The 107,281-nt window shown below is 73.4% G+C and carries 102 protein-coding genes, 1 rRNA gene, 1 pseudogene and 1 riboswitch; of the genes and pseudogenes, 66 read left to right on the top strand and 38 right to left on the bottom strand.

Features of this window, described 5'->3' with window-relative positions; genetic code table 11:
• From rrf to pstB, 9 genes are all read left to right on the top strand, one after another.
• A 5S ribosomal RNA gene (gene rrf, locus ACFZBX_RS30820) occupies window positions 1–93 on the top strand; the annotation flags it as partial.
• Between the two features lie 73 nt (window positions 94–166).
• Window positions 167–1,174: a mycothiol synthase gene (gene mshD / locus ACFZBX_RS30815; RefSeq protein ID WP_391537099.1), complete on the top strand. Its 1,008-nt coding sequence runs from the start codon at window positions 167–169 to the stop codon at window positions 1,172–1,174.
• 336 nt (window positions 1,175–1,510) lie between these two features.
• Entirely contained in the window at window positions 1,511–3,688 is a 2,178-nt protein-coding gene (locus ACFZBX_RS30810; protein ID WP_391537098.1) for an RNA degradosome polyphosphate kinase, read from the top strand.
• A 255-nt stretch (window positions 3,689–3,943) separates the two neighbouring features.
• Window positions 3,944–5,029, top strand: coding sequence for a CHAD domain-containing protein (locus ACFZBX_RS30805; RefSeq protein WP_391537097.1), 1,086 nt, complete (start codon window positions 3,944–3,946; stop codon window positions 5,027–5,029).
• 1 nt (window position 5,030) lies between these two features.
• Window positions 5,031–5,582 carry an NUDIX hydrolase gene (locus tag ACFZBX_RS30800; protein ID WP_391537096.1) on the top strand — a complete coding sequence of 184 codons (552 nt, stop codon included), beginning with the start codon at window positions 5,031–5,033 and terminating at the stop codon, window positions 5,580–5,582.
• Between the two features lie 242 nt (window positions 5,583–5,824).
• Window positions 5,825–6,964, top strand: coding sequence for a phosphate ABC transporter substrate-binding protein PstS (pstS, locus tag ACFZBX_RS30795; RefSeq protein ID WP_391537095.1), 1,140 nt, complete (start codon window positions 5,825–5,827; stop codon window positions 6,962–6,964).
• A 152-nt stretch (window positions 6,965–7,116) separates the two neighbouring features.
• The gene (gene pstC, locus ACFZBX_RS30790; RefSeq protein ID WP_380751560.1) at window positions 7,117–8,097 is read left to right on the top strand and encodes a phosphate ABC transporter permease subunit PstC; all 981 of its coding nucleotides are present in this window, start codon (window positions 7,117–7,119) and stop codon (window positions 8,095–8,097) included.
• Entirely contained in the window at window positions 8,094–9,170 is a 1,077-nt protein-coding gene (gene pstA / locus ACFZBX_RS30785; protein WP_391537094.1) for a phosphate ABC transporter permease PstA, read from the top strand. The genes pstC and pstA overlap by 4 nt, the downstream gene beginning before the upstream one ends.
• Before the next feature lie 45 nt (window positions 9,171–9,215).
• Entirely contained in the window at window positions 9,216–9,992 is a 777-nt protein-coding gene (gene pstB, locus ACFZBX_RS30780; RefSeq protein ID WP_391537093.1) for a phosphate ABC transporter ATP-binding protein PstB, read from the top strand.
• Window positions 9,993–10,186: 194 nt separating this feature from the next.
• On the opposite strand, the gene ACFZBX_RS30775 is transcribed toward pstB, so the two are convergent.
• Window positions 10,187–11,185: an anion permease gene (locus tag ACFZBX_RS30775; protein WP_380751565.1), complete on the bottom strand. Its 999-nt coding sequence runs from the start codon at window positions 11,183–11,185 to the stop codon at window positions 10,187–10,189.
• Window positions 11,186–11,190: 5 nt separating this feature from the next.
• Window positions 11,191–11,811 carry a DUF47 domain-containing protein gene (locus ACFZBX_RS30770; protein WP_030312623.1) on the bottom strand — a complete coding sequence of 207 codons (621 nt, stop codon included), beginning with the start codon at window positions 11,809–11,811 and terminating at the stop codon, window positions 11,191–11,193.
• A gap of 348 nt (window positions 11,812–12,159) precedes the next feature.
• Between ACFZBX_RS30770 and ACFZBX_RS30765 the strand changes: the two genes are divergently transcribed.
• A complete protein-coding gene (locus tag ACFZBX_RS30765) occupies window positions 12,160–12,567 on the top strand; it encodes a metal-sensitive transcriptional regulator (RefSeq protein WP_391537092.1) in 408 nt (135 codons plus the stop codon).
• A 7-nt stretch (window positions 12,568–12,574) separates the two neighbouring features.
• Here ACFZBX_RS30765 and ACFZBX_RS30760 read toward each other — a convergent pair whose 3' ends face one another.
• Window positions 12,575–12,817, bottom strand: coding sequence for a hypothetical protein (locus ACFZBX_RS30760; RefSeq protein WP_391537091.1), 243 nt, complete (start codon window positions 12,815–12,817; stop codon window positions 12,575–12,577).
• Window positions 12,818–13,034: 217 nt separating this feature from the next.
• Complete coding sequence (locus ACFZBX_RS30755) at window positions 13,035–13,973, bottom strand: hypothetical protein (protein ID WP_391537090.1); 939 nt, start codon at window positions 13,971–13,973, stop codon at window positions 13,035–13,037.
• 176 nt (window positions 13,974–14,149) lie between these two features.
• Here ACFZBX_RS30755 and ACFZBX_RS30750 point away from each other — a divergent pair, with 176 nt between their 5' ends.
• On the top strand, window positions 14,150–14,341 hold the full coding sequence (locus ACFZBX_RS30750; protein WP_391537089.1) for a hypothetical protein: 192 nt from the start codon (window positions 14,150–14,152) through the stop codon (window positions 14,339–14,341).
• Window positions 14,342–14,367: 26 nt separating this feature from the next.
• On the opposite strand, the gene ACFZBX_RS30745 is transcribed toward ACFZBX_RS30750, so the two are convergent.
• Window positions 14,368–15,108: a phosphatase PAP2 family protein gene (locus tag ACFZBX_RS30745; protein ID WP_391537088.1), complete on the bottom strand. Its 741-nt coding sequence runs from the start codon at window positions 15,106–15,108 to the stop codon at window positions 14,368–14,370.
• Window positions 15,109–15,525: 417 nt separating this feature from the next.
• Window positions 15,526–16,533: pseudogene (locus ACFZBX_RS30740) on the bottom strand (NlpC/P60 family protein); the annotation flags it as partial.
• A 248-nt stretch (window positions 16,534–16,781) separates the two neighbouring features.
• Between ACFZBX_RS30740 and ACFZBX_RS30735 the strand changes: the two are divergent.
• The 6 genes from ACFZBX_RS30735 to ACFZBX_RS30710 all read left to right on the top strand — a co-directional run bounded on the left by ACFZBX_RS30735 (window position 16,782) and on the right by ACFZBX_RS30710 (window position 24,628).
• Window positions 16,782–17,132 (top strand): hypothetical protein, encoded by a 351-nt coding sequence (locus ACFZBX_RS30735; RefSeq protein ID WP_380751581.1) that lies wholly within the window; start codon window positions 16,782–16,784, stop codon window positions 17,130–17,132.
• Between the two features lie 302 nt (window positions 17,133–17,434).
• Complete coding sequence (locus ACFZBX_RS30730) at window positions 17,435–18,256, top strand: hypothetical protein (protein ID WP_391537087.1); 822 nt, start codon at window positions 17,435–17,437, stop codon at window positions 18,254–18,256.
• 91 nt (window positions 18,257–18,347) lie between these two features.
• On the top strand, window positions 18,348–19,625 hold the full coding sequence (locus ACFZBX_RS30725; protein WP_391537102.1) for a hypothetical protein: 1,278 nt from the start codon (window positions 18,348–18,350) through the stop codon (window positions 19,623–19,625).
• Window positions 19,626–19,632: 7 nt separating this feature from the next.
• Window positions 19,633–21,207 carry an SCO6880 family protein gene (locus ACFZBX_RS30720; RefSeq protein ID WP_391537086.1) on the top strand — a complete coding sequence of 525 codons (1,575 nt, stop codon included), beginning with the start codon at window positions 19,633–19,635 and terminating at the stop codon, window positions 21,205–21,207.
• 38 nt (window positions 21,208–21,245) lie between these two features.
• A complete protein-coding gene (locus ACFZBX_RS30715) occupies window positions 21,246–22,595 on the top strand; it encodes an ATP-binding protein (RefSeq protein WP_391537085.1) in 1,350 nt (449 codons plus the stop codon).
• 239 nt (window positions 22,596–22,834) lie between these two features.
• Window positions 22,835–24,628 carry a bifunctional metallophosphatase/5'-nucleotidase gene (locus tag ACFZBX_RS30710; protein WP_391537084.1) on the top strand — a complete coding sequence of 598 codons (1,794 nt, stop codon included), beginning with the start codon at window positions 22,835–22,837 and terminating at the stop codon, window positions 24,626–24,628.
• 72 nt (window positions 24,629–24,700) lie between these two features.
• Here the strand turns inward: ACFZBX_RS30710 and ACFZBX_RS30705 are convergent, their stop codons facing one another.
• The 5 genes from ACFZBX_RS30705 to ACFZBX_RS30685 all read right to left on the bottom strand — a co-directional run bounded on the left by ACFZBX_RS30705 (window position 24,701) and on the right by ACFZBX_RS30685 (window position 30,331).
• Window positions 24,701–26,203, bottom strand: a complete 1,503-nt coding sequence (locus ACFZBX_RS30705) for a sensor histidine kinase (RefSeq protein ID WP_391537083.1) — start codon at window positions 26,201–26,203, stop codon at window positions 24,701–24,703.
• Window positions 26,200–26,976 carry a response regulator transcription factor gene (locus tag ACFZBX_RS30700; protein WP_391537082.1) on the bottom strand — a complete coding sequence of 259 codons (777 nt, stop codon included), beginning with the start codon at window positions 26,974–26,976 and terminating at the stop codon, window positions 26,200–26,202. The genes ACFZBX_RS30705 and ACFZBX_RS30700 overlap by 4 nt, the downstream gene beginning before the upstream one ends.
• A 55-nt stretch (window positions 26,977–27,031) precedes the next feature.
• Complete coding sequence (locus ACFZBX_RS30695; protein WP_391537081.1) at window positions 27,032–28,231, bottom strand: S1C family serine protease; 1,200 nt, start codon at window positions 28,229–28,231, stop codon at window positions 27,032–27,034.
• A 94-nt stretch (window positions 28,232–28,325) separates the two neighbouring features.
• A complete protein-coding gene (locus ACFZBX_RS30690; RefSeq protein WP_391537080.1) occupies window positions 28,326–29,372 on the bottom strand; it encodes a LacI family DNA-binding transcriptional regulator in 1,047 nt (348 codons plus the stop codon).
• A gap of 215 nt (window positions 29,373–29,587) precedes the next feature.
• Window positions 29,588–30,331 (bottom strand): response regulator transcription factor, encoded by a 744-nt coding sequence (locus ACFZBX_RS30685; RefSeq protein ID WP_391537079.1) that lies wholly within the window; start codon window positions 30,329–30,331, stop codon window positions 29,588–29,590.
• Window positions 30,332–31,016: 685 nt separating this feature from the next.
• Here ACFZBX_RS30685 and ACFZBX_RS30680 point away from each other — a divergent pair.
• The 7 genes from ACFZBX_RS30680 to ACFZBX_RS30650 all read left to right on the top strand — a co-directional run bounded on the left by ACFZBX_RS30680 (window position 31,017) and on the right by ACFZBX_RS30650 (window position 35,862).
• Window positions 31,017–31,316, top strand: coding sequence for a MoaD/ThiS family protein (locus ACFZBX_RS30680; protein ID WP_391537078.1), 300 nt, complete (start codon window positions 31,017–31,019; stop codon window positions 31,314–31,316).
• 5 nt (window positions 31,317–31,321) lie between these two features.
• On the top strand, window positions 31,322–32,908 hold the full coding sequence (locus ACFZBX_RS30675) for a hypothetical protein (RefSeq protein WP_391537077.1): 1,587 nt from the start codon (window positions 31,322–31,324) through the stop codon (window positions 32,906–32,908).
• Window positions 32,909–33,032: 124 nt separating this feature from the next.
• Entirely contained in the window at window positions 33,033–33,749 is a 717-nt protein-coding gene (locus ACFZBX_RS30670) for a DUF2993 domain-containing protein (RefSeq protein ID WP_391537076.1), read from the top strand.
• A gap of 258 nt (window positions 33,750–34,007) precedes the next feature.
• Window positions 34,008–34,088, top strand: a complete 81-nt coding sequence (locus ACFZBX_RS30665) for an Ms5788A family Cys-rich leader peptide (protein ID WP_350517234.1) — start codon at window positions 34,008–34,010, stop codon at window positions 34,086–34,088.
• 250 nt (window positions 34,089–34,338) lie between these two features.
• Window positions 34,339–35,172, top strand: coding sequence for a sulfurtransferase (locus tag ACFZBX_RS30660; protein WP_380751620.1), 834 nt, complete (start codon window positions 34,339–34,341; stop codon window positions 35,170–35,172).
• Between the two features lie 40 nt (window positions 35,173–35,212).
• On the top strand, window positions 35,213–35,503 hold the full coding sequence (locus ACFZBX_RS30655) for a DUF1416 domain-containing protein (RefSeq protein WP_344343425.1): 291 nt from the start codon (window positions 35,213–35,215) through the stop codon (window positions 35,501–35,503).
• 89 nt (window positions 35,504–35,592) lie between these two features.
• Window positions 35,593–35,862 (top strand): DUF3099 domain-containing protein, encoded by a 270-nt coding sequence (locus ACFZBX_RS30650; protein ID WP_391537075.1) that lies wholly within the window; start codon window positions 35,593–35,595, stop codon window positions 35,860–35,862.
• On the opposite strand, the gene ACFZBX_RS30645 is transcribed toward ACFZBX_RS30650, so the two are convergent.
• Window positions 35,863–36,231, bottom strand: a complete 369-nt coding sequence (locus tag ACFZBX_RS30645; RefSeq protein WP_350553178.1) for a DsrE family protein — start codon at window positions 36,229–36,231, stop codon at window positions 35,863–35,865.
• A gap of 272 nt (window positions 36,232–36,503) precedes the next feature.
• On the opposite strand from ACFZBX_RS30645, the gene ACFZBX_RS30640 reads away from it, so the two are divergent.
• The 3 genes from ACFZBX_RS30640 to ACFZBX_RS30630 all read left to right on the top strand — a co-directional run bounded on the left by ACFZBX_RS30640 (window position 36,504) and on the right by ACFZBX_RS30630 (window position 38,636).
• On the top strand, window positions 36,504–37,088 hold the full coding sequence (locus ACFZBX_RS30640; RefSeq protein WP_391537074.1) for an FABP family protein: 585 nt from the start codon (window positions 36,504–36,506) through the stop codon (window positions 37,086–37,088).
• 101 nt (window positions 37,089–37,189) lie between these two features.
• Entirely contained in the window at window positions 37,190–37,654 is a 465-nt protein-coding gene (locus ACFZBX_RS30635) for a Fur family transcriptional regulator (protein ID WP_391537073.1), read from the top strand.
• A 19-nt stretch (window positions 37,655–37,673) separates the two neighbouring features.
• The gene (locus ACFZBX_RS30630; RefSeq protein WP_391537101.1) at window positions 37,674–38,636 is read left to right on the top strand and encodes a YgfZ/GcvT domain-containing protein; all 963 of its coding nucleotides are present in this window, start codon (window positions 37,674–37,676) and stop codon (window positions 38,634–38,636) included.
• Window positions 38,637–38,644: 8 nt separating this feature from the next.
• On the opposite strand, the gene dtd is transcribed toward ACFZBX_RS30630, so the two are convergent.
• Window positions 38,645–39,085 carry a D-aminoacyl-tRNA deacylase gene (dtd, locus tag ACFZBX_RS30625; protein ID WP_391537072.1) on the bottom strand — a complete coding sequence of 147 codons (441 nt, stop codon included), beginning with the start codon at window positions 39,083–39,085 and terminating at the stop codon, window positions 38,645–38,647.
• Between the two features lie 519 nt (window positions 39,086–39,604).
• Between dtd and ACFZBX_RS30620 the strand changes: the two genes are divergently transcribed.
• The 3 genes from ACFZBX_RS30620 (at window position 39,605) to ACFZBX_RS30610 (ending at window position 41,524) form a co-directional block, all read left to right on the top strand.
• Window positions 39,605–40,183 (top strand): ABC transporter substrate-binding protein, encoded by a 579-nt coding sequence (locus ACFZBX_RS30620; protein ID WP_391537071.1) that lies wholly within the window; start codon window positions 39,605–39,607, stop codon window positions 40,181–40,183.
• A gap of 79 nt (window positions 40,184–40,262) precedes the next feature.
• Window positions 40,263–41,222 carry an asparaginase gene (locus ACFZBX_RS30615; RefSeq protein ID WP_391537070.1) on the top strand — a complete coding sequence of 320 codons (960 nt, stop codon included), beginning with the start codon at window positions 40,263–40,265 and terminating at the stop codon, window positions 41,220–41,222.
• 86 nt (window positions 41,223–41,308) lie between these two features.
• Window positions 41,309–41,524, top strand: a complete 216-nt coding sequence (locus ACFZBX_RS30610) for a dodecin (RefSeq protein ID WP_380751635.1) — start codon at window positions 41,309–41,311, stop codon at window positions 41,522–41,524.
• A gap of 1 nt (window position 41,525) precedes the next feature.
• Here ACFZBX_RS30610 and ACFZBX_RS30605 read toward each other — a convergent pair whose 3' ends face one another.
• The 3 genes from ACFZBX_RS30605 to ACFZBX_RS30595 are packed head-to-tail and all read right to left on the bottom strand — an operon-like array spanning window position 41,526 to window position 44,517.
• Window positions 41,526–42,353, bottom strand: a complete 828-nt coding sequence (locus ACFZBX_RS30605; protein WP_391537069.1) for a heme ABC transporter ATP-binding protein — start codon at window positions 42,351–42,353, stop codon at window positions 41,526–41,528.
• Window positions 42,350–43,411 carry a FecCD family ABC transporter permease gene (locus ACFZBX_RS30600; RefSeq protein WP_391537100.1) on the bottom strand — a complete coding sequence of 354 codons (1,062 nt, stop codon included), beginning with the start codon at window positions 43,409–43,411 and terminating at the stop codon, window positions 42,350–42,352. Before ACFZBX_RS30600 ends, ACFZBX_RS30605 begins: the two co-directional genes overlap by 4 nt.
• An 8-nt stretch (window positions 43,412–43,419) precedes the next feature.
• Window positions 43,420–44,517 carry a hemin ABC transporter substrate-binding protein gene (locus ACFZBX_RS30595; RefSeq protein WP_391537068.1) on the bottom strand — a complete coding sequence of 366 codons (1,098 nt, stop codon included), beginning with the start codon at window positions 44,515–44,517 and terminating at the stop codon, window positions 43,420–43,422.
• Between the two features lie 108 nt (window positions 44,518–44,625).
• Here ACFZBX_RS30595 and ACFZBX_RS30590 point away from each other — a divergent pair, with 108 nt between their 5' ends.
• Window positions 44,626–46,170, top strand: a complete 1,545-nt coding sequence (locus ACFZBX_RS30590) for an HtaA domain-containing protein (RefSeq protein ID WP_391537067.1) — start codon at window positions 44,626–44,628, stop codon at window positions 46,168–46,170.
• Between the two features lie 42 nt (window positions 46,171–46,212).
• The gene (locus tag ACFZBX_RS30585; RefSeq protein ID WP_391537066.1) at window positions 46,213–47,904 is read left to right on the top strand and encodes an HtaA domain-containing protein; all 1,692 of its coding nucleotides are present in this window, start codon (window positions 46,213–46,215) and stop codon (window positions 47,902–47,904) included.
• Between the two features lie 114 nt (window positions 47,905–48,018).
• On the opposite strand, the gene ACFZBX_RS30580 is transcribed toward ACFZBX_RS30585, so the two are convergent.
• Window positions 48,019–48,321 carry a hypothetical protein gene (locus ACFZBX_RS30580; protein ID WP_391537065.1) on the bottom strand — a complete coding sequence of 101 codons (303 nt, stop codon included), beginning with the start codon at window positions 48,319–48,321 and terminating at the stop codon, window positions 48,019–48,021.
• Window positions 48,322–48,382: 61 nt separating this feature from the next.
• Window positions 48,383–48,691, bottom strand: coding sequence for a hypothetical protein (locus tag ACFZBX_RS30575; protein WP_391537064.1), 309 nt, complete (start codon window positions 48,689–48,691; stop codon window positions 48,383–48,385).
• Window positions 48,692–48,781: 90 nt separating this feature from the next.
• Between ACFZBX_RS30575 and ACFZBX_RS30570 the strand changes: the two genes are divergently transcribed.
• Window positions 48,782–49,354: a TetR/AcrR family transcriptional regulator gene (locus ACFZBX_RS30570; protein WP_391537063.1), complete on the top strand. Its 573-nt coding sequence runs from the start codon at window positions 48,782–48,784 to the stop codon at window positions 49,352–49,354.
• Window positions 49,355–49,445: 91 nt separating this feature from the next.
• Here ACFZBX_RS30570 and ACFZBX_RS30565 read toward each other — a convergent pair whose 3' ends face one another.
• Both ACFZBX_RS30565 and ACFZBX_RS30560 read right to left on the bottom strand, forming a co-directional pair.
• On the bottom strand, window positions 49,446–50,120 hold the full coding sequence (locus tag ACFZBX_RS30565) for a heme oxygenase (biliverdin-producing) (protein ID WP_391537062.1): 675 nt from the start codon (window positions 50,118–50,120) through the stop codon (window positions 49,446–49,448).
• 218 nt (window positions 50,121–50,338) lie between these two features.
• Complete coding sequence (locus ACFZBX_RS30560; protein ID WP_344344657.1) at window positions 50,339–50,830, bottom strand: inorganic diphosphatase; 492 nt, start codon at window positions 50,828–50,830, stop codon at window positions 50,339–50,341.
• Window positions 50,831–50,906: 76 nt separating this feature from the next.
• Here ACFZBX_RS30560 and dacB point away from each other — a divergent pair, with 76 nt between their 5' ends.
• From dacB to folE, 6 genes are all read left to right on the top strand, one after another.
• A complete protein-coding gene (gene dacB, locus ACFZBX_RS30555) occupies window positions 50,907–52,595 on the top strand; it encodes a D-alanyl-D-alanine carboxypeptidase/D-alanyl-D-alanine-endopeptidase (protein WP_391537061.1) in 1,689 nt (562 codons plus the stop codon).
• A gap of 922 nt (window positions 52,596–53,517) precedes the next feature.
• Window positions 53,518–54,699 (top strand): zinc-dependent metalloprotease, encoded by a 1,182-nt coding sequence (locus ACFZBX_RS30550; protein ID WP_380751660.1) that lies wholly within the window; start codon window positions 53,518–53,520, stop codon window positions 54,697–54,699.
• Between the two features lie 256 nt (window positions 54,700–54,955).
• Window positions 54,956–56,095 carry a tRNA lysidine(34) synthetase TilS gene (gene tilS, locus ACFZBX_RS30545; protein ID WP_391537060.1) on the top strand — a complete coding sequence of 380 codons (1,140 nt, stop codon included), beginning with the start codon at window positions 54,956–54,958 and terminating at the stop codon, window positions 56,093–56,095.
• 71 nt (window positions 56,096–56,166) lie between these two features.
• Window positions 56,167–56,721 (top strand): hypoxanthine phosphoribosyltransferase, encoded by a 555-nt coding sequence (gene hpt, locus ACFZBX_RS30540; protein WP_350553213.1) that lies wholly within the window; start codon window positions 56,167–56,169, stop codon window positions 56,719–56,721.
• A 225-nt stretch (window positions 56,722–56,946) separates the two neighbouring features.
• The gene (ftsH, locus tag ACFZBX_RS30535; protein ID WP_391537059.1) at window positions 56,947–58,995 is read left to right on the top strand and encodes an ATP-dependent zinc metalloprotease FtsH; all 2,049 of its coding nucleotides are present in this window, start codon (window positions 56,947–56,949) and stop codon (window positions 58,993–58,995) included.
• Window positions 58,996–59,103: 108 nt separating this feature from the next.
• Entirely contained in the window at window positions 59,104–59,709 is a 606-nt protein-coding gene (gene folE / locus ACFZBX_RS30530; protein ID WP_380751668.1) for a GTP cyclohydrolase I FolE, read from the top strand.
• On the opposite strand, the gene ACFZBX_RS30525 is transcribed toward folE, so the two are convergent.
• Complete coding sequence (locus ACFZBX_RS30525; protein ID WP_391537058.1) at window positions 59,696–60,511, bottom strand: ferritin-like domain-containing protein; 816 nt, start codon at window positions 60,509–60,511, stop codon at window positions 59,696–59,698. The two genes, folE and ACFZBX_RS30525, sit on opposite strands and share 14 nt — an antisense overlap.
• Before the next feature lie 126 nt (window positions 60,512–60,637).
• Window positions 60,638–61,792, bottom strand: a complete 1,155-nt coding sequence (locus ACFZBX_RS30520) for an alpha/beta hydrolase (protein ID WP_391537057.1) — start codon at window positions 61,790–61,792, stop codon at window positions 60,638–60,640.
• A gap of 377 nt (window positions 61,793–62,169) precedes the next feature.
• Between ACFZBX_RS30520 and ACFZBX_RS30515 the strand changes: the two genes are divergently transcribed.
• The 7 genes from ACFZBX_RS30515 (at window position 62,170) to ACFZBX_RS30485 (ending at window position 68,713) form a co-directional block, all read left to right on the top strand.
• Window positions 62,170–64,008, top strand: a complete 1,839-nt coding sequence (locus ACFZBX_RS30515) for a phosphatidylglycerol lysyltransferase domain-containing protein (RefSeq protein ID WP_391537056.1) — start codon at window positions 62,170–62,172, stop codon at window positions 64,006–64,008.
• A gap of 112 nt (window positions 64,009–64,120) precedes the next feature.
• The gene (folP, locus tag ACFZBX_RS30510; RefSeq protein WP_391537055.1) at window positions 64,121–64,993 is read left to right on the top strand and encodes a dihydropteroate synthase; all 873 of its coding nucleotides are present in this window, start codon (window positions 64,121–64,123) and stop codon (window positions 64,991–64,993) included.
• 24 nt (window positions 64,994–65,017) lie between these two features.
• Window positions 65,018–65,518, top strand: coding sequence for a nuclear transport factor 2 family protein (locus ACFZBX_RS30505; RefSeq protein ID WP_380295698.1), 501 nt, complete (start codon window positions 65,018–65,020; stop codon window positions 65,516–65,518).
• A 258-nt stretch (window positions 65,519–65,776) separates the two neighbouring features.
• A complete protein-coding gene (gene folB, locus ACFZBX_RS30500) occupies window positions 65,777–66,136 on the top strand; it encodes a dihydroneopterin aldolase (RefSeq protein WP_030309935.1) in 360 nt (119 codons plus the stop codon).
• Window positions 66,137–66,194: 58 nt separating this feature from the next.
• Window positions 66,195–66,794 (top strand): 2-amino-4-hydroxy-6-hydroxymethyldihydropteridine diphosphokinase, encoded by a 600-nt coding sequence (gene folK, locus ACFZBX_RS30495; RefSeq protein WP_391537054.1) that lies wholly within the window; start codon window positions 66,195–66,197, stop codon window positions 66,792–66,794.
• A gap of 206 nt (window positions 66,795–67,000) precedes the next feature.
• On the top strand, window positions 67,001–67,495 hold the full coding sequence (locus tag ACFZBX_RS30490; RefSeq protein WP_391537053.1) for a DUF3180 domain-containing protein: 495 nt from the start codon (window positions 67,001–67,003) through the stop codon (window positions 67,493–67,495).
• 123 nt (window positions 67,496–67,618) lie between these two features.
• Window positions 67,619–68,713 carry a hypothetical protein gene (locus tag ACFZBX_RS30485; RefSeq protein WP_391537052.1) on the top strand — a complete coding sequence of 365 codons (1,095 nt, stop codon included), beginning with the start codon at window positions 67,619–67,621 and terminating at the stop codon, window positions 68,711–68,713.
• 83 nt (window positions 68,714–68,796) lie between these two features.
• Here ACFZBX_RS30485 and ACFZBX_RS30480 read toward each other — a convergent pair whose 3' ends face one another.
• Entirely contained in the window at window positions 68,797–69,372 is a 576-nt protein-coding gene (locus ACFZBX_RS30480) for a TerD family protein (protein ID WP_391537051.1), read from the bottom strand.
• A 116-nt stretch (window positions 69,373–69,488) separates the two neighbouring features.
• On the bottom strand, window positions 69,489–69,977 hold the full coding sequence (locus ACFZBX_RS30475) for a hypothetical protein (RefSeq protein WP_391537050.1): 489 nt from the start codon (window positions 69,975–69,977) through the stop codon (window positions 69,489–69,491).
• 77 nt (window positions 69,978–70,054) lie between these two features.
• Between ACFZBX_RS30475 and arfB the strand changes: the two genes are divergently transcribed.
• On the top strand, window positions 70,055–70,489 hold the full coding sequence (gene arfB / locus ACFZBX_RS30470) for an alternative ribosome rescue aminoacyl-tRNA hydrolase ArfB (protein ID WP_391537049.1): 435 nt from the start codon (window positions 70,055–70,057) through the stop codon (window positions 70,487–70,489).
• A gap of 7 nt (window positions 70,490–70,496) precedes the next feature.
• Here arfB and ACFZBX_RS30465 read toward each other — a convergent pair whose 3' ends face one another.
• Entirely contained in the window at window positions 70,497–71,033 is a 537-nt protein-coding gene (locus ACFZBX_RS30465; protein ID WP_391537048.1) for a flavin reductase family protein, read from the bottom strand.
• Window positions 71,034–71,422: 389 nt separating this feature from the next.
• On the opposite strand from ACFZBX_RS30465, the gene ACFZBX_RS30460 reads away from it, so the two are divergent.
• Window positions 71,423–73,267: a diguanylate cyclase domain-containing protein gene (locus tag ACFZBX_RS30460; RefSeq protein WP_391537047.1), complete on the top strand. Its 1,845-nt coding sequence runs from the start codon at window positions 71,423–71,425 to the stop codon at window positions 73,265–73,267.
• A 171-nt stretch (window positions 73,268–73,438) separates the two neighbouring features.
• Window positions 73,439–74,416, top strand: a complete 978-nt coding sequence (locus ACFZBX_RS30455) for a hypothetical protein (protein ID WP_391537046.1) — start codon at window positions 73,439–73,441, stop codon at window positions 74,414–74,416.
• 69 nt (window positions 74,417–74,485) lie between these two features.
• On the opposite strand, the gene nagA is transcribed toward ACFZBX_RS30455, so the two are convergent.
• On the bottom strand, window positions 74,486–75,658 hold the full coding sequence (gene nagA, locus ACFZBX_RS30450) for an N-acetylglucosamine-6-phosphate deacetylase (protein WP_391537045.1): 1,173 nt from the start codon (window positions 75,656–75,658) through the stop codon (window positions 74,486–74,488).
• Window positions 75,655–76,602: an ROK family protein gene (locus ACFZBX_RS30445; RefSeq protein ID WP_391537044.1), complete on the bottom strand. Its 948-nt coding sequence runs from the start codon at window positions 76,600–76,602 to the stop codon at window positions 75,655–75,657. The genes nagA and ACFZBX_RS30445 overlap by 4 nt, the downstream gene beginning before the upstream one ends.
• Before the next feature lie 350 nt (window positions 76,603–76,952).
• Here ACFZBX_RS30445 and ACFZBX_RS30440 point away from each other — a divergent pair, with 350 nt between their 5' ends.
• Window positions 76,953–78,236, top strand: a complete 1,284-nt coding sequence (locus ACFZBX_RS30440) for an extracellular solute-binding protein (RefSeq protein ID WP_391537043.1) — start codon at window positions 76,953–76,955, stop codon at window positions 78,234–78,236.
• A gap of 28 nt (window positions 78,237–78,264) precedes the next feature.
• On the opposite strand, the gene ACFZBX_RS30435 is transcribed toward ACFZBX_RS30440, so the two are convergent.
• Window positions 78,265–78,615: a cupin domain-containing protein gene (locus ACFZBX_RS30435; RefSeq protein ID WP_380751716.1), complete on the bottom strand. Its 351-nt coding sequence runs from the start codon at window positions 78,613–78,615 to the stop codon at window positions 78,265–78,267.
• Between the two features lie 103 nt (window positions 78,616–78,718).
• On the opposite strand from ACFZBX_RS30435, the gene ACFZBX_RS30430 reads away from it, so the two are divergent.
• Complete coding sequence (locus tag ACFZBX_RS30430; RefSeq protein WP_391537042.1) at window positions 78,719–78,985, top strand: DUF3263 domain-containing protein; 267 nt, start codon at window positions 78,719–78,721, stop codon at window positions 78,983–78,985.
• A gap of 67 nt (window positions 78,986–79,052) precedes the next feature.
• Window positions 79,053–79,913 carry a trehalose-phosphatase gene (otsB, locus tag ACFZBX_RS30425; protein WP_391537041.1) on the top strand — a complete coding sequence of 287 codons (861 nt, stop codon included), beginning with the start codon at window positions 79,053–79,055 and terminating at the stop codon, window positions 79,911–79,913.
• Here otsB and ACFZBX_RS30420 read toward each other — a convergent pair.
• Window positions 79,888–81,366, bottom strand: coding sequence for a trehalose-6-phosphate synthase (locus ACFZBX_RS30420; RefSeq protein ID WP_391537040.1), 1,479 nt, complete (start codon window positions 81,364–81,366; stop codon window positions 79,888–79,890). The two genes, otsB and ACFZBX_RS30420, sit on opposite strands and share 26 nt — an antisense overlap.
• 38 nt (window positions 81,367–81,404) lie before the next feature.
• Window positions 81,405–82,412: a glucosyl-3-phosphoglycerate synthase gene (locus ACFZBX_RS30415; RefSeq protein WP_391537039.1), complete on the bottom strand. Its 1,008-nt coding sequence runs from the start codon at window positions 82,410–82,412 to the stop codon at window positions 81,405–81,407.
• 161 nt (window positions 82,413–82,573) lie between these two features.
• Window positions 82,574–82,704, top strand: a riboswitch (SAM riboswitch).
• Between the two features lie 15 nt (window positions 82,705–82,719).
• On the opposite strand from ACFZBX_RS30415, the gene thrC reads away from it, so the two are divergent.
• The 7 genes from thrC to ACFZBX_RS30380 all read left to right on the top strand — a co-directional run bounded on the left by thrC (window position 82,720) and on the right by ACFZBX_RS30380 (window position 91,170).
• Window positions 82,720–84,000: a threonine synthase gene (thrC, locus tag ACFZBX_RS30410; RefSeq protein ID WP_391537038.1), complete on the top strand. Its 1,281-nt coding sequence runs from the start codon at window positions 82,720–82,722 to the stop codon at window positions 83,998–84,000.
• Window positions 84,001–84,077: 77 nt separating this feature from the next.
• Window positions 84,078–84,353, top strand: coding sequence for a ubiquitin-like small modifier protein 1 (locus ACFZBX_RS30405; protein ID WP_391537037.1), 276 nt, complete (start codon window positions 84,078–84,080; stop codon window positions 84,351–84,353).
• Window positions 84,354–84,939: 586 nt separating this feature from the next.
• On the top strand, window positions 84,940–85,143 hold the full coding sequence (locus tag ACFZBX_RS30400; RefSeq protein ID WP_030289665.1) for a cold-shock protein: 204 nt from the start codon (window positions 84,940–84,942) through the stop codon (window positions 85,141–85,143).
• A 313-nt stretch (window positions 85,144–85,456) separates the two neighbouring features.
• The gene (groL, locus tag ACFZBX_RS30395) at window positions 85,457–87,079 is read left to right on the top strand and encodes a chaperonin GroEL (protein ID WP_350564623.1); all 1,623 of its coding nucleotides are present in this window, start codon (window positions 85,457–85,459) and stop codon (window positions 87,077–87,079) included.
• Between the two features lie 98 nt (window positions 87,080–87,177).
• Entirely contained in the window at window positions 87,178–87,537 is a 360-nt protein-coding gene (locus ACFZBX_RS30390) for a hypothetical protein (protein ID WP_391537036.1), read from the top strand.
• A 145-nt stretch (window positions 87,538–87,682) separates the two neighbouring features.
• Window positions 87,683–88,432 (top strand): ABC transporter ATP-binding protein, encoded by a 750-nt coding sequence (locus ACFZBX_RS30385; protein ID WP_391537035.1) that lies wholly within the window; start codon window positions 87,683–87,685, stop codon window positions 88,430–88,432.
• Window positions 88,429–91,170, top strand: a complete 2,742-nt coding sequence (locus ACFZBX_RS30380) for an FtsX-like permease family protein (protein WP_391537034.1) — start codon at window positions 88,429–88,431, stop codon at window positions 91,168–91,170. Before ACFZBX_RS30385 ends, ACFZBX_RS30380 begins: the two co-directional genes overlap by 4 nt.
• Before the next feature lie 43 nt (window positions 91,171–91,213).
• On the opposite strand, the gene ACFZBX_RS30375 is transcribed toward ACFZBX_RS30380, so the two are convergent.
• Window positions 91,214–91,858, bottom strand: coding sequence for a hypothetical protein (locus ACFZBX_RS30375; protein WP_391537033.1), 645 nt, complete (start codon window positions 91,856–91,858; stop codon window positions 91,214–91,216).
• A gap of 81 nt (window positions 91,859–91,939) precedes the next feature.
• Here ACFZBX_RS30375 and ACFZBX_RS30370 point away from each other — a divergent pair, with 81 nt between their 5' ends.
• From ACFZBX_RS30370 to ACFZBX_RS30360, 3 genes are all read left to right on the top strand, one after another.
• Complete coding sequence (locus ACFZBX_RS30370; RefSeq protein WP_391537032.1) at window positions 91,940–92,332, top strand: PadR family transcriptional regulator; 393 nt, start codon at window positions 91,940–91,942, stop codon at window positions 92,330–92,332.
• Window positions 92,329–93,297, top strand: coding sequence for a hypothetical protein (locus ACFZBX_RS30365; protein ID WP_391537031.1), 969 nt, complete (start codon window positions 92,329–92,331; stop codon window positions 93,295–93,297). The genes ACFZBX_RS30370 and ACFZBX_RS30365 overlap by 4 nt, the downstream gene beginning before the upstream one ends.
• A 172-nt stretch (window positions 93,298–93,469) precedes the next feature.
• Window positions 93,470–94,156, top strand: a complete 687-nt coding sequence (locus ACFZBX_RS30360; RefSeq protein WP_391537030.1) for a copper homeostasis protein CutC — start codon at window positions 93,470–93,472, stop codon at window positions 94,154–94,156.
• Window positions 94,157–94,225: 69 nt separating this feature from the next.
• Here ACFZBX_RS30360 and ACFZBX_RS30355 read toward each other — a convergent pair whose 3' ends face one another.
• The 3 genes from ACFZBX_RS30355 to ACFZBX_RS30345 all read right to left on the bottom strand — a co-directional run bounded on the left by ACFZBX_RS30355 (window position 94,226) and on the right by ACFZBX_RS30345 (window position 98,664).
• On the bottom strand, window positions 94,226–96,277 hold the full coding sequence (locus ACFZBX_RS30355; protein ID WP_391537029.1) for a HelD family protein: 2,052 nt from the start codon (window positions 96,275–96,277) through the stop codon (window positions 94,226–94,228).
• A gap of 229 nt (window positions 96,278–96,506) precedes the next feature.
• A complete protein-coding gene (locus ACFZBX_RS30350) occupies window positions 96,507–98,144 on the bottom strand; it encodes a DNA repair helicase XPB (RefSeq protein ID WP_391537028.1) in 1,638 nt (545 codons plus the stop codon).
• 115 nt (window positions 98,145–98,259) lie between these two features.
• Window positions 98,260–98,664 (bottom strand): hypothetical protein, encoded by a 405-nt coding sequence (locus ACFZBX_RS30345; RefSeq protein ID WP_391537027.1) that lies wholly within the window; start codon window positions 98,662–98,664, stop codon window positions 98,260–98,262.
• 129 nt (window positions 98,665–98,793) lie between these two features.
• On the opposite strand from ACFZBX_RS30345, the gene ACFZBX_RS30340 reads away from it, so the two are divergent.
• Window positions 98,794–99,060, top strand: coding sequence for a hypothetical protein (locus tag ACFZBX_RS30340; RefSeq protein WP_391537026.1), 267 nt, complete (start codon window positions 98,794–98,796; stop codon window positions 99,058–99,060).
• A 6-nt stretch (window positions 99,061–99,066) separates the two neighbouring features.
• On the opposite strand, the gene ACFZBX_RS30335 is transcribed toward ACFZBX_RS30340, so the two are convergent.
• Window positions 99,067–101,574: a helicase C-terminal domain-containing protein gene (locus ACFZBX_RS30335; protein WP_391537025.1), complete on the bottom strand. Its 2,508-nt coding sequence runs from the start codon at window positions 101,572–101,574 to the stop codon at window positions 99,067–99,069.
• Between the two features lie 370 nt (window positions 101,575–101,944).
• Between ACFZBX_RS30335 and ACFZBX_RS30330 the strand changes: the two genes are divergently transcribed.
• From ACFZBX_RS30330 to ACFZBX_RS30320, 3 genes are all read left to right on the top strand, one after another.
• Window positions 101,945–102,808 carry a hypothetical protein gene (locus ACFZBX_RS30330; RefSeq protein WP_391537024.1) on the top strand — a complete coding sequence of 288 codons (864 nt, stop codon included), beginning with the start codon at window positions 101,945–101,947 and terminating at the stop codon, window positions 102,806–102,808.
• Between the two features lie 121 nt (window positions 102,809–102,929).
• On the top strand, window positions 102,930–104,576 hold the full coding sequence (locus tag ACFZBX_RS30325) for an alkaline phosphatase D family protein (RefSeq protein WP_391537023.1): 1,647 nt from the start codon (window positions 102,930–102,932) through the stop codon (window positions 104,574–104,576).
• A 61-nt stretch (window positions 104,577–104,637) separates the two neighbouring features.
• On the top strand, window positions 104,638–105,012 hold the full coding sequence (locus ACFZBX_RS30320) for a VOC family protein (protein ID WP_391537022.1): 375 nt from the start codon (window positions 104,638–104,640) through the stop codon (window positions 105,010–105,012).
• 7 nt (window positions 105,013–105,019) lie between these two features.
• Here ACFZBX_RS30320 and ACFZBX_RS30315 read toward each other — a convergent pair whose 3' ends face one another.
• From ACFZBX_RS30315 to ACFZBX_RS30305, 3 genes are all read right to left on the bottom strand, one after another.
• A complete protein-coding gene (locus ACFZBX_RS30315) occupies window positions 105,020–105,646 on the bottom strand; it encodes a potassium channel family protein (protein ID WP_391537021.1) in 627 nt (208 codons plus the stop codon).
• A gap of 178 nt (window positions 105,647–105,824) precedes the next feature.
• Window positions 105,825–106,139 (bottom strand): Sec-independent protein translocase subunit TatA, encoded by a 315-nt coding sequence (gene tatA, locus ACFZBX_RS30310; RefSeq protein ID WP_391537020.1) that lies wholly within the window; start codon window positions 106,137–106,139, stop codon window positions 105,825–105,827.
• Between the two features lie 340 nt (window positions 106,140–106,479).
• Window positions 106,480–107,118 (bottom strand): class I SAM-dependent methyltransferase, encoded by a 639-nt coding sequence (locus tag ACFZBX_RS30305; protein ID WP_391537019.1) that lies wholly within the window; start codon window positions 107,116–107,118, stop codon window positions 106,480–106,482.
• Between the last annotated feature and the right edge of the window lie 163 nt (window positions 107,119–107,281).

Here is a 107,281-nt window from a genome sequence, read left to right as displayed (position 1 = left end):
ACGCCCGGTTACATTCCGAACCCGGAAGCTAAGCCTCACAGCGCCGATGGTACTGCAGGGGGGACCCTGTGGGAGAGTAGGACGCCGCCGAACAAATTTTGAGAAGAACCCCCGCCGGTATTCCGGCGGGGGTTCTTTGCGTTCACCGCTGACGTATCGTCGGGGCATGGACGATGGAACGGCAACAACGGGCGACGCGATCACGGTCCTCGCCTCCGACGTACTGCGGCCGGCACAGCGGGACGCGGCCCTGCGGGTCCTGGCGGACGCCCAGGCCGCGGACGGCCGGGAGGCCGTGTCCGAGCAGGGGCGGCTTCGCCTGCGCTCCTCGGAGACGGCGCGGACCGGGGTGACCCACTTCCTCGCAGCGACCGGCACCGGCACTGGCACCGGTACCGACACCGTCGGCTACGGCCAGCTGGAGGTCCCGGCGAGCGGCGACGCCAACCCGGCCGCCGAACTCGTCGTGGCGCCGGCCGCCCGCGGGCGGGGCTTCGGGCGGCCCCTCGTGGACGCCGTGCTCGCCGAGGCCGGCCGGGCCGGCCGACCGCACGTCGACTTCTGGGTGCACGGCGGACATCCGGCGGCCCGGCACCTGGCCGAGCGGTACGGGGCCGAGTTGGTCCGCGAGCTGCGGCAGATGCGCCGCACCGGGCCACAGACCGAGGCAGTCCCGCTCCCGGACGGGATCGAACTGCGGACGTTCCGGCCCGGAGAGGACGACGCGGAGTGGCTCCGGCTGAACTCTCTCGCCTTCGCCCACCACCCGGAGCAGGGCTCCTGGACCGAGCGTGATCTCGCGGACCGGTTGGCCGAGCCGTGGTTCGACCCGGCCGGCTTCTTCATCGCCACCCGGGACGGCAAGCCGGTCGGCTTCCACTGGACCAAGGTGCACCCGGCGACCGCGGCCGAGCCGGCGCTCGGCGAGGTGTACGTGGTGGGCGTCGATCCGGCGGAGCAGGGCAGCGGCCTCGGCCGGGCGTTGACCGCGGCCGGCCTGCACCACCTGACGGGCGGTGACACCGCCGCCGGCGAGCGCGGTCTGGACACCGTTCTGCTGTACGTCGACGCGGACAATCCGGCGGCGGTGCGGGTGTACGAAAGGCTCGGATTCACCGTCCACGAAGTCGATCTGATGTATCGCGCGGACGTCGAGGGGAAGAATTCCCGGTGACCGGGTCCCGGTGACCGAGGGTGACCATGAGAACAGCACGCTCCGGCGCCGCCTAGCGGAGGAAACGGGGCCGGGGCAACGGGCGTGCGCCTGTCGCCCCGGCCCTGACCGCCTCAGCTTTCCTCCTGGCCATGCGGTGTTTACCGTGGATTCAATTAATGCCGCGAAGATCACAGGATGAAGTCCGTAGTGTCTCGCTCGTGCAGCATCGGTCGGCACGTGCCGACCGGTTCTGTGACGACCGCGCCGGGTGGTTGGGCGTTGGTGATGGGCGAGGGCGACGGCCCGAAAAGCATTTCGCGTCCGGACGCCGTCCTGCTGGAGGAGCTGGAGCCCATGAGCATCCCCCGCCCCGTCCCTGCCCCGCTGTCCCCGCCCGCGCGGATGTCCAGCGCGCTCGGGATACCGCCGGAGTTGACGGTCACCGATGAGCAGGACCTTGAGGAGCTGCCGCAGGGCCGTTTCCTGGACCGCGAGCGCAGCTGGCTGGCGTTCAACGAACGCGTGCTCGAACTGGCGGAGGATCCGGGGATACCGCTCCTGGAACGCGCCAAGTTCCTGGCGATCTTCGCGAGCAACCTCGACGAGTTCTTCATGGTCCGGGTGGCCGGCCTCAAGCGGCGGATCGCCACCGGTGTCGCCCAGCGCAGCGCGTCCGGGCTCCAGCCCCGCGAGGTGCTGGACCTCATCTGGACCCGCTCGCGCGAGCTGATGGCCCGCCACGCCGCCGCGTTCCAGCAGGAGGTGCTGCCGGACCTCGCCGCCGAGGGGATCGAGGTGGTCCGCTGGTCCGAGCTGGCGGAGAAGGAGCAGGCGCGGCTGCACACCCTGTTCCGGCAGAAGATCTTCCCGGTCCTCACCCCGCTGGCGGTGGACCCGGCGCACCCCTTCCCCTACATATCGGGACTCTCCCTCAACCTGGCGGTCGTGGTGCGCAACCCGGTCTCCGGGCACAAGCACTTCGCCAGAGTGAAGGTGCCGCAGTCGCTGGCGCGCTTCCTGGAGGCCTCCCCGCAGCGGTACGTGCCGCTGGAGGACGTCATGGGGGCGCATCTGGAGGAGCTCTTCCCGGGCATGGAGGTGCTCGCCCACCACGCCTTCCGGGTCACCCGCAACGAGGACCTGGAGGTGGAGGAGGACGACACCGAGAACATCCTCAAGGCCCTGGAGAAGGAGCTGATGCGGCGGCGCTTCGGCCCGCCGGTGCGGCTGGAGGTCGAGGAGTCGATCGACCCCTACATCCTGGACCTGCTGGTGCGGGAGCTGAACATCACCGAGGCGGAGGTCTTCCCGCTGCCCGGCCCGCTGGACCTCACGGGGCTGTTCGGCATCGCCGGGCTGGACCGGCCGGAGCTGAAGTACCCGAAGTTCGTGGCGGGCACCGCGCGCGGCCTGACCGACGTCGAGTCGGCGTCGCAGCCGGACATCTTCGCCGCGATGCGCGAGCGGGACGTGCTGCTGCACCACCCGTACGACAGCTTCTCCACCTCGGTGCAGGCCTTCCTGGAGCAGGCCGCGGCCGATCCCGACGTGCTGGCGATCAAGCAGACGCTGTACCGGACCTCAGGCGATTCGCCCATCGTCGACGCGCTGATCGACGCGGCGGAGTCCGGCAAGCAGGTGCTGGTGCTGGTCGAGATCAAGGCGCGTTTCGACGAGCAGGCCAACATCAAGTGGGCCCGCAAGCTGGAGGAGGCCGGCTGCCACGTGGTCTACGGCCTGGTCGGGCTGAAGACGCACTGCAAGCTGTCGCTGGTGGTCCGGCAGGAGGGCGACACCCTGCGCCGGTACTCGCACGTCGGCACCGGCAACTACCACCCGAAGACGGCCCGGCTGTACGAGGACCTCGGCCTGCTGACCTCGGACCCGCAGGTCGGCGCGGACCTCTCGGACCTCTTCAACCGGCTCTCCGGCTACTCGCGCCGGGAGTCCTACCGCCGGCTGCTGACCGCCCCGCGCGGACTGCGCGACGGCCTGGTGGCGCGGATCCACAACGAGATCGCCAACCACCGGGCCGGCCGTGCGGCGCACGTGAAGCTCAAGGTCAACTCGATCGTCGACGAGGCCGTGATCGACGCGCTGTACCGGGCCTCGCAGGCCGGGGTGCCGGTGGACGTGTGGGTGCGCGGCATCTGCGCGATCCGGCCGGGGGTGCCGGGGCTGAGCGAGAACATCCGGGTGCGCAGCATCCTGGGGCGCTTCCTGGAGCACTCGCGGATCTTCGTCTTCGGCAACAACGGCGATCCGGAGGTGTGGATCGGCAGCGCCGACATGATGCACCGCAACCTGGACCGCCGGATCGAGGCGCTGCTGCGGATCACCGACCCGGCGCACCGGGCCGAGCTGTCCGGGCTGCTCGACCTCGGGATGTCGGACGAGACGGAGTCCTGGCACCTGGGGGCGGAGGGGGCCTGGACCCGGCACGCCCAGGGCGGCGACGGCAAGGCGTTGCGCCACGTCCAGGACCTGCTCATCGACTCGCGTCAGCGCCGTCGGGCCGCCACCGCCCGATGACCGCCGGTCGCCGCCACGACCCCGCTGACGCCAGACGTGACGACGCCAGACGTGCCGACGTGAGCCGCGACGCCGCGCGGCGGGCCCGCACCGTACCGACCGGTGCGGGCCCCGCCGCCGGGGGACACGACGGGACGAGACTCGACGACGCGACCGCGCGACCCACCGACGCGAGCCGCTGAGCGGTAGGGACCCGCTGAGCGGTCGGCCACCAGCCCCGGGGACGGCCCCGGGGGAACGGGGATCTACCTAGCCATGACCGATGCGCCGATGACGGCCCAGGCGGCCTCCACCGCGACCGCCGGGGACATCCTCTCCAGCCATCTCACCGCCCTGGCGGGCGCGTTCCTGCGCGCTCTGCCGCTGGCGGTGGGCGAGGTCGGTGCGAGACCGGGTGCGTCCGTGGTCCCGTCGGAGGGCACGGCGGACCTGCTGCGGGCGGTGCGGCGGATCAGCGGGCTGCTGACCACCTTCTCCGCCTCGTTCGAGCCGGTCTGGGCGCAGGAGTCGCGGACCGAGCTGGCGTGGCTGCTGAACCTGCTGGCGCTGGAGCCGGGGTACGTGCGGCGGTCGGCCCGGTTGCTGGGGGCGCTGGACGGGCTGAGCGGCAGCGAGGCGGAGGGGCCGGGCATGCTGGCCGGCCACGCGGGGGCGCCGAAGGCGCGGGCGCTGCTCGACCGGCAGCTGACCCTGGCCCGGACCAGGGCGCACTCGACGGTGCTGCAGGAGCTGCGCTCGGCTCGGCTGCACGCGCTGGCGGACCGGATGACGCTGCTGGTGGCGGAGGCGCCGCTGGCGGAGTCGGCGGACGGCCGGGCGGGGGCGGTGCTGGTGCCGCAGGCGGCGGCCGCGTTCGGGGCGCTGGCGGCGAGCGCCCAGCAACTGCCGTTGCAGCGGGCGTCGACGCCGTACGGCGGGGACGGGCTGCGCCGGCTGGGGTCGGTGCCGAGTGCGCGGGGCGCGCTGGACGCGGACGCGGCGCTGGCGGCGGACGACGCGCCGTGGCACCGGACGAGGGGGCTGGTGAAGCGGGCCCGGTACGCGCTGGAGGTGTGCGGGCGGCCGTCGGCGGTGCTGGACGAGCTGGACCGGGTGCTGCTGCGGCACCAGGAGGCGTCGGAGGCTGCGGTGACGGCGGCGACGGCGGCGCGCACGCCGCGGATCACCCCGGCGACGGCGTACGTGCTGGGCGTGGTGCATGCGGACCAGCGGCTGGAGGTGGAGGCGGCGCGGTACGCCTTCGGGCGGCGGTGGCCGGAGCTGCCGCCGGGTACGGAGGCGTGGCTGGAGCTGCCCCCGGCCGAGGGCTGGGGGGCGGCGGCGGAATCGCGGACGGTCTGAGGTGGGCGGGCGGCCGCTGCCGGAGGACGGCCGGCGCGCGGGGGAGCGGCCGGTCGGCCGGGCGGCGTCCGGCCGGGCGGGGTCCGACCGGACGGTGTACGGCGGGCCGGTGGTGCTGGCGGCAGGGGCGGTGCTCTGGCTGCCGGGGCGCCCGAAGAAGAGCGGTGCGCTGGGCCGGCCGCGGATCGCGGTGATCCACCGGCCGAAGTACGACGACTGGAGCCTGCCGAAGGGGAAGCTGCACCCCGGCGAGGACGTGGTCGGGGCGGCGCTGCGCGAGGTGCGGGAGGAAACGGGGTTCTGCTGCGTGCTGGGGCCCGAGCTGCCGACCCAGCACTACGTGGCGCAGGGGCGCCCGAAGGAGGTCCGGTACTGGGCGGCGGTGCCGACGACCGGCGGGTTCCGGCCGAGCCGGGAGGTGGACCGCCTGGAGTGGCTGCCGGCGGGGAAGGCGCGGGCGCGGTTGAGCCGGGAGCAGGACCGGCTGCTGGTCGACGCGCTGCTCGAACTGCTGGGCGCCAGGCCGGTGCGGTTGCGGGGCCGGGAGACGTGAAGGAACAGTGGAAGTGATCTCCCTGCGCTCTTGCCGTGACGCAACCGTTACTACCTGACGTAGTTTCCTGTCATCCGTTCGAGGTTCACTCCCCGTTCACTTCCGACCGGCTGACGCGTCACCTACCCGGCCTAACTTCGGTAGCACCGGCGGGCCGAACGGGCCCCGGACCTCAGCAAAACCCGTGCTTCGCCCTGCTCGGCAGGGCTCGTGCCGGGCAATGCCACAGAAAGGGACACCCTGTGAAGCTCCAGCGGAACGGCCGCTCCAAGGCCCTCGCGATCGGTGCCATGGCGCTCGTTGGCTCGCTGTCGCTCGCCGCGTGCGGCTCGGACGAGAACAACACCAACGCCGCCCCGGCGGGTTCCAGCGGCGCCGCGGCCCCCGCCGCGATCAACTGTGGCTCGAAGCCCACCGCGCTGGTCGCCGCAGGCTCCACCGCGCAGGGCAACGCGATCGACGTCCTGAAGAACAACTTCGAGGCGGCCTGCAAGGGTGCCACCGTCAACTACGGCGGCGGCGGCTCCGGTGCCGGTGTCCAGCAGTTCAACCAGGGCAAGATCCAGTTCGCCGGCTCGGACTCGGCGCTGAAGCCGGCCGAGGTCGAGGCCAGCAAGGCCGTCTGCACCGGTGGCCAGGGCATCAACCTGCCGCTCGTCGCGGGCCTGATCTCGATCGTCTACAACGTGGACGGCGTGGACAACCTGGTCCTGGACGCCCCGACCATCGCGAAGATCTTCGACTCGCAGATCATCAAGTGGAACGACCCGGCCATCGCCGCCCTGAACCCGGGCGCCAAGCTGCCGGACGCCGACATCCAGGCCTTCCACCGCACCGACGACTCGGGCACCACCGAGAACCTGACCAAGTACTTCGCCAAGACCTCGGGCGGCGCCTGGGCCTACCCGGCCAGCAAGGCCTGGGCGGGCAAGGGCGGCCAGGGCGCCAACGGCTCGGCCGGTGTCGCGGCCCAGGTGAAGCAGGTCAAGAACTCGATCAGCTACGCCGAGCTGTCCTTCGCCCAGACCAACAACCTGAAGAGCGCCGCCATCAACACCGGCGCCGCCAAGCCGGTCGAGGCCACCGCCGCCAACGCCGCCAACACCTTCGCCAAGGCGCAGATCGCCGGCACCAACAGCAGCGACCTCGCGCTGACCCTCGACTACGCGACCAAGGAAGAGGGCTCCTACCCGCTGGTCCTGGTCACCTACGAGATCGCCTGCGACAAGGGCAACAAGGCCGACACCCTCGACACCCTGAAGGCCTTCCTGGCGTACACCGCCAGCGACGCGGGCCAGAAGGCGATCGGCGAGGCGGGCTACGTTCCGCTGCCGAAGTCGCTGACCGACAAGGTGAACACCGTCATCGGCTCGCTCGCCTGACCCAGTAGGACCTCCGCTGGGGCGGCCCCGTGAACGAGGGGGGCCGGGGCCGCCCCAGTGGGAAGTACCGACGAAAAAGCACCACGTCCGGGGCACCGCCGCCAGGGTGCCGCCCCCTCGGGGCAGCGGCACCACCAGACCGGAGTAGACCAATGACTTCATCCACCCCTGCCGCCCCGCGGGGCAGGGAACGCCGCCCGCGCGACAGCCGGGTCGGCGACAAGATCTTCATGAACCTGTCCCGCGGGTCGGGCATCCTGCTGCTGGTGGTCATGGCCGCCATCGCGGGCTTCCTGACCTGGCGCTCGGCCATCGCGCTGAGCAAGAACGAGGGCAACTTCCTCACCACCTTCGAGTGGACGCCGGACGCCCCGGAGCCGGTCTTCGGCATCGCCGTCCTGGCGTTCGGCACCATCGTCAGCGCGCTGATCGCGATGCTGATCGCCGTCCCGGTGGCCATCGGGATCGCGCTGTTCATCTCCCACTACGCGCCGCGCCGGATCGCCCAGCCGTTCGCCTACCTGGTGGACCTGCTGGCGGCCGTGCCCAGCATCATCTACGGCCTGTGGGGCGCGCTCTTCCTGGTGCCGCACCTCAGCGGCCTGAACAGCTGGCTGGACGAGTACCTCGGCTGGACGTACATCTTCGACCAGTCCCGCACCGGCACCACGCCGCGCAACCTGTTCACCGTCGGCATCCTGCTGGCGATCATGGTCCTGCCGATCATCACCGCGGTCAGCCGTGAGGTCTTCCGGCAGGTGCCGCGGATGCACGAGGAGGCGGCGCTCGCCCTCGGCGCGACCCGCTGGGAGATGATCCGCACTGCGGTGCTGCCGTTCGGCCGCCCCGGCATCATCTCGGCCTCGATGCTCGGCCTCGGCCGCGCGCTCGGCGAGACCATCGCGGTCGCCGTCGTGCTCTCCTCCAGCAACGTGCTCTCGCTGCACCTGCTGGACCCGGGCGGCGGCACCTTCGCGCAGAACATCGCGCTGAAGTTCAACGAGGCCCAGCCCTTCGGCCGGGACGCGCTGATGGCCTCCGGCCTCGTCCTGTTCGTGATCACCCTGCTGGTGAACGGTGCCGCGCGGCTGATCGTCGCCCGCCGCAAGGAGTACTCGGGGGCCAACGCATGAGCGCCGCTACGACCTCGGTTCCGGCGGACGCCCGTCCGGTGGGCCGTCCGCTGACCGCCAACCGGCTGCCGAAGTGGACCCCGGCCGCGGTGGCCGCCGGCTCGATCGTCCTCGGCGTCGGCATCGGCATGGTCGGCGGGCTGGAGAGCAAGCTCCAGTGGGGCCTGATCTCCGCGATCCTCTTCGTCGTCATCAGCTACGTGCTCTCGGCCCAGGTCGAGGGCCGCCGCCAGGCCAAGGACCGGCTCGCCACCTCGGTGGTCTGGGTCGCCTTCATCCTGGCCGTCGTGCCGCTGCTCTCGCTGACCGTCTACACGATCCAGCAGGGCGCGAGCGTCGTGGACGGAAACTTCCTGACGCACTCGATGATGGGCGTGCGGTCGGCCGGCCCCGGCGGCGGCATCTACCACGCGCTGATCGGCACGCTGGAGCAGGTCGGCCTGGCCACCCTGATGGCGGCCCCGATCGGTCTGCTGACCGCCGTCTACCTGGTCGAGTACGGTCGCGGCACGCTCGCCAAGGCGGTCACCTTCTTCGTCGACGTCATGACGGGTGTCCCGTCGATCGTCGCCGGTCTGTTCATCCTGTCCTTGTGGAACATCGCCCTCGGCTTCAACTACTCCGGTTTCTCGGGCAGCCTCGCGCTGGCGATCCTGATGATGCCGGTCGTGGTCCGCTCCACCGAGGAGATGCTCAAGCTCGTCCCGAACGAGCTCCGCGAGGCGTCGTACGCGCTCGGCGTGCCGAAGTGGAAGACCATCCTGCGGATCGTCCTCCCCACCGCCATCGGCGGCATCACCACCGGTGTGATGCTCGCGGTCGCCCGCATCACGGGTGAGACCGCCCCGGTGATGATGCTGGTCTTCGGCGCCGCCTACATCAACAACAACCCGTTCGACGGACCGCAGCAGTCGCTGCCGATGTACATCTGGCAGCAGTACGCCGTGGTGAACAACGACTTCGGCTACGCCCGCGCCTGGGGTGCCGCGCTCGTGCTGATCGCCTTCGTGATGGGGCTCAACCTCATCGCCCGGGGCATCGCCCGCTGGCGCTCGCCCAAGGCCGGACACTGAGCGACCGACTGACGTACGACGAAGACTGAGAGAAGACGAACGATCATGGCCAAGCGCATCGACGTCAGCGGACTGTCCGCCTACTACGGCTCCACCAAGGCCATCGAGGACATCTCGATGGCCATCGAACCCCGCTCGGTGACGGCCTTCATCGGTCCCTCCGGCTGCGGCAAGTCCACCTTCCTGCGGACCCTCAACCGGATGCACGAGGTGATCCCGGGCGCCCGCGTCGAGGGCAAGGTGCTCCTGGACGACGAGAACCTGTACGGCTCCAGCGTCGACCCGGTCGCCGTCCGCCGCGCGGTCGGCATGGTCTTCCAGCGCCCCAACCCGTTCCCGACCATGTCGATCTACGACAACGTGGTCGCCGGCCTGAAGCTCGCGGGCGTGCGCAAGAAGTCCCTGCTGGACGGCGTGGTGGAGAAGTCGCTCAAGGGCGCCAACCTCTGGAACGAGGTCAAGGACCGGCTGAGCAAGCCGGGCGCCGGCCTCTCCGGCGGCCAGCAGCAGCGTCTGTGCATCGCCCGCGCCATCGCGGTCGAGCCGCAGGTCCTGCTGATGGACGAGCCCTGCTCCGCCCTCGACCCGATCTCCACCCTCGCCATCGAGGACCTGATCGGCGAGCTGAAGGCCCAGTTCACCATCGTCATCGTGACGCACAACATGCAGCAGGCGGCCCGCGTCAGCGACCGCACCGCCTTCTTCAACCTGGCCGGCGTCGGCCAGCCGGGCAAGCTGGTCGAGCTCGACGACACCCAGCGGATCTTCTCCAACCCGTCCGTGCAGGCGACCGAGGACTACATCTCCGGCCGCTTCGGGTGACCGGTCCGCCCGGTGTCCGGGCGGTGCTCCACAAGCTGCTCCGTGGTGCTGCATGGCGGTGCCGCCGCGGGGCATGAAAAGGGCCCGCCCCCCGAGATGTGGGGGGCGGGCCCTGTCGCGTCCGGCGCCGTCGCGTCCGGCGCCGTCGCGTCCGGCGCCGTCGCGTCCGACACCGTCGCGGGCGTGCCGCGCGGTCAGCCCCAGAACAGGTGGACGAACCAGTACATCAGCGCGGCGACGACGGCGGCCGCCGGCATGGTGATGAACCAGCCGAGCACGATGTTCTTGGCGACGCCCCAGCGCACCGCGCGGATCCGCTTGGTGGCGCCGGCGCCCATGATCGCGGAGGTGATCACATGGGTGGTGGAGATCGGCGCCTTGAAGACGAACGAGGTGATGTACATGACCGTCGAGGCCGTCGCCTCGGCCGCGAAGCCCTGCGGCGGGTCCAGCTCGATGATCTTCCGGCCCAGGGTCCGCATGATCCGCCAGCCGCCGGCGTAGGTGCCCAGCGAGAGCATCGTCGCGCAGGAGATCTTCACCCAGACCGGGATCGGGTCGCCCTGGGTCTGGTGGCCGGAGATGACCAGGGCCATCACCACGATGCCCATGGTCTTCTGCGCGTCCTGCAGACCGTGCGCGAGCGCCATCGCGGCGGCCGAGGCCGTCTGGGCGACCCGGAAGTTGCGCTTTGCCCGGTGCGGGTTGGCCCGCCGGAAGAGCCAGAGGATCGCCAGCATCACCAGGAAGCCGCCGACCAGGCCGACCACGGGCGACACGATCATCGGGATGACGATCTTGTCGATGACGCCGCTCCAGATCACCTCGGTGCCGCCGGCCAGCGCCGCGCCCACCATGCCGCCGAACAGCGCGTGCGAGGAGGAGGACGGCAGGCCGAAGTACCAGGTGACCAGGTTCCAGGCGATGGCGCCGACCAGCGCGGCGAACAGGATCGCCATGCCGCGGTCGCCGGTGGGGGTCTCGATGATGCCCTGCGAGACGGTGTGCGCCACCCCGCTGCCCAGGAAGGCGCCCGCCAGGTTCATCACCGCGGCCATCGCCAGGGCCGCCCGGGGCGTCAGCGCCCGGGTGGAGACCGAGGTCGCGATCGCGTTGGCCGAGTCGTGGAAGCCGTTGGTGTAGGTGAAGAAGAACGCGACACCGACGACGGCGATGAGTGCTGCCATGTCCACGGGGGTCAGGACTCCTTGACCGCGATGGTCTCCACCGTGTTGGCGACGTGCTCGAACGCGTCCGCGGCCTGTTCGAGGACGTCCACGACCTGCTTCAGCTTGAGCACCTCGATGGCCTCGTACTGGCCGGAGAAGAGGTGGGCGAGCAGCTTGCGGTGGATCTGGTCGGCCTGGTTCTCCAGCCGGTTGACCTCGATCCAGTACTCGGTCAGGTTGGACATGCTCCGCAGGTTCGGCATCGCCTCGGCGGTCAGCTCGGCGGCGCGCGCCAGGACCTCGATCTGCTGCTCGATGCCCTTCGGCAGGGTCTGGATGTCGTAGAGGACGACCAGGTCGACGGCCTCCTCCATGAAGTCCATGATGTCGTCCAGCGACGAGGCGAGGTTGTAGATGTCCTCGCGGTCGAAGGGCGTGATGAAGGACGAGTTCAGCTGGTGGAAGATCGCATGGGTGGTGTCGTCTCCGGCGTGCTCGGCGGCGCGCATGCGCTCGACGATCTCCGCGCGGGCCGACACGTCTGATCCCAGCAGTTCCAGCAGGAGCTTGGAGCCGACGACCAGGTTCTCCGCGGCTGCGGCGAACATGTCGTAGAAACTCGTCTCCTTCGGGGTCAGGCTAAAACGCACGGAAATCTCCGATGTGCGGGGTAGGGGACTGAACGATGCTAGGTGCAACCGAGCGCCATCACGCAAACGGGGTGCTCGAAGAGGAGCCGGAACCTCCCCTTCCGTTCGGCTGCCGCAGCAGTGGATCCGATCCGCACCACAGGTGCGGGCATGAGCCCCCAGTCTGACGGAACCTCGCCCGGATTGCCCCTGCCGTGCGGCGGGAAGAGCGGGGTGTTCCCCGGACGGGGGAACCGCGCCGGACGCGTCCGCTCGCGGTCGGCCGTGCCGGAGGAACACCACGAAGGGCCCCGGTGTTGGACACTGGAGGCCGACGCAGCCACCAGGCACTCAGACGAAGGCGGGCCGATGACCACCACGCAAGCGCGCACCGAGCCGGAGCAGGCGCCCGGGGCGGAACCGCACGGCGAGCACGTTGCACTCCCGACGGCGCCGGACGCCGAGGCCGGCCCCGGGGCCCACGGCGGCCACGGCCCGCACGGGTACAGCGCCCAGAAGGACGCGCACCTCAAGCGACTGCGCCGGATCGAGGGCCAGATCCGCGGCCTGCAGCGGATGGTCGACGAGGACGTCTACTGCATCGACGTGCTCACCCAGGTCTCGGCCAGCACCAAGGCGCTGCAGTCCTTCGCGCTCTCGCTGCTGGAGGAGCACCTGCGGCACTGCGTCGCGGCCGCGGCCGAGGAGGGCGGCACCGAGCTGGACGCCAAGGTCGCCGAGGCCACCGCGGCGATCGGCCGACTGCTGCGCAGCTGACCCCGGTCTAGGCCTCGCGGTCCTGCGGGCGCTCCAGGCCTTGCTGGACCTGCGAGGCCTGCGGGACCCGGACCGGCCCGGCGACCGGACCGCCGTCGGGCCGGTCGAGCAGCACCTCGTCGATCCGCTCGGTCGGCAGCCGGTCGCCGCTGCTGGCCGTAGCGGCGATCATCAGCTCGCCGGCCAGCTCGATCTCGTCGAGGGCCGCGTCGTCGTGGCCGCCGCTGCGACCGCCCGTGGACGCCATCACCTGCACCACCCCTTCAGCGCCTCGCCAGCCCGGGCGGCAGCCACCCGACGTCCAGCCTAGGCACTTCGGAGCCCGTCCACATGGCACGGACGGGCCATCTCGGCGCCGCCGAAACGGGTGGGCCCGGGGGCTTCCGGGCCCACCCGGAGCGGCGGCCTCCCCTCGCGCCCGCGCCCGCGGCGCCCGCGCCAGCCCCTCGGCGCGCTGCTTCGGCGCGCTACTTCGGGCTCTCTCCGGGCTTCATCGCGAAGATGTCCGCGGCCGGCGGCTCGGCCGCCTCCACCGGCGCGCCGAAGTCGCTCAGCGTGGTGGTCGAGACCACCTTCACCTGGTCCTTCGCCTCCTTGGAGCCGGCCACCCCGGCGAAGGTGAAGACCTCGACCACCTTGTGCAGCCGGCCCTGGTCGTCCAGCCAGACGTCGTAGGGGACCTCCTTCACGGTGAAGGTCTGCGCCCCCATCCGCAGGCCGTCGCCGCCGCGCCCGCCGGTGGCGTCGGCCGCCTTGGCGAGGTCCAGGGTGCCGCGGTAGTGCTTCAGCGCCGTCCCGCCGACCGTCTCGGTGCCGACCAGTTCGGCCTTCTGGGCGCCGCGCAGCGCGCCCGCGGCGGAGGACGGGTCGGTGGCGCCGCCGCTGACCAGGTTGCCGTCGGGCAGCTGACGGACGTCCAGCTTGACCCACTTGCCCTCCGGCACCTTGGCGCCGCTGTTCTGCAGGTAGACCGTGCCGGGCAGGAGCACCTCGACGATCTTGCCGGTGGTCGCGGCGCCCGGCGGCACCTGCACCTCCAGACGGCCGATCCGCTTCACGTAGTCGTAGCCGCCGGTGCCGGTGAAGACGGCCTTCTTCTCCGCGGACTCGGTCACCAGTTCGGTGGCGGCGTGTGCGGAGCCCGACCGGCCGGTGATGTCGGCGGCTCCGCGGACCGCGGTCAGCGGGTCGGCGGAGAGCCGGTCGGCGGACTGCTGGTCGGGGGCGGCGCTCACCTGCTGCTCGGCCGCGGCGTCGCCCGCACCGTCCACGGCGGCGTCCGGTGAACAGCCGGTCAGGGCGGCGGCCCCGGCCAGTACGGCGGCGAGCAGGGCGGCACCCGCCGCCGGACGCACCCGCCGCCCGGGGCGGCCGCCCGTCCGGCCGGTGCGCTGCTGGTCGGTCATCTTCATCCTCGCGACAACCCCCTCGGGCCCGACTGCCCCGCCGGCCACCGTCAGCGGGTGGGCAGAGCTCTTTCCGGGCAAACGAGTTGGCGGGCGAGGGGTTACGCGCGGTCCGGCGCGGTCCCGTGCGTCACACCCGTCGCGCGCGGGCGGTCCGGCGCGTTACGGTGAAGCACGTGCACAGTGAGCTGCCGGCGGGTCCCGGCACCTGCATGCCCGAGCACCGCGTCGCGATCAGCGAACGCGGCTCCTTCTGCTACGCGACCTGCTCCTGCGGCTGGTACTCCCCGGCCCGGCGCTCGCGCGACCTCACCCGGCGCGAGGCGGACGACCACCTCGCCGCCGGCGAGGCGGTGGATCCGGGGTAGGCCGCCGTCCGCGCTCGCGCTCGCGCTCATGCGGCGAGGTCGGACTCCCGCGGCTGCTCCTCGGAGCGGACCGCCTTCCTGGCCCGGCCCCCGCGCCGGCCCCGCCCGTCCGGACGACCGCCGCCCCGCCCGGCGTCCCGTCCGGGGCCGCGCTCGGCGCGGATCAGCGGGGCCAGCGGCGTACGGGCGAGCGCGTGGCAGAGGGGCACCAGCACCGCCATCGCGATCGGCGCCAGCAGCAGCACCACCGCGGTGGCGAGCGCGAAGCCGCCGATCACGTCGGTCGGGTAGTGGACGCCCATGTACATCCGGCAGAAGCCCTGCAGCAGGGCCAGGCCACCGGCGATCCAGCCGAGCCGCCGGTTCACCAGGAACAGCGCCACCGCGATGCCCATCGACATCGTGGAGTGGTCGCTGACGAAGGAGTGGGTGCCGGCCTTGCCCTCGACCAGCACCTCCAGGCCGGCGTGGTCCACGAAGGGTCGCGGGCGGTCCACGATCGCCGAGATCGGCAGGTTGGCCAGCTCCGCGATGGCGACCGACAGCGGCGCCCAGAGCAGCCCGGCGACCGCCACCGGGGCGTCCGGGCGCCGACGGGCCTGGAGCCAGCCGACCAGGCCCAGCAGGGCGAGGCCGATCAGGATGCCGTACTCGCCGATCCAGGAGACCAGGTGGTCCAACGCCGCCGGGGCGTGTCTGGCCAGGCCGTTGACCGCGTAGAGCAGGTCGAGGTCGGGGTTGGTCGTGTCGGCAAGCGGCGTCGACACGCCGCACCTCCTTCTGGGTCCGCTGCACCTGGTCGTCGCTGTGGTCGTCGCTCCGTGGCCCGCCCGCCGCCGTCCTGTCCCGGACGGTTGACGGGGGGCCACCGGACACAACGTCATCAGTGGTGTACAGCGTTCCACGGAAACGCGCGGTTATGGAAACTTGACTCAGCGTCCACATCGCGCGCACACCCGGCGGACGAACGGGGCTCAGTTCTTTGCGGGGAGTTGACCTGAACCTGTCGTGCCGGCGCCCGCGGCGACGGCGGTGGGCCGGCCGGCCGGGGCGGCCTGGGCCGCCACCTGCGCCGCCGGGGTGGGCGCGTTCGGGGCCGGCGCGGCCGGTGCCTGGGCGGGGGCCGGGGTCGTCGGCGCCGGGTCGCCGGGGCGGCTCGGGGCGATCACCTGGCCGTCCTCCTCGTTGCGGGACGGCAGCGCCTGGGCGCCGTCCGAGGTGACCCGGGTGGCGCCGATGTACTCCCGAGTGTCGATTTTGTCGTACCGGATCACCGCGCCGGTGTGCGGCGCGTCGATCATGTATCCGCCACCCACGTAGATGCCGACGTGGTGGATGCTCCGCGGATCGGTCAGGTCGGTCGCCCAGAACACCAGGTCCCCCGGACGCAGCTGGTCGCGCGACGGGTGCGGTCCGGCGTACCACTGGTCGTTGGCGACCCGGGGCAGGATGATGCCCACGCTCTCGAACGCGGCCTTGGTGAGCCCGGAGCAGTCGAACCGCCCGTTCTGCCAGGCCTTCCCGTCGCCGCCCCACAGGTACGGGGTGCCGAGCTTGGTCTGGGCGAAGTAGATCGCGCCCGCCGACTGCGCCGAGACCTCCACCGGGGCGGCCGGGTCGGCCGGGGCGGCGAAGCTGCGGGCCGTCGCCAGGATGTTCCGCACGTACCCCTGGGTCTCCCGGTACGGCGGCACGCCCTGGTACTTCGACACCGCGCCCGGCCCGGCGTTGTAGGCGGCCAGCATGTTGGACTGGCGGTCGCCCGGGATCCTGGCCACGTCCCTGGCGAGCGCGCAGTCGAAGGTGGCCGCCGAGGCGATGGCGTCCATCGGGTCCCAGGGGTCCCGCCGGCCGTCGTTGTTGCCGTCGGTGCCGTACGACGCCCAGGTGCCCGGCATGAACTGCGCCAGCCCCTCCGCCCCGACACCGGAACGGGCCCGCGGGTTGAAACCGCTTTCCTGGTACAACTGCGCCGCGAGCAACGGGGGGGAGAGGTCGGGGCAGAGCCGCCCCCACTGCTCGATCGGCCCTTGGTACGCGGCCGGAACGGTTCCCGGGGAGAGCCCCACGGCATTCCCCTGTTGCTGCGGCGTCCCGCTCGCCGCGTACGTCCCGACCGTCACCAGGCCGACGAAGCCGGCGAGCACAACTCCCGCGACGGCGGCGGCAGTACCGCCTTTCCGGAGTACCATCAGCACCATCCCGACGAATCGTCAGTCGAAGTGTCCCGGAAGGCGTTGCTCACCGCAATCATCAGAGATACAAAGAGTGAGCGCTATCCTTCGTACGGTGGACATCCTCGCGTACGTGTCCGATGCCTCACGACCAATCCGCGAGAAGTAGCCAAGTCGACATCAGATCTGGCCAAGAATAGGTACCGACCCTTCGCGCGGGTGGGGTCTGGGCCCTTGAATTTGCCTGATCGGGCGGTGAGATGGAAATGAACCAGAGCAGCGTGCACAGCATCGCGATCGGCCACCTGGCCGAGGACCCACCAAAGAAGCCGAATATCGACACCATCATCGGCGGGATCGCCCCGGACTGGGGCCCGTTCGCGAGCCTCGGGTCGGAGGCCCGGGTGATGGTCCAGGTCGTCATGGCCGTGGCCATCCTGGCCTGCCTCGGCATCGCGATCTGGGGTGCGGCCAAGCAGCGGATCGGCGCCACCGCGATGCGCGACAGCTTCGGCGCCGAACAGGGCAAGGGGCTGATCATCGCCGGGCTGACCGGCGTGTTCATCATTGGATCACTCGGCACTCTGTTCACCATTGTGTACGGCATGGCGATCTGACGATCAGGCAGATCGGACAGTCGGGGCGGAACCGGCGAATGCGGTGAACCCGGCGAACCCGGTGAATCCGGCGGTTCGGGCTCTCCGGGCTCCCCCGGCCACCGCGGCGAGGTGGTGGACGGCGCGCCGTCCGTGCCCACCGGCCTGTCCGATCGTCTGACCGTCCGACCGGCCTGTCCGGGCACTCGTGAATGCCCGGAGCCCCGCCGGGAATCCATCCACCACCCCTTCCCTCCGCGCCCGCCCACGGCCGGAGGGGCCCCCGGAGCCGCCAGCCGGCTCCCCGCACCAGGAGGGCCGCCGTGCCGTTGTCCGACGACCAGCCGCACACCCGTACGCGGCTGCCGGTCGGCGAACAGCCCTTCTCCCAGCCGGGCACCCGTCAGGCACGGCCGCTGCGCACCCTGTTGACCATCGTGCTGGTCGTCGCGCTGCTCGTACTGGCGATCTCGATCGCCAACCGGGGCAAGCCCGACCCCGGCAACGGCACCGCCGGCCGCCCCGCGGACCGGGCCGCCGCCAGCGCCGCCTCCGGCGCGGGCCCCGCCCCCAGCGGCGAACAGCCCGTCACCACCACCGTCAACGGCATCGCCTCCGGCTTCCCGCACACCGACCAGGGCGCCCAGTCCGCCGCCGCCAACTACGCGGTCGCCATCGGCTCCACCGACATGTTCCGCACCGACACCCGCCACACCATCGTCACCACCATCGCCGACCCCACCGCCGCCCCGACCCTCCAAGCCCGCCTGGACCAGGGGTTCGGCGGCGACACCGTGACCCGCTACGGCCTGGACGCCCAGGGCCGCGCGCCCAAGGGCCTCACCTTCGTCAGCCGCACCGTCCCGGTCGGCACCAAGTCGGTCGGCTACACCGACACGGAGACCAAGGTCGAGGTCTGGTGCACCGGCCTGACCGGCCTCGCCGGCGAGCGCTCCCTGCAGCCGGTGGTGGCGAGCTGGTTCACGCTCACCCTCTCCCTCCGCTGGACGGGTGGCGACTGGAAGCTCACGGACTACACGAGCCGGCAGGGGCCCGCCCCCATGCCGGGTGATGAACAGGCCGCCACCGCCGAGGAGCTCACCGGCGCCGTCCAGCAGTTCGGGGGTTTCCGCTATGCCCGTTGAGACGACCGTCGCCCCGCCGGAGTCCCGCCGCGGCGCCCGCCGGGCCGCCGCCTCCGGCGGCGCCGCGCGGCCCACCTTCCGCCGCGCGGGGATGCTGGCGGGCGCGCTGGCGACCCTTCAGCTCGGCGCCCTGCTCGCAGCCCAGCGGGTCTTCGCCGAGCCCTCCCCGACGGCTTCCCCAAGCGGAACGCCGAGCGGCAATCCGACCGCCACCCCCAACGCGAACTGTCCGGATCTCCCGATCTCCGGGAACGGCATCCTCTGTGTGGACAGGCCCGGCGGCGGGGCGTCGTTGCCCGGGAGTGGGACCGTGGGGACGGTGACGGATCCGTTGGGGTCGTTGGCGAAGGGGTGTGCGCAGGCGGCGGCGTGGGTGGTGCGGAAGCTGTCGGGGGCGATCGACGGGACGACGGAGGTGGACTTCACCAATGCGTCGTTCCTGCAGCAGTACGCGGTGGTGTTCGCCGCGTCGACGATCATCACGTTGGTGCTGTGGCTGCTCGCGGTGACCAAGCGGGCCGTGCGCGGGGCGCCGTTGGCGACGGCGATCTCGGAGGCGATCGGGTTCCTGTGGCTGACGGTGATCGCGTCGGCGTTCACGCCGTTGGTCCTGTACACGGTGGTGAGCGCGACCGACGGGCTGACCAAGGCGATCGCGGTGGGGACGAAGTCGGACACCGGGACGTACCTGGGCGGGTTCGCGGACACCCTGGAGAAGGGTGACATGGGCGGCGGGCCGCTGATCCTGATCATCACCTCGCTGGTGGCCGTGCTGGCGGCGGCGGTGCTCTGGATCGAACTGCTGATCCGGGCGGCGATGCTGTACGTGGGCGCGCTGCTGGGGACGGCGGTGTACGCGGGGCTGGTGGACAAGCAGTTGTGGAAGCACGTGCGCCGCTGGGCGGGGGTGATGGTGGCGGTGGACCTGGCGAAGCCGATCATCGTGGTCATCCTCGGGCTGGCCGGTGCGGTGTCGGCCGGGGCGGGGGCGAGCGACGACTTCGCCCGGGTGCTGTCCGGGCTGGCGATCCTCTTCCTGTCGATCTTCGCGAGCGCCGCCGTGTACCGGTTCGTGCCGGGCTTCGGCGACGAGATCATGAGCATGCGCAGTGCCCGGGCGAGCGCGGTGTCGGCCGGATCGGCGATGATCAACGGGACCGCGAACTTCATGCGGCAGGGCATCAGCACGCACGGCGACCGCGGCCCGCAGCCGGGCGGCGGCGGGGGCGGTTCGGGCTCGGGGGGCGGCTCGGTCGCCCCGGGCATCGCCGCCCACGCGGCGCGCACGCCCGCGCCGCCGCCGCAGGCCGGGCCGCCGGCCCAGTCCGCGGCTCCGATGCGCGACAGCAATCCAGCGAAGGGAGGGTGACGGGTAAGTGAGCAGCGAACCGCTCGGCCAGTACGGTGCCCAGTACGCCCAGCCGTATGTGCACCAGCGCCGTACCTACCTGATCGGCAAGGCCCGCCCGAACGCGCCGATCGGCCGGAACCGGGAGTCCGGCGAGATCGTGCTGATCATCTTCGGGGCCTTCCTCGGCATGGTCTGGGGCCTGATGATGCCGGTCCTGCCGTTGCGCCTCGGCGGCCTGGTGGGCCTGCCCGCGATGGCGATCGCGGCGGTGTACGTGCCCTACCGGCGCCGGACGTTCTACAAGTGGGTGGAGATCAACCGCACCTACCGGCGGACGGTCCGCAGCGGCCGGGCGGTGTGGAAGTCGGACGCGATGGACGCCGGGACGCGGCTGGACGGCCGCGAGGTGGAGATCGGGCCGCCGCCCGGGGTCGGGCGGCTGCGCTGGCTGTCGGCGCCGTTCGGACCGGACGAGGTCGGGGTGCTGATGCACCTGGAGCGGCGCACGGTGACGGCGGCGATCGAGATCGAGGGCCCGGGCGTCGGGCTGCGCGACTCGGAGGACCAGGAGGCGCTGGTCGACCGGTTCGGGACGCTGCTGAAGCACGTCGCGAACGGGGACGGCTTCGTGACCCGGCTGCAGATCCTGGCACGCACCCTGCCGGCCGATCCGGACGCGCACGCCAAGGACGTGGAGCGGCGCGGGGACCCGGACGCGCCGCGCTGGCTGAAGGACTCGTACGACCAGTTGCAGTCGATGGTGTCGACCTCCTCGGAGCAGCACCGGGCGTACCTGGTGGCGTGCATGCACTACACCCGGGACCTCGCGGCCGAGGCGCACGCGATGGGCCGCACCGCGACCGGGCGGCGGGCCCGGGACGACGAGGGACTGGCCGCGGTGATGGCGCGCGAGCTGACCGACATCTGCGCGCGGCTGGCGGAGGCGGACATCCGGGTGCGGCAGCCGCTGGGCCAGGCCCGGCTCTCCTCGCTGCTGCACTCGATGTACGACCCGGACCACCCGATCGACCACATCCAGGCGATGTCGAAGCGCAACGCCTGGCCGGCCGAGCTGGACGCGACCCACCCGCAGTACCTGAAGGCGAAGACCCGCGAGTCGGCGACCCGGGAACCGTGGTGCCACGCCACCGCGTGGGTCAAGGAGTGGCCGTTGACCCCGGTCGGCGTCAACTTCCTGGCGCCGCTGCTGGTGCACACCCCGGACGTGATCCGGACGGTGGCGGTGACGATGGACCTGGAGCCCACCGACGTCGCCATCGAGCGGATGCTCACCGAGAAGACCAACGACGAGGCGGAGGCCAGCCGCGCCGCCAAGATGAACCGCACCGTCGACCCGCGCGACCTGGCCCACAGCGGCCGGGTGGACCAGCGCGGTGACGACCTGGCGTCCGGCGCGGCCGGGGTCAACCTGGTCGGCTACATCACGGTCTCCTCGCGCAATCCCGACGCGCTGGCCCGGGACAAGCGGACGATCCGGGCCTCGGCGGGCAAGAGCTACCTGAAACTGGAGTGGTGCGACCGCGAGCACCACCGCGCGTTCGTCAACACCCTGCCGTTCGCCACCGGTATCCGCCGCTGAGCGGACACCGGCCGAGCGACTGATCTGGAGGCCCCCGTATGGCGATCGGCAACCTCACCGACGCGTTCACCAGCCTGATGTACGGGAAGGTGGAGACCACCCGGCTGCCGGTGCGCACGTCCACCGGGCAGGCGCAGGCGGTGTACCTGCCGACCGCCGCGCCGGGGCTGGGCGACTCCGGGGTGATCATCGGGCGGGAGGTGTACAGCGGGAAAGGGTACGTCTACGACCCGTTCCAGCTGTACGGCCAGCAGCTTCCGGCCCCGCACTGGCTGGTGCTGGGGGAGTCCGGCAACGGCAAGTCGGCGCTGGAGAAGACGTACGTGCTGCGCCAGCTGCGGTTCCGGGACCGCCAGGTGGTGGTGCTGGACGCGCAGGGCGAGGACGGGGTCGGCGAGTGGAACCTGATCGCCAATGCGCTGGGCATAAAGTCGATCCGGCTGGACCCGATGGCGGCCCGGGACGGCGGGGTGAAGCTCAACCCGCTGGACCCGGCGATCACCCAGACCGGGCAGCTGTCGCTGCTGCGCACCATCGTCGAGGTGGCGATGGGGCGCGGGCTGGAGGAGCGGGCCGGCTTCGCGCTGAAGGCCGCGCACGCGCACGTGGTGGCGACGGTCCGCGGCCGCCAGCCGGTGCTGGACGACATCATCGACACCCTGCGAAACCCCGACCTGTCGTCGGTGGAGTCGCTGGGCGTGGCGGTGGACGAGGTGCAGTCGTGGGGCCTGGACGTCGCGCTGGTGCTGGACCGGCTGGTCGACGGTGACCTGCGGGGCATGTTCGACGGGTCGACCACCGACGGCATCGACCTGGACGCGCCGCTGATCGTCTTCGACCTGTCGCACATCGACCGCAACTCGATCGCGATGCCGATCCTGATGGCGATCGTCGGGGTCTGGCTGGAGCACACCTGGATCAGGCCGGACCGCAAGAAGCGGATCTTCCTGGTCGAGGAGGCCTGGCACATCATCAACAGCCCGTTCGTGGCACAGCTGTTCCAGCGGCTGCTGAAGTTCGGCCGCCGGCTCGGCCTGTCCTTCGTCGCCGTGGTGCACCACCTGTCGGACGTGGTGGACGGGGCGGCGGCCAGGGAGGCCTCGGCGATCCTCAAGATGGCCTCCACCCGGACGATCTACATGCAGAAGGCCGAGGAGGCGAGAGCCACCGGGCGGGTGCTCGGCCTGCCGCGCTGGGCGGTGGAGATCATCCCCACACTTTCGCCGGGCATCGCGGTCTGGGACGTCAACGGCAACGTCCAGGTGGTGAAGCACATCATCACCGAGGCGGAGCGTCCGCTGGTCTACACCGACCGCGCGATGACCGAGGACGCGGTGGCCGAACGGGTGCGCGCCGAGCGGCAGTTGGCGGCAGAGCCGGGGGTCTGAGACCGGGCCGCGGGGCCGGCCCCGGGCGGGCCCCGCGGGCCCCGGGGACGGCGCTGCCGGCGGTGGGGCCGATGCGGAAAGTCCGACGACGATTCGTCAGTAGGTAACCCGGTCGTTACGTCCGGGGGCCTGACAGCTACGCGCGTTGACCCTAGGCTGCACTCGCGCAACGACACTCGTCTCGCGCGCCCGGGCCTGTCCACAGGTGGGCGCTCTCACAGGTGCAGGGGACCCCCTACATGCTCTCCGTCAGAACCCGACGGTCGGCGCTGGCCGTCGTCGCCGCGGCCGGCCTGGTCGGCACGGTGGCCATGCCGTCCGCGGCCCAGGCCGCGACCGCCAAGAAGCCCAAGACCGTCAACCTCCAGTTGCTGGCCATCAACGACCTGCACGGCAACCTGGAGCCCCCGGCCGGTTCGGCCGGCACCATCCGGGAGATCGACCCGGCCACCGGCCAGCCGGTCAGCACCCCGGCCGGCGGCATCGAGTACCTCGCCACCGCACTGCGCCAGGCCCGCATCCCCGCCGACGACTCGATCACCGTCGCCGCCGGCGACCTGATCGGCGCCTCCCCGCTGACCTCGGCGCTCTTCCACGACGAGCCCACCATCGAGGCGCTGGACAAGCTGGGCCTGGACGTCAGCTCGGTCGGCAACCACGAGTTCGACGAGGGCTCGGCCGAGCTGCTCCGCCTCCAGGACGGCGGCTGCCACCCGACCGACGGCTGCTACGAGGAGGGGCGCACCTTCAAGGGTGCCAACTTCAACTACCTGTCGGCCAACGTGACCAGCGAGAAGACCGGCAAGCCGGTGCTGGCCCCGTACTGGGTGACCAAGTCCCAGGGCATCAAGGTCGGTTTCATCGGCGTCACCCTGGAGGGCACGCCGAACATCGTCACCGCCGAGGGCGTCAAGGGCCTCAAGTTCGCGGGCGAGGTCGCCACGATCAACAAGTACGCCGCTGAGCTGAAGGCCAAGGGCGTCAACTCGATCGTCGCGCTGATCCACGAGGGCGGCCTGCCGGCCAGCAGCACCTACAACTACGACTGCGGCGCGGCCGGGCAGGGCATCTCCGGCCCGATTGTCGACATCGCCAAGAACATCGACCCGGCGGTCGGCGCCATCGTCACCGGCCACACCCACAACGCGTACGCCTGCACCATCCCGGACCCGCAGGGCGTGCCGCGCTCGGTCACCAGCGCCGCCTCCTTCGGCCGGCTGTACACCGAGATCAACCTGAAGCTCGACAAGACCAGCGGCTCCATCGTGCGCCCGTCGGTCAAGGCCGAGAACCACATCGTGCGCCGGACGGCCGAGAAGGCCCCCGACATGACCCAGCTGATCGACCGCTACTCGAAGCTGGCCGCCCCGATCGCCAACCGTCCGATCGGCTACATCGCCTCGGACATCAACGGCCGTGGCAACAACGACCCCGAGAAGCCGCTCGGCGACGTCATCGCCGACGCCCAGCAGACGGGCCTGGCGCCCGCCGACAAGGGCGGCGCGCAGGTCGCCTTCATGAACCCCGGCGGCATCCGCTCCGACCTCGTCCACCGGGCGAGCGGAGCCGAGGGCGACGGCGTGGTGACCTACGGCGAGGCGTTCGCCGTCCAGCCGTTCACCAACATGATGCAGGTCAAGACGCTGACCGGCGCCCAGCTGGTCCAGCTGCTCCAGCAGCAGGTCAGCGGCTCCAACGAGGCCTCGCCGAAGATCCTCCAGCCGTCCAAGGGCCTCGGCTACACCCTGGACATGCGCAACAAGGGTGCGGACCGGGTCGTCGTCGACTCGATCCGTCTCAACGGCGCGCCGATCGACCCGGCCGCCAAGTACCGGGTCGCGGCCAATGAGTTCCTGGCCGGTGGCGGCGACGGCTTCCCGGCCTTCGCGGCCGGCACCGACAAGCTCGTCGGCGCCTCCGACCTGGACGTCTTCGCCGCCTACCTCGGTGCCAACAGCTCGGCCTCCGCGCCGCTGAAGGCCCCGGCACAGGACCGGATCAAGGTCATCGCGGCGGGTTCCACCACCGGCTGAGCCGGTGTGATCCGGCCGTGAGCCGATAGGGGGGCGGGGCGCTTTCGGGGCGCCCCGCCCTTCTTCTGTGCCCTAGGCGGGGGTGGGGCCGCCGGGCAGGCGGACGGTGGCGAGGGCGCCCGGGCCGCCGTCCTGGGCCGGGCCGAGCGACACCTCGCCGCCGGCCTCCCGGACGCTCTGCGCGACGATCGACAACCCCAGGCCGGAGCCGGGGAGTTGGCGGGATGAGGGGGAGCGCCAGAAGCGGTCGAAGACGTACGGGAGCTCCTCCGCGGGGATGCCCGGGCCGTGGTCGCGGACGGTGAGCACGCCGCCGTCGAGCCGGACCTCGATGGTGCCGCCGGGCGGGCTGTACTTCACCGCGTTGTCCAGCAGGTTGATCACCGCCCGCTCCAGGGAGGCGGCGTCGGCGTGCACGTACCAGGGCGCGGTGGCGGTCTCGAAGACCAGCCCCGGCCCGCGCAACTCGGCGCGCTCCACGGCCCGTTCGGCGATCTCGTGCAGGGCCACCACGGAGAGCGTGCGGACCGGCTTGGGGGAGTCCGGGCGGGAGAGCTGGAGCAGGTCGCCGATCAGGACGGTGAGCTCCTGCATCTGGGCCTTCATGTTGCCGAGCAGCTTGGTGCGGGTGGCGGGCGGGAGCGGGCGGCCGGTGTCGTCGCTGCGGATCAGCAGGTCGACGTTGGTGCGGAGTGAGGTGAGCGGGGTGCGGAGCTCGTGCCCGGCGTCGGCGATCAGCCGGGTCTGCCGCTCGCGGGAGTTGGCGAGCGCGGTGCTCATGGAGTTGAACGAGGTGGAGAGCCGGGCGATCTCGTCCTCGCCCTGGACGGGGATGGTGGTGCCGACCTCCTCGGTGCGGGCGATGTGCTCGACGGCGTCGGTGAGCTGGTCGACGGGCTTGAGCGCGGACCGGGCGACCAGCCGTCCGGCGACGGCGGCGAGGGCGATGCCGCCGATGGCTACGCCGCCAAGGATGAAGGCGAGTTGGCGCAGGGAGTCCTCGATGGCCGAGGTCGGTGCGGCGACCATGATCAGCGTGGGCTGGCCGGTGAGGTTCAACGGGCCCCAGCTGATGCGGATCATGGCGGGTTTGCCGTCGGTGTAGTGCCCGTCCCGGATGAGGAACTGGTTGGGCTTCAGGTCCAGCGCCCGGAGGTCGCCGGGTTCGGTGTCCATGGCCTTGGTGGCCGACGGAGGCAGGCAGACGACCGGCTTCTGGCCGACGACGACGACGAACTGGGTGTCACGGGAGGCCGCGGGAGCGTTGGGTGGCAGCTGAGGGGCGGCCGGGACGTTCTTCAGAGCCGCCTGCGGGGTGGCGGCGCAGGCCTCGAGATTGAGCCGGGGCGGCGGACCCTGCACGCTCTCCAGGTCGCTGCGGACCACGCCGTACATCCGCTCCTCCACGATGAACCAGCAGGCCAGCGCCGAGAGCGCGATCGCCACCGCCACCGCCGCCGCGGTGAGGAAGGTGAGGCGGGTGCGCAGGGAGCGGGCGCGGTACCACGTGGTGAGGCGGCTCCGGAGCGGGATGCGCGGCGGGGTGAGCGGGGGCGGCGGGACGGTGGGGCTCACGCGGGTGAACCGGCGTCGGGGCGGAGCGCGTAGCCGACTCCGCGGACGGTCTGGATGAGCCGGGGCAGCCCGCCCTGCTCGGTCTTGCGGCGCAGGTACATCACGTACACGTCCAGCGAGTTGGAGGAGGGCTCGAAGTCGAAGCCCCAGACCGCCTTGAGGATCTGCTCGCGGGTGAGCACCTGGCGGGGATGGGCGAGGAACATCTCCAGCAGCATGAACTCGGTGCGGGTCAGTTCGACGGTCCGCCCGGCCCGGGTGACCTCGCGGGTGGCGGTGTTCATCCGCAGGTCGGCGAAGGAGAGGACGTCGCTCTCCTCCTCGACGGCCGCCGCCCGGGCGGCGGCCTCGGTGGCGAGCGCGTTGCGCCGCAGCAGGGCGCGCACCCGGGCGAGCAGCTCGTCGAGTTCGAAGGGCTTGGCGAGGTAGTCGTCGGCGCCGACGTCCAGGCCGGTGACCCGGTCGCCGACGGCGTCCCGGGCGGTGAGCATCAGCACCGGGACGGTGTCGCCGCGCGAGCGCATCCGGCGGACGGCGGTGAGGCCGTCCATCCGGGGCATCATGATGTCGAGCAGGACGAGGTCCGGCCGCTCGCGTTCGACGGATTCGAGGGCCTCGTAGCCGTCGGTGGCGGTGGCGACCTCGTAGCCCTCGAAGGCGAGGCTGCTCTCCAGGGCGTCCCGGAGCGCGGGTTCGTCGTCGACCACGAGGAGCCGGGCGGAGGTGTGCTGCCCGGGCTCGGCGGGGGTGCGGTCGTCGGCGGACGAGGTCATCGGTGGTTGCCTTTCTGGTGGCGGGAGGGCCTGCTCGGTCAATTGTCGGACGTGGTCAGACGTTCCGGCCGGACTGCAGGTCCGGAAGCACCTGCTTGATGTCGTCGATCGGGATGGCGAAGCCGAGGCCGACGCTGCCGGCCCCGCCGCCGCCGGCGGTGGCGCTGGACCCGCTGGGCGAGTACATGGCCGAGTTGATGCCGATGACCTGGCCGTTGGCGTTGATGAGCGGGCCGCCGGAGTTGCCGGGGTTGAGCGCGGCGTCGGTCTGGAAGGCCTGGTAGGTGGCGGTCTCGCCGCCGCTCTGCGGGGTGGGGGCGGTGCCGCGCAGTCCGGGCAGGGTGGGGAAGCCGAAGCCGCCGTTGCCGCTGGTGGTGCCCTCGTCGACCTGGACGGTGACCTCGCGGTGCTCGGCGCTGATGATGCCGGAGGTGACGGTGCCGGTCAGGCCCTCGGGGTTGCCGATGGCCACGACGGGGTCGCCGACCGCGACGGCGGAGGAGTCGCCGAGGACGGCGGGGGTGAGGCCCTTGGTGCCGGACGCGGTGATCACGGCGGCGTCCAGGCCCTTGTCGGTGCCGGTCAGGGCGGCCCGGGCGGTGGAGCCGTCGTGGAAGGTGACGGTGATCGGGCCGCCGGCGGCCGCGCCGGAGACCACGTGGTAGTTGGTGAGGATCCGGCCGTCCCCGGTGAGCACCACGCCGGTGCCGGTGGCGGTGCCGCCGGCGGTCTGCACGGTGATCTGGACGACGCTGGGCGAGACGGCGGCCGCGACGGCGGCGACGTCGGCGCTGCCGTCGGAGCGGGCGGCGACCGGGCTGGCGAGGGTGCCGGTGCGGGCGGCGGAGTCGTGGTCCTGGGCGGCGACCACGCCGCCGGTGACCCCGCCGAGGAGGCCGGCGATCGCGGCGACGGCGGTGGCCAGGGCGAGCCGGCCGCGCAGCAGGCCGCGCCGGGCGCGGTGGCCGGCGCCGCCGCCGGGGGAGGCGGGTGCGGCAGCCTCGGGCGGGAACGGCGGGGCCGGGGGAGGGGGCGGGGTGCCGGCGGCGGGGTGGGCGGGGCTGCCGTACCCGGTGCCGTCGTACGTCGCACCGTCGTACGCCGTGCCGTCGTAGGCCATGCCGTCGTGGCCGGGGCCCTCGTGGGTGCTGCTGCCGAGGACGGTGCCCGGGATGACCTGGGGCTGCGGGTACCCGTACCGGCCGTCGTACTGCTCGCCGCCGGTACGGTGCCGCCACTGCTGGTGATCGCTCATGGCGACCAACGTCCGCCCGCTGGATGAGAATCGCGTGAGAGCCCGCTCAGAACGCCCCGAGAAGCCCGTTGACTTCTCATAAAGCCTGGTCAGGCTACGAGCCGGCGCCTTCCGGCGGGCAGCCGCAGGAACGCCGTACGACCAGGCGCGACGGGAAGGTGCGGACCCGTTCGGTGTCCGAGCCGGGCACCATCAGCGAGTCGTCGAGCACCAGGTCCACCGCGGCCCGGGCCATCGCGTCGCGGTCGGAGGCGACGGTGGTCAGCGGCGGGTCGGCGAGCGCGGCCTCCGGCACGTCGTCGAAGCCGGCCACCGCGAGGTCCTCCGGCACCCGCAGGCCCAGCTCACGGGCGGCCCGCAGCACGCCGATGGCCTGGTCGTCGGTGGAGCAGAAGATCGCCGGCGGGCGCTTGTCGGAGCGCAGCAGGTCGAGCGCGACGTCGTAGGCGCCGTAGCGGTGGAAGGGCGCGTCGACGAGGTAGGGCGCGGTGGGCAGGCCGTGCGCGTCCATGGCGCGCTGCCAGCCCTCGACGTGGTCGATCACCGGGTCGCCGGGCGCGGGGGACTCGACCGGGCCGCCGAAGCAGGCCACGTACGGCTGCCCGTGCACCTCCAGCAGGTGGCGGACGACGGTCTCGGCGCCGGCCACGTCGTCGGTGACCACCGCGACGTCGTCGATCGCCTCGGGGCGGCGGTGCAGCAGCACCACCTTGGCGCCCTCCATGGCGGCGAACTCCTCGGCGGCCCGCTGCGAGGGGCCCTGGCTGACCAGGATCAGGCCGGAGACGCGCATGCCGAGGAAGGCGCGGACGTAGTGGACCTCGCGGTCGTCGACGTAGTCGGAGTTGCCGATCAGCACGAGCTTTCCGCGCTCGGAGGCGGCCCGTTCCACGGCGTGCGCCATCTCGGCGAAGAACGGCTGGCGGGCGTCCGGGACGACCATGCCGATCAGGTTGGTGCGGCGGGAGGCCATCGCCTGCGCGACGCTGTTCGGCCGGTAGCCGAGCTGCTCGATCGCGGCGAGGACCTTCTCCCGGGTGGCGGGCGCGACCGGCCGCGGCCCGTTGTTGATCACGTAGCTGACGACCGCGGTCGAGGTACCAGCCAGTCGGGCTACATCGTCGCGCGTCACTTTGGCCACGTGGGGAGTCTACGCGTGTGGCGTGCGGCCGGGCAGTGTGGGGGGACCCGCGCCGGGGGAGCGGCGCGCGGGCGGCCCGGGCCGCGTCGGGACGAATCAGGACGGGTCGGGACAGGCGGGTCGGGCACGCGGGTCGCGCCGGACGGCGCCGGACGCCGCCGGACGGCGGCGGTCGGGCCGGGCGGGGTGGCGCGGGCCCCGTCCGGCCCGGCCGGTCAGGTGTCCAGGACCGCCGGGGAGCGCCGGGCGGGCGGCTCGGCCCGCTCGGGCCGCTCGCCCTTGTCCCCCTTCTCGGGGACGACGAACCGGTAGCCGACGTTGCGCACGGTGCCGATCAGGCCCTCGTGCTCGACGCCGAGCTTGGCGCGCAGCCGGCGGACGTGCACGTCGACCGTCCGGGTGCCGCCGAAGTAGTCGTAGCCCCAGACCTCCTGCAGCAGCTGCGCCCGGGTGAAGACCCGGCCGGGGTGCTGGGCGAGGTACTTGAGCAGCTCGAACTCCTTGAAGGTGAGGTCGAGCACCCGGCCCTTGAGCCTGGCCGAGTAGGTGGCCTCGTCGACCGAGAGGTCGCCGCTGCGGATCTCCATCGGACTGTCGTCGGTGGTCACCTGGAGCCGGCCGAGGGCGAGCCGCAGCCGGGCCTCGACCTCGGCGGGGCCGGCGGTGTCGAGCAGGACGTCGTCGATGCCCCATTCGGCGGTGACGGCGGCCAGGCCGCCCTCGGTGACCACCAGGATCAGCGGGCAGCCGATGCCGGTGGAGCGCAGCAGCTGGCAGAGGCTGCGGATCTGCGGCAGGTCGCGCCTGCCGTCCACCAGGATGACGTCGGCACTGGGGGTGTCGACCAGGGCGGCGCCCTCGGCGGGGGCCACCCGGACGTTGTGCAGCAGCAGGCCGAGCGCGGGCAGGACCTCCGCGGAGGGTTGCAGCGCGTTGGTGAGGAGGAGCAGAGAACTCATACCCGGTAGTCCCCTTTCCGGGTCGTCGCGGTCGCGTTCCGGCTGCCGCCACAGCCGGATGGCGCACGTGCTGGTGAGGGGGAGGAGACGGACGTCCGGGAGGAAACGGAGGACCGGGCGGTGGTGGGCGCGGACGGACGGGGCACCCGCCGGAGGTCCCGCAACCCCCGGTGCACCGTTTCTGCCCTGCTCATCCGCGAACCTTCCGGTCCTGGCCCGTCCCGGGCGGCGGCCCGGAGCCGGGGTTGTCCGACGCCCCGGCCCGGTCCCGGCACCTCGTTGTGCCGTGTGTGGCGGGGGCGGTCCCTGCGGAACGCCGGGGGTGGGCCGACGATTCGCAAGGACGTCCGTACTGGCGTCCTGAAAGCACAAAAGGATCCGGGGGCGACTCTGCCCGGATCCCTCAGGCATCGAGGATAGCCGACCGGCCCCCCGCGCCGGGAGGGCCGGAATCCGGCGGTTCGGCCTTTTCGGGCGCGCCCCTGGTGAGCCCGGCCACAGCTTCGCGACGGCGCCGCCGGGCGCCGGGCCAGGGCGATTGCCGCTCGCGCGGGCGGACACGACATCATGGGGGACACATCGGCGGCACCGTACGCGTAGTCCTTCCGGGCGAGGCGCGGACGCCTCCGCCGGTGGACCCGGCCGGACACCCGGGCCCGGGCGAGGACGACGAGAAGGGGTTGCCATGGGCGCGACCACCGGGCACGACCCGGCGGCCGCCGTTCAGGTGAGCGGCACGATCCGCTACTGGGCGGCGGCGAAGTCGGAGGCCGGGCTGGCCGAGGAACCGTACCTGGCGGCGACCCTGGCCGGGGCGTTGGCGCAGGCCGAGGAGCGGCACGCGGACCGGCCGAAGCTGGTCCGGCTGCTCGGCCACTGCTCCTACCTGGTGGACGGCTCGCCCGTGGGCGGCCGCGACCACGCGACCGTGGCCCTCACCGAGGGCGGGACGGTCGAGGTCCTCCCGCCGTTCGCGGGCGGGTGAGCGGCGTGACCGGGATGAACGGAACCCCCGAGGGACAGCCCCAGCAGCCCCAGCACCGGCCCCAGCAGCCGCAGCCGCCGTACCAGCCGCAGTACCCGTACGGACAGCCGCAGCCGCAGTCGCCGCAGCAGCCGCCGCAGGGCTATCAGCCCCAGCCCGGGCAGGCGCCCTACCCGTACGCCCCGCCGCAGGCGTACGCGCCGGATCCCTATGCGCAGCAGGGGCACGCGGCGCAGCCGCACGCCCCCGGCGCGGAGCAGCACGCGCCGTACGGCGGGCAGCCCTACGGGCAGCAGCCGTACGGACAGCAGCCCTACGGGGCCGGGCCGGGCGCGGACGACGGCGCGACGGCGCTGCTCCCGCCGGTGCCGCCGCTGGACGACGCGGCGGCGACCACGTTGCTCCCGCCGGTCCCGCCGCTGGACGACGCCGCCGCGACCACGCTGCTCCCGCCGGTCCCGGCGTCGGGCCCGGTGCCGCCGGTCCAGGCGCCGCCCCGGGGGCCGGCCCGGCCGTACACCGAGGCTCGGCACGGCCGGTCGCACCGTCGGGCGGAGCGCCCCGCGCCCGCCCAGGCCGCGTCCGCCCAGGCTCCGGCCCAGGCACCCGCGCCGGTCCAGGACCACGGGCAGGGCCTGGACCAGCCGACCATGACGCTGAAGCGCCCTGAGCCACCGGCTCCCGTGCTGACCGACCCGGCCGCGGCCCGCGCCGCGCGCGCCGCCCGGGCCGCGCAGGGCGGCCCCGCCGCGCCCGCCCGTCCGGCCGCGCCGTTCCCCGGCCCGGCCCCGTCGCTGGGCGCGCCGCCGTTCCCGGCGGCCGCCGGGGCCCCGGCGGTCCAGCCGTCCCCGGCCCAGGCTCCGGCGGCTGCCCCCGCCGCGCCCGTCCGGACCGGCTCGCCGATCAACGACCCCGGCCTCCAACCGGCCCTGATCACCGCCGGCGCCGCCGCCCTGCTGGCCGGCGGCGCGGCGCTCGGCCAGGTGGCGCTGGCGCTGGTGCTCGTCCTGCTCCAGGGCCTGACGGCGGCCGGCTGGTTCCGGCTGAACGGCATGTGGCCGGCCCGCCAGGGCATCGCGCTGGCAGCGCTGGCCGGTGTGGTGGCCGACGTGGCGGTGCTGCTGGCCGACGCGGACGGCGGCACGGCGGCGGTGGTGGGTACGCTCGGCGGCTTCTTCCTGCTGGTCCTGGTGCTGCAGACGTTCCGTCCGGCCGATCCGAAGGAACGGTTCTACGCGCTCACCGTGCTCGGCTCCGCCACCGTGGTGACGGCGCTCTGCACCGCGCTGCTGCTGGCCGACTGGGTGCCGGCGGCGGTCGGCGCGGTCGCGCTGGCGACCCTGCTGGCAGCCGCGCCGCTGCCCGGGCCGCGCTGGCTGGGCGCGCTGCTGGGCCTGCTCGCGGCGGTCGGCCTGGGCTTCGCGGTCGGCGCGCCGCCGTTCCTGGGTGTGGCGGCCGGTCTCGGCGCGCTGATCGGCCGCCGGGTGGCCGGGTACGACTTCCCCTCCCGGTTCGTGCACATGACGGCGGGCGTGGCCCTGCCGCTGGCGGTCGCCGCACCGCTGGTCTGGATCGCCACCGCACTGCTGTAGGCCCTCTCCGCAGAGAGGGCACGGCCGCCGCGCCGTCCCGCCCCGGAACCATGCTCCGGGGCGGGACGTCGTACGGTCGTGCGGAAGCGGCCGCAACGGCGACCGGCGACGACGGGGGAGAGCGATGCGCGGCTGGCTGAAGGCGACGATCGGCGTGGTCGTGCTCTCGGGGGTGCTGGTGGGCGCGGACCGGATCGCCGTCGGCGTCGCCGAGGACGAGGCGGCCGAGCAGATCCTGAAGAGCGGCTGGATGAGCCCCAAGCCGGACGTCTCGATCGAGGGCTTCCCCTTTCTCACCCAGGTCGTCTCACGGAAGCTGGACGGCGTCCTGATTTCCTCGGACGGGCTGACCGTCGGCGAGGGCAAGGACAAGGTGGACCTGCGCGCGTTCCGGGCCAGGCTGTCCGGTGTCGAGGTGAGCGGCAACATGAGCAGCGCCACCGTGGCCCACGGGACCGGCTCCGCCCTGATCACCTACTCGGACCTCGCCCGCCTGCTGCCGCCGGCCTCGGAACTGGTGCCGAACTTCGGCCGGCTCTCGCTCGGCGCCGGTACCCGGCTGAGCCTCTCCTACGGCGGCCCGGGCAAGATCAAGGCCTCGCTGGGGCCGTTCCCCGTCGGCGACGCCTCGGTGCGCAGCAAGGGCACCACGGTGACGGTGGACGGTTTCGAGCTGAACGCGATGGCCTCGCTGCTGGTCGGGGTGTCCGACAAGTCCCTCGAACCGATCAGCTTCACCCTCTCCGAACTGCCGGCCGGGCTGAACCTGTCCTCGGTGACGCCGCAGGAGGACGGCCTCCAGCTGGCTTTCGACGGCAAGGACGTCAAGCTCATCGGCTGATCCCACCGCTTTTCGACCGGGCTCCCGCCGCTCTCCCCGCCACCCTCCCGTCGTTCCGCTCCGCGAGACGCGCTGTCCAGCGCCGGCCGCGGAGCGGTGCCGTTCCCGCCCCCTGGCCGGTCCCCGCACGCCCGCCGTCACGGCCCCGGCCGGATCCCGACGCCCATGAAATGGTCAAATCCCATCATGTGAGCCGCTGAGTCTCGCTATTCGATACGCTGATGACAGCGGGCGTCCGGTGTCCCTAGCATCGTCCGCATGAAGCGACAGACGGACCTCACGAAGCGGCGGGCGGTAGACCTGTGCCGCGTGGCCGCCTGTCTGTGTCGAATGCGCTAACTCGGCGTCCAGGCAGGGCAGTTGCCCCCGCCGCCGATTCTTTCCGGCGACCGCCGACGGCCTTCCTGGCCGGGCGTCGCCGCCGTACTCCGCCACGCACCGCCCGGTCGTCCCGCACACCGCCTTCCGTCCCACCATTCGGACAGGAATTCGGACTCGTGGCCGACGGACGACCCGCACCACCGCTGAGCAGCAGCACCCGAAGCAGCGAGCACCTTCCGCCAACCGCCCCCGGATGGAGAACATCACCATGAGCCGCAGCGACGTCCTGGTCGACGCCGACTGGGTCCAGGCCCGCCTGGACGACCCGAAGGTCGTCATCGTCGAGGTCGACGAGGACACCACCGCCTACGAGAAGAACCACATCCGCAACGCGGTCCGGATCGACTGGAAGAGCGACCTCCAGGACCCGGTCCGCCGCGACTTCATCGACCAGGCCGGCTTCGAGGCGCTGCTCAGCGCCAAGGGCATCGCCAACGACGACACCGTCGTCCTCTACGGCGGCAACAACAACTGGTTCGCCTCCTACGCCTACTGGTACTTCAAGCTGTACGGCCACGGCGACGTCCGCCTGCTCGACGGCGGCCGCAAGAAGTGGGAGCTGGACTCCCGCGACCTGGTCGTCGAGGTGCCGCAGCGCGCCGCCACCGAGTACAAGGCGCAGGCCGCCGACTCCTCGATCCGCGCCTTCCGCGACGACGTGATCGCCGCCATCGGCAACCTCAACCTGGTCGACGTCCGCTCGCCCGACGAGTTCTCCGGCAAGCTGCTCGCCCCGGCGCACCTCCCGCAGGAGCAGTCGCAGCGCCCCGGCCACGTGCCGACCGCGCGCAACATCCCGTGGGCCAAGAACGCCAACGACGACGGCACCTTCAAGAGCGACGACGAGCTCAAGGCCATCTACGAGGCCGAGGGCGTCGACCTGGCGACGGACACCATCGCCTACTGCCGCATCGGCGAGCGCTCCGCGCTCACCTGGTTCGTGCTGCACGAGCTGCTCGGCCAGGAGAACGTGAAGAACTACGACGGTTCCTGGACCGAGTACGGCAGCCTCGTCGGCGTGCCGATCGAGCTCGGCAACTGAGCCACCGGCTCCACCCGTAAGGCAGAAGGGAAACAAGACAATGTGCGGTGCGAAGGCCGGCGGCCCGGACCTGGCAGGAGTTGACGTGGCGAACGAGACGATCATCCAGGGTTCGGTGACCCGCGACGGTGAGCCGGTCAACGGCTACGTCCGACTGCTCGACGAGAACAACGAGTTCACGGCCGAGGTGCCCACCTCGGCGACCGGCCAGTTCCGGTTCTTCGCCCGCCCGGGCAAGTGGACCCTGCGGGCGCTCATCCCGGGCCAGACCGTGGACCGCCAGGTGGTCGCCTCCCAGGGCAACCTGACCGAGGTCGCCATCGCCGTCTGACCGGCGACGGCGACGGCGTCGGCGGACGACGCAAGCAGCAGTACCGGGGGCCCCTGCCGAGCGGGGGCCCTCGGGCATACCGTGGAAGGGTGCAGTCACGACGGCGGCGCCGCTACTACTACGCCATGATGGGCGTCTGCCTGGGCCTCTTCGTACTGGCCTGGGGAGCGGTCCGGTTCGTCTCCGTCCCGGCGGCGGTGGCGCTGTGCGTGGTCGCGATGGTCATCCCGCCGGCGGCGGCGGTGTTCGCCAACCGGCGCGACCCCGAGGACGACTGGTGGGACGACCCGCGCTGGGAGGACCCGAAGTGGGACGACCCCGGCCACGACCGGGACCGCCCCGACCACGAGCACCAGTGATCAGTAGACGAGCGCCTGCACGCCGTCGGCCATGATCTCGCTGACGAAGACCTGCGCGCCCGCGATCCGGGCACCCTCGACGAGGTCCTTCTCCTCGATCCCGCGCCGCGCCGCGCACTGGGTGCACAGCGTGAGCGTGCCCCCGGCCAGCACCGACTCCAGCAGGTCCGGCAGCGGCGCCGCGTGCGGCAGCTCGAACTCCGCCGCGCGCCCGGGCAGCGCGAACCAGGAGGACTCCCCGGTCAGCCAGAGCGAGACCTCGACGCCGCTGGCGACGGCCACCGCCGCCACCGTGAACGCCTGCGAGCACCGCTCGGGGGCGTCCGCCCCGGCGGTCACCTTGATGACGAGCTTCTTCTTCTGGGACATGCCGACACCCTAGATCGCCGACGTGGTGGGGCTCACCGAGACCCGTCCCCACCCGCCGGATAGAGTGAGCGGCAGCAAAATCCACCACACTGTCGCCGCAATGGGAGCCACCCGTGTCCGGTCTGGAAATCTTCTTCGACGGTCTGCTGGCCCTCATGGCCGTGCTGATCACCTGGTTCGCCATCTTCTCCGTGATGAAGCTCTACCAGGGCCAGCGCTGAGCACTGCCGTACGGTTGAAGTACTCCCGCACCGACGACAGCGACCAGGAACATGATCGAGATCCCCTCTGACCTCCACAAGGACGTCGTCCCGCTCGCCTTCCTCCTCGGCACCTGGGAGGGCGCGGGCGTCTTCGACTTCCCGGGCACCGAGAAGTGCAACTTCGGCCAGGAGATCGTCATCCGCCACGACGGACGGCCCTTCCTGGAGTTCCGCTCCCGCACCTGGGTGCTGAACAGCGAGGGCGAGAAGGTCCGCCCGCTGGAGAACGAGCACGCCTTCTGGCGCATCACCAGCAACCAGCACGGCACCAGCGGTGCCCGCGGGGTGGAGATCTCGTCCGTCCGTGACGACGGCACGGTGGAGATCTGGTACGGCGAGCTGGCCGACGGCAAGCCGCAGATCGACGTCTCCACCGACGCGGTGGCCCGGATCGAGGGCTCGCCGGAGTACTCGGGCGGCAAGCGGCTCTACGGCTTCGTCAACGAGGAGCTGCTCTGGGTGGGCGAGAAGGCCGCCCCGAACGTCCCGCTGCGCCCGTACATGTCCGCCCAGCTGCGGAAGGTGCTCTCGCCGGCCCAGCTGATCAAGGACATCAACGACCTGCCGGACGACGGCATCGCCTTCTTCAAGTAGGCACGGGCGCCGGTGGCGGCGCGCACGAGTGTAGGGACCGGCCCCCGGCCGGTCCCTACACTTGGTTCAGGACCCCCGACGTTTGGGCAGGGAACAGGACCGTGGCGGACACCGGCACCACCGACTGGCAGCTCTCCGGCGACTGGAAGGCCGACCTGCGCGAGCGCGGGTACCGGCTCACCCCGCAGCGGCAGCTCGTGCTGGAGGCGGTCGACGCACTCGACCACGCCACCCCGGACGACATCCTCTGCCACGTCCGGCAGACCGCCAGCGGCGTCAACATCTCCACCGTCTACCGGACACTGGAACTGCTGGAGGAGCTGGGCCTGGTCTCGCACGCCCACCTCGGCCACGGCGCCCCGACCTACCACCTGGCCGGCCGTCACCACCATCTGCACCTGGTCTGCCGGGACTGCGAGAAGGTCACCGAGACGGCCACCGAGATCGCCCAGCCGTTGATCGACAGCCTGCGCGTCCAGCACGGCTTCGACACCGACCTCAAGCATTTCGCCATCTTCGGCCGCTGCGCGGACTGCACCGCCGAGCGCGCCTCGGGGCGGTCGTAAGCTTGCCGGTATGACCGGTCTGAAGAGCCCGCTGCTTGCACTGCCCGGAGCCGTCCCCGCCGAGGGGACCGACGAGGGCGTCGCCGCCCACTACGGCGACCTCTTCCGCGAGCAACGGAACCTCTCCCAGGGCACCGGCTTCGTGGACCTCTCGCACCGCGGCGTCATCACCGTCACCGGGGCGGACCGGCTGAGCTGGCTGCACCTGCTGATCACCCAGCACGTCAGCGCGCTGCCGCCGCAGCAGGCCACCGACGCGCTGGTGCTCTCCGCGAACGGGCACGTCGAGCACGCCCTCTACCTGGTCGACGACGGCACCACCACCTGGGCGCACGTCGAGCCGGGCACCCAGGAGGCGCTGGTCGGCTACCTGGACAGCATGAGGTTCATGTACCGGGTCGAGGTCGCCGACGCGACCGCCGACTACGCGGTGGTCCACCTGCCGGCCGGCTCCACGGCCTCCGCCGAGGGCGCGGCGGCCGTCCGCGAGCTGCCGTACGGGCGGGACCTCTTCCTGCCGCGCGCCGGGCTCGCGGAGCTGACCGCGGGCTACGGCCCGGCGGCCGGGGTCTGGGCGTACGAGGCGCTGCGGATCGAGGGCCACCGGCCGCGGCTCGGCTTCGAGACCGACCACCGCACCATCCCGCACGAGGTGGACTGGCTGAACACCGCCGTCCACCTGCAGAAGGGCTGCTACCGGGGCCAGGAGACGGTGGCCCGGGTGCACAACCTGGGGCGGCCCCCGCGCCGGCTGGTGTTCCTGCACCTGGACGGCACCGAGGAGGTGCTGCCCCCGCACGGGACGGAGGTGCGGCTCGCCTCGGACCCGCAGGGGCGGGCGCTCGGCTTCGTCACCTCCTCGGCGCGCCACCACGAGCTGGGGCCGATCGCGCTGGCCATCGTGAAGCGCAACGTCCCGGTGGACGCGGTGCTGCTGGCCGGCACGGTGCCGGGCACCCAGGACGTGATCGTCCCGCAGTAGGGCAGGTCCTAGACCTCGACGATGACGGTGAACGGGCCGTCGTTCACCAGGGCGACCTTCATGTCGGCGCCGAAGCGGCCGGTCTCGACCTTGGCGCCGAGCGCGCGCAGTTGGGCGACCACCTCGTCCACCAGCGGCTCGGCGACCGGGCCGGGCGCGGCGGCGTTCCAGGTGGGGCGGCGGCCCTTGCGGGCGTCGCCGTAGAGCGTGAACTGGCTGATCACGAGCAGCGGCGCCCCGATGTCCGAGCACGACTGCTCGACACCCTCGTCATTCGCCGGCAGCAGCCGCAGCGTCCAGAGCTTGCGGGCCAGCTGGGCCGCCTTGGCGGGGGTGTCGTCGTGGGTGGCGCCGACCAGGACGCAGAGCCCGGGCTCCTCGATCGCGCCGACGGCCTCGCCGGCCACCGTCACCCTGGCCTCGGTCACTCGCTGCACCACTGCTCGCATGCGGCCATTGTGCCGGAGCCGTCGGGGGCGCGAGCAGGCCCCCGGGGGCGCTTCAGGCCAGAGCGCACGCCGGGTAGCGTGCGCCTGCGCGTGCCATGGCGGCGTTCTCCCTGCGAAAAGCTTCGGTCGTATCAGCCACCCCTCTTCGCCAGGGGGCCGTTCGGGTGCACGGGCGGTGCGGCGGCGCCGGGCGGGGTGGCACGCTGGGGGACCGTACGAGGGTGGGCCCGCCGCTCCGCCGCACAGGCGGGGCCGGTCGGCGCGCCCGAGGTCCGGGGCGCCGGGGTCCGCCGCGCCGGGCCCGGTTCGGCCGGGCGGCCGAGCCGGTAGGTCAGGCGTTCTGGTCGTGTCGCCCCGCCGGGTGGCCACGGCCGGGGGCGGGAACCTTCGTGGGCGTCCGGGCGTGCCTCCGGACGGGAACGCGCCATCGGCGCGCGCGGCGGTTGACGGGCCGGACCGGCGGCAGGCGACGGGGCGCCGCGAGCGGGTGGGATCGGGACGACGGCAGGTGGTTGGTTGATGGACGCGATCAGCGCGGCGCAGGACCGGTACGGGCGGCTGCCCGAGGGGCCCGGGGCCGGCCCCGGGCCGGACCTCGGACGTTTGGGCCTGGACCAACTGCGGATCCTGCGACGGGAGACCCTGGAGCAGGAGGCCGACCTCTCCTACCTGAGGCGGCTGCTGCACGGCCGGATGGACATCCTGCTGGCCGAGCTGGACCGCCGGCCCGGCGCCCGCCCCGCGGACCCCGCGGAGCCGGCCGGTGCCCTGCTGGAGCGGCTGCCGGCCATCCTGACGGACGCCCCGTCCACCGTCCGCCGCTCGGCCCGGCACGTCACCCTGGGGCCGCCGCGAGGGCAGCAGTCCCAGCTGGAGGCGGACGCGCTGATGGGCGACGTCCAGCTGGCCGACCTGGCGGCGCACCCGGCGGAGGAGCTGCTGGCGGCCCTCGAACGGCTGCGGGCGCACGAGCGGGAGGTGTCCGGCCGGCGGCAGCGGCTGCTGAGGACGGCGGACGGCTGCAACGCCGAAATCACCCGCAGGTACCGTGATGGGGAAGCACGGGTCGACGACCTGCTCGCAGGCGGCCCGCTCTGACAGGTGCGAGGGCCGCCCGGGGGCGGGGGAGGGGCCCGGCTCGCCCCCGGTTCACCCTCACCTCCGGAAGGCTTTCGCCATGTCCAATTCCGCCGCCCTGCCCGTGCTCGCCGAAGTCGTCCGCTCGGGATTCGTCGAGGGCCGGCACCACGGCTCGCTGGTGCTGCTGGCCGCCGACGGCTCGGTCGACCTCGCGCTGGGCACGCCGGACGCGCCGGTCTTCCCGCGTTCCTGCGCCAAGCCGTTCCAGGCGGTGGCCACGCTGCGGGCCGGTCTGGCGATCGAGGGGGAGCTGCTGGCGCTGGCCGCCTCCAGCCACTCTGCAGAATCGTTTCACCTTGACGGCGTGCGGCGGATCCTCGCCGGTGCCGGGCTGGACGAGTCCGCCCTGCGCACCCCGGCCGACCTCCCGCTCGACGGCACCGAGGCGGAGCTGCACCTGCGCTGGGGCGGCGACCACGAGCCGATCCTGATGGACTGCTCCGGCAAGCACGCCGGCTGGCTGGCCGCCTCCGTGGCCAACGGCTGGCCGACCGACAGCTACCTCGACCCGGAGCACCCGATCCAGCGGCTGGCCCGCGAGGCCCTGGAGGAGGCCGTCGGCGAGCCCGCCGCGCACGCCGGGGTGGACGGCTGCGGCGCGCCGCTGCTGGCCGTCGGCCTGACCGCTCTGGCCCGCGCCTACCGCACCCTGGTGCTGGCCGAGCCCGGCACCCCGCAGCGCCGGGTCGCCGACGCGATGCGGGCGCACCCCGAGTACGTGGCCGGCACCCGCCGGGTCGACACCCGGCTGATGCGGGCGGTGCCCGGGGCGCTCGCCAAGATGGGCGCGGAGGCCGTCCAGGTGGTGGCGCTGCCGGACGGGCGGGCGCTCGCCTTCAAGATCGACGACGGTGCCGAGCGGGCCCGCGGCCCGGTGCTGGCCGCCGCGCTGCGCCGCCTCGGGGTGAGCACCGGCGACGGCACGCTGGAGCGGATCGCCACCGTCCCGGTGTTCGGCGGCGGCGTCCGGGTCGGCGAGGTCCGCGCGGCGTTCTGATCCTCGTGATCGGTGCTCCGCATGCGGAGCGACGGCCCCCGGGTGCACGGTGGACCGGGGGCCGTCGCACAGCTGAGGAGTCCGCCATGAGCGAGCACGTCTACCGGGTCACCGAGATCGTCGGGTCCTCGACGGAGAGCATCGACGCCGCGATCCGCAACGGCGTCGAGCGGGCCTCCCGGACGCTGCGCAACCTCGACTGGTTCGAGGTGACGCAGATCCGGGGCCACCTCGACGAAGGGCGGATCAAGCACTACCAGGTCGGCCTGAAGATCGGCTTCCGGCTGGACGAGGAGGGCTGAGTCACCCGCGCTCCGGCAGCACCAGCGGCAGGCCCGTGCGCGGGTGCGGCAGCACCTCGACCGGGTGCCCGTACACCTCGCTGAGCAGCGGCGCGCGCAGCACCTCGGCCACCGGACCGTCGGCGACCGTCGCGCCGTCGGTCAGCAGCACCACGCCGTCCGCGTAGGCCGCCGCCAGCGACAGGTCGTGCAGCACGACGACCACCCCGTCCCCGGCGGCGGCCCGGGCGCGGGCCAGCCGCAGCACCAGCTCCTGGTGGCGCAGGTCGAGCGCGGCGGTGGGTTCGTCGAGCAGCAGCAGCGGGGTTCGCTGGGCGAGCACCCGGGCCAGTGCCACCCGGGCCCGTTCGCCGCCGGAGAGCGCGGTGAACGGCCGCCCGGCGAAGGCGGCGGACTCGGTCGCGGCCATCGCCTCGGCGATCACCCGCTCGTCCTCGGCGGCGGCCGCCGTACCGGCCCAGGGGGCGCGGCCCATCCGGACCACCTCGTCGGCCGGGAACGGGAAGGACAGCGCGGCCGCCTGCGGCAGCAGCGCGCGGCGCCGGGCGAGGTCGGCGGGCCGGTAGCCGTCCAGCGGACGGCCGTCCAGCCGGACCTCGCCGGCGGTCGGTGCGAGGTCGCCGGCCAGTACGGAGAGCAGCGTGGACTTGCCGGCGCCGTTCGGCCCGAGCAGGGCGACCACCTCGCCGGCGGCGACCCGGACGTCCGCGCCGGCCAGCAGGTCGCGCCCGCCGACGGTCAGCCGGACGGCCTCGGCGGTGAGCAGCACGGTGCCCGGGGCGGGCCGTCCGGGTACCTCGGGGCGGTTCCGCAGCGTACGGATCCTCATGCCCAGCCTCCCTGCCTGGTCCTGGTGCGGCGCAGCAGCCAGAAGAAGAACGGGCTGCCGATCAGCGCGGTGAGCACGCCGAGCGGCAGTTCGGCCGGTTCGGCCAGGGTGCGCGCGGCGAGGTCGGCGGCGACCAGGACGAGCGCGCCGCCGAGCGCGGAGGCGGGCAGCAGGAAGCGGTGGCCGGGGCCGGCGACCATCCGCAGCAGGTGCGGGACGACCAGGCCGACGAAGCCGATGATGCCGCTGACCGCGACGGCGGCGGCGGTGAGCAGGGCGACCAGGGTGATCAGCACCAGCCGCATCCGCTCGACGTCCACGCCGAGGTGGCGGGCGGGCCGTTCGCCGAGCGCCAGCAGGTCCAGCGAGCGGGCGTAGCGGGGCGCGACGGCGAGGCCGACGAGGGCGAACGGCAGGACGGCGAGCACCTTGCCCCAGGTGGCCTGGGAGAGCGAGCCGAGCTGCCAGAAGGTGACCTGGCTGATCGCGGCGGAGTCGGCGGTGAACAGGAACAGGCCGATCAGCGCGCCGCAGAAGGCGTTCACCGCGACACCGGTGAGGATCAGCGTGACCACCTCGGTGCGCCCGCCGGAGCGGGACATCGCGTAGACCGCGAAGACCGTCAGCAGGCCGGTGGCGAAGGCGGCGGCGGTCACCGTCCAGGTGCCGAGCGCGTCCAGGCCGAGCACGATGCAGCCGACCGCGCCGACCGCGCCGCCGGAGGAGACGCCGATGACGGCCGGTTCGGCGAGCGGGTTGCCGAACACGCCCTGCATCAGCGCGCCCGCGCAGCCGAGCGAGGCGCCGACCAGCAGGGCGAGCACCACCCGGGGGAGGCGGACGTTCCAGAGCACCGACTCGGGGACGCGGCTGAGTTCGTGGCCGCCGAGGCCGAGCCGGTGGCCGAAGGAGGCGAGGATGTCGCCCAGCGGGATGCGGTAGGCGCCGATGCCGGCCGCGAGCAGGGCGAAGAACAGCAGGGCGGCGGCGAGGCCGACGGTGAGCAGGGCGGTGCGGCTGGTGCGTCCGCCGGCCACCGGGACGCGCTTGTCCGTGATGGCGGCGGTCACTTGGCGGCCTTCGGGTAGAGCTGCTCGGCGATCTCGTTGATCACCTGCGGGGTGCGCGGGCCGTAGCTGAGCAGCTGGCCGTCCTCGATGGAGACGACCCGGCGGTCGAGGCCGGCCGGGGTCTGGGCGACGCCAGGCAGCTTGAGCAGGCCGTCGACGCCACCGACGGATTCGAGGCCCTTGCTCATCACCAGGATGGCGTCGGGGGCGGCCTTGACCAGGGCCTCGCTGGTGAGCGGGGTGAAGTCGCCGCTGAGTCCGGCGGCGGTGCCGGCGTCCTCGCCGCCGACCGCCTCGACCAGCGAGCCGGCGCCGGAGGCCGGGCCGCCGAGCAGGTAGACGGAGGCGCTGCCGCGCAGGTAGAGGAAGGCGACCTTGGGGCGGCGCTCGACGGCGGGCAGGGCGGCCTTGGCCTCGGTGATCCGCTGCTCGGTGCGCTCCTTCAACTGCCGTCCGGCGTCGGGGACTCCGAGGGCGGCGGCGACGGTGTCGATGCGCGGGCCGACGTCCTCCAGCCGCTTGGCGTCGTCCAGGACGAGCAGCGGGACGCCGGCCGAGCGGATCTGCGCGATCGCCTCGGCCGGGCCGGTGGAGCGGTCGGCGAGCACGACGGTGGGGTGCAGGGAGAGCACGCCCTCGGCGGAGACGTCGTGGGCCTGGGTGATCACGGGCAGGGCGGTGGCCTGCTCGAAGGTGGTGGAGACGTCCCGGGCGACGACCTTGGGGCCGAGGCCGAGGCTGAAGACGATCTCGGCCAGGCTGCCGTTGAGCGGGATGATCCGCTCGGCGCTGGTGACGGTGGCCGTCCGGCCGTCGGCGGAGGTCGCGGTGGCGGGCAGTTGCGGGGTCGGCGCGTCGGGCAGCGGTTCGACCTTGTCCGGGGCGCGCGAGCCCGTTCCGGTGGCCTCGCCGGTGCTGGTGGTGAAGCCGCAGGCGGTCAGGGCGAGCAGCAGACCGAGGAGGAGCAGCAGGATCGCGGGGCCGCGGGCGGCCCGATGTCGGGTGGTACTGCTGCTCAACGTCGTTCCCTTCGTTGGGAGTTGTCGCCGCCGGTGAGTGGGGTGCGGGGGTGCCCGGCGGGGCTCTTGACTCATATATTAGGTTAGCCTTACCTAAACCTCGCAAGGGGGTCGGTGCTGCGCCGACCCTGCTTTGCGCTGCCTTCCCCTGCTGTTTCCCTGTCGCGCCGAGGAGTGATCCGCGTGCCTCTGCCCCATCGGCTCCGCCGTCTGACCGCCGGCCTGGTGGCCGCCCTGGCGGCCCTGTTGACGGTCGCCCTGCTGCCAGGCCAGGCGGTGGCGGCCGAGGGGCGGGTGTCCGGCGGGCGGCTCGACTGGGGGATCAAGCAGTCCTTCCTGACGTACGTCACCGGGCCCATCGCCCAGGGGAAGTGGTCGCTCAACGGCGGCGCGGCCACGGTCGCCGGCAGCGGCTTCCGGTTCCACTCCGCCACCGGCACGTACGACCCGGCCGGCGGCGCGCTGAGCGCCGCGTTCTCCGGCGGGGTCCGGTTCACCGGGCACCAGGAGAACGGCGCCAACGCGCTGGACCTGAGCATCGGGAAGCTCACCTTCCGGGCCGCCGCCGGCGGCGGGGCCGGGCTGTACGCGGACGTCAGCAGCAAGTCCCGGGAGACCGGGCAGGTCAGCAACGCGAGCCAGGCCAAGCTGGCCGACCTCTCGCTGGCCGGCGTCGACCTGCGCGGCGCGTCCGGGACCCTGACGCTCAGCAACGTCCCGGCGACGCTGACCGACGCGGGTGCCAAGGCGTTCGGCGGGTTCTACACGGCGGGGACGGCGCTCGACCCGGTCAACCTGTCGGTCAACCTGCCCGCCGCGCAGCCGACCCAGACTCCGGCCGCGCCCACGACTCCGGCGGCCTCGCCCTCGCCGAGCGTGACCGCGAGCGCGACCGCGACCGCATCCGCGACGCCGAGCGCGGCGCCGTCGACGACCGCTCCGGCCGCTCCCGAGACTCCGGCCGAAACCCCTGCCCCGACCACCGCGCCGGCCGCCGCCACCGAGTTCGCCAACGGCGCGCTCGACTGGGGCGTGCGCCGGACCTTCCGCGACTACGTCACCGGCGCGATCGCCCAGGGCCGTTGGGAGCCCACCGGCGGCGCGGCGGACGGCGGCGCGTTCTTCCGCTGGACGCCCGCCAAGGGCGGCTACGACCCGGCGAGCGGGGCGCTGAGCGCCGCCTTCACCGGCAGCGTCCGCTTCACCGGCCTGAAGAGCGGCGAGACCTTCGGCCTGGACCTCACCCTGGCCAACCCGGGCGTCACGGTCGCCGACGGCAAGGGCGTGCTGCGCGCCGACGTCTCCGGCCGCACCCCGGACGGCGCCGCGCAGCAGCTCACCGGCGTCGAGCTGGCGACCTTCGACCCGGCCGGCCTCAAGGCCGAGGGCGGGCTGCTCAGGGCCGTCGAACTCCCGCTCACGCTCACCGAGCCGGGCGGCAAGGCCTTCGGCGGCCTGTACCCCGCGGGCACCGAGATGGACCCGCTGAGCTTCGCCGTCGCCCTCGACCCGGCCGCCGCCCTCCCGCCGCTGCCGGACATCGGCAGCGCCCCGCCGGTCGCCCCGACGACCGCTCCGGCGAGCCCGTCCGCCGCACCGGTCGCCGCCGCCACCGACTCCGGGGGCTCGGACGGCTTCCCGACGGCGGCCGTGGTGATCGGTGGCCTGCTCGCCGCCGCACTGGCCGTGGCCGGTGGCCTGGTCCTCCGCCGCCGCCGTCGCGCCTGACCTCTCCTCCCTCCCCCCACGCTCATCGATCGGAGTTCCCCCATGTCCCGCAACCGCACCCGGCTGGCCGCCCTGGCCGCCGTCACCGCCGGCCTCGGCCTGACCGCCGTCGGCGCCCCGGCCCTGGCCTTCGGCGCCGGCGCGCCGAGCAGCGTCACGTACGACACCGGCGCGCTGGACTGGGGCGTGAAGGCCAGCTTCCGCAACTACATCGAGAGCCCGGCCTCCCAGGGCGGTGCGATCGAGCTGACCGGCGGTGCGACCCGCAACGCCGACGGCACCTTCCACTTCGGCCTGGCGAGCGCCAAGTACGACCTCACCACCCACGTGCTCAGTTCCTCCTTCACCGGCGGCGTTCACTTCACGGCCCACCACGGGGCGCTGGACGTGGCGCTGAGCGATCTGAAGATCACCACGGCGGGGACGGCTGGCACGCTCACCGCTGACACGGCGTCCAAGGAGTCGATGAGCGCGGCCGAGGTCACCAAGCGGGACGACGTGCCGCTGGTGACGTTCACCGTGGGCCGGGACACCACGACGGGCGTGCCGACGGCGGCGAAGCTGACGGAGGAGGGTGCCAAGGCGTTCGCGGGGTTCTACCAGGCGGGTGCGGACATGGACCCGCTGGCGCTGCTGCTCAAGCAGAGCCCGTCCACCCCGTCCCCGACGGCGACCCCCACCACCACTCCGACCGCGACTCCCACCACCACCCCGACGGCGACGGCGACGGCGACCGCGACTCCGACCACCGAGCCGACCGCCACGGCCACGGCCTCGCCGTCCGCCACCGTGACCGCCTCGCCCACGGCCACCGCCACGCCGTCCGCCACCTCTTCGCCCACCTCTTCGCCGACGGCCACTTCCTCGCCGTCCGCCACGCAGTCCCCGTCGGCCACCTCCTCGCCGTCCGTGACCTCGTCCCCGTCCACCACCGCGCCGGTCGGCAACGGTGAACTCGCCGTCGTCAACGGCACCCTGGACTGGCAGGTCAAGGAGAGCTTCCGCAAGTACCTGCAGAGCCCGGTGGCCAACGGCAAGGTCGAGTTCGGCGGCGGCGCGGCCGACTACCGCTTCGGCGGCGCGAACGGCGGCTACAACACCAAGAGCCACACCCTGTCGGCGGGCTTCGCCGGCTCGGTGCGCTTCCTCGGCCACCCGGCCGCGGGCGGCTACCAGCTGGACACCACCTTCTCCAAGCTGGGCCTGAGCATCGACAAGAACGGCGCCTTCCTGACGGCCGACGTCAACGCCAAGTCCCTGGACGGCAAGACGACCTCGCTGTCCGGCGCGCGGATCGCCAAGCTGGACGTGTCGAAGGCCAACCTCACCCCGGTGAACGGTGTGGTCACGCTGAACGCCGTCCCGGCCACGCTGACGGCCGAGGGCGTCCCGGCCTTCGCGAACTACAAGGAGGGCGAGGCCCTCGACCCGGTCACCGTCTCGCTGGCGTTCGACAAGAACGCCCAGCTGCCCACCACCCAGCCGAACACCGGCGGCGGCGCAGCGGGCGGCACCACGACGGGTACCACCGGCACCACCGGTTCGGCCAACGGCGGCAGCACGGTCACGACCGGCGGCGCCTCCCTGACCACCACCGGCACCGACACCGGCGTCCTGGCCTCCACCGGTTCCTCCACCCCGGTCGCCCCGCTCCTGGCCACCGCCGGCGGCCTGCTGCTCCTTGGCGGCGGCGCCACCGCCCTGGCCCGCCACCGCAAGTCCACCAACGCCTGATCAGGGGGGCGATGGAGTGGGAAGTCGGCGGGACCGACTTCCCACTCCGAGCAGTTTCCGGTGGCCCTCGCTCGACGAGCGAGGGCCACCGAGGGTTGTAGCGCAGGGAGTCGGTCAGGCCGACTTCCTGCGCGCGTTCCGCGGTCGCCGGGTGAGGCCGAAGAGTGCGCCGGTCGGATCGCCCAGGACCACGCCTCCGTCGGACTCCCGTCGAACGTCGGTTGCGCCGGCGTCCTCGGCGGGCCCCGGCGCGGCGACGAGACGTCCGCGCAGCGTGCAGAGCCGGTACCCGCCGGGGCTCGGTGGGGCGACGGCCCGGCCGAAGAGCGCCGTGTAGAACGCCGTCGCCGTCTCCATGTCGGGGGTGCCGAGGTCGATCCAGCACACGCTGCTCTCCGGGTGCCGTGTGATGTTCATCGGGATGACCCTCCCGCTGGGGCCGCCTCGCCCCGGCGGCGGGGCGAGGCGGCCTGCGGTGTCAGGCGTAGTAGGGCGAACTCATGTCGAGGCTGGCGTCCTTGACGATGTCGCCGTCGAACAGCCGGGTCGTTGCCGGGGCCCCGGCCCGGCGGGCTTCCTCGGCGAAGGGGCCCTGGGCGAAGGCCAGGGCGTTCTCCGCGCTGTCGAACTCGTAGAAGCCGCCGATGGTGTGCGTTCCGATGCCGGACAGCCACGTCTTGCGAATCAGGCCCGGTGCCGCCTTCAGCGCCGCGTTGATCGGGCTCCAGTCGAACTGTTCGAACGGTACTGCCGCCTGGATCTCGGTGTAGAGAAACGTTTTGCCCATCGCGAACCTCCGGTTTGCCGGCCACTAGTACGCGCGTACTAGTGGAATGGAGCATGGAGTAGGATGCCCGTACTAGTCAAGGAGTTCGCGATGGCCGCAGACACGAAGTCCCGCATGATCAGTGCCGCGATCGGACTGCTTCAGCGCCACGGCCTGGCGGCGATGTCCTTCACCGGCGTCCTGAGTGAGAGCGGTGCCGCGCGCGGGGCGATCTATCACCATTTCCCGGGCGGCAAGCAGCAACTCGTGCTCGAAGCCGCCCGCCGCAACGCGGAGGACGTCCGCGGTCACCTGCGCGCACTGTCGGCGGACACGCCGCGCGGAGTCGTGAAGGCGTTCCTGGAAGGCGTCCGCCCTGTCCTCCAGGCGTCGGCCGGGGGTGCGGGCTGCGCGATCGCGGCGATCACCGTCGACGGTGGTGCGGCCATCGCCGACCAGGGCGGCCTGTGCGCGGTCGCGGACGAAGCGTTCGCCGGGTGGGTCGGTGAGCTCGCCGAGAAGCTCACCCGGGCCGGAATGGACTCAGCCCAGGCCGCCGGTCTGGCCACGCTCATGATCACGACCCTTGAGGGCGCCCACGTCCTGTGTCGCGCCGCGGGCAGCATCGCTCCGTTCGACAAGGCTGCTGCGGCCCTGCTCTCCACCCTCCCGAGTCCGCGGTGAGGGAGCGTCGGGGTCTGCCGCCGGAGCTTGGACGCTTGAACGTGGAGCAGGAAGTCGGCCCGGCCGACTTCCTGCTCCACGGCCGCGGCGCTCAGGCACTCAGCGGGTACCGGGTGTCCAGGTCGCGGAAGACCGCGCCGTTCAGCTGGAAGGCGCGCTTGCACTCCTCGACCACCCGGCGGCGCTCGACCTCGTCCATGGCCAGCCCGGCGGCGTCCAGCTTGGCCCGGTAGTCGCGCTTGAATGCGGCCGGGTTGTCCACCTGCTCGAAGACGTAGAACCGCACGCCGTCGCCCTTGCGCTCGAAGCCCCAGGTCTTCTCGGCGATGCCCCGGATGATCTGACCACCCGACAGGTCGCCCAGGTAGCGGGTGTAGTGGTGGGCGATGACGCCCGCCGGCCACTGGTCCGCGAGCTCCTCCAGGCGGGTGACGTACGCCTCGGTGGCCGGCAGCGGGGCGAGGCCCTCGCGCCAGTCCGGGCCGCGCAGGTGGGCCAGGTCGCGCTCGATGGCCTCGGTCCGCATCAGCGCCGGGTCGATGAAGGGGCCGGCGACCGGGTGCCGCGCCAGCTCCTCCGCCCGGCCCTCCAGCGCGCGGTAGACGTACCAGAGCTGGGCGGTGAGGTCGGCGTACGCCTCCACGCCGAGGTGCCCGCCGAGCAGGCGGCTCATGAAGGACGACTGCTCGGCCGCCTCGTGCTCGGCGCTGCTGGCGGTGCGCAGCACGGTGGAGAACGGGACGACGGGCTGCTCGGATATGGGCATGCGGGCCTCCAGAGATCGAGAACACCCCCGATTGCTTTGGTTAGCCTAACCTAAGCTCCCGTCATGCCGACAAGGTGTCGGGAAGAATTTCGCGCCCCGGGAACGGCGAAGGCCGGGGCCCGCGGAAAACTCCGCGAACCCCGGCCTCCGACTGCCCCGACCTACCTCGAAGCGCCCCGGCGGACGGACCGCCGGACCGCCGAGACGGTCACGACGGCTCAGTGACCGCCCTGCTCCGCCAGGCGCTTGATCGACGCGGTGACCTCGGCCTCGGCCTCGGTGCGGCCGACCCAGTTGGCACCCTCGACCGACTTGCCGGGCTCCAGGTCCTTGTAGACCTCGAAGAAGTGCTGGATCTCCAGGCGGTCGAACTCCGAGACGTGGTGGATGTCCTGGAGGTGCTCCCAGCGCGGGTCGGTCGCCGGGACGCAGAGCAGCTTGTCGTCGCCGCCGGCCTCGTCCGTCATCTTGAACATGCCGATGACGCGGCACTTGATCAGGCAACCGGGGAAGGTCGGCTCGTCCAGGATGACCAGGGCGTCCAGCGGGTCACCGTCGTCCGCCAGGGTGCCCTCGACGTAGCCGTAGTCGGCCGGGTAGCGGGTCGAGGTGAAGAGCATCCGGTCGAGCCGCAGACGGCCGGTCTCGTGGTCGACCTCGTACTTGTTACGAGAGCCCTTCGGGATTTCGATAAGGACGTCGAACTCCAACGGTTCCTCCAAGGTAGGGACTGACAGAATCCAAGTGTCTCCTACGGGAGTGAGTGCTCAGGAAAGGGGCCGGTCGGTGGGAGCAGGGGCTGGGTCGGGGAACCGGCGCGGGGGGACGGCCGCGGGTCTGTTCGGGGCGGCGCTGCTGGTCGCCGGAACCGTGCTCGGCGCGGGTGGTGCGTACGCGCAGCCGTCCCCGACGCCGACCGGATCGGCCTCGCCGGGCGGCCGGCCGAGCGGGAACGCCCAGGGGGACGAGGACGAGGGCAACGGCCGCCGGGACGGCGACAGGGGCGGCAAGGGGGACCGGGGGGACCACGACGGCCACCGGCCGGGTGGCCGGGGCGGCGAGTCGCCCAGCCCGTCCGCGAGCGCGACCGGAACCCCCGGCACGGCGCGCCCCGCAGGCCCCGCCGGCCCCGCCGGCCCCGCCGGCACCACCGCGCCGCCGCCCGCGGCCAAGCCCACCGGGGCCGTGCGCCCGGCCCCCGTCGGGACGGTGCTGGCCGCCGCCGGGGCCGGACCGGACACCGGACTGCCCACCGCCCAGGGCCTCCAGCAGGCGCTCGCCACCGTGCTCGCCGACCGGAACCTCGGCACCGTCGGGCTCGCCGTCGCCGACACCGCCAACGGCGAACTCCTCTACGGGAGCGGCGAGAACACCGCCGCCACCCCGGCGTCCACCACCAAGCTGGCCACCTCGGTCGCGGCGCTGTCGCTGATCCCCGGCGACGCCCGGCTGACCACCCGGGCCGTCAAGAACGCGGCCACCGGCGGAATCACTCTCGTGGGTGGTGGCGACCCGACGCTGACGGCGCTCCCCGCCGACCAGGTGCAGATCGGCGGCGTCCCCGCCGACGCGGACACCGCCCCCGCCTCGCTGGAGGCCCTGGCCCGGCAGACCGCCACCGCGCTGAAGGCCGAGGGCGCCACCACCGTCGTGCTCGACTACGACGTCTCCCTCTACAGCGGCGGGCTGCTGCACAAGAACCACGACAACGAGAACATCGCCGCGGTGACGCCGCTGATGGTGGACGAGGGCAAGGTCGACCCGAAGAGCCGCGAGGACGCGCCCGCCCGCGCCGGCGACCCGGCCGGGGCGGCCGCCGAGGCCTTCGCCAACCTGCTGAAGGCCCAGGGCATCACCGTCCAGGGCAAGGCGAAGCAGGCCGCCGCCCCGGCCGCCGCCGACGCGCCGGTGCTGGGCCGGGTCGACTCGCCCACCGTGGCCCGGCTGGTCGAGCGGCTGCTGACCACCTCCGACAACACCCTCTCCGAGGCGATGGCCCGGCAGGCCGCGCTCGCCGCCCACCAGCCGGCCAGCTTCGAGGGTGCCGCCACCGCCGTCACCCAGGAACTCGCGCGGCTCGGCGTGCCGATGACCGGCGTGGTGCTCAACGACGGCAGCGGCCTGCACCCCGGCAACGCGATCCCGCCGGTCACCCTGGTCAAGCTGCTCGCGCTGGCCGCCTCCGCGGAGCACCCGACGCTGCGGCCGGTGCTGACCGGCCTGCCGATCGCCGGCTTCACCGGCACCCTCGGCAAGCGCTTCGGCTCCACCTCGGGCGCCGCCGACGCGGCAGGCCTGGTCCGCGCCAAGACCGGCAGCCTGAGCGGCGTCAACACCCTGGCCGGCACCGTCGTGGACGCCGACGGCCGTCTGCTCTCCTTCGCCCTGATGACCCGTACCACCGCCCCCGCCGACACCGCCCGCACGGCCATGGACCGCGTCGTGGCCCGCCTCGCCGCCTGCGGCTGCCACTAGAGCACCCGGACTGGAGAACCCGGACCCGCCTCCCCTCCGCCGGCCCGCGCCCGCCCCGGCGCGGTGGCCGGGGGCGAGGGCCGAGCCCCGCCCCCAGCCTTCGGCCGAGGCCGCCCGATCCGCCAGGCGGACAGCGGGAGACCGCCGACGCCCGCTTCCGCCGTTGGTCGGCCGGCCGGCCTCGGGCGGGCGTGCGCGTTGCGTGTTCGGTGCGGTGCCTTCGGGAGGGGCCCGTGGACGGCTTGGTCCGGGCGTGGCTGTCATCCGGGCCGGAGGTGTGGCGTGGTGTGGGGCTGGGCCGATCCGGGGTTGGGCGTGGGTGTCGTGCTGTAGGGCGAGGTCGGTGTGGTGCCTCCGGGCGGGACCTTTCGGTGGCCTGGTCCGGGTGCGGTCGTTCTCCGGTGCGGGGGCGGGTCGCAGGGAGTGGCCCGGTGTGGGGCTGGGGCCGGGTGGTCCGGGGCGGGTGTGGAGTGAGCCCGGCGCGGAGCGTCCGGGCGGGGCCCCTTGACGGCTGCGTCCGGGTGCGGTCGTCATCCCGGGGCCGGGCCGGGCCGGGCCGGGGCGGGCCGGAGACGGGGACGCGGTGGGCGCCCGGTGGACCGAATCCGGCGTGGGTTCCGGGTGTGGTGGGGGCGGGGTGTCTTCGGACGGGCCTTCCGGCGAGCGGTTGGTGGCCTGGTGAACGTGGGGTCCTCGGGGCGGGCCTTCGGCCGGTGCGCGTCGGTGGGCGGACCGGCGGGGGCCGGGTGGGCCGGGGTGCTTTGGGGCGGAGTGTCCCGGGTACGGGCCGGGTCCGGCGCGGGCGTCGCGTGCCGACGTCGGGGCGAGTCCGTCGGGGGTGCGCCCGGGTGTGCCCGGACGGGTGGTCATTGGGGGGCCGTTCCGGCTCCCCCAGGGAGGCGGGAGCACGTACGGTGAGGGCATGACGAGCGCGAGCGGCGGTGCTGACATGGTCGACTGGAATCTCGCGGTCGCAACCGCGACCAGGTTGGTGCGGCCGGGGCCGGAGGTGAGCCGGGCCGAGGCGGCCGCGGTGGTCGCCGAGTTGCGCCGGCACGCACTGGCGGCCGAGGAGCACGTCCGGGAGTTCACCGGCATGCGTTCCAGCAGCCTGGCCGAGGCGGCCGCGACCCCGGTGCTGATCGTGGACCGGCCCGGCTGGGTGCGGGCCAATGTGGCGGGCTTCCGGACCATCGTGCAGCCGCTGGTGGAGAAGCTCCAGGCGCGCCGCACGAACGGGTCGGCCGCCGCGGTGTTCGGCACGGTGGGGGAGAAGGCGACCGGCATCGAGGTCGGCGCGCTGCTGGCGTTCCTGGCCACCAAGGTGCTTGGCCAGTACGAGACCTTCGCGCCGGCCGAGCCCTCGCTGGAGGCGCCGGACAGCCCGGCCGCGCTGTTCGACAAGCCGCGCCTGGGCCCCGAGGGCCCCGGCCCCGGGCGGCTGCTGCTGGTGGCGCCGAACATCGTGCACGTGGAGCGGGAGCTGGACGTCGACCCGGTCGACTTCCGGCTCTGGGTCTGTCTGCACGAGGAGACCCACCGCACCCAGTTCACCGCGGTGCCCTGGCTGCGCGACCACATCCAGTCCGAGGTGCAGTCCTTCCTGGCCGAGACGGACGTCGACCCGGGCGCGCTGCTGGAGCGGCTGCGGGACGCGGCCGGTTCGCTGGGCGCGGGGCTGCCGGGCCTGGGCGGCGGCCGGGCCGACAACGCCTCCTCGGCCGGGCTGCTGGAGATCGTCCAGTCGCCCGCCCAGCGGGAGATCCTCGGCCGGCTGACCGCCGTGATGTCCCTGCTGGAGGGTCACGCGGACGTGGTGATGGACGGCGTGGGCCCGGCGGTGGTGCCGAGCGTCGCCGAGATCCGCGAGAAGTTCCAGCAGCGCCGGGACCGCGGCGCCAACCGGCTGGACCTGGTGCTGCGCCGGCTGCTCGGGATGGACGCCAAGCTCCGCCAGTACCAGGACGGCGCGGTGTTCGTCCGGGGCGTGGTCGAGCAGGTCGGCATGGAGGGCTTCAACCGGGTCTGGACCTCGCCGAACACGCTGCCGACCAAGGAGGAGATCCACGACCCGGCCGCCTGGGTGGCCCGCGTCGCGCGCTGAACCGGCGTCCGCCGACGGGAGGGGCACGGTTCAAACCCGTTCGTACGGGTGGTCCAGCCGTGCACATGGCGGGTGAAGATACGTTTCTTCATTCACCCGAACGTGGGACGGTGGTCGTACCGGTGGCGCGGGTGGCGTAGCGGGTGCCTCCTTTCTGCCACCATCTGTGAGCGCCCGGTAACAGGGTGCTCACAGATGCGCGGTCCCCCGCCGCGCCCACCGTCGTCCTGTCCCCCTCCGTCGAGGAGTCGTCGCCGTGGGCCCTCACCCCGCCGTCGCCGCGATACGCCTGGCCGTTCGCCGCACCCTCACCGACCTCGCCGCCGAGGCCGGTTCCACCTTCACCGCGCCCGTCCGGGAGCCGCGCGAGCGCACCGGCGGTGCGCCGCTGGCCGCCGCCGCGCTGCCCGCCGCCGTCGGCACCACGCTGATCGGCAACGCCCACCGCCACCCGTCCGGGCTGCCCCGCACCCCCGCCGCACCCGGCTCGCCGCTGGTCCTGGTCGCCGTCAGCGGCGGCGCGGACTCCATGGCGCTCGCCATCGCGGCCGCCTTCGAGGCCCCCAAGATCGGCCTGCGGGTCGGCGCCGTCACCGTCGACCACGGCCTCCAGCCGGGTTCCGCCGATCGCGCCGCGCAGGTCGCCGGACGGCTCGGCGAGCTGGGCCTGGACCCGGTCGAGGCGGTCGCCGTGCGGGTCGGCCGCGAGGGCGGGCCCGAGGCCGCCGCCCGGGACGCCCGCTACGCCGCGCTGGACGAGGCCGCCGAGCGGCACGGCGCGGTCGCCGTCCTGCTCGGGCACACCCGCGACGACCAGGCCGAGACCGTCCTGCTGGGCCTGGCCCGCGGCTCGGGCTCCCGCTCGCTGGCCGGCATGCCGGCCCAGAAGGGCCGCTACCGCCGCCCGCTGCTGGAGCTGGACCGGGCCGCCACCCGGCAGGCCTGCTCCGCCCAGGCGATCCCGGTCTGGGACGACCCGCACAACTGCGACCCGGCCTACACCCGTTCGCGGGTCCGCCACGAGGTGCTGCCGGTGCTGGAGAAGCACCTGGGCGGCGGCGTGGTCGAGGCGCTCGCCCGCACCGCCCGGCTCTTCCGCGACGATGCCGACGCGCTCGACCAGTGGGCCGCGCTGGCCGAGCGCGACATCCGTACGGGGGAAGGCGCCCTGGACGCCGACAAGCTGGCCGAACTGCCCCCCGCCGTGCGCCGCCGGGTGCTGCGCCGGGCCGCGCTTCGGGCGGGCTGTCCGGCCGGGGACCTGTTCGCCCGGCACCTCGAAACGATCGACCTGCTGGTGACCGGATGGCGCGGACAGGGGCCGCTGCACCTACCCGGGGGCGTCGAAGCGACCCGGCGGTGTGGCACGCTGGTCTTTCGGCGACAGGGCGACTGACGGGCGGGCATGCCCGGGGGGAGCCGGCCGCCGGCCATCCAGACCCCGACACGTTTGAGGACGTATCCCCGGTGGACCAGAACGACATGGGCGCTGACCTCGCGAAGGTGCTCATCAGCAAGGACGAGATCGACGCCAAGCTCCTGGAGCTGGCCGAGCGCATCGACCGGGACTACGCAGGCAAGGACCTGCTGATCGTCGGCGTCCTCAAGGGGGCCGTGATGGTCATGGCGGACCTTGCCCGCACCCTGCACTCGCAGGTGACCATGGACTGGATGGCCGTCTCCTCCTACGGGATGGGCACCAAGTCCTCCGGTGTGGTGCGGATCCTGAAGGACCTCGACACCGACATCGCCGGCCGTGACGTCCTGATCGTCGAGGACATCATCGACTCCGGCCTGACCCTGTCCTGGCTGCTCGGCAACCTGAGCTCGCGCGGCCCGGCCTCGCTGGAGGTCTGCGCCCTGCTGCGCAAGCCGGACGCGGCCAAGGTCGAGATCGACGTCAAGTACGTGGGCTTCGACATCCCCAACGAGTTCGTCGTCGGCTACGGCCTCGACTACGCGGAGAAGCTGCGCAACCTGCCGTTCATCGGCACCCTCGCCCCGCACGTCTACGGCGGCTGAGACCCGTTCGGACGACGGACGGGAACAGGAGCCTGTTCCCGCCCGTTGGATCCGGGGGACCATAGAAGAACGTCGTATCGCCGTGCTCCCGCCACGTGGGGGCAGCACTGCGGTACGGTCCAATAAACCGCTCTTCACATGAGCAGTGACCGAATGCGCCGGCGGCCCACAGCCACGCGGCGCCGTTGAGTGGCAGGAGGGACGGGGCGGCAACGCCCCGCATGGATGGACGTCAAGCGATACTTCCGTGCGCCGATCATGTGGATCGTGCTGGCCGTCCTCGCCGTCATCGTGCTGATGCAGGTCGTTTCGGATTCGAACGGCTACAAGACGGTGGACACCGGGCAGGTCGTCGCAGCGATCGACGCGAAGCAGGTCAAGTCGGCGCAGATCACCACAGGTGACTCGAACACCATCAAGATCCAGCTGAAGGACGGCTCCAAGCTGCCCGCCGTGGGCACCGGCAAGCCGCAGTCCGGCAGCAAGTTCCAGGCCTCGTACATCGGCGACCAGGGTGTCGCGATCGCCGACAAGCTGCAGGCCCAGATCAACGACAACGACCAGAGCACGCTCTCCGAGGGCTACACCATCAGCCCGGAGAAGCAGAGCACCCTCGTCAGCCTGCTGCTGTCGATGCTGCCCATCGTGATCATCGTGCTGGTCTTCCTGTTCCTGATGAACCAGATGCAGGGCGGCGGCTCGCGCGTCATGCAGTTCGGCAAGTCCAAGGCCAAGCTGCTCACCAAGGACACCCCGAAGACCACCTTCTCCGACGTCGCGGGCGCCGACGAGGCGGTCGAGGAGCTCCACGAGATCAAGGAGTTCCTCCAGGAGCCGGCCAAGTTCCAGGCGGTCGGCGCCAAGATCCCCAAGGGCGTGCTGCTCTACGGCCCGCCCGGTACCGGCAAGACCCTGCTGGCGCGTGCCGTCGCGGGCGAGGCCGGCGTGCCGTTCTACTCGATCTCGGGCTCGGACTTCGTCGAGATGTTCGTCGGTGTCGGCGCCAGCCGCGTCCGCGACCTCTTCGAGCAGGCCAAGGCGAACGCCCCGGCGATCGTCTTCGTCGACGAGATCGACGCCGTCGGCCGGCACCGCGGCGCGGGCCTCGGCGGCGGCCACGACGAGCGCGAGCAGACCCTCAACCAGCTGCTGGTCGAGATGGACGGCTTCGACGTCAAGGGCGGCGTCATCCTGATCGCCGCCACCAACCGCCCGGACATCCTGGACCCGGCGCTGCTGCGCCCGGGCCGCTTCGACCGCCAGATCGCGGTCGAGCGCCCCGACCTCCAGGGCCGTCTGGACATCCTCAAGGTGCACCAGAAGGGCAAGCCGATCGCGCCCGACGTCGACCTCTCGGCCGTCGCCAAGCGCACCCCCGGCTTCACCGGTGCCGATCTGTCGAACGTCCTCAACGAGGCGGCGCTGCTGACCGCCCGCTCGGACAAGAAGCTGATCGACAACAACATCCTGGACGAGGCGATCGACCGCGTCGTGGCGGGTCCGCAGAAGCGCACGCGGATCATGTCCGACAAGGAGAAGAAGATCACCGCGTACCACGAGGGCGGTCACGCCCTGGTCGCGGCGGCCTGCCAGTACAGCGACCCGGTGCACAAGATCACCATCCTGTCCCGCGGCCGGGCCCTCGGCTACACCATGGTGCTGCCGGAGGAGGACAAGTACTCCACCACCCGCAACGAGATGCTCGACCAGCTGGCGTACATGCTGGGCGGGCGCGCGGCGGAGGAGCTGGTCTTCCACGACCCGACCACCGGTGCCTCGAACGACATCGAGAAGGCCACCGCCACCGCGCGGGCCATGGTCACCCAGTACGGCATGACCGAGCGGCTGGGCGCGATCAAGTTCGGCAGCGACAACTCGGAGCCGTTCCTGGGCCGTGAGATGGGCCACCAGCGGGACTACTCGGAGGAGGTCGCCGGGCTGGTCGACGAAGAGGTCAAGAAGCTCATCGAGTCGGCGCACAACGAGGCCTGGGAGATCCTGGTCGAGAACCGCGACGTGCTCGACAACCTGGTCCTGGAGCTCCTGGAGAAGGAGACCCTCAACAAGGAGCAGATCGCCGAGATCTTCGCCCCGATCGTCAAGCGCCCGGCCCGTCCGGCCTGGACCGGCTCCGCCCGCCGGACGCCGTCCACCCGCCCGCCGGTGCAGTCGCCCAAGGAGTTGGCGCTCACCAACGGCGCCACCGCCGAGGCCGGCCCGGCCGACGTGGTGAAGCTCCCGCCGCTGCCGGTGGAGCCGCCCGCCGAGGACTGATCGGCGGCCACCGACCGGAATGGATGCCGCGTCACCGGGGTTTGTACCCTGGAGGCGCGGCATCCGTGCTGTTCAACCCTTGTTCGTCAACCAGTTAGCGAGGCCCGCATGATCGACCCGGTGACGCTCGACGGTCCGCCCGCCGTCGGCACCTTCGACCAGAAGCGGGCTGAGAACGCGATCCGCGAGCTGCTGCTGGCCGTCGGCGAGGACCCGGACCGCGAGGGGCTGCTGGAGACGCCGGCCCGGGTGGCGCGGGCCTACAAGGAGATATTCGCGGGCCTCTGGCAGGAGCCCGAGGACGTCCTGACCACCACCTTCGACCTCGGCCACGACGAGATGGTGCTGGTCAAGGACATCGAGCTGACCTCCGTCTGCGAGCACCACCTGGTGCCGTTCCGCGGCGTCGCGCACGTCGGGTACATCCCGTCCACCAACGGCAAGATCACCGGTCTGTCCAAGCTGGCCCGGCTGGTCGACGTCTACGCCCGCCGGCCGCAGGTGCAGGAGCGGCTCACCAGCCAGGTCGCCGACGCGCTGATGCGGATCCTGGAGCCGCGCGGCGCGATCGTCGTGGTCGAGTGCGAGCACATGTGCATGTCGATGCGCGGCATCCGCAAGCCCGGCGCCAAGACCATCACCTCCTGCGTGCGCGGCCAGCTGCGCGACCCGGCCACCCGGGCCGAGGCGATGAGCCTGATCATCGGTCGCTGACCGGGCCGGGCCCGGGCTCGTGCCCGTGCTCGGTGTGCGGCGGCGCCGGGGTGCCCAGCGCGTTGCGGCGCTCGGGCATCCGCAGCCGCACCATCCGCCGCCAGCCGTACAGCAGGTCGTACAGGTAGAGCGCGTGGACGCCGGCCGTGACCACGGCCAGCTGCCAGCGCGGCCACCGCAGGATCCGCGCCATCCGGGACGTCACCGCCAGGCCGACGTCCCGGTGGGTGCGGATCTCGCCGCGGGCGCTGGTCTCCAGCACGTGCCGGATGTACGGCCCGTGGCCCTCGGCGGCCAGCCGCAGCAGCTCCTCGTGGCAGTAGGCGAGGTGGTTGTCCTCGTCCGCCGAGATCATCCGCATCGCCCGGCCGAGGTCGGGGTTGTCCCCGTAGACCTTGACGAGCTGGCGCATCTGCTCGGCCGCGCGCTGCTCGGTCACCCGGCTGTGCGCCAGGTAGGTGATGATCTCGCGGTCGGTCAGCGGGACCGGGGCGGTCAGCCGCTCGTGGGCGAGGCCGACGCCCTGGCGCTCCAGCAGCATGCAGTAGTCGGCCTCGGCGGGGACGTCGACCTTCGGCAGCCCGCGCTTGTGGAGCAGCTGGGCGAAGATCCGGCCGTGCTTGCGCTCGTCGGCGCCGTGCCGGGCGATCTTCGGAGCGAGCACCGGGTCACGGGTGAGCTCGGTGATCCGCTCGTTCTCCCACCCGCCCTGGTCCTCGCCGCCGGCGGCGATGCTGCAGAACAGCTGGTAGGCCTCGTCGTTGCGGTAGATCTCGTCGAAGAGCGATCGGGTGCTGAGCATGGGGCCTCCTGCCCGGATCCGGGGCGGCACCGGCCGTCGTTCGGCCGGGGCGGTCGAGATACGTCCCCCGTGGCGGCGGGCACCGTGCCCGACCCGCCGGTAGTCACCCGGCTGGGGGCGTCCGGGTCAGCCGAGGTGGTGGCCCATCCACTCCAGCGAGGCGGGCAGCTCGCGCACCCAGCTCTCGAAGTTGTGGCCGCCGTCGTCCAGGTACATCGACTCCGCCTGGAACTGCGGATTGGCGGCGGCGACCTGCTGGGCCAGCTCGACGAACTGGACGGTCTGCGGGTAGTCGGCCTCCTTGCGGGTGGAGACCACCAGCATCGACACCGCCGGGGCGGGCAGGTTCTGCAGCCGCCAGGCGAGGTCGCTCTGCTCGGCCAGCGACCGGTCCCCGCCGAACAGGCTGCCGCCGGTGAACTGGTCCTCGTTGACCTTGAAGTCGGCGTGCAGACCGCCCGCGCTGCCGAAGACGGACGGGAAGCGCATCGCCAGCCGCAGCGCGCAGCTGCCGCCGGTGGAGTAGCCGAAGACGCCCCAGGAGGCGGGGGAGCGGCCGATCCGGTAGGCGGAGCGCAGCGCCTCGGGGACGTCCTTGGTGAACCACGTCTCGGTGCGCGGCCCGCCGGCGACGTCCACGCACTCGGTGTTGCGCGGCGGGGCGAGGGTCGGGCGGGCCAGCACCACGATCGTCGGCTGCATCCTCCCGGAGCGCTGGAGCTCCGCGGCGGTCTGGATGACCGGCAGGTCCTTCATCAGATTGAGCGTGCTGCCGGGGTAGCCGGCGACGGCCAGCAGCACCGGGAAGCGGGTCAGGCCGAGCTTGGGGTCGAAGTACTCCGGCGGCAGGTAGACGAACATCTGATCGGACAGTCCGGTCTCCTTGCCGTTGACCCGGACCGACTCGACCTTTCCGGCCTCCTCGGGTGCCCCTTTGGGCAGGTCCCCCACCGTTTCCATGCCGCCCTCGTCGGTCGGCGCGAGCAGGGTGTCGTCGGCCGGGACGCCGCCCCTGTGGTTCTCGCTGCTGGTGAGGGCGAGCTTGGTGCCGCCGGGACTGAGCAGGTCGTCCCATGAGGTGTAGAAGCCGAACGCGTTGTTGACGCTGAGCGCCAGCACCGCCAGCACGGTGGCCTGAGTCACCGTCAGCAGCACCACCCGCCCGAGGACCGGCAGCAGCCGCTGTCGCGCCAGCCTGGGCCAGACCCAGAGGGTGGTGAGGAGCGCCGCCGAACCCAGGGCAAGCAGCGAGTTCATCAGCGCGTCGCTGGTCAGTTCCATACCGTCGGCCTTCCGGTGGGACACTGTCGGTGCAGGCTTCATCGTCTGGCGGTGCGTCAGTGGCGGCCACCGCGGCTAGGCTGTCCGGACGCCGGGAGGGCCCCGGGAGGCCGGCGGCGCGCAGACGCAACCGACGCCCTAAAATGCGGCGTCCACCGTACGTAGGACGTACGCGGGGGCCCGTCGCGCCACGCGGTGAGGGGCTCCGGCGCCCACCCCTCGGCTCAATTCGCAGTGCCCTCAGGGCGCCGGTTCACCCTTCGTTGCCGGTTCCTTGGTGTGCGTATTGCCTGATGAAGGAAAAGGCATGAAGGTCCATCACGGCTCCCGTCCAGGAGTGGCCGGACACCCCGACGCAGCCCCTACGCTGAAGCCCCATGAGCGTTCCCGTGTCCGTTGAGCCGAGCCCCGAGCAGCCGCTGCGCCGTCGCGGCCTGCAGACGCTTCGTACCCAAGCGGCCGCCGTTCCGAGGGCCTGGCTGCCCGGCGCGGTCGGTTACGCCTGTCTGCTGATCGGGCTGGTGGACATCGCCAGCGCGGTGTTCCCCAAGCTCCGGCACACCAAGGTGCACACCTTCGCCGGGCAGCTGCCCGGCGGCACCACCACGCTGGCCGCCGCCGGCACCCTGATGATCGGCCTGCTGCTGGTGCTGCTCGCGCACGCGCTGCGCCGGCGCAAGCGGCGCGCCTGGCGCGCGGTCTGCGTACTGCTGCCGGTCGGCGCGGCGCTGCACCTGCTGCGCTGGCACCAGCTCGGCCCGGCGGTCATCTCGCTGGTGCTGTTCGCGGTCATGCTGATCCACCGGCGTGAGTTCTACGCCAAGGCCGACCCCCGCACCCGCCGGCGCGCCGTGGTCAACCTGGTCGTGCTGGGCGCCGTCGGCATCCTGCTCGGCCTGCTGATCGTCAGCACCCGGACCAGGTACGAGCTGGGGCACCCGGGCCTGTACCAGCGGCTGGAGCACGTCGTCTACGGGCTGTTCGGCTTCGAGGGGCCGGTGCACTACAACTCGGACCGGATCGAGGACCTGGTCGGCTACCTGCTCGGCGCGATGGGCCTGATCACCGCCCTGACCACCACCTACCTGGCGCTGCGCCCGGAGAAGCCCAAGCCGGAGCTGACCGCCGAGGACGAGGAGAAGGTCCGGGGGCTGCTGGAGCGGCACGGCGAGCGGGACTCGCTCGGCTACTTCGCGCTGCGCCGGGACAAGAGCGTGCTGTTCTCGCCCACCGGCAAGGCGGCGATCTCCTACCGGGTGGTCTCCGGCGTCATGCTCGCCTCCGGCGACCCGGTCGGCGACGTCGAGGCCTGGCCCGGCGCGATCAAGGTGTTCATGGCGGAGGCCCGCGAGCACGCCTGGGTGCCGGCCGTGATGGGCTGCAGCGAGGTCGGCGGCGAGGTCTGGACCCGCGAGGCGGGGCTGGACGCGCTGGAGCTGGGCGACGAGGCGATCGTCGACACCGCGACCTTCTCGCTCTCCGGGCGGGCCATGCGCAACGTCCGCCAGATGGTCAAGCGGATCGAGCGCAACGGCTACTCCTGCCGGGTCCGCCGGGTCGCCGAGCTGACCCGGGAGGAGAAGGCGCGGATCGCCGACGCCGCGGCCCGCTGGCGCGGCACCGACACCGAGCGCGGCTTCTCGATGGCGCTCGGCCGGTTCGGCGACCCGGGCGACGACGACTGCGTGGTGGTGACCGCCCACAAGGCGCCCGAGGAGGGCGAGGGCGGCGACGACCTCAAGGCCGTGCTGCACTTCGTGCCCTGGGGCACGGACGGCATCTCGCTGGAGCTGATGCGCCGTGACCGGGCGGCCGACCCGGGTCTGAACGAGCTGCTGATCGTCGCCGCGCTGCAGGCCGTCCCGGCGATGGGGGTGCGCCGGGTGTCGCTGAACTTCGCGATGTTCCGCTCGGCGCTGGCCCGCGGCGAGCGGATCGGCGCCGGCCCGGTGCTGCGCGCCTGGCGCGGGCTGCTGGTGTTCCTGTCGCGCTGGTTCCAGATCGAGTCGCTGTACAAGTTCAACGCGAAGTTCCAGCCGGAGTGGGAGCCGCGCTTCCTGGTCTTCCCGAACAACCGCGACCTGCCCCGGATCGGCTTCGCCGCGATGCAGGCGGAGGCCTTCATCACCCTGGGCATGCCCCGCTTCGGCCGCAGGCCGCAGCGCGAGGGGCTGCTGGCGGGCAGCGCCCGGCCGGAGGTCTCCGAGGCCGCCTGAGCCGTACGGCGAACCGCGCCGGCCCCCGTCGAGGACCTTCCCCGGCGGGGGCCGGCCGCTTCCCCGGGGTGGGTGCCGGGTGACTGGGCGGGGGCGGTCAGATAATGGGGGTATGAGCAATTCGGCGCCCTTCCCGCTGCCGCCCGGACTGCCGCGGCTCGACCGCTGCGCCGTCATGGGCGTGGTCAACGTCACCCCCGACTCCTTCTCGGACGGCGGGCTGTGGCACGACCCCGCCAAGGCGATCGCCCACGGGCTCGCGCTGCGCGCCCGGGGCGCCGACCTGGTCGACGTCGGCGGGGAGTCCACCCGCCCCGGCTCGCAGCGCGTCCCCGAGGAGGAGGAGCTGCGCCGGGTCGTCCCGGTGGTCCGGGAGCTGGCCGCCGCCGGGGTGGCGGTCTCCGTGGACACCATGCGGGCCTCGGTGGCCGAGCAGGCCGTCGAGGCCGGGGCGCTGGTCGTCAACGACGTCTCCGGCGGCCTGGCGGACCCGGCGATGGCCCAGGTGGTGGCCGAGACCGGCGCGCCGTTCGTGGTGATGCACTGGCGCGGGCAGTCCGCCGACATGGACCGGCTGGCCGTCTACGACGACGTGGTCGCCGACGTGGTCGGCGAGCTCGCCGCCCGGGTCGACGCGCTGCTCGCCGCCGGGGTCAAGGAGGACCAGCTGATCCTCGACCCGGGGCTGGGCTTCGCCAAGACCTCCGCGCACAACTGGGCGCTGCTCGGCCGGCTGGACGCGCTCACCGCGCTGGGCCGCCCGGTGCTGGTCGCCGCATCGCGCAAGCGGTTCCTGGGTACGCTGCTGGCCGACCCGGAAACCGGGGAACCGCGCCCGGCCCGGGAGCGCGACGACGCGACCGCCGCGGTGTCGGTGCTGTCGGCTCAGGCCGGCGCCTGGGCGGTGCGGGTGCACGACGTGTCCGGCACGGCGGACGCCGTCCGGGTGGTCGCGGCCTGGCAGCGCGCGGCCCGGCAGGGGTGAGGGCTTGGCGAAGACGGGAGGGTCATGGCGGGTGACGGCAGGTTGAGCGGGGAGACGGCGGGCCGACGGGCCGGCGGAGCGGACCGGGAGGCGGTCCTGGCCGCCAACCGGGCGCTCTACGAGGCGCTGGAGACCGGCGACCTCGCGGCGGTCGAGGACGCCTGGCTGGGTGCCGGCGAGGCGGACGACAAGGGGGGCGTGGTCTGCGTCCACCCCGGGTGGCCGGTGCTGCGCGGACGGGCCCAGGTGACCCGCTCGTACATGCTGATCATGGCGAACACCGAGTACATCCAGTTCATCCTCACCGACGAGGAGGCGGAGGTGCACGGCGATGTGGCCCTTGTCACGTGCACCGAGAACATCCTTTCCGGCGGCGAGGCCGAACAGGAGGGCGAGCTGGGGCCGCTGGTCGGCGGAAAGGTCGTGTCGACCAATCTCTTCCGGCGCACCCCGGCCGGGTGGAAACTCTGGTCGCACCACGGTTCACCCGTTCTGACCAGCGCCGACGAGGACGACGAGGACTGATTCCGGGCTGCGGCGGGAAATCACCGGAAAAGGTGGCCGGGCGGTGGCCGGGGAATTCCCGACTGGTCACCGAACGTTCACGTCAATCGCCATTCCGGTGTGCGTGGCGACGGTTCGTGCCGGGTAGGACGGTCAGGTGTTGTCGGCGCGCGCGGGTAGATTCGAAAAGGTCAGCGGCGGGCTCGACGCCCGTCCCCGCCCCGTCCGCCACGCTTGTCCGGGGCGGGGCCCGTCCGACTGGGAGCAGTGATTCGTTTGCTGGACCGCGTCACTCTGCGGGGCCTGCGTGCCCGCGGCCACCACGGCGTCTTCGAGCGCGAGCGGGCCGAGGGCCAGACCTTCGTGGTGGACCTGGTGCTGTACCTCGACACCCGCCCCGCCGCCGCGGGCGACGACCTGACCCGCACGGCGCACTACGGGATCGTGGCCGAGGAGGTCACCGCGATCATCGCCGGTGAGCCGGTCGAGCTGATCGAGACCCTGGCCCAGCGGATCGCGGACCAGTGCCTGAAGCACGAGCCGGTGGAGGAGGTCGAGGTCACCGTCCACAAGCCGGACGCCCCGATCACCGTGCCGTTCGACGACGTGACCGTGACCATCCACCGGACCCGCGGATGACCCGCACCGTCCGGCCGGTGCCCGCCGCAGGGCCCGTCAAAGCCATAGGGGAAGTCCGATGACCGCAAGTGACCCGACCGCCGCGCCGAGCGCCTTCGACCTGGAGCAGCGGGTGGACTCGGTCGACACCACCCTGCACAGCCAGCGGTTCGCCGTGATCGCCCTCGGCTCCAACCTCGGCAACCGCCTGGACACCCTGCAAGGGGCCGTGGACGCCCTCGCCGACACGCCCGGGCTGAAGGTCAAGGCCGTCTCCGCGGTGTACGAGACGGACGCCGTGGGCGGCCCCGCCGAGCAGCCCGCCTACTACAACGCGGTCGTGGTGCTCCGCACCTCGCTGCCGCCCCGCGACCTGCTGGAGCGCGGCAACGCGATCGAGGACGCCTTCGGCCGGGTGCGCACCGTCCACTGGGGCCCGCGCACCCTGGACGTCGACATCCTGGCCTACGAGGGTGTCGTCAGCGACGACCCGCTGCTGCTGCTTCCGCACCCGCGCTCGCACGAGCGGGCCTTCGTGCTCGCCCCGTGGCTGGACGCGCAGCCGGACGCCGAGCTGCCCGGGCACGGCCCGGTGGCCGGGCTGCTGGCGGCGCTCGGCGGCCCGGACGCCCAGGGCGTCCGGCGGCGCGACGACATCCGGCTGACCCTGCCGGAGTAGCCGCGGCCGGGCCCGCGCGCCGGCCCCCTCGCGCCGGCATCCGCGCACCGGCCCCGTACGCCGGATCCGCGCAGGCCGGGGAACTCGCACGGGGCCGCCGGCCGTACCCATAGGTGTCCGCCCCGGTCCGGGAACCCCCCGGGCCGGGGCCCGGTACGGTGGCCTGACGCCGCCGTACCCGCCGCCCGGGAAAGGACCTCGTCCGAGTGAAGCCACTTCGCCTCCGTCTGCTGATCGGCATCACCGCCGCCGCGACGGCGCTGTCCTGGGCCGGCGCCAAGCTGTGGGCCTCCCTGGACACGCTGCCCGCGGTGCCGGGCGCGGCGCCGGTGGTGCTGGCCGCGGTGGCGGTGATCCTGCTCGCGACCGCGATCTCGCTGCGCTCGCGGCTGAAGGCGGCGCGCGAGCGGCAGCCCGGGGCGAAGCGGGTGGACCCGCTGGGCGCGGCCCGGGCGGTGGTGCTCGGACAGGCCAGCGCACTGGTCTCCGCGGTGGTCACCGGCGTCTACGCGGGCGCCGGGATCTACCTGCTGGGCGAGCTGGACATTCCGGCCCGCAAGGACCAGGCGATCACCGCGGGCTTCGCGGTGCTGGCCGGGGCGGCCGTGATCGCGGCGGCGCTCTGGCTCCAGCACGTCTGCCGGCTGCCGGAGAACCACGACGACCCGGGCGGCCACGGACCGGCGGCCACCCACCGCTGACCAGCTCCTTTTCGGTGATCTTGAGTGATTTTCCGGATGCGTCCGGTAAAACCGGCGCGCTGTCAAGGGCCGAACCGGACCCTGGGCTGACACGGCCCCAATTCGCACGCTAGTTTCTTGAGCATGTCTCGCGGACGCCACCGTCATTCCTCCGTCCTCGGCCGGGTCTTTCCCCCCACCGCCGCCGGCGTGCTCATCGTCGCCGCTCTGGGGGCGCTGCTTTTCAGTCAGGACACCTCGCTGGTCCGCTCGGTGGGCGTGGCCGCGGTGCTCGCCACGCTCGGGTTCGCCGTCCTGCTGCGCCAGCGCGACCGGGCCGCGCGGGCGGCGGCCGAGGTCTCCGTCGCGCAGCGGCTGCGGGCCGAGGAGCAGTTCGAGGAGCAGCTCGCCGAGGCCGAGTACGCGGCCGAGGTGGCCGAGGAGCGGGCCACCCGGTTCGGACGGCGGCTGACCGCCGAGAAGTCCCGGCTGGCGAAGGCCGAGACCGAGATCGCCCGGCTGCTCAAGGAGCGGGCCGTGACGGTCGCCGAGCAGGCGCTCAAGGAGGCCGAGGCGGCCCAGCGGGCGCTCGCCGCGACCCGGCCCAGGCACCCGGCCAGTCCGGCCGCGTACGTCCGCGCGGCGGCCGTGCTGCGGCAGCTGGAGCGGCGGGCGCAGCAGCAGGAGGCGCAGCGGGAGCAGGAGGCCCGGCGGGAGGCGGAGCGCGCGGCGGGCGCGGAGGTCGCGCTGCGGGCGCGGACGGCGCCCGCGACCACGTCCGCGCCGGCGGTTCCGGCGGATACGGCCCGGCCGGTGCTGACGGCGACCGTCGGCCAGCTCGGCGGCGTGCCCGCCGTGCCGCCGGTGCGGGCGGCCGAGCGGCAGCGTCCGCGTCCGGCGGCCTCCCCGGCCCCGCGTCCGCAGGGATTCAGCTTCTTCGGCCGGGGCGCCGGTGCGGCGGTCCGCCCGGCGGCTCCGGCGCCGGCCGTGCGCAGCGTCGAGGAGCTGGGCGAGCGTGCGGACCTGGCGGACGTGGTCGGCGACGAGGCGATCGCCGCCCAGGCGCTGGAGCAGGAGCAGGCGCGGACCCGGGAGCAGCCGGTGGTGCGGGCGACGGCCGCGGAGGCGCAGACCCAGGTGCTGCCGCAGGTCCAGGACGCCGGCCCCGGCGTGGTCGACCTGACCCCGCACGACGAGACCGAGCAGATCGAGGTCCCCGAGCTGCGCGCCTCGCGGTAGCGGCGGCGGGCCCCGGAAACGGCGCGGCGCCCGCCCCGCCGGGTGGCGGGACGGGCGCCGGACGGCCCGTGGGTGCGGGAGCGTCAGATCTGGACGCCGAAGTCCTGGGCGATGCCGGCCAGGCCGGAGGCGTAGCCCTGGCCGACCGCGCGGAACTTCCACTCGGCGCCGTTGCGGTAGAGCTCGCCGAAGATCATGGCGGTCTCGGTGGCGGCGTCCTCGGAGAGGTCGTAGCGGGCGATCTCGGCGCCGCCGGCGGCGTTCGCCACGCGGATGTAGGCGTTGCGGACCTGGCCGAAGTTCTGGGACCGGGCGACGGCGTCGTAGATCGAGACCGGGAAGGTGATCCGGGCGGCCTCGGCCGGCAGCGAGGCGAGGTTGACGTTGATCGCCTCGTCGTCGCCGGCGCCCTCGCCGGTGCGGTTGTCACCGGTGTGGACGACGGTGTTGTCCGGGGTGCTGGTGTTGTTGAAGAAGACGAAGTGGCTGTTGGACAGCACCTTTCCGTCCGCGTTCAGCACGATCGCGCTGGCGTCCAGGTCGAACTCGGCACCGGTGGTGGTGCGGACGTCCCAGCCGAGGCCGACGGTGACCGCGGTCAGGCCGGGGGCCTCCTTGGTCAGCGAGACGTTGCCACCCTTGGAGAGGCTCACTGGCATGGTGTGTGCAGTCCCTTCGATTTGCTTGTTGCCGGGGATAACGCGGGAACCTGCGGAGATGGTTCCGCGCGGCCGGGCCTTTTCGGCCCGTTGGCAAGGTTTTGGGTATTCCCCCGTCAGACCCGTCGGAACCGGCCCTGGAGCTCCCAGATCGCCGGGTTGTCGGCGAGGTCCGGGTGCATGTCGAAGAGGTCGGCGAGGGTGTCCTGGAGGAAGTCGCGCGCCTCGCGGCGCAGGTCGCCGTGGCGCACCACGGCGGGCGGCTCGTCGGGCAGCCAGGTGGCGGTGACCTCGACCCAGTTGAAGCGGCGGGCGAAGCGCAGCAGCTCGGTGTTCTGGGTGAAGTCGAGGTCCGCGGTCTGCACCCGGGCCGCGCGGCCGCCGGCCGGGTCGCGGTCGAGTTCCTCGACGATGTCGCACAGCGCCCAGGCGAAGTCCAGCACCGGGACCCATCCCCAGGCTGTGGACAGTTCCGCGCCCTCGGCGTCGAGGTAGACGTCGCCGCAGAACAGGTCGTACCGCAGCTCGCGCACGCCCGCGGTCCGGTAGTCGGTCTGCGGGGGGTCGGGGAAGCGGTTGGAGAGGGAGTAGCCGAGCTCGATCACAGGGACATTGTCGGGGCTGTCCGGTCCTGGCCGGATAACCGGGTGACCGGCGTGGCCCGGCGCGGGATGATGGGCGCATGCCCGAGCCCATCCGCGTACGGGGGTCGGTGGTCGTCCCCGACGCCGAGCTCGTCTGGCGCTTCTCGCGTTCCTCCGGCCCCGGTGGCCAGCACGTCAACACCTCCGACACCCAGGTCGAGCTGCGCTACGACCTGGCGGCGTCCGCCGCGCTGCCCGAGGTGTGGAAGCAGCGCGCCCTGGAGCGGCTGGCGGGCCGGCTGGTGGACGGGCGGGTGCTGGTGGTCCGCGCCTCCGAGCACCGCTCGCAGTGGCGCAACCGGGAGGTCGCCGCGGCCCGGCTGGCCTCGCTGCTCGGCGAGGCGACCGCGCCGCCGCCGAAGACGCGCCGGGCGACCAGGCCCAGCCGGGGCATGGTCGAGCGCCGGCTCACCAACAAGCGGCACCGCTCCGAGCTGAAGCAGGGGCGGCGCGCCCCGCGTGGCGAGCAGTAGGCCCGGCTCAGCCCAGGGTGCGGTAGCCGCCGCGGAAGTAGAGCAGCGGGCGGCCGCCCGGGTCGGGGACGGTGGCCTCCAGGACGCGGCCGAGCAGCAGGGTGTGGTCACCGGCGGCTATCCGCTGCTCGGTGCGGCACTCCACGGTGGCGAGCGCGCCGTCGATCAGCGGGGCTCCGCTGTGCGGGCCGCGGTGGTGCGCGGCGTCGGCGAACAGCAGCCGGTCGCTGAGCCGGCCCTTCATGGCGAACCGCGAGCCGAGCGCCTTCTGGCCCTCCGACAGCAGGGAGACGGCCCAGGTGTCGGTCCGGGAGAGCACCTCGTCCATCCGGGAGTCCTCCCGCACGGAGATCAGGACCAGCGGCGGCTCCAGCGACACGGAGAGGAAGGACGTGGCGGTCATGCCGATGTCCTCCCCGTCGTCCGGGTCGTGGACGGTCACCAGGCTCACACCTGCGGCGAGCTGGGAGAGCGCCGCCCGGAACTCGTCGGGGGTCGCTTGGGAGGCAGCTTCGGGCTGCGGGGACGGGTACACGTACCGCACGGTAGCCCGCGGCCGGGGGAAGCGACATCGGGCCCTGGTCGTAGGACCAGCGGCGCAGTTTCCGTTCGGCCCGCCGGGGCCCGGAGAAAGGTTACGGTCCGCGCCCGGCCTCACTCCCATGAGTGAAGCGGAGGGCCTGCCCGGCGGTCAGCCGGCTACAGCTCGGGGGCCTCGCGGCCGACCACGGGAAATGTGCCGATGGGCCTCTCTGTCCCGGTATGGGACAGATGAACTGATTAAGGGTGCATTAGTCTTGTGTGATTTAAGTCACAAGTGCTGACCTATTGCTGACCGAGCGTGCCGAACGCTGTGCTCCCTGTGATTCAGTTCTTCTGGCAATCGGACGATAACCAATCAAGACCTATCCGAAGCAGCCGGGGAGCCCCCGCATGGAAGCCGAGTCGGAGCCGTACGTCCGTCTCGCGACCCTCCGCACCTTGCACCGGGTCGTGGCGGACCTCAACGCTGCCCGCAGCCTGGCGGGAACGCTGCAGGCCGTGGTCGAGGGCGCGGTGCACGGACTCGGTTTCGACGCCGCCGCGGTCAGCCTGGTGAGGCCGGACGGCGACCTCGTGGTGGCGGCCGTCTGGGAGCTGGAGGAGAGCGCCATGGGCGGCCCCGCCGTCCTGCTCGGCCAGGTCGGCTCCCGCGAGTCCTGGGACCGGCTGCTCGGCGTCAGCGACCACTGGGGCACCCTGCGCTTCCTCCCCTACGACCGCGGCTGGGCGGTCGCCAGCGACATCCCGCGCTGGATCGGGGACGGTCCGATGCCCGTCTACGCCAATGACTGGCACCCCGCCGACGGCCTGCTCGCCCCGATGTACAGCGCCGGCGGCGACCTGCTCGGCGTCCTCTCGGTGGACCGCCCGCGCAGCGGCAAACGCCCCGGCGCCTGGACCCGCGAAGCCCTGGAGATGTTCTCCCTCCAGGCCTCCATCGCGATCGGCAACGCCCGGCTGCGCGCCGAGATGCAACGCGCGCTGGCCCGCCTGGAGAAGGAGCAGCAGGCGCTGCGGGCCAGCGAGGAGAGCTTCCGCCAGGCCTTCGAGTACGCCCCCAGCGGGATGGCCATCACCGAACTGCACGGCGCCGGGCGCGGCCAGCTGACCCGCGTCAACGACGCGCTCTGTCGTCTGCTCGGCCGCCCCCGGGCGGTGCTGCGCCAGCAGAGCTTCGCCGACCTCGTCCACCCGGACGACCGGGCGCTGCTGGAGCGCACCAGCGCCGAGAGCGGCCGGGCGGAACTACGGCTCTCCCGCCGGGACGGCGGCTACCAGTGGGTGTGCCTGCGGAACTCGATCGTGGCCGACGCCGCCGAGGGCCCGAGCTTCCTGCTCACCCACGTCGAGGACATCGAGGACCGCAAGCGGCACGAACTGCAGCTGGCCCACCGGGCCAGCCACGACGCGCTCACCGGCCTGCCGAACGGCGCCGAGCTCAAGGCCAGACTGGGGCGCCGGCTCTGCGGGCAGCCGCAGGAGGCCGTCGCCGCCGGGCACCAGGGCGGTCCCGCCGACACCGGCAACGGCGGCACGGGGTACGGCGCCGGGTACGGGAGCGACGGGTACGGCGCGGCCGGCTACCCGGAGAGCCTGTTCGGAGACTCCTACCGCCCGGCCGGCCACGACGGCCCGGAGACGGTGCCCGGCCACCGCCCGCCGGACGGGTTCCCGGCGACCGCCGATGCCGCGGCCGCCGGGGCGAACGGGTACGGCGAGCACGTCCACGCGGTGGTCCCGGCCGACCACGGTCCGGGCGGGGAGCTGCGCTCCGGCCCGTTCCGCTCGGGCGCCGCGGCGGCCTCCGTCGAGAAGGGGCTCGCGGTGATCTTCTGCGACCTCGACGGCTTCAAGTCGATCAACGACCGGTTCGGCCACAACGCCGGCGACGCCGTCCTGGTCGAGGTCGCCCGCCGGCTCAGCGCGGCCGTGCGCGACGGCGACACGGTGGCCCGGCTCGGCGGCGACGAGTTCGTGGTGCTCGCCGACGGCATCGGCCGCGACGAGGCGAAGGACCTCGCCCACCGGCTGCGCAACGCGATCATCCCGCCGATGCGGATAGACGGGCGGGGGATGCGGGTCGGCGTCAGCCTCGGCATCGGCTGGGCCGGCTGCGGGATGAGCACCGAAGAGGTCCTGCACACCGCGGACGAGCGGATGTACGACGAGAAGCGGGCCCGCGGCGGCGCGGTGCGCGGGGCCCGCGGCGAGCGCTCGCACCGGCGGGCGGGCTAATCCGCGGCCGCCTTTCGGAGCGGTCCGGGGCGGGCGGTTACCCGTCGGTTGTCAAGGGGTCTTTTCGGGGCGTCCGCGGCGGCAGGTAGGGTTCCGGGGTACGAGCGACCACGACCAGCGCCGACGGCACGGCAGCCCGGCGGCGCGACCGCGATGGGGGAGTTGACCACCGTGACCACCGCCGGCAGCAGCGGAGCGCCCCAGGGCCCGGAGGAAGGCGCCCCGCAGGACGACGATCCCTTCGGCTACCTCTACCGTCCGGCCGACGGCGGCTCCGGTCAGCAGACCGAGCCGCAGCAGGGCGTGCCGCGCACGCCCTACAGCCGCCCGATGGAGGTCGGCCGCGCCCAGTACGGCCAGCAGCCGCGCCCGCAGCAGCCCTACCCGCCGCAGCCCGGCTACCCGCAGCCCCAGCCGCAGCAGCCGTACCCGCCGCAGGGCGACTTCGGCTCCGCCCCGACCCAGCAGACCCGCTACGCCGAGCACTCCCGCCCGCAGCCGGGCGAGGAGCGCCCGCCGAGCGGCGGCCGGGGCAAGGGCGCGGTGATCGGCGCGGTCGCGGTGGTCGCGGCCGTCGCGATCGGGGCCGGGATCGCGCTGTCCGGCGGGGACGCCGACGACAACAAGAACGAGGAGGCCAAGGGCGGCACCGCCGCGGCGAGCGCCCCGGCCACCCCGGGCGGCGCCACCGGGAGCGCCGACCCGACGAGCGCCGCCGCGTCGGCCACCCCCTCGGCCACCGCCTCCGGCGGCCTGGGCCCGGTGGACGCCAGTCAGCTCCAGGGGCAGAACGCGCCGTCGGCGAACACCGTCAAGGGCACCAAGTCGGCCGACGGCAGCTACCTGACGCTCAACCCGGGAGGGACGGTCACCTGGACCGGCGACCTGGCGGCGGCGGGTACGTACAAGTTCACCGTGCACTACAACAACCCGGGCGCCGACGTGCGGGCGACCATGGCGGTCAACGGCAAGGACTGGCCGAGCGGCGCGAACCTGAAGAACTACTCGCCGGGCAAGGAGCCCGCCTCCTCCTGGTTCAACACCTACATAACCCCGCCGATGCAGGCGGGGACCAACACCATCGTGATCTCGCTGCCGCCGGGCAGCGGCACGATCCTGATCGACCAGGTGGTGCTGGAGGCGGCGTAGTCCCGCGCAGCACGACGGCCGCCCGTTCCCCGAGGGGAGCGGGCGGCCGTGTCGTGTGCGGGGTCCGGGTCAGGCGGCCGCGATCGGGGCGAAGCGGTCGCCGCCGGTGATCCACTCGCCGCGGCGCATCACGGCGACCAGGTCGTAGGTCGTGGAGTCGAGGACGGCGAGGTCGGCGAGCTTGCCGGGCTCCAGGCTGCCGATCCGGTCGGCGAGGCCGAGCAGCCGGGCCGGGACGGTGGAGAGCGACTCGACGGCCTGGTTCAGGCCGAGGCCGTTGACCGTCACCGAGCGCTTGAACGCCACGTCCAGGGTGAGCGTCGAGCCGGCGATCGCGCCGCCCTCGACCAGCCGGGCCACGCCGTCCTTGACCTCGACCTGGAGCGGGCCGAGCGGGTAGAGGCCGTCGCCCATGCCGGCCGCGCCCATGGCGTCGGTGATCAGGGCGACCCGGGAGGCGCCGGCGGTGCCGTAGGCGAGGTCGAGCACGGACGGGTGCAGGTGGACGCCGTCGTTGATCAGCTCGACGGTGACCCGCTCGTCCTCCAGCAGCGCCACGATCGGGCCGGGCGCGCGGTGGGCGATGCCGGGCATGGCGTTGAACAGGTGGGTGGCGACGGTGGCGCCGGCCTCGATGGCCTCCAGCGTCTTGGCGTAGTCCGAGTCGGTGTGGCCGACGGCGGCGATCACGCCGAGGTCGGCGAGCATCCGCACGGAGTCGAGGCCGCCGGGCAGCTCGGGTGCCAGGGTGACCATCCTGGCGTGGCCGCGGGCGGCGTCGACCAGCTTGCGCACCAGCGCCGGGTCGGGGTCGCGCAGCAGGTCGGGGCGGTGGGCGCCGCAGCGGTTGTGCGAGATGAACGGGCCCTCGAAGTGGATGCCGGCGAGGACGCCGTCCTCGACGAGCTCGGAGAGCACGGACGCCTGGCGGGCCAGGTCGTCGATCTCGCCGGTGACGGTGGAGGCGACCGTGGTGGTGGTGCCGTGTTCGAGGTGGGTGCGGGCGACCTGGAGGGCCTCCTCGGCGATGCCGGAGGAGTAGGACGCGCCGCCGCCGCCGTGCACGTGCAGGTCGACGAAGCCGGGGACCACGGTGTAGCCGGTGAGGTCGAGGTCGCCGGGCGTGGCGGAGCCGCCGAGACCGGCGATCCGGTCGCCCTCGACGGCGAGGCGGTCGCCCTCGACGACGCCTCCGGGCAGGACCAGCCGGGCGCCGGTCAGTGCGAGTCGGTCCGCGGTCACGCGGTCACCTCCATGGAGAGCAGATCCCAGGCGAGCAGGCCCGCGCCCAGTGACGCGGCGGTGTCTTTGAGCATGGCGGGAACGACCTCGGGGGGCATCTGGAAGGTCAGCCGCTCGGTGACCGCCGCCCGCAGCGGGGTGAAGAGGGTGTCCCCGGCCTCGGCCAGCCCGCCGCCGACGATGATCCGGGACGGATCGAGCAGGCTCTGGGCGAGGACGATGCCGTCGGCCAGGGCGTCCACCGCGTTCCGCCAGACCTCGACCGCGCGCGGGTCCCCGGCGTCCACCGCGACGGCGCAGGATGCCGCGTCGGCGTCGGGGTCGCCCACGGCCTCGGCCCAGGCGCGGGAGACGGCGGAGGCGGAGGCGAGGGTCTCCAGGCAGCCGCGGGCGCCGCAGCCGCACTGCGGCCCGCCGGGGCGGACCACCACGTGGCCGATCTCGCCGCCGTAGCCGTGGGCGCCGCCCTCGATCCGGCCGTCGATGCCGATGGCGCCGGCGATGCCGGTGCCGAGGGCGATGAACAGGAAGCGTCCGACACCCCGGCCGCCGCCGAGCCGGCCCTCGGCGAGGCCGCCGGTGCGCACGTCATGGCCCAGTGCGACCGGCATCGTGCTGCCGTCCGGACCGGCCAGGCGCTCGCCGAGCAGCTTGCGCAGCGGCAGGTCGCGCCAGCCGAGGTTGGCGGAGAAGACCGCGATGCCGTGCTTCTCGTCGATCGTCCCCGGGACGGCGACACCCGCCGCAAGGGGCGCGGCGCCGAAGCGGCTGCGGCCTTCGTCCGCCAGGTCGGCGGCGAAGTCGAGGATGGCGGCGACCACGGCGTCCGTGCCGTGCTCCCGCCCGGTCGGGCGGCGTGCTTCGAACAGCACGGAGCCGTCCTGGGCGAGCAGCGCGGCTTTCATGCCGGTGCCCCCCACATCGAGTGCGATGACGTGCTTCACGGAGGACAGTTTCCCTTGACCAGGTCTAAGAGGTCTAGTCCAGTTGTCGGATTGGTCTGGTCCAAAGGGGTGAGCTTTGTCGCAGAAGCATGCGGTGTGAGGCACTTTGCGCGAACCCCTCGACGGGACCCCGGGCGGGGGCGGGGACGGGTTTTGCGGGTCGGATCCGCGGATTTCGTTGCGTGCTGCGCAACAACTCCCGCACTTCGATAACTACCCGGCGCCCCGGCCCCGGAGGTGTGGACCACCGTGCGCCCGGTTTGGCACCCTTGCGGCCTCCCACGGCCGGATCCGCCCCCTCCGATCCGGTTCGTTCCACCCCAGGATCCCCCTCGAAGGCGGTACCCGCGTTGGACAGACGCGCTCAGGTCCCCACCCGGTCGTTCGGCGTCGTGCTGGCCGCGACCCTGGCCGGAGCACTGGTGCTCACCGGCTGCGGCGGCCAGGACGACGGCCCCGTCACCCTCAGGCTGGTCGCGGCCGACTACGGCGAGAGCGCGGAGACCAGCTCCAAGCTGTACTGGGACGACCTCGCCCGCCGCTTCGAGGCCGCCAACCCGGGGATCAGGGTGAACGTCGAGGTGTCGAGCTGGACCGACATCGGCAAGCGGGTCGACGAACTGGTGCGCACTGGCAAGTCGCCCGACCTGGTGCAGACCGGCGGCTTCGCCGACCAGGTCGCCGCCGACCGGCTGTACCCCGCCGCGGACGTGCTCTCGCTGGAGACCCAGGCCAACCTCAAGGAGTCGTTCTCGCACGCGGGGCAGGTGCTCGGCACGCCGTACGGCATCCCCTTCGTCTCCTCCTCCCGGGTGCTCTTCTACAACAAGGCGGTCTTCCAGAAGGCCGGCATCGCCCAGCCGCCGGCCACCTGGAACGAGCTCAAGGCGGCGGCCGAGAAGATCAAGGCCAAGGTCCCGGGCGTGGTGCCGTACGGGCTGCCGCTCGGGCCCGAGGAGGCGCCCGCCGAGTCGATGCTCTGGACGCTGAGCGGAGGTGGCAGCCTCTCCGACGACGTCGGCAACTACACCATCGACAGCACCCAGAACCAGGCCACCTTCAACTGGCTGAGGACCAATCTGGTCACCACCGGTCTGACCTACCCCGAGCCCGGCAAGATGAACCGCACCCCGGTGTTCAGCGACTTCGCGGCCGGCAAGGTGGCGATGCTCAACGGCCACCCGACGCTGCTGCGGATGGCCGCCAAGGGCGGGATCGACTTCGGCACCGCGCCGATCCCGAAGAAGGACGGCCTGGCGAAGACCGGCAGCCTGGGGGTGGCCGACTGGATGATGGCGTTCAAGGCCAACGGGCACAAGAACGAGATCCGCAGCTTCCTGTCCTTCGTCTACACGAAGGAGAACCAGCTCAAGTTCGACGAGACCTACAACCTGCTGCCGGTCACCCAGGACGCCTTCGACGCGATGACCAGGGACCCCGGGCACGAGGACCTCAAGCAGTTCGCGGCCGGCCTGGGCAACGCGAGCTTCTACCCGTTCGGCGACCCGGCCTGGGTGGAGGTCTCCAACCGGATCAAGGCCGGCATCGGTCCGGCGGTGACCGGCGACGCCAGGCCGGTGCTGGAGGAACTCCAGCAGGCGGCGGTCAAGGAGGCGGCCCGGCTCCGCAAGTGAGTCCGGGCCGGGCGGGCGTCCGCGGGCGTCAGTAGCTGATCGTGTAGACCTTGCGGAGCGTCTCGTGCACGGTCCAGGTGGTGCGGTCGCCCGCCCGGAGCACCCCGCACACGCCCGGGCCGAGCTCCAGCGTCGGGCCGCCCTCGACCTCGACGGTGGCCCGGCCGCTCAGCACCGTGAACACCTCGTCCGCCTCGACGTCGGTGGCCACGCCCGGCGTGATCTGCCAGACGCCGCTCTCCCCGGCGGCGGAGCCGGTGAGCACCAGGGCGGACACCTCGGGGGTGCCGGAGACGATCTGCGCCGGGTCGAGCGGGTCGGGGACGAGTGCGGCGGTCGGGACGTGCAGGGCGAAGGCGGTGGTCGGCATGCTGGTCATGGGGCCGACGCTAGCCGCCGGCCCGGGGCCGCACAGGACGCAGAGTGTGTCGGGTCCGCGGGGGAGAATGACACTCCGTAGTGATGGACGGAGGTGGGCCCGGATGGGCGCGGACGAGGAGACGGCACCGGAACCGGGCGCGGTCGGCGGCCTGGACGAGCGGGACCGGGCCGTGCTGGCGCTGGAGGCCCGCTCCTGGCGGACGGCCGGCGCCAAGGAGCGCGCCGTCCGGGAGGAGCTGGGGCTCTCCAGCACCCGGTACTACCAGCTGCTGAACGCGCTGCTGGACCGGCCGGAGGCGCTGGCGCACGCGCCGGTCCTGGTCAACCGGCTGCGCCGGGTCCGGGACGCCCGCCGGGCGGCGCGCTAGGTCCTCCCCCCGGGGGGCGGCACGGCCCGACGGGTGACCTCCGGCCGGGGTGGGTACGGTGCCAGGCATGGGCCTTGCCGAGATGACGCGACCGCTGACGGATGCCGGGCGCGTGGGGCTGACGGCGCTTCTCGCCGTGCCGCGCGACGCCGTGATCGCCCTCGACTTCGACGGGACGCTCGCCCCGCTCGTCCCCGACCCCAGCCGGGCCAGGGCGCACCCGGGCGCGGTGCCCGCGCTGCGGGCGCTGGCGCCGCACATCGGCACGGTCGCCGTGGTGACCGGCCGCCCGGCCGGCCTGGCCGTGGAGTACGGCGGGCTCGCCGGGCTCGACGGCGTGGTGGTGCTCGGGCACTACGGCGCCGAGCGCTGGGAGGGCGGCCGGCTGACCGCGCCGCCGCCGCACCCGGGCGTGGCCGCGGTGCGCGAACGGCTGCCGCGGGTGCTGGCGGAACTCGGTGTGCCGGAGGGCACCTGGGTGGAGGACAAGGGCCGCTCGGTGGCCGTGCACACCCGGCGCGCGGTCGGGCCGGTCGCCGCGTTCGAGCTGCTGCGCGGGCCGCTGGAGGGGCTGGCGGCCGAGCACGGGCTGGTGGTGGAACCGGGCCGGCTGGTGCTGGAGCTGCGGCCGCCGGGGGTGGACAAGGGGGCGGCGCTGACCGGGCTGCTGCGCGAGCGCGGCGCCCGCTCGGTGCTCTACGCGGGCGACGACCTCGGGGACGTCCCGGCCTTCGCGGCGGTGGAGAAGCTGCGCGGCGAGGGCCTGGCCGGGCTGCTGGTGTGCAGCGGCGCGGCGGGCGACGTGCCCGACGAGCCGGTGCGCGAGCTCGCCGACCGGGCGGACCTGGTGGTCCCGGGCCCGGCCGGCGTGGTGGAACTGCTCGGCGCGCTGGGGGAGGAGCTCAGCCGCCCGGCCGCAGGGCGTTGAGCTGGTCCAGGAACCACTGCTGGGGCGGCAGCGCCGTCGCGGCGGCGGCCAGCCGCTCGGTGCGGTCGGCGCGCTCGCCGGCCGGCATGGTGAGCCCGGCGTGCAGCGCGTCGGCGGTGGCCACGATGTCGTACGGGTTGACGCTCAGCGCGTCCTCGCCGAGTTCGGCGTGTGCGCCGGCCTCCCGGGACAGGACGAGCGCGCAGCCCCGGTCGGAGACCACCGGGACCTCCTTGGCGACCAGGTTCATGCCGTCCCGGATCGGGTTGACCAGGGCCACGTCGGCCATCCGGTAGGCGGCCAGCGAGCGCGGGAAGTCGTCGTCGACGTGCAGGATCAGCGGGGTCCAGTCCGGTGTGCCGAACTCCGCGACGATCTCGGCGGCCAGCGCCCGCACCTGGTCGGTGTAGGCCCGGTACTCGGCGAGGTCGGTGCGGGACGGGTAGGCGAAGGCGATGTGCACCACCCGGTCGCGCCACTCGGGGCGGGTGCGCAGCAGGTGCCGGTAGGCCAGGAAGCCGCGGACGATGTTCTTGCTCAGCTCGGTGCGGTCGACCCGCACCACGGTGCGGCGCTCGCCGACGGCGGTGCGCAGGGCGGCGAGCCGTTCGTCGACGTCCGGGCGGTGGGCGCGCTCGCGCAGGAAGTCGGCGTCGGCGCCGAGGCCGTGCACGCCGAGCGCGGTGGTGCGGCCGGCGTGGGTGACGGTGAGCGCCTCGCGGTCGACCGCCGCGCCGAGGAACCGCTCGCAGCAGTCGGCGAAGGCGAGCGCCCAGCGGCGGGTCAGGAAGCCCGCCCGGTCGGCGCCGAGGATGCCGGTGAGGACGGTGGCGGCGATGTCGTCGGGCAGCAGCCGCAGGTACTCGGGCGGTGCCCAGGGGGTGTGCGAGAAGTGGCCGATCCGCAGGTCGGGGCGGGCGGCCCGGAGCAGCGCCGGGACCAGCGAGAGGTGGTAGTCCTGCACCAGGACGGCGGCGCCGGGGGCGGCCTCGGCGGCGAGCGCCTCGGCGAAGGCGGCGTTGTAGGCGGTGAAGGCCTCCCACTCGGTGCGGAAGCCGGTGTCGAAGGCGGGGGCGGTCGGGGTGTTCCAGAGCAGGTGGTGGACGAACCAGAGGGTCGAGTTGGCGATGCCGTTGTAGGCGCGGGCGAAGGTCTGCGGGTCTATGTCCAGCATCCGCACGGCCTGCCCGCCGACGTCGTGGCCGGCCCGGTCGAGGCGGCCGTCCGGGGCCTGGCGGGCGGCCCGGCGGTCGGCGTCGGAGAGGGCGGCGCAGACCCAGACGGCGTCCGGGTCGTCGATGGCGGAGAGCCCGGAGACCAGGCCTCCGCCGCCTCTGCGGAGGGTCAGCGTGCCGTCGTCCGCGGTGCCGAAGGACACCGGCCCCCGGTTGGACGCCACCAGAACGGGGGCGGCGCCGGTCGGATTCGAACGCTCGGTCGTGTCAGGGCCCATGGTTGGTTGGTTGCCGGGGGTCCGGGGCGGCAAACGTGTCACCGCCGGGTGGCGTATTCGGGGACGGTGTGCATCGGGGGGCGTTCGGTGGCGGTGACGGGGTGGGTGTGGGCGGTGAAGGCGCGGGTGCCCGGGTCGCGGGTGAACTGGGTGAGCCGGGGGTGGACCAGGTCGGCGGAGGCCTTGAGCCGGTGGGTGCGGTCGAGCCGTTCCAGCGCGGTGCGGTAGATGGTGGCGGCCATCCGGCCGAGTGCCTGGCCGTCCTGGTGGCGGTGGTGGCGCACGCCGACGTCCACCTGGGCGAGCGCGTCCAGGCCGGCCGTCTCCAGGGCGTCGACCAGCAGGCCGAGTTCGACGCCGTAGCCGGTGGGGAAGGGCAGCCGTTCGAGCAGCGAGCGGCGGGCCGCGTACTCACCGCCGAGCGGCTGGACGAAACCGGCGAGTTCCGGCCAGTGCAGGTTGAGCAGCGGGCGGGCGACCAGTTCGGTGACCCGGCCGCCGCCGGCCGGCACGACCGCGCCGTCGGTCTCCAGCGGCCGGTCGTACATCGCCTTGACCAACTGGATGTCCGGCTCGGTGAGCAGCGGGCCGATGATCCCGGAGACCAGGGCGGGGTCGAACTCGCGCAGGTCGGCGTCGACGAAGCAGACGATCTCGCCGCGGGTGACCAGCAGCGAGCGCCAGAGCACCTCGCCCTTGCCGGGGGCGGCGGGCAGCCGGGGCAGGATCGCGTCGCGGTGGACCACGGTGGCGCCCGCCTCGGCGGCGACCGCGGCGGTGGCGTCGGCGGAGCCGGAGTCGACCACCACCAGCTCGTCGACCAGCGGCAGCCGCTCCATCAGCTCGCGGCGGATGACCCGGACGATCTCGCCGACGGTGGCCTCCTCGTCCAGCGCGGGCAGCACGACGCTGACCGTGCCGGCCGGGCCGAGCGCCCGCTTGGCCGCCGGCAGGGTGTGCACCGGGCGGTCGGCCGCGCTCCACGAGCGACGGCGCAGCCAGGACGCCGTCTCGGGGAGGAGCTCGGGGGTCGGTTCGGCGGGCAAGGTGCTCTCCTCGGCGGGGTCGGGTACGGGGTCCGGTGGGACGGGGCATCTCGCGTGGCGGACGGTGCCGTTCGGGGTTGACGCCTTCGGATACAGTCTTCGTACAGCGGTCGGACCTTCGCACGCCGGGGTCACCGCTGAGCAGGACCACAACTTCACAGAGCTCATCCAGAGGGACTGAGGGAACGGCCCGTTGACGTCCCGGCAACCTTCTCGCGCGGTCGGCATATGCCCCGGCGGGACAGGTGCCAATTCCGGCCCGGGCGCGACCGCGTCACGGGGAAGATGAGGAGAGAGGCCTCCGCTCATGGCTATCGACACCGCCGCACCCGTCACCGTCGACCTCGGTCCCGCCGCCCGGCTGTCCTGTCGGGAATGCGGCACCAGGTTCCCGCTCGGCCCCAGCTTCGCCTGCCTGGAGTGCTTCGGCCCGCTGGAGATCGCGTACGAGTTCGGCAGCGAGGGCGCCGAGGAGCTGCGCAAGCGGATCGAGGCCGGTCCCGCCTCCATCTGGCGCTACGCGCCGCTGCTGCCGGTGCCCGCCGACGTCGCGTCCAAGCCGAACCTCAACCCGGGGTGGACCCCGCTGGTGAAGGCCGACAACCTGGGCCGTGAGCTGGGCTTCACCGCGCAGTTGCACGTCAAGGACGACTCCGGCAACCCGACCCACTCCTTCAAGGACCGCGTGGTGGCCTGCGCCATCGAGGCGGCCCGCGCGTTCGGCTACACCACGCTGTCCTGCTCCTCGACCGGCAACCTGGCCGGCGCGGTGGGCGCGGCGGCGGCCCGGGCGGGCTTCCGGTCCTGCGTGTTCATCCCGCACGACCTGGAGCAGGGCAAGGTCGTGATGGCCGGGGTGTACGGCGGCGAGCTGGTCGGCATCCAGGGCAACTACGACGACGTGAACCGGTTCTGCTCGGAGCTGATCGGCGATCCCGCCGGCGAGGGCTGGGGCTTCGTCAACGTCAATCTGCGGCCGTACTACGGCGAGGGCTCCAAGACGCTCGCCTACGAGATCTGCGAGCAGCTGGGCTGGCGGCTGCCGGAGCAGATCGTGATCCCGATCGCCTCGGGCTCGCAGCTCACCAAGATCGACAAGGGTCTGCAGGAGCTGATCAAGCTCGGCCTGGTCGAGGACCGGCCGTACCGGATCTTCGGCGCCCAGGCGGCGGGCTGCTCGCCGGTCTCGGCCGCGTTCAAGGCCGGCCACGACGTGATCCGGCCGGTCAAGCCGGACACCATCGCCAAGTCGCTGGCGATCGGCAACCCGGCCGACGGCCCCTACGTGCTGGACATCGCCCGGCGCACCGGCGGCGCGGTGGAGGACGTGACGGACGAGGAGGTCGTGGCCGCGATCCGGCTGCTGGCCCGCACCGAGGGCATCTTCGCGGAGACCGCGGGCGGCGTGACGGTCGGCGTGCTCAAGAAGCTGGTCGAGACCGGTCAGCTGGACCCGTCGAAGGAGACCGTCGCGATCAACACCGGTGACGGTCTGAAGACCCTCGACGCGGTCTCGGACGCCGGGATGACCGCCGTGATCCGGCCGACCCTGGAGTCCTTCCGGGACGCCGGCCTGGCCACCGCCTGACCCCGGGCCCCCGCCCCCCGCAGGCTCCACCCGCCCGTCCCCGCCCCGCCCCGCGCGCCCCGAACGAGGAGACCCCCATGAGCGCCAACGTCCGCATCCCGACCATCCTGCGCACCTACACCGGTGGCGCCAGCGAGGTGCCCGCCGAGGGCGCCACGCTCGGCGAGGTCATCGCCGACCTGGAGAAGAACCACGCCGGGATCGCCGCGCGCATCCTGGACGACACCGGCAAGCTGCGCCGCTTCGTCAACGTCTACGTGAACGACGACGACGTGCGCTTCGCCGAGGGCCTGGCGACGGAGATCAAGGACGGCGCGAACATCTCGATCATCCCGGCGGTCGCCGGCGGCTGAGCCCCGCGGCGCCCGTTCCCGCCGGGGCGGGCGCGCCGGCACCGGCCGTCCGCGGCACGGAATTCCGTGCCGCGGACGGCCGCGCGTATTTTGGCGGGAATATTTTCCGTCCCACTCGGAGTAAAGTGTCGCTCGACCGGGAACGGGGGCCGCCCTTCCTCCCCGGGCGGGAACGAATCCACCGCACCGCCACCACCGCCGCCGTCCGCCCCCCGGGGCCCGGCCCGGGCGCGGGGCCCGGGGAAACATGTCAGGCCGATGTCAGAATTCTGGCCGGGATTTTGGGTAATACGTCCGCTATGTCCGGTGGGAAATGCGGCTTTCCTGTCGATTATGCCCGTCCTGTCCCTTGGAGTGCCGGGCGAATTCCCGAACATTGACCCTGTTGCAGAGGGCGTCGATCCGGATACATTCAGCCGCGGTCGACGCAATCGCCCGTTCACCGGATGCCGTTCGGTGGCCTCGGGAGGATTGCGGCGTGCACGGCCGCGCCCAGGGGGGGTTCCCCGGGCCGGCCTCCAACCAGACCCGCGCCCGCAGACCTGCGGGGGCGTGAAGGGCCAGCACAGCACTAGGGGAGTTCGGAATGGCTCAGGGCACCGTCAAGTGGTTCAACGCGGAGAAGGGCTACGGCTTCATCGCGGTCGACGGTGGTGCGGACGTCTTCGTCCACTACAGCGCGATCCAGATGGACGGCTACCGCACCCTTGAGGAGGGCCAGCGGGTCGAGTTCGAGATCTCTCAGGGGCAGAAGGGCCCGCAGGCGGACATGGTCCGCGCGGCGGTCTGACCTTTCCGACACCCAGGAGTTCGGCTCGGCCCATCGGCTGGTGCGCCTCTTGCTTCACGGCGGGCCCGTGCGACCCCAGGTCGCACGGGCCCGTTGTCGTGCGCCGCGGCTCGCGGGCCGCCGATTGGGCTTGCACTCGACCACCCAGAGTGCTAATCATTGGCGTTAGCACTCACAGCTTGAGAGTGATAAGCGGACCGGGTCGGTGAGGCCCCAGGGAGCGGTAGGGGAATGGACCCCCGCACACCAGGGCCGTCCGTCGCGGGCACCCCTTGGTCCGAGCAGTCGACCGTGTCCCGGAGGACCACTTCAGATGGCCAAGATCATCGCCTTTGATGAGGAAGCTCGCCGCGGCCTTGAGCGTGGCATGAACCAGCTCGCCGACGCGGTGAAGGTCACGCTCGGCCCCAAGGGTCGCAACGTCGTGCTGGAGAAGAAGTGGGGCGCCCCCACGATCACCAACGACGGTGTCTCCATCGCCAAGGAGATCGAGCTCGAGGACCCGTACGAGAAGATCGGCGCGGAGCTCGTCAAGGAGGTCGCCAAGAAGACCGACGACGTCGCGGGTGACGGCACCACCACCGCCACCGTGCTGGCCCAGGCGCTCGTCCGCGAGGGTCTGCGCAACGTCGCCGCCGGCGCCAACCCGATGGCCCTGAAGCGCGGCATCGAGAAGGCCGTCGCCGCCGTCTCCGACCAGCTGCTGGCCCAGGCCAAGGACGTGGAGACCAAGGAGCAGATCGCCTCCACCGCCTCCATCTCGGCCGCCGACACCCAGATCGGCGAGCTGATCGCCGAGGCCATGGACAAGGTCGGCAAGGAAGGCGTCATCACCGTCGAGGAGAGCAACACCTTCGGTCTGGAGCTTGAGCTCACCGAGGGCATGCGCTTCGACAAGGGCTACATCTCGGCCTACTTCGCCACCGACCTGGAGCGTATGGAGACCTCGTTCGAGGACCCCTACATCCTGATCGCCAACTCCAAGATCGGCTCGGTCAAGGACCTGCTGCCGCTGCTGGAGAAGGTCATGCAGAGCGGCAAGCCGCTCGTCATCATCGCCGAGGACGTCGAGGGCGAGGCCCTGTCGACCCTGGTCGTGAACAAGATCCGCGGCACCTTCAAGTCCGTCGCCGTCAAGGCCCCGGGCTTCGGCGACCGCCGCAAGGCCATGCTCCAGGACATCGCCATCCTCACCGGTGGCACCGTGATCTCCGAGGAGGTCGGCCTGAAGCTGGAGAACGCCGGCATCGACCTGCTGGGCACCGCCCGCAAGGTGGTCATCACCAAGGACGAGACCACCATCGTCGACGGTGGCGGCGACAGCGAGCAGGTCGCGGGCCGCGTGAACCAGATCCGCGCCGAGATCGAGAACAGCGACTCGGACTACGACCGCGAGAAGCTCCAGGAGCGCCTCGCCAAGCTGGCCGGCGGCGTGGCCGTCATCAAGGCCGGCGCGGCCACCGAGGTGGAGCTCAAGGAGCGCAAGCACCGCATCGAGGACGCCGTCCGCAACGCCAAGGCCGCCGTCGAGGAGGGCATCGTCGCCGGTGGTGGCGTCGCCCTGCTGCAGGCCGGTGTCGCGTTCGACAAGCTGGAGCTGGACGGCGACGAGGCCACCGGTGCCAACATCGTCAAGGTCGCGCTGGAGGCCCCGATCAAGCAGATCGCGACCAACGCCGGCCTGGAGGGTGGCGTCGTGGTGGAGAAGGTGCGCAACCTTCCCGCCGGTCACGGCCTGAACGCCGCCACCAACGAGTACGTCGACCTGGTCGCCGAGGGCATCATCGACCCGGCCAAGGTCACCCGCTCCGCGCTGCAGAACGCCGCCTCCATCGCGGCGCTGTTCCTCACCACCGAGGCCGTCATCGCCGACAAGCCGGAGAAGGCCGCCGCGGCCGCCGGTGGCGGCATGCCGGGCGGTGACATGGACTTCTGATCCGCTCGTCGGATCGGCTTGTTCCTCGCTCGCACGGGCGGTTCCCTCCGGGGAGCCGCCCGTGCGGCGTTCCCGGACGTTCTTGGGAGACTGGACGGATGGCTACGACAGACGACATCGAGACGGCGCTGCACACCGCGCGGGCGCTGATCCTGGCCGACCTGACCGCGCGGGACGCCGCCGACGCCGCCGTGGTGTCCCTGGTGGAGAAGGCCGTGGCGCACCGCCGCTGGTGGCTGGAGCAGTGGCCGGACGGCACCGAGTACGTGCTGGGCCTGGTCGCCCAGGACGTCCAGGACGGGCTGCTGGAGAGCCACGGCCGCTGGCCGCTGTGCGCGGACTGCGCCGCGGACGGGGACCCGCACGCGCTGGGCGTGGAGCCGGAGCTGGGACCGGACCCGCACTGGGTGTGCGGCAAGCGCGGCGCCGTGGTGGCGCCGGTGGGCAAGCTGTCGTAGACCTCCTCCGGCCGGATCGCACCGCCGTCGCACCTCCGGGTGCGGCGGCGGTTTTTTCGTCCCGGGTGGAACCGGTGGGCGGCATATGTAGTCTATCGGCTTATACAGTCCATCTGAGCCTTCAAGGCGAGCGAGGGGGAGACCCATGTCCCAGCCAGATCCGAACCGGCCCGTCCTGGAGCTGCGGGCGGTCACCCGGGTGCACGGCGCGGGCGCGGCCGCGGTGCAGGCGCTGCGCGGCATCGACCTGGCCGTCCGCCCGGGCGAGTTCGTCGCCGTCATGGGGCCTTCCGGCTCCGGCAAGTCCACCCTGCTGACGCTGGCGGGCGGCCTGGACCGGCCCAGCCGCGGCCAGGTGCTGGTCGAGGGCGTGGAACTCGGCGCGCTGAGCCGGACCGGGCTGGCCGCCGTCCGGCGCCGCTCGATCGGCTACGTCTTCCAGGACTACAACCTCGTCCCGGCGCTGACCGCCGCCGAGAACATCGCGCTGCCCCGGGAGCTGGACGGCGTCTCCGGGCGGGCCGCCCGCCGCGAGGCCCGGAACGCGCTGGGCGAGCTGGGCATCGCCGAGCTGGCCGACCGCTTCCCCGAGCAGCTGTCCGGCGGCCAGCAGCAGCGCGTCGCTATCGCCCGCGCCCTGGTCGGCGAGCGGCGGCTGGTGCTGGCCGACGAGCCCACCGGCGCCCTCGACTCCGCCACCGGCGAGGCCGTGCTGTCCGTGCTGCGGGCGCGGTGCGACGCGGGCGCCGCCGCCATGATGGTCACCCACGACGCCCGGCACGCCGTCTGGGCCGACCGGGTGGTCGTGCTGCGCGACGGCATGGTGGTCGAGGAGACCGCCGGCCGACAGGCCGCCCGGCTGCTGGCCGCCGCCCCGGACGGGGGTCGGCGATGAGGCTCTCCGCCCTGCGCGTCGCCCTGCGCATCGCGCGCCGCGACGCCCTGCGGGCCAAGGGCCGCAGCGCCCTGGTCGTCGCCATGGTCGCGCTGCCGGTGCTCGGCGTGGCCGGCGCCGACGTCGTCCACCGCAGCGGCGAACTGACCGCCACCGAGCGGGTCGAGCGGCTGATGGGCGGGGCGGACGCCCTGGTCACCGCCCACCGGCTGGGCCGCTCGGTCGAGCAGGCCCCCCTCGCCGAGGACGGCGTGCGGGTGATGCAGGAGGCCGAGAGCGATCCGGCCGCGGCGCAGGCCGCCGCCGCGGCCGGATCGCCGGCCGAGCTGGTCGCCGGACTGCTGCCGGCCGGCGCGGCACTGCTGCCGGTCACCCCGGGGCCGGAGGTCAGCGCCTCGACCCGGGAGGGCCTGTTCACCACCGGGACCGCCGAGGCCGACCTGACCGACCCGGTCTGGAAGGGCCGGCTCGACCTGGTCGAGGGCCGGGCGCCGGCCGCGCCGCACGAGGCCGCCGTCACCCGGGCGTTCCTCGACGAGGCCGGGCTGCGGCTCGGTGACGCCACCACGCTCAAGGGCCTGGACGCGGCCCCGTTCACGCTGACCGGCGTGGTCGAGCACCCGGGGGACCTCAGGAAGGTGGAGCTGGTGGGCCGGCCGGGCGAGGTGCTCGCCCCGCTGGCCGCGGCCGGCCCGGCGCCCGGACCGGCCCTGGTCGGCGCGGAGCAGGACGCCCGCGCCGAGCGCTGGCTGGTGCGGCTGCCCGCCGGCGCCGGGCTCGACTGGGCCGCGGTCCAGCAGCTCAACCGGTACGGCCTGACCGCGACCTCCCGGGCGGTCGCCCTGGACCCGCCGCCCGCCTCCGCCGTCGGCTACGACGCCGACGCGTGGAAGCTGGTGGAGGGCGGTATCGACGACCGGCTCACCGTCCTGGTCACCGTCGCCGGGATGGCGCTGCTGGAGGTCGTCCTGCTGGCCGGTCCCGCCTTCGCGGTGGGCGCCCGGCGCTCGCGCCGGCAGTTGGCGCTGATCGGCGCCGCCGGCGGCGACCGCGGCCACGTCCGGGCGGTCGTGCTCGGCGGCGGGCTGGTGCTCGGACTGGCCGGCGCCGCGACGGGCCTGGTGCTCGGCACGGTCCTGGTCGCCGCGCTGCGGCCCTGGCTGGAGGAGGCCGGGGGCAGCCGCTTCGGGCACTTCGCGATCGCCCCGCTCGACCTGCTGGCGATCGCCGCCGTCGGGGTGGTCACCGCGCTCGCCGCCGCCGTGGTGCCCGCGGTGCAGGCCGCCCGCCGGGACGTGGTGGCCGGGCTCACCGGCCGGGACACCGTCGGCGCGCCCAGCCGACGGCTGCCGCTGCTGGGCGTGCTGCTGGTCGGCCTCGGAGCGGCCACCGCCCTGTACGGCGCCGGGCAGGACGGCGGCCTGCCGGTGATCGGCAGCCTCACCCGGCGGGCGCTCGCGGTGCTCGCCGGGGCCGCCACCGCCGAACTGGGCGTGCTGCTCTTCACCCCGCTGCTGATCGCGCTCTTCGGGCGGCTGGCCGGCCGGCTGCCGCTCGGCCCCCGGCTGGCCCTGCGCGACTCGGCCCGCCACCGGGGCCGGACCGCCCCCGCGGTGGCCGCCGTGCTGGCCGCAGTCGCCGGGGCCGTCGCCGTCGGTGTCTACACCACCGGCACCCAGGCCCAGGAACGCGCCGCCTACCACCCGCCGGCCCCGGTCGGCGCCGTGCTGCTCGACGCCGTGGTGGAGCCGGGCGGCCCGGAGACGGTGAAGCTGCGCACGGCCGTCGAACGGGAACTGCCGGGACTCGGCGTCCGCGGCGACGTCCACGACATGACGTACGTCTTCTGCCAGGGCTGCTCCAGCACCGTGCTGGCCAAGGGCGCCGGCCAGGCCGGCCCCGGGAGGCACTGGAACCGCGCGACGGCCGGGGACGTGAACGTCCTGCACAACCTGTTCGGGGTGCACGACCGGAAGGCCGAGGAGGCGCTGGCCGCGGGCCGGGCGGTGGTCTTCGACCGCGCCTACCTGCACGACGGCCGGGCGGTGCTGACGATGCAGGGCGCCGCCGCGGCGGCCGCGCCCGGTCAGGCGCCGGCGGTGGAGCAGCGCGAGGTCCCCGTCGACGCCGTCCTGGTGGAGAACGCGGACGCGGCCCGGTACGGGTCGGTGCTGATGAGTCCGGAGGCGGTGCGCGCGGCCGGACTGGTGCCCCGCCCGGCCGGAGCGGTCTGGCTGCCGAAGGACGCGCCCGACGGCAAGGCCCAGCAGCGTGCCGAGGCGGCCGTCGTCCGGATCCTTCCGCAGGCCATGCTGCACGTGGAGCGGGGCTACCAGCCGAAGAACGATGTGAACACCCTCGCGCTCGGCGGGTTCGCGGCGGTGGTGGTGCTGGGCGCCGCGGCCGTGGCCACCGGGCTGGCCGCCGCCGACTCCCGCAACGACCGGGCCACCCTGGTCGCGGTCGGCGCGCCGCCGCGGATCCACCGGGTGCAGGCCGGGCTGCAGTGCCTGCTGATCGCGGGGATCGGGGCGGTGCTCGGCACGGTCAGCGGGTTCGTGCCCGCGCTGGGGCTGCTGCGGTCCCGCGCGGCCGCCGAGGCCGGGGCCTCGGCGATGCGGGTCGAGGTGCCCTGGGGGCTGCTCCTGCTGGTCGCCGTGGTGCTGCCGGTGGTGGCCGGGCTGGGCGCGGCCGCGTTCACCCGGGGGCGGCTGCCGCTGACCCGCCGGGCGGGGTGACGCGGGTCCGCGGGGGGAGGCCGTCGGCCGGGCGCACGCGCGCTCAGCCGACGGCCTCCAGGCGGGCGAGTTCGGCGGTGAGGTTGGCCCGGGCGGCGGCGTCGAAGCGGGCGTGCGCGGTGGGCGTGCGGTAGAGCGCGGGGAGCGCGAGCAGTTGCCGGAGCACGGCCGCGCGCCCGGCGCGGAAGTCCGGCGCGGGCACGAAGGCGTACTCCTCCCGGACGGCCGCCGCGTACGTCGCGTAGTCCTGGGGCGGGCCGCCGAGCATGGCGAGGTCGGCGTCGCACAGCACCTCGCCGTCGCGGTCGCCGGGCTCGGGGTGGTGGGTGACGGTGAGCCGCACCAGCCGGGCCACCTCCCCGACCCGGGCCGCGGGCAGCCCCGCCGCGGTGAGCGCCCGGACGGCGAGGGCGGCGCTGCGCTCCTCGTTCTCGGAGCGCTCCGGGCGGTAGACGGCGTCGTGGAACCAGGCGGCCAGCCGGACGGCGTCCGGGTCGTCGGCGTGCCCGGCGAGCGCGTCCACGTGGCCGAGCACCGCGCGCAGATGGCCGGTGGTGTGGTAGCGGCGCTGCGGCTCGGACCAGCGGCGCAGCAGCTCCCGGCCGGCCGGGGCGGGGTCGGGGTCCGTGCCGCAGCGGTGCAGCAGGACGGTCCAGGCGGCGAGCAGGTCTGCGGGGGCTTCGGGCATGCGGCCATTGTGGTGGGCGGGGGCGTCCGGGTCGGCAGTTCCACTGGACTGGATATGTCGGCGAGATGTATATGTAGCCCCATGACAGAACGGGCCATGCAGGAACCGACGCTGCTCCTCCTCACCGCGCTGGCCGATGCCCCCAGGCACGGCTACGCGCTCATCCAGGAGATCTCCGCGATCTCGGACGGCCGGGTCAAGATGCGCACCGGCACCCTGTACGGAGCCCTCGACCGGCTGCTCCAGCAGGGGCTGATCGAGGTGGCGTCCGAGGAGATCGTGGACGGCCGGGCGCGGCGCACCTATGCGCTCACCGAGGGCGGACGCGGAGCGCTGGCCACCGAGGCGGAGCGGCTGCGCGCCGTCGCCGAGGAGGCCCAGCGGCGGCTGGCGGCCGTCCGCCCGACCGCCGTCCGGCCCGCCACCGGGTCGGCGCGGCCCGCGTTCTTCAAGGTCGGGGGGGCCTTCGCATGACGACTCAGGCGTTCCCGGGGGCGGTTGACCCGATGGCGTTCCGCGCCGCGCTCCGGCTCTACCCCACCCGCTACCGGCGCGAGCGCGGCGACGAGTTGTCCGCCGTCTTCGCCGACACCACGGACGGGGCCGGAAGGCTCGCCACCGTCCGGGAGGCCTTCGACCTCGGGTCGTACGGCCTGCGGATGCGCACCGGGCTGACCTCCACCTCCGTCGCGGGCCGGCTGCTGGCGCTGGCCGCGCCGCTGATCGCCGGTGCGGTCGCGGGGCTGGGCCTGACCCGGGGTGTGTACGGCGCCGTCAGCCCGGCCGGGGCCTACCTGTGGCAGGCGCCGGACCGGCTCGCCCAGGTGCCCTCCTTCCTGTGGAACGTCGGCCAGGTGTTCGTGCCCCTGCTGCTGGTCGCCGCGGTCCTGGCCGGCCGGTGGCGGCTCGCGCGGTTCGCGGCGCTCGCCGTCGCGTCCGTCGGGTTGTGGGGGGCGGTGTGGGCGTCCGTGGCCTTCGATCCCGGCATCTGGATCTCCCTCCTGGAGATCGCCGAGGCGGCCCCGATGGTGCTCGCCGGCTTGCTGTTCGCGCTCGCGCCGCAGGAGTTGCTGGAGCGTCCGACCTGGCGTGACCGGGCCGCGGTGCCGGCCGCGGCGGCCGGCGGCGGGCTGGTCCTGTGGGCGGAGGACTTCTACAGCTCCTTCGTCCTGATGGACGGCGCGGCGGCCGCGGTCCTGCTGCTCGTCCCGCTGTTCGCGCTGCTCTTCGCGGCGCGGGAGCGGCTGGTGCCGGCGGCGGTGGCTCTCGCGGTGCTGCCGCTGACGGCCGGGTTCAGCCTGTTCCGGCTCTGGCAGGTGGTCGGCGGGGCGTGGAATCTGCTTCCGATGGCGGGCGCGGCGCTGCTGGTGCTGCTGGCGGCCGGCCGGCTGTTGCGCCGGCGCGGGGCCGGGGCGGGAGGTGGCCGGAGCCTCGCCTGAGCGGGGACGGCCGGGGCCTCGCCGCCCCCGAACGGCCGGACGGCCCGGTCACCACCGGGCCGTCCGGCCGTTCGGCGTTCGTCCTGGCCCGTGATCTCCGGGCGGGTGTTGTCCGGCCAAGTGGCCGCACGGGGCTCGCCGGGGGGCGGACCGATGTGGCAGGCTATCTGATATGTCTAGACCAATTTTCGAAGTCATCGCGCTGACGCCCCAGGACGCCCAGGCCGCCGAGTCGGGCGGCGCCGACCGGCTCGAACTGGTCACGGACATGGCCGCCGACGGACTCACCCCGTCGGTCGAGGACTTCGCCAGGATCCGGGCCGCCGTCGGGCTGCCGCTGCGCGTCATGCTCCGCATCCGGGACGGCTTCGCGCCCGGCGACCTGGACGAGCTGCGCGCCCGCGCCGCCGCGCTCCGGGCCGAGGGCGCCGACGAGTTCGTCTTCGGCTTCCTCGGCGCCGACGGCGGGGTCGACCTGGCCGCCACCGAGGCCGTCGCCGAGGCGGTGGCCGGCTGCCGCTGGACCTTCCACCGGGCGATCGACCACAGCGCCGACCGGGCCGCCGTGCGCGCCGCCGTCGGCGCGCTGCCCGGCCTGGACACCTTCCTCACCTCCGGCGCGGCCGGCGGGGTGGACGCCGGCCGGGACGTCCTGCTGGCCGAACTGGCCCGGGCCGGCGAGCCCGGTCACACCCAGCGGATCCTGATCGGCGGCGGCCTGCGGGCCGAGCACCTGCCGGGGCTGCGGGCGGCCGGGTTCGACGCCTTCCACGTCGGCGGCGCGGTCCGGGCCGACGGCTGGCAGACGCCGGTGGACGCCGCCAAGGTCGCCGAGTGGCGGGCGCTGATCGACGGCTGAGCGCCGTCGGGGAACCGGGGCCGGCCCGCCAGCACGGCGGGCCGGCCCCGGTCGTCCGGCCCGCCGGGTTCAGCGCAGCTGCTCCGGCAGCGGCTCGGCGTGCAGCACCTCAAGGCCGGAGACCGCACGGGTCAGCGCCACGTACAGCCGCCGCAGGCCGGTCCGTTCGTCCGGCTCGCCGGCGACCACCGCGGCCGGCTCGTCCAGCACCACGTAGTCGTACTCCAGACCCTTGGCCAGCGACGCCGGGACGAGCGTCAGCCGGGCCTCGGCGCTGGTCTCGGTGCCGGGTGCGAGATGCGCGAGACCGGCCTGCGCCAGCGCCTCGGCCAGCGACGGGACGCGCGCGTCGGCCGCGATCAGACCGGTCGACCCCTCCCGCTCCAGCGCCCGCCGGCAGGCCTCGACCACGGCCTCCGTCCGCTCCTCCCCGGTGACCTGGCGGATCGTCAGCGAGCCCGGGGCCTCGCGCACCGAGCTCGCCGGGTTCAGGCCCGGGGCGATCGACGGCAGCAGCCGGGAGGCGTACGCGATGACCTCCTCCGGCACCCGGAAGCCCTTGGTCAGCTCCTCGATGTGGGCGGCCGGCTTGCCCAGGTGGTGCAGCGCCTCCGGCCAACTCGCCGTCGCCCAGGGGGTGGTGCCCTGGGCGAGGTCGCCCAGCACGGTCGCCGAGCCGGTGGTGCAGCGGCGGCCGACCGCGCGGTACTGCATCGGCGAGAGGTCCTGCGCCTCGTCCAGCACCACGTGCCCCAGTGAGGCGGTGCGCCGCACCAGGTCCGTCGCCTCGTCGACGAGGACGGCGTCGGCCGCGGTCCAGCGGGCGGTCCGCACCGAGCGGCCGGGCTTGGGCCAGAGCACCGCCGACTGCTCCTCGGCGGTCAGCACGCCCTCCGCGCAGGCCGCCAGGAACCCCGGGTCGGAGAGCAGCCGCAGCACCAGCTTGGCCGGGTCGGCGGCCGGCCAGCACTGCTTGACCACCGCCTTCACCGCGGTGTTGCGGGCCACCGCGTCCTGGACCCGGTCGTCCGGGGCCTCGCCGGCCTGCTCCATCTTCAGCAGCACGGCGTGCGCGATCCGCTGCGGCAGCGCCTCCGCCGCCGCGCCGTAGCGGATCTCGCGCTCCTTCAACTCCTCGATGATCCCGACCAGTTCGTGGACCGGAACGCGCCAGCGGCGGGAGCCGCGGACCACCACGCACGGCTCGGTGGGCAGCGCGATGCCGGAGCGGACCGCCCGGCGCAGCACCTCCGCCATCCGGGCGTCGCCCTTCAGCCGGGCCGCCTCGGGGGAGTCCTCGCCGCGCACCTCGACGTGCCCGACCAACTGCTGCACGGTGGCCTGCGCGACGTCCAGCTCGCCCAGCGCGGGCAGCACCTGCTCGATGTAGGAGAGGAAGGCGTTGTTCGGGCCGATCACCAGGGTGCCGGTGCGGGCCAGCCGCTCGCGGTGGGCGTACAGCAGGTACGCCACGCGGTGCAGGCCGACGGCGGTCTTCCCGGTGCCGGGGGCGCCCTGCACGCACAGGGTGCCGGAGATGTCGGCGCGGACGATCTCGTCCTGCTCCGGCTGGATGGTCGCCACGATGTCGCGCATCGGGCCGACGCGCGGCTTCTCGATCTCGGCGGCCAGCAGCGCCGAGGAGGTGTCGTCCTCCGCCGGGTCGGAGAGGTGCTCGTCCTCGTACGCGGTGAGCTCGCCGCCGGTGTAGCCGAAGCGGCGGCGGCGCTCGACGTCCAGCGGCTCGGTGCGGCTGGCCCGGTAGAACGGCTGGGAGACCGGCGCGCGCCAGTCGATCACCATCGGGTCGCCGTCCGCGTCGTGGACGTGGCGGCGGCCGATGTAGAAGCTCTCCCCGCCGGAACCCTCGCTCAACTCCTCGCTGATCGCGTGCAGGTAGTCGAGCCGGCCGAAGAACAGCGGGGTGTGCGAGAGGTCGGCCAGGGCGGCGATCCTGGCCTCGATCTGGTTCTGCAGCACGAGGGCGGTGACCCAGGTGCCGGTCACGTCGCGGATGTCCAGGGACTCGACGTCCTCGCGCATCGCGCGCAGCGCGGCCCTGGACGCGGCCAGGTGGTCGCGTTCGCGCTGCAGGGGGTCGGTGGTGGGGGTGGCGGGCACAGCGAACCTTTCCGGCTGCCCCGGACGCGGGCGCAGCGGATCGTAGGAGCTCACGGTGGATACCGGCCGGTTGCCGAACGGCCGGTACCTCCCCCGGCTGCCTGCGCGACTTCAGCAGGTACCACGGTTCGGGAGGGGGCAGACGGACGATCCTAGCCGCGTCCGCCCCTCCGATCCACCCCCACCTCTCCCGTTGCGGCACGTCCTCCGCTTACAGCACGTCCTCCGCTTACAGCACGTCGTCCGCGTCGACGATGCGGTAGGCGTAGCCCTGCTCGGCGAGGAAGCGCTGGCGGTGGGCGGCGAAGTCCTGGTCGACGGTGTCCCGGGCGACCACCGAGTAGAAGTGGGCGGCATGGCCGTCCGCCTTGGGGCGCAGGACCCGGCCGAGGCGCTGGGCCTCCTCCTGACGGGAGCCGAAGGTGCCGGAGACCTGGATGGCGACGGTCGCCTCCGGCAGGTCGATGGAGAAGTTGGCGACCTTGGAGACCACCAGGACGCCGATCTCCTTGTTGCGGAAGGCGTCGAACAGCTTCTCGCGCTGGGCGTTGCTGGTCTCGCCCTTGATCACCGGGGCGTCCAGGGCCTCGCCGAGCTCGTCCAGCTGGTCGATGTACTGGCCGATGATCAGCGTCTGGTCCTTCTCATGCTTCCTGACCAGGGCCTCCACCACCCGGCGCTTGGTCGCGGTGGTCGCGCAGAAGCGGTAGCGCTCCTCGGGCTCCGCGGTCGCGTAGGCGAGCCGCTCGGAGTCGGTGAGGGTGACCCGGACCTCGCAGCAGTCGGCGGGCGCGATGTAGCCCTGCGCCTCGATCTCCTTCCACGGCGCGTCGAAGCGCTTGGGGCCGATCAGGCTGAACACGTCGCCCTCGCGGCCGTCCTCGCGCACCAGGGTGGCGGTCAGACCGAGCCGGCGGCGGGCCTGGAGGTCGGCGGTGAACTTGAACACGGGGGCGGGCAGCAGGTGGACCTCGTCGTAGACGACCAGGCCCCAGTTGCGGGCGTCGAAGAGCTCCAGGTGGGCGTAGACGCCCTTCCGCTTGGTGGTCATCACCTGGTAGGTGGCGATGGTGACCGGGCGGATCTCCTTCCTGGTGCCGCTGTACTCGCCGATCTCGTCCTCGGTGAGCGAGGTCCGCTTGACCAGCTCGTGCTTCCACTGGCGGGCCGAGACGGTGTTGGTGACCAGGATCAGCGTGGTCGACTTGGCGTGCGCCATCGCCGCCGCGCCGACCAGCGTCTTGCCGGCGCCGCAGGGCAGCACCACGACGCCCGAGCCGCCGTGCCAGAAGCCCTCCACCGCCTGCGCCTGGTAGGGGCGCAGGCTCCAGCCGTCCTCCTCCAGGTCGATCGGGTGCGCCTCGCCGTCCACGTAGCCGGCGAGGTCCTCGGCGGGCCAGCCGAGTTTCAGCAGCACCTGCTTGATCTGGCCGCGCTCGGACGGGTGCACCACCACGGTGTCCGGGTCGATCCTGGCGCCGACCAGCGGGACGATCTTCCTGGACCGCAGCACCTCCTCCAGCACCGGCCGGTCGGTGGTGGTGAGCACCAGCCCGTGGGTCGGGTGCTTGACCAGCCGCAGCCGCCCGTACCGGGCCATCGTGTCGGCCACGTCGACCAGCAGCGCGTGCGGCACCGGGTAGCGCGAGTACGTCACCAGGGCGTCCACGACCTGCTCGGCGTCGTGGCCCGCCGCCCGCGCGTTCCACAGCCCGAGCGGCGTCACCCGGTACGTGTGCACGTGCTCGGGCGCCCGCTCCAGCTCCGCGAACGGCGCGATGGCCCGGCGGCAGTCGGCGGCCTTGGGGTGGTCGATCTCCAGGAGAAGAGTCTTGTCGCTCTGGACGATGAGCGGTCCGTCGTTCACGCGGGGGTGCCCTCCACTGGCTGACAGGTCTGTCGGGTCTGCGGGTCCCTCGGGACACCGACCCTCCAGTGTCGCGCATCCGGCAGGGTGGGCGGGACCGCCCGGGGCGGGACGGCTACTTCCACTCGTGGAAGGTGCCGGTGGACTTGCCGTCCGGGGTGACCTCGTACTCGAAGAGGCCGACGACGTGGTTGAGGCGGTCGAGCGCGGGTGAGCTGGTGGTGAAGAAGAGCGAGCCGCGCCAGCTGGTGCCGCCGCCCTCGGTGAAGCGGCCGATGCCGCTGCCGTGCCAGACGACGCTCTGGCCGTCGGCCGTCATGTCGACGCCCTGGCCCTCGCCGTGCAGGGTGCCGTCGGCGCGCAGTTCGGACTCGTAGGTGCCGAAGCCGGTGACGGCGGTGCCGTAGTAGCTGCCGCTGCCGTCGAACGAGACCTCGACGACGACGTGGCCGTCCCCGGCGTCGAGGACGCGGCGGCCGGTGTCCTGGCCCTGGGTCTCGCCGATGAGATCGCCGAGCATGATGACTCCTTTCGTCACCCCCCGCACTCCGGACTACGCCGGTGGGGGCGGTCCGTCAACTGCCGGTACGGGCGGTGCGGAAGGGGTGGCGGGGGGTGACCGGCGGCGGGGTGGCTCGTTGGGCAGGGCATGAACAAGTCGAAGCGTGTCCTCACCGCCATCGCCCTCGCCGGGACGGCCTTCGCCGGCGCCGCTTCCTCGGCCGGTTCCGCGCACGCCGTCGCGGGCATCGGGGAGGGGCCGGGCGGCCTGCTGGCGGCGCCCGGGTTCCTGGTCATGGACCTGGCCGGGGCGAGTTCGGCGATGCCGGTCGGGCAGGGGGACCTCGCCGCGATGGCGGAGAAGGCGATGAAGGAGAAGCAGGAGCAGCAGGCGGCCCAGCAGCAGGCGCACTGAGGCCCGTCACTCGTCCAGTTCGGCGACGCCGGTGATCCGGTGCAGCGCGAAGGTGCGCAGTTCGCCGTCGTGGTGGTCGAAGGCGGTGACGTAGCCGCCTTCGACCTTGACCGGGTCGATGATCCGCTGGCTGGCGAGGCCCTCCGCGTTGAGGTAGCCGATCCACATCCGCTCGCCGAGCAGGACCGCCGTCTGCAGTGCGGCCAGGGTCTCGGCGGCGGCCGTGCGCGGGAGTTGACGCCCGGTCGGGACGCTGGGCTCGCGGCGGGCCGCGGTGGCGGCCCGGTCGCCGGCCCGGATCGCCTTGACGGCGGCGGCGAGCAGGGTGTCGTCCGGCGTGGGCGGGCCGTCCGGGACGGGCACCGGGGCCGCCCGGGGCGGGGTGCGGTGGCTGTCCGGGCGGCTGATCAGCACATCGCCCTCGGCGGACTCGGCGGCCGGCGCGTACCCCATGGCGCGCAGGCTCGCGAGCAGCACGTCGGGCGCGGCCTGGGCGGCCAGCACGGTGGGCGCGAGCAGCCGCAGCCGCAGGTCGGCGGAGCGGCGGTCGGCCAGGATCTCGTTCAGCAGGGACGGATCGTCGCAGCGCAGGTACGAGGAGGCGGCGCCGACCCGCAGCAGGCCGTGCCGCCGGGCGACGTCGTCGATCAGGTAGGCGAGCGGCTGCGGGACGGGCGTGCGGGAGTGCTGCGCCAGGAAGGCCCGCAGGTCGGCGGCGGTGCGTCCGGCGTCCAGCGCGCGACGCACCGAGCCGGGGGTGAACCGGTAGACGGTCGCGCCGCCCTTGGACTCGACGTCGGCGCAGAGCGCGATGGCCTGGGCGAGCGGGGTGAGCAGCGGGCCCGGGGCGATCGCGGTGAGGTCCGGCTGCAGGATGACGTGGTCGAGCGGCTGGGGCAGCAGCGGGGCCAGCACGGCGGCCGGGTCGTGCTCGGCGGTCAGCAGCGCGCGGGCCGGGGCGGCGAGCGCGCCGCGGCCGGTCACGCCGAGGAGTTCGGCTTCGGCGAGCGTCCAGGCGACCAGCTGGTCGCGCAGGTCGCCGCCGCCGTCCGGGGCGGCCGGGCCGCCGCGCAGCGGGCGCTGCCAGCGCAGGGTGGGCAGCAGCTCCGCGGCGGTGGCCGGGGTGCCGGGCGGGAGCTCGGCGAGCAGGGCGAGCGCGGCGCGGCGCACGGACGGGGCGAGGGTGCGGTCCAGTTCGGGGCCGAGCGCGGCGCGCGCCTTGCCCTTGCCGTCGGCGGTGCCGGCCAGCGCCGGGACCCGGGTGGCGGCGAGCCAGGCGTCGGCGAGCACGGTCCAGCGCTCGGCGGTGTCCAGCCGCAGCCACTCGTCGTACCCCGGGGTCGGCGCCCAGCGCTCGTCGACCTCGCCGTCCGGGGCCAGCAGGCCTGCGGTGTAGGCGAGTTCGAGCCAGAAGGCGGCGATCGGCTCGCCGCACTCCAGGGCCTGGGCGGTGCGCTTGAGGTCGCGCACACCGAGGCCGCCGGCTCGCAGGGTGGGCGGCGGGGTGAGGCCCCAGAGGTCGAGGAGCTCCTCGACGGTCCGCACGGCGGTGTGCGCCTGCCCGGCGGCCGCGCCGTCCACCACCTTGGGCTCGCGCGGCGCGGCGGCGGGCGCCGGCTCGGGCGGGCGCGGCTCGACGGTGCGGTGTGAGCGGCCGCCGCGCAGGTGCAGGGCGAGTTCGCGGGGCAGCACGACGCTGCCCGGGCTGCTGGGCAGCAGCAGGCCGCGGGCCAGCAGCCACACGACCGGGCTCTGCGCGTCCGCGGCGGTGACCGGGCGGGTGGCGTCCGGGACGGTGCCGGTGGGCGGCCCCCAGACCAGCCGGTCGAGCAGCCGCAGCGCGGGCTCGGGGGCGGTGGAGAGCAGTTCCTCGCAGCGGGCGCGGTCGGCGAGCAGCGCGGTGAACGCGGCGACGGCGGTGACCGGGTCGGGCGTCGCGGGCTGTCCGGCGGAGGCCAGCAGCTGCTGGAGGCGGGCCGGGGACATGCCGGCGCTGGCCTCGGCGAAGGTCGGGCCCAGACCGGTGCGGCCGGGGTTGTTGGCGGTCGGGGCGAGCGCCTCGCGGGCGGCGATGACCAGCCGCAGGCCGTTGTCCGGGCCCCAGAGCAGCGCGCGGTCGCGCAGGACGGCCAGCGCGCGGGGGAGCGCGGCGGCGACGGCGGACCGGTCGGCGGCGCTCAGCGGGGTGGCGCCCGGGTGCGGCTTCACCTTGGCCGGCCCCGCCAGCAGGGTGCGGACGGCGGCGGGCGGGGTGCCGTCGGGGAGGGCGGCGAGGGCCTCGGCGACTTGCAGGGTGAACCGGTCCAGCCGCTCCAGCGCGCGCAGGGCCGAGGCGCGGGAGGAGAGCCGGGCGGTGAGCTGGGTGAGGTCGCCGGGCACGGGGTTGAGCAGGTCGGGGCGGGACCGGAGCAGGGCGGCGAGGTCGTCGTCGGGCCGGGCGCGGAGCTCCTCGGCGAGGGTGCGGGGGCCGGCGGCGGACTTGGCCTGGCGTTGGGGGCCCTGCTGTGTGGTCATTCGGCCTAGGTTAGTCGGGCGGCGGCGGGACGGGAGGGTGCCGACGTCGGCGGGACACCGGTGCGGTGTGGCTCGCCCGGGGGCGCTCGGGCTCGCGTGGTGGGGCGGCGGGTGGGTACCGTCACGGTCGGCGGGGATGACGCCGCGTCCGGACGCGTGGCGGGTCCGGTTCGGTACGGGCAAGGCGGGGTGTGCGATGTCGGACGGCGAGTGGTGGCGCAAACAGGGGCCGTGGAGCGAGCCGTCGGGTGCCGCCCCGGGGGGCGGGGGTGGTGAAGGGGACAGCGTGTACGCGGCGGAACCGGCGCCCGCCGCACCGCCGCGCCCCCCGGTGCCGCCACGCCCCGCGGGGCCGCCGTCCGCACCGGCCGTGCCTGGGCAGCCCGCCGCGCCCGGTGCGTTCCTGCCGCCGCCCGCCCGGCCGCCGAAGTCCGCGCCGTCGTCGCCGTCCGGACCGTCCGGGCGGGACGAGGGCTCGCCGTGGATCGCGAAGCCGGTGGCGGACGCCCCCGCCGACCCCGAGGCCCTGCCGCCCGCGTACCGCGCCGTGAACACCGGTGACTGGGACTACGTGAGCATCGACTTCGGGGACGGCCCGGTCGCGTCCAACCGGCCGATCCCCGGGCAGCGGACCGCCTCCGAGGACGGGGACGGGCCGGACGCGGCGGGCGAGGACGCCGCCGCCCAGGGTGAAGCGGCCGCGGCCGAGCCGCCCACCGTCCCGAAGGAGCAGGGCCGGGCGAAGAGGAAGGCCAGGGGCCGCAAGGGCAAGGCCGCCGAGGCCGAGGCCGCCCCCGCCGACGGCGCGCCCGCCGCCCCCGACGCCGCCGGCAAGGCCACCAAGCCGGCCAAGGCCGGGGCCGCCGGCCGCCGCCCCTCGCCGCTGCTGCTGCTCGCCGCCGCCGTGCTGATCGGCGGCGCCGTCACCGGACAACTGATCGCCATGCTGATCGGCTGGGCACTCGGCTACCTCTCCCGCCACCTGTCCGACCTCACCCGCAAGGTGGCCGTGTTCGGCATCCCGCTGATGACGATCAGCGGCAGCTCGCTCTGGGTCTGGGGCCGCGCGCAGGGCCGTTGGGGCACCGCCCTGAACCCGGGCGAGCAGGTCAACCAGGTGGCGTGGGAGTCCGCGCCGGGCGTGCTGAGGGTGGCGGCCGTGCTGTCGGCCGTCTTCCTGCTCCTGATGTCGCTGCGCCGACGCGGTGGCGGGGCGCCGGGAGAGGGCCGGTGACCTCCCCGCGGTGAAAGGGAGAAGGGGAAGGACGTCGCCTCCCGTTCATGCTCCGCCATTCGCCGGTCTGATGGAATGTCAACCTTGGTGTCCGACGTTCAGCAGCCGCAGGAGGTCTCCCGTGCCGCAGCCCCCGACGCCCTCGCCGTCCGGTCCGCCGAGGCCCCGGTCCGGCGCGCTCAGCCGCCGCGGCCTGCTGGTCGGCGCCGCCGTCGCCGCGGGCGCCCAGGCGCTCAACGTCCGTACGGCGCACGCGGAGCCGGTCCGCCGTGACCCGTTCCTCCTCGGCGTGGCCAGCGGCGACCCGCTGCCCGACGCCGTGGTCCTGTGGACCAGGCTGGTCGCCGACCCCTTCGACGCCGCCTCCATGGGCACCCGTACCGTGCCCGTCTCCTGGGAGGTCGCGGAGGACCCGGGCTTCCGCCGGATCGTCCGGCGCGGAACCGCCGCCGCTGAGGCCGAGCGCGCGCACAGCGTCCACGTCGACGTGCGCGGACTCCGGCCCGGCCGCGACTACTGGTACCGCTTCCGGGCCGGCCGCCACCTCGGCCCGGCCGCCCGCACCCGTACCGCCCCGGCGGCCGGCGCCCACCCCGCAAGGCTCCGTCTCGGCGTGGTCAACTGCCAGGACTGGCAGCACGGTTACTGGCCCGCCTACACCGCCCTGGCGGCCGAGGACCTCGACGCCGTCGTGCACCTCGGCGACTACATCTACGAGACCGACCCCGACAGCGCCCTCCCGGACCGGCTGCACACCACCCCGGAGACCCCGGGCCTCAACCAGCTGGTCACCCTCGCCGACTACCGGGGCCGGCACGCCCAGTACAAGACCGACCCGGCCCTCCAGGCCGCGCACGCCGCCTTCCCCTGGATCGTCACCTGGGACGACCACGAGATCGAGAACAACCACGCCGGCCTGGTCGACGAGGTCGACGACACCGGCGCCGCCCACCAGGACCCCGCCGCCATGGCCCGCGAGCGCGCCGCCGCCTACCAGGCGTACTACGAGCACATGCCGTTGCGGAACCCGTACCGCAACGGCTCGCCGGACTACCGGCTGTACCGCCGCTTCGACTTCGGCGACCTGCTGCGCCTCAACGTGCTCGACACCCGCCAGTACCGCACCGACCAGCCGGGCGGCCACAGCCAGGACTTCGGGCCGGTCGCGGACGGTCTGGGGAACACCGGCGGCACCCTGACCGGCGCCGAGCAGGAGGCGTGGCTGCGCCGCGGACTGACCGGCTCCCGGGCCCGCTGGAACGTCATCGCCCAGCAGGTGATGATGAGCCAGATCCGCTTCCCGAACTTCCTGGACCCGGCACACCCGCTGCCGCCGCTCGCCAACCTCGACCAGTGGGACGGCTACGACCCCGCCCGCGCCCGGCTGCTGCGCTTCCTGCGGGACGCCGCGGTGGCCAACCCGGTGGTGCTCGCCGGGGACATCCACTCCTCCTGGTTCAGCGACCTGCGGATCGACCGCGACGACCTCGCCGCCGCCCCGGTCGCCGTCGAGTTCACGGCCACCAGCGTCAGTTCGGACTTCCCCGCCGCCTTCGACGGGCCGCTCAAGGCGCTCAACCCCGCGCTCAACCCGCATGTGCGCTACTTCGAGGGCCTGCGCCGCGGCTATCTGCGCCTGGACGTGGACCGGGAGCGGTGGCTGACCGACGCCCGGACCGTCGACAGCGTCGCCGTGCGCGAGTCGCCGGTGCGGACCTCCGCGTCCTGGGCCGTGGCGGCCGGCGAACCGGGCCTGGTCCCGGCCTGAGCGTTCACCCGCCCGAGCGTTCACCCGCCCGACCGGCCGCCCGTCCGGCAGAATCGGCGGCGTGCTGAGAATCGGTTCGGTGGTGCTCGGGGTGGCGGACGTCCGCCGCGCGGCGGCGTTCTGGGGCGAGGCCCTCGGGTACGTCCCCCGTGACGGCGTGGTCGAGGAGGACTGGGTGGTGCTCGTCCCGGCGGACGGCGCGCCCGGCGTGCAGGTGGCGCTCGGCCGGAGCGTCACGCCGCCGCAGCGGCACCCGCGCGTCCACCTGGACCTCTACGCGACGGACGCGGCGGACCAGGCGGCCGAGGTGGAGCGGCTGGTCGGCCTCGGCGCACGGCGGACCGACTGGGACCTCTACCCGGAGGACCCGGACTTCGTCGTCGTCGAGGACCCGGACGGCAACCGCTTCTGCGTGATCGACGCCGGCCGCTCCTGACCGGTCCTCAATCGCCTTCGTGGTCGTGCGTGCGGCCCTGGCGCCGGCGGTGTTCGCGGGGGTGGTCCTCGCGGTGGGCGGCACGGGTCTCCATGCCGGTGCGGACGGTCCGGCCCAGCGCGCCGGCCGCCGCCGCCAGGAAGACGAAGTTGTAGGCGATCTGGAGGAGCACCACCAGCCGGGGCCCCTGCCCGGCCGGGGTGATGTCCCCGTAGCCGATGGTCGCCATCGTCACGACGGTGAAGTACAGCGAGTCCAGCCTGGTCCTCAGGCCGTCGAACTCGCCCGGATGGTCGGCCAGGACGTAGTAGGTGGAGGCGAAGACGGTGAGCGAGAGGCAGATCAGGAAGGCCAGCCAGACCCCGGGATGACGGCCCGTGCCGCGGAAGGTGTCGACGATCCTGGCCAGCAGCAGTCCGGTCAGACCGGTCAGCACCACCCCGAAGAGCACCCAGCTCAGCACCGGCCGGTCGTCGCCCAGAGTGCGCAGCGGCAGGGTGAAGTAGCCGGTCATCAGCAGGGTGAAGGAGCCGAGCAGCAGGCCCCAGGCCTGGAGGTCGGGGTGGTCGCCCGGCGCGGGCGCGGACGGCGGCGGCCGGTCCGCCGGCGGCCGGTGGGCGGTGTCGCCCGCCATGCCGTACCTCCGTTCCTCCTGTCGTGCACACCAGGAGACAACGGATCACAACGGACGGCCAGTCGGGCCAGGGGGCGGGACGGCCGAACAGCCGGACAATCGGGCAGCCGGGAAGCCGGACACGACGAAGCCCCCGCCGCAGGGGCGGGGGCTTCGGCCGGGTTCGTGCCGCCGGGTCTCAGGCGGTGGTGGTGGACCGCGGCTGCTCGGTGGCCTTGGTCACATGGGTCGGGTTCACGGCCTGACGGGGCTGCTCGGCGGCCGGCTGCGCAGGGGCGGCGGTGCTCTGAGCGGTGCTCTGAGCGGTGCCCTGGGCGGCGTCGGCGGTGGCGGGGGTGTCGTCCTCGCGCATCGCCTTCGTCTCGGCCTTCAGGATCCGCATCGACTTGCCGAGGCCGCGGGCCATCTCCGGCAGCTTCTTCGACCCGAACAGCAGGATCACGACAGCCAGCACCACGAGCACGTGCCAGGGCTCAAGACCGTTACGCAGCATCCCTGGCCACCGGTCCCTTCTCGTCTAGAGTCATACGTCACAGTTGGGCAAAGCGCCCGTCCTGGCCAGTATGCCTGCCCGTGGCGGCGAACGTATACACCGGCCGGGAAACGCTGGTCAAAAACCAGATGTTGCGGGAGCGGACGGCCCGCGGTGCCGCCGGGCCCGCCCGGGGCGCCCGCATCGGCCGAGGTCAGACGGGGCGCGGACGGGTCCCTCCGGCGGTCCGACCCCGGTGCGGCCCGGGTTGGCCGGGGAACGCGCGGCCGGGGAGCACGCCTCCTGTGACCGTATCGCGCCCGGGTTTTGGCCGGTTCCGGACGCCGCGCGGCGGGCGCGGTCAGTCCCGGTGGGCGAGCAGGTAGCCGCGGCGGGTCTGCGCCTCCTGCGGGTACGGGCCGCGCTCCAGCCGGGCCGTCACGGTGAACCCGGCCGAGGCCAGCAGACCGGCGACGGCCTCCGCCTCCAGGAAGTGGAAGTCCACGTCCACCCGGTGGCCCCACCACTCGTCCAGCCGCCGCACCTCGGTGCCGAGGTGGAACGCCACCAGCAGCGCGCCGCCCGGCCGCAGCACCCGGCGCATCTCCTCGAAGGCCAGCCGCAGCTCCTCCGGCTCCAGGTGGATCACCGAGTAGAGCGCCACCGCGGCGGCGAACTCGCCGTCCCCGGCCGGCAGCCCCAGCAGGTCCCCGACCCGGAACTCCGCCCCGGGGTGGTCCCGGCGGGCGACCGCCACCATCGCCGGCGAGAGGTCCACCCCGACCGCCCCGACCCCCTGCCCGACCAGCCACCCCGCCACGTGCCCCGGCCCGCACCCCAGATCCGCCACCGTCCCCCCGCCGGCCCCCTCGACCACCACCCCCAACAACGCCCGGTCCATCACCTTGAACGCCAACTCACCCCCCACCCGCTCCCGGTACTCCTCCGCCACCGCGTCATAACTCCCCCGCACCCGCCCGTGGTGATCCTCGTTGGTCATTCCGGCAGCCTGGCACGGGGCTTCCCCCGACGCAGCCGGATTACCGGCCGGGCGGGGCCGCCCCCGGTGGGACTATCACGATCTAGGTGTACGGCACCCGGTTGGGCTAGGTGTTGATCTTCTCGGCGGGCGTGGGCCGGGTGGCCTACGCCCGTCCGGCTGA

This window comes from Kitasatospora sp. NPDC008115 (assembly GCF_042957205.1).
Lineage (GTDB): Bacteria > Actinomycetota > Actinomycetes > Streptomycetales > Streptomycetaceae > Kitasatospora.
This window is presented reverse-complemented; position numbering and strand designations above follow the sequence as displayed.

Coding starts and splice junctions, on each gene's coding strand:
- mshD (WP_391537099.1), top strand. CDS start 167: ATGGACGATGGAACGGCAACAACGGGCGACGCGATCACGGTCCTCGCC.
- ACFZBX_RS30810 (WP_391537098.1), top strand. CDS start 1,511: ATGAGCATCCCCCGCCCCGTCCCTGCCCCGCTGTCCCCGCCCGCGCGG.
- ACFZBX_RS30805 (WP_391537097.1), top strand. CDS start 3,944: ATGACCGATGCGCCGATGACGGCCCAGGCGGCCTCCACCGCGACCGCC.
- pstC (WP_380751560.1), top strand. CDS start 7,117: ATGACTTCATCCACCCCTGCCGCCCCGCGGGGCAGGGAACGCCGCCCG.
- pstA (WP_391537094.1), top strand. CDS start 8,094: ATGAGCGCCGCTACGACCTCGGTTCCGGCGGACGCCCGTCCGGTGGGC.
- pstB (WP_391537093.1), top strand. CDS start 9,216: ATGGCCAAGCGCATCGACGTCAGCGGACTGTCCGCCTACTACGGCTCC.
- ACFZBX_RS30765 (WP_391537092.1), top strand. CDS start 12,160: ATGACCACCACGCAAGCGCGCACCGAGCCGGAGCAGGCGCCCGGGGCG.
- ACFZBX_RS30755 (WP_391537090.1), bottom strand. CDS start 13,973: ATGACCGACCAGCAGCGCACCGGCCGGACGGGCGGCCGCCCCGGGCGG.
- ACFZBX_RS30735 (WP_380751581.1), top strand. CDS start 16,782: ATGAACCAGAGCAGCGTGCACAGCATCGCGATCGGCCACCTGGCCGAG.
- ACFZBX_RS30725 (WP_391537102.1), top strand. CDS start 18,348: ATGCTGGCGGGCGCGCTGGCGACCCTTCAGCTCGGCGCCCTGCTCGCA.
- ACFZBX_RS30715 (WP_391537085.1), top strand. CDS start 21,246: ATGGCGATCGGCAACCTCACCGACGCGTTCACCAGCCTGATGTACGGG.
- ACFZBX_RS30710 (WP_391537084.1), top strand. CDS start 22,835: ATGCTCTCCGTCAGAACCCGACGGTCGGCGCTGGCCGTCGTCGCCGCG.
- ACFZBX_RS30700 (WP_391537082.1), bottom strand. CDS start 26,976: ATGACCTCGTCCGCCGACGACCGCACCCCCGCCGAGCCCGGGCAGCAC.
- ACFZBX_RS30695 (WP_391537081.1), bottom strand. CDS start 28,231: ATGAGCGATCACCAGCAGTGGCGGCACCGTACCGGCGGCGAGCAGTAC.
- ACFZBX_RS30685 (WP_391537079.1), bottom strand. CDS start 30,331: ATGAGTTCTCTGCTCCTCCTCACCAACGCGCTGCAACCCTCCGCGGAG.
- ACFZBX_RS30680 (WP_391537078.1), top strand. CDS start 31,017: ATGGGCGCGACCACCGGGCACGACCCGGCGGCCGCCGTTCAGGTGAGC.
- ACFZBX_RS30670 (WP_391537076.1), top strand. CDS start 33,033: ATGCGCGGCTGGCTGAAGGCGACGATCGGCGTGGTCGTGCTCTCGGGG.
- ACFZBX_RS30665 (WP_350517234.1), top strand. CDS start 34,008: ATGAAGCGACAGACGGACCTCACGAAGCGGCGGGCGGTAGACCTGTGC.
- ACFZBX_RS30660 (WP_380751620.1), top strand. CDS start 34,339: ATGAGCCGCAGCGACGTCCTGGTCGACGCCGACTGGGTCCAGGCCCGC.
- ACFZBX_RS30655 (WP_344343425.1), top strand. CDS start 35,213: ATGTGCGGTGCGAAGGCCGGCGGCCCGGACCTGGCAGGAGTTGACGTG.
- ACFZBX_RS30645 (WP_350553178.1), bottom strand. CDS start 36,231: ATGTCCCAGAAGAAGAAGCTCGTCATCAAGGTGACCGCCGGGGCGGAC.
- ACFZBX_RS30640 (WP_391537074.1), top strand. CDS start 36,504: ATGATCGAGATCCCCTCTGACCTCCACAAGGACGTCGTCCCGCTCGCC.
- dtd (WP_391537072.1), bottom strand. CDS start 39,085: ATGCGAGCAGTGGTGCAGCGAGTGACCGAGGCCAGGGTGACGGTGGCC.
- ACFZBX_RS30620 (WP_391537071.1), top strand. CDS start 39,605: ATGGACGCGATCAGCGCGGCGCAGGACCGGTACGGGCGGCTGCCCGAG.
- ACFZBX_RS30615 (WP_391537070.1), top strand. CDS start 40,263: ATGTCCAATTCCGCCGCCCTGCCCGTGCTCGCCGAAGTCGTCCGCTCG.
- ACFZBX_RS30610 (WP_380751635.1), top strand. CDS start 41,309: ATGAGCGAGCACGTCTACCGGGTCACCGAGATCGTCGGGTCCTCGACG.
- ACFZBX_RS30605 (WP_391537069.1), bottom strand. CDS start 42,353: ATGAGGATCCGTACGCTGCGGAACCGCCCCGAGGTACCCGGACGGCCC.
- ACFZBX_RS30595 (WP_391537068.1), bottom strand. CDS start 44,517: ATGAGTCAAGAGCCCCGCCGGGCACCCCCGCACCCCACTCACCGGCGG.
- ACFZBX_RS30585 (WP_391537066.1), top strand. CDS start 46,213: ATGTCCCGCAACCGCACCCGGCTGGCCGCCCTGGCCGCCGTCACCGCC.
- ACFZBX_RS30580 (WP_391537065.1), bottom strand. CDS start 48,321: ATGAACATCACACGGCACCCGGAGAGCAGCGTGTGCTGGATCGACCTC.
- ACFZBX_RS30575 (WP_391537064.1), bottom strand. CDS start 48,691: ATGGGCAAAACGTTTCTCTACACCGAGATCCAGGCGGCAGTACCGTTC.
- ACFZBX_RS30570 (WP_391537063.1), top strand. CDS start 48,782: ATGGCCGCAGACACGAAGTCCCGCATGATCAGTGCCGCGATCGGACTG.
- ACFZBX_RS30565 (WP_391537062.1), bottom strand. CDS start 50,120: ATGCCCATATCCGAGCAGCCCGTCGTCCCGTTCTCCACCGTGCTGCGC.
- ACFZBX_RS30550 (WP_380751660.1), top strand. CDS start 53,518: ATGACGAGCGCGAGCGGCGGTGCTGACATGGTCGACTGGAATCTCGCG.
- ftsH (WP_391537059.1), top strand. CDS start 56,947: ATGGACGTCAAGCGATACTTCCGTGCGCCGATCATGTGGATCGTGCTG.
- folE (WP_380751668.1), top strand. CDS start 59,104: ATGATCGACCCGGTGACGCTCGACGGTCCGCCCGCCGTCGGCACCTTC.
- ACFZBX_RS30525 (WP_391537058.1), bottom strand. CDS start 60,511: ATGCTCAGCACCCGATCGCTCTTCGACGAGATCTACCGCAACGACGAG.
- ACFZBX_RS30520 (WP_391537057.1), bottom strand. CDS start 61,792: ATGGAACTGACCAGCGACGCGCTGATGAACTCGCTGCTTGCCCTGGGT.
- ACFZBX_RS30515 (WP_391537056.1), top strand. CDS start 62,170: ATGAGCGTTCCCGTGTCCGTTGAGCCGAGCCCCGAGCAGCCGCTGCGC.
- folP (WP_391537055.1), top strand. CDS start 64,121: ATGAGCAATTCGGCGCCCTTCCCGCTGCCGCCCGGACTGCCGCGGCTC.
- ACFZBX_RS30505 (WP_380295698.1), top strand. CDS start 65,018: ATGGCGGGTGACGGCAGGTTGAGCGGGGAGACGGCGGGCCGACGGGCC.
- folK (WP_391537054.1), top strand. CDS start 66,195: ATGACCGCAAGTGACCCGACCGCCGCGCCGAGCGCCTTCGACCTGGAG.
- ACFZBX_RS30485 (WP_391537052.1), top strand. CDS start 67,619: ATGTCTCGCGGACGCCACCGTCATTCCTCCGTCCTCGGCCGGGTCTTT.
- ACFZBX_RS30480 (WP_391537051.1), bottom strand. CDS start 69,372: ATGCCAGTGAGCCTCTCCAAGGGTGGCAACGTCTCGCTGACCAAGGAG.
- arfB (WP_391537049.1), top strand. CDS start 70,055: ATGCCCGAGCCCATCCGCGTACGGGGGTCGGTGGTCGTCCCCGACGCC.
- ACFZBX_RS30460 (WP_391537047.1), top strand. CDS start 71,423: ATGGAAGCCGAGTCGGAGCCGTACGTCCGTCTCGCGACCCTCCGCACC.
- ACFZBX_RS30435 (WP_380751716.1), bottom strand. CDS start 78,615: ATGACCAGCATGCCGACCACCGCCTTCGCCCTGCACGTCCCGACCGCC.
- ACFZBX_RS30430 (WP_391537042.1), top strand. CDS start 78,719: ATGGGCGCGGACGAGGAGACGGCACCGGAACCGGGCGCGGTCGGCGGC.
- otsB (WP_391537041.1), top strand. CDS start 79,053: ATGGGCCTTGCCGAGATGACGCGACCGCTGACGGATGCCGGGCGCGTG.
- ACFZBX_RS30420 (WP_391537040.1), bottom strand. CDS start 81,366: ATGGGCCCTGACACGACCGAGCGTTCGAATCCGACCGGCGCCGCCCCC.
- thrC (WP_391537038.1), top strand. CDS start 82,720: ATGGCTATCGACACCGCCGCACCCGTCACCGTCGACCTCGGTCCCGCC.
- ACFZBX_RS30405 (WP_391537037.1), top strand. CDS start 84,078: ATGAGCGCCAACGTCCGCATCCCGACCATCCTGCGCACCTACACCGGT.
- ACFZBX_RS30400 (WP_030289665.1), top strand. CDS start 84,940: ATGGCTCAGGGCACCGTCAAGTGGTTCAACGCGGAGAAGGGCTACGGC.
- groL (WP_350564623.1), top strand. CDS start 85,457: ATGGCCAAGATCATCGCCTTTGATGAGGAAGCTCGCCGCGGCCTTGAG.
- ACFZBX_RS30390 (WP_391537036.1), top strand. CDS start 87,178: ATGGCTACGACAGACGACATCGAGACGGCGCTGCACACCGCGCGGGCG.
- ACFZBX_RS30385 (WP_391537035.1), top strand. CDS start 87,683: ATGTCCCAGCCAGATCCGAACCGGCCCGTCCTGGAGCTGCGGGCGGTC.
- ACFZBX_RS30380 (WP_391537034.1), top strand. CDS start 88,429: ATGAGGCTCTCCGCCCTGCGCGTCGCCCTGCGCATCGCGCGCCGCGAC.
- ACFZBX_RS30375 (WP_391537033.1), bottom strand. CDS start 91,858: ATGCCCGAAGCCCCCGCAGACCTGCTCGCCGCCTGGACCGTCCTGCTG.
- ACFZBX_RS30370 (WP_391537032.1), top strand. CDS start 91,940: ATGACAGAACGGGCCATGCAGGAACCGACGCTGCTCCTCCTCACCGCG.
- ACFZBX_RS30365 (WP_391537031.1), top strand. CDS start 92,329: ATGACGACTCAGGCGTTCCCGGGGGCGGTTGACCCGATGGCGTTCCGC.
- ACFZBX_RS30360 (WP_391537030.1), top strand. CDS start 93,470: ATGTCTAGACCAATTTTCGAAGTCATCGCGCTGACGCCCCAGGACGCC.
- ACFZBX_RS30345 (WP_391537027.1), bottom strand. CDS start 98,664: ATGCTCGGCGATCTCATCGGCGAGACCCAGGGCCAGGACACCGGCCGC.
- ACFZBX_RS30340 (WP_391537026.1), top strand. CDS start 98,794: ATGAACAAGTCGAAGCGTGTCCTCACCGCCATCGCCCTCGCCGGGACG.
- ACFZBX_RS30335 (WP_391537025.1), bottom strand. CDS start 101,574: ATGACCACACAGCAGGGCCCCCAACGCCAGGCCAAGTCCGCCGCCGGC.
- ACFZBX_RS30315 (WP_391537021.1), bottom strand. CDS start 105,646: ATGGCGGGCGACACCGCCCACCGGCCGCCGGCGGACCGGCCGCCGCCG.
- tatA (WP_391537020.1), bottom strand. CDS start 106,139: ATGCTGCGTAACGGTCTTGAGCCCTGGCACGTGCTCGTGGTGCTGGCT.
- ACFZBX_RS30305 (WP_391537019.1), bottom strand. CDS start 107,118: ATGACCAACGAGGATCACCACGGGCGGGTGCGGGGGAGTTATGACGCG.